The 115,343-nt window shown below is 71.2% G+C and carries 94 protein-coding genes, 3 pseudogenes and 1 riboswitch (2 of these 98 cut by a window edge); of the genes and pseudogenes, 59 read left to right on the forward strand and 38 right to left on the reverse strand.

What is annotated here, in order from left to right:
• From ACF08N_RS20520 to ACF08N_RS20535, 4 genes are all read left to right on the forward strand, one after another.
• Positions 1-1,420, forward strand: the 3' portion of a protein-coding gene (locus tag ACF08N_RS20520) for an IucA/IucC family protein (RefSeq protein ID WP_392326058.1). The gene continues 539 nt to the left of window position 1, outside the view; the window shows 1,420 of its 1,959 coding nt (coding positions 540-1,959); the start codon falls outside the window, past its left edge; the stop codon is at positions 1,418-1,420.
• A gap of 67 nt (positions 1,421-1,487) precedes the next feature.
• Positions 1,488-2,249 (forward strand): GNAT family N-acetyltransferase, encoded by a 762-nt coding sequence (locus tag ACF08N_RS20525; protein ID WP_392326059.1) that lies wholly within the window; start codon positions 1,488-1,490, stop codon positions 2,247-2,249.
• A gap of 266 nt (positions 2,250-2,515) precedes the next feature.
• Entirely contained in the window at positions 2,516-4,276 is a 1,761-nt protein-coding gene (locus tag ACF08N_RS20530; protein ID WP_392326265.1) for an IucA/IucC family protein, read from the forward strand.
• A 53-nt stretch (positions 4,277-4,329) separates the two neighbouring features.
• A complete protein-coding gene (locus ACF08N_RS20535) occupies positions 4,330-6,300 on the forward strand; it encodes an ATP-dependent DNA helicase (RefSeq protein ID WP_392326060.1) in 1,971 nt (656 codons plus the stop codon).
• 148 nt (positions 6,301-6,448) lie between these two features.
• On the opposite strand, the gene lexA is transcribed toward ACF08N_RS20535, so the two are convergent.
• Entirely contained in the window at positions 6,449-7,234 is a 786-nt protein-coding gene (gene lexA / locus ACF08N_RS20540; protein WP_392326061.1) for a transcriptional repressor LexA, read from the reverse strand.
• Between the two features lie 565 nt (positions 7,235-7,799).
• Between lexA and nrdR the strand changes: the two genes are divergently transcribed.
• Together nrdR and ACF08N_RS20550 are read left to right on the forward strand one after the other, a co-directional pair.
• Positions 7,800-8,309, forward strand: a complete 510-nt coding sequence (nrdR, locus tag ACF08N_RS20545; protein WP_392326062.1) for a transcriptional regulator NrdR — start codon at positions 7,800-7,802, stop codon at positions 8,307-8,309.
• A 169-nt stretch (positions 8,310-8,478) separates the two neighbouring features.
• The gene (locus ACF08N_RS20550) at positions 8,479-11,361 is read left to right on the forward strand and encodes a vitamin B12-dependent ribonucleotide reductase (RefSeq protein WP_392326063.1); all 2,883 of its coding nucleotides are present in this window, start codon (positions 8,479-8,481) and stop codon (positions 11,359-11,361) included.
• A 147-nt stretch (positions 11,362-11,508) separates the two neighbouring features.
• Here the strand turns inward: ACF08N_RS20550 and ACF08N_RS20555 are convergent, their stop codons facing one another.
• Together ACF08N_RS20555 and ACF08N_RS20560 are read right to left on the reverse strand one after the other, a co-directional pair.
• The gene (locus ACF08N_RS20555; RefSeq protein WP_392326064.1) at positions 11,509-12,027 is read right to left on the reverse strand and encodes a TerD family protein; all 519 of its coding nucleotides are present in this window, start codon (positions 12,025-12,027) and stop codon (positions 11,509-11,511) included.
• 54 nt (positions 12,028-12,081) lie between these two features.
• Positions 12,082-13,040 (reverse strand): annotated as a pseudogene (locus ACF08N_RS20560) (DUF1152 domain-containing protein).
• Between the two features lie 162 nt (positions 13,041-13,202).
• Here ACF08N_RS20560 and ACF08N_RS20565 point away from each other — a divergent pair.
• Positions 13,203-13,808: a YdbC family protein gene (locus ACF08N_RS20565; protein ID WP_392326065.1), complete on the forward strand. Its 606-nt coding sequence runs from the start codon at positions 13,203-13,205 to the stop codon at positions 13,806-13,808.
• Positions 13,809-13,857: 49 nt separating this feature from the next.
• Here ACF08N_RS20565 and ACF08N_RS20570 read toward each other — a convergent pair whose 3' ends face one another.
• A complete protein-coding gene (locus tag ACF08N_RS20570; RefSeq protein ID WP_392326066.1) occupies positions 13,858-14,553 on the reverse strand; it encodes a TetR/AcrR family transcriptional regulator C-terminal ligand-binding domain-containing protein in 696 nt (231 codons plus the stop codon).
• Between the two features lie 108 nt (positions 14,554-14,661).
• On the opposite strand from ACF08N_RS20570, the gene abc-f reads away from it, so the two are divergent.
• From abc-f to ACF08N_RS20585, 3 genes are all read left to right on the forward strand, one after another.
• On the forward strand, positions 14,662-16,278 hold the full coding sequence (gene abc-f / locus ACF08N_RS20575) for a ribosomal protection-like ABC-F family protein (RefSeq protein ID WP_392326067.1): 1,617 nt from the start codon (positions 14,662-14,664) through the stop codon (positions 16,276-16,278).
• Positions 16,279-16,495: 217 nt separating this feature from the next.
• On the forward strand, positions 16,496-17,155 hold the full coding sequence (locus ACF08N_RS20580; RefSeq protein WP_392326068.1) for a histidine phosphatase family protein: 660 nt from the start codon (positions 16,496-16,498) through the stop codon (positions 17,153-17,155).
• Positions 17,156-17,167: 12 nt separating this feature from the next.
• Complete coding sequence (locus ACF08N_RS20585) at positions 17,168-18,076, forward strand: ADP-ribosylglycohydrolase family protein (protein WP_392326069.1); 909 nt, start codon at positions 17,168-17,170, stop codon at positions 18,074-18,076.
• Between the two features lie 155 nt (positions 18,077-18,231).
• On the opposite strand, the gene ACF08N_RS20590 is transcribed toward ACF08N_RS20585, so the two are convergent.
• Positions 18,232-19,785, reverse strand: coding sequence for an MFS transporter (locus ACF08N_RS20590; RefSeq protein ID WP_392326070.1), 1,554 nt, complete (start codon positions 19,783-19,785; stop codon positions 18,232-18,234).
• Positions 19,786-19,906: 121 nt separating this feature from the next.
• On the opposite strand from ACF08N_RS20590, the gene ACF08N_RS20595 reads away from it, so the two are divergent.
• The 3 genes from ACF08N_RS20595 to ACF08N_RS20605 all read left to right on the forward strand — a co-directional run bounded on the left by ACF08N_RS20595 (position 19,907) and on the right by ACF08N_RS20605 (position 22,009).
• Entirely contained in the window at positions 19,907-20,533 is a 627-nt protein-coding gene (locus tag ACF08N_RS20595) for a TetR/AcrR family transcriptional regulator (protein ID WP_392326071.1), read from the forward strand.
• Positions 20,534-20,607: 74 nt separating this feature from the next.
• Complete coding sequence (locus ACF08N_RS20600; RefSeq protein ID WP_392326072.1) at positions 20,608-21,309, forward strand: ribonuclease HII; 702 nt, start codon at positions 20,608-20,610, stop codon at positions 21,307-21,309.
• A gap of 82 nt (positions 21,310-21,391) precedes the next feature.
• Positions 21,392-22,009: a hypothetical protein gene (locus ACF08N_RS20605; protein WP_392326073.1), complete on the forward strand. Its 618-nt coding sequence runs from the start codon at positions 21,392-21,394 to the stop codon at positions 22,007-22,009.
• Positions 22,010-22,084: 75 nt separating this feature from the next.
• Here the strand turns inward: ACF08N_RS20605 and ACF08N_RS20610 are convergent, their stop codons facing one another.
• The 3 genes from ACF08N_RS20610 to ACF08N_RS20620 form a co-directional block, all read right to left on the reverse strand.
• Positions 22,085-22,714, reverse strand: a complete 630-nt coding sequence (locus ACF08N_RS20610; protein ID WP_392326074.1) for a hypothetical protein — start codon at positions 22,712-22,714, stop codon at positions 22,085-22,087.
• A gap of 222 nt (positions 22,715-22,936) precedes the next feature.
• Entirely contained in the window at positions 22,937-23,098 is a 162-nt protein-coding gene (locus ACF08N_RS20615; protein ID WP_392326075.1) for a hypothetical protein, read from the reverse strand.
• Positions 23,099-23,440: 342 nt separating this feature from the next.
• Positions 23,441-23,656 (reverse strand): hypothetical protein, encoded by a 216-nt coding sequence (locus ACF08N_RS20620; protein ID WP_392326076.1) that lies wholly within the window; start codon positions 23,654-23,656, stop codon positions 23,441-23,443.
• A 433-nt stretch (positions 23,657-24,089) separates the two neighbouring features.
• On the opposite strand from ACF08N_RS20620, the gene ACF08N_RS20625 reads away from it, so the two are divergent.
• From ACF08N_RS20625 to ACF08N_RS20670, 10 genes are all read left to right on the forward strand, one after another.
• Entirely contained in the window at positions 24,090-26,873 is a 2,784-nt protein-coding gene (locus ACF08N_RS20625; RefSeq protein ID WP_392326077.1) for a SpoIIE family protein phosphatase, read from the forward strand.
• Between the two features lie 478 nt (positions 26,874-27,351).
• On the forward strand, positions 27,352-28,035 hold the full coding sequence (locus ACF08N_RS20630; RefSeq protein ID WP_392326078.1) for a DUF899 family protein: 684 nt from the start codon (positions 27,352-27,354) through the stop codon (positions 28,033-28,035).
• A gap of 456 nt (positions 28,036-28,491) precedes the next feature.
• On the forward strand, positions 28,492-30,651 hold the full coding sequence (locus tag ACF08N_RS20635) for a RecQ family ATP-dependent DNA helicase (RefSeq protein ID WP_392326079.1): 2,160 nt from the start codon (positions 28,492-28,494) through the stop codon (positions 30,649-30,651).
• 310 nt (positions 30,652-30,961) lie between these two features.
• On the forward strand, positions 30,962-32,407 hold the full coding sequence (locus tag ACF08N_RS20640) for a DUF4192 domain-containing protein (protein WP_392326080.1): 1,446 nt from the start codon (positions 30,962-30,964) through the stop codon (positions 32,405-32,407).
• A gap of 70 nt (positions 32,408-32,477) precedes the next feature.
• Positions 32,478-34,583, forward strand: coding sequence for a glycogen debranching N-terminal domain-containing protein (locus ACF08N_RS20645; protein ID WP_392326081.1), 2,106 nt, complete (start codon positions 32,478-32,480; stop codon positions 34,581-34,583).
• Positions 34,584-34,727: 144 nt separating this feature from the next.
• Positions 34,728-35,492 carry an NUDIX domain-containing protein gene (locus tag ACF08N_RS20650; protein WP_392326082.1) on the forward strand — a complete coding sequence of 255 codons (765 nt, stop codon included), beginning with the start codon at positions 34,728-34,730 and terminating at the stop codon, positions 35,490-35,492.
• 145 nt (positions 35,493-35,637) lie between these two features.
• A complete protein-coding gene (locus ACF08N_RS20655) occupies positions 35,638-37,728 on the forward strand; it encodes an ATP-binding cassette domain-containing protein (protein WP_392326083.1) in 2,091 nt (696 codons plus the stop codon).
• A 159-nt stretch (positions 37,729-37,887) separates the two neighbouring features.
• Positions 37,888-38,775, forward strand: a complete 888-nt coding sequence (locus tag ACF08N_RS20660) for a FadR/GntR family transcriptional regulator (RefSeq protein ID WP_392326084.1) — start codon at positions 37,888-37,890, stop codon at positions 38,773-38,775.
• A gap of 340 nt (positions 38,776-39,115) precedes the next feature.
• Complete coding sequence (locus ACF08N_RS20665; protein WP_392326085.1) at positions 39,116-40,672, forward strand: RNA polymerase sigma factor; 1,557 nt, start codon at positions 39,116-39,118, stop codon at positions 40,670-40,672.
• 181 nt (positions 40,673-40,853) lie between these two features.
• Positions 40,854-41,696: a S1 family serine peptidase gene (locus tag ACF08N_RS20670; RefSeq protein WP_392326086.1), complete on the forward strand. Its 843-nt coding sequence runs from the start codon at positions 40,854-40,856 to the stop codon at positions 41,694-41,696.
• Positions 41,697-41,804: 108 nt separating this feature from the next.
• Here the strand turns inward: ACF08N_RS20670 and ACF08N_RS20675 are convergent, their stop codons facing one another.
• Entirely contained in the window at positions 41,805-42,035 is a 231-nt protein-coding gene (locus ACF08N_RS20675; RefSeq protein WP_392326087.1) for a hypothetical protein, read from the reverse strand.
• 435 nt (positions 42,036-42,470) lie between these two features.
• Between ACF08N_RS20675 and ACF08N_RS20680 the strand changes: the two genes are divergently transcribed.
• From ACF08N_RS20680 to ACF08N_RS20695, 4 genes and pseudogenes are all read left to right on the forward strand, one after another.
• Complete coding sequence (locus ACF08N_RS20680) at positions 42,471-44,597, forward strand: type IIA DNA topoisomerase subunit B (protein WP_392326088.1); 2,127 nt, start codon at positions 42,471-42,473, stop codon at positions 44,595-44,597.
• 117 nt (positions 44,598-44,714) lie between these two features.
• Positions 44,715-45,072, forward strand: a pseudogene (locus ACF08N_RS20685) (response regulator transcription factor); the annotation flags it as partial.
• Positions 45,073-45,170: 98 nt separating this feature from the next.
• Entirely contained in the window at positions 45,171-45,650 is a 480-nt protein-coding gene (locus tag ACF08N_RS20690; RefSeq protein WP_392326089.1) for a DUF485 domain-containing protein, read from the forward strand.
• Positions 45,647-47,251, forward strand: a complete 1,605-nt coding sequence (locus ACF08N_RS20695) for a cation acetate symporter (protein WP_392326090.1) — start codon at positions 45,647-45,649, stop codon at positions 47,249-47,251. The genes ACF08N_RS20690 and ACF08N_RS20695 overlap by 4 nt, the downstream gene beginning before the upstream one ends.
• Before the next feature lie 145 nt (positions 47,252-47,396).
• Here the strand turns inward: ACF08N_RS20695 and ACF08N_RS20700 are convergent, their stop codons facing one another.
• Entirely contained in the window at positions 47,397-48,077 is a 681-nt protein-coding gene (locus ACF08N_RS20700; RefSeq protein WP_392326091.1) for a response regulator, read from the reverse strand.
• Positions 48,074-49,756: an ATP-binding protein gene (locus ACF08N_RS20705; protein WP_392326092.1), complete on the reverse strand. Its 1,683-nt coding sequence runs from the start codon at positions 49,754-49,756 to the stop codon at positions 48,074-48,076. The genes ACF08N_RS20700 and ACF08N_RS20705 overlap by 4 nt, the downstream gene beginning before the upstream one ends.
• Positions 49,757-50,038: 282 nt before the next feature.
• Between ACF08N_RS20705 and ACF08N_RS20710 the strand changes: the two genes are divergently transcribed.
• Complete coding sequence (locus ACF08N_RS20710; RefSeq protein WP_392326093.1) at positions 50,039-51,181, forward strand: CobW family GTP-binding protein; 1,143 nt, start codon at positions 50,039-50,041, stop codon at positions 51,179-51,181.
• Here ACF08N_RS20710 and ACF08N_RS20715 read toward each other — a convergent pair.
• Positions 51,178-53,628: a DNA topoisomerase (ATP-hydrolyzing) subunit A gene (locus tag ACF08N_RS20715; RefSeq protein WP_392326094.1), complete on the reverse strand. Its 2,451-nt coding sequence runs from the start codon at positions 53,626-53,628 to the stop codon at positions 51,178-51,180. The genes ACF08N_RS20710 and ACF08N_RS20715 overlap by 4 nt on opposite strands.
• A gap of 242 nt (positions 53,629-53,870) precedes the next feature.
• Here ACF08N_RS20715 and ACF08N_RS20720 point away from each other — a divergent pair, with 242 nt between their 5' ends.
• The 4 genes from ACF08N_RS20720 (at position 53,871) to ACF08N_RS20735 (ending at position 58,828) form a co-directional block, all read left to right on the forward strand.
• The gene (locus ACF08N_RS20720; RefSeq protein ID WP_392326266.1) at positions 53,871-55,250 is read left to right on the forward strand and encodes a M16 family metallopeptidase; all 1,380 of its coding nucleotides are present in this window, start codon (positions 53,871-53,873) and stop codon (positions 55,248-55,250) included.
• Positions 55,247-56,635, forward strand: a complete 1,389-nt coding sequence (locus tag ACF08N_RS20725; RefSeq protein WP_392326095.1) for a M16 family metallopeptidase — start codon at positions 55,247-55,249, stop codon at positions 56,633-56,635. Before ACF08N_RS20720 ends, ACF08N_RS20725 begins: the two co-directional genes overlap by 4 nt.
• 243 nt (positions 56,636-56,878) lie before the next feature.
• Positions 56,879-57,037, forward strand: a riboswitch (cyclic di-AMP (ydaO/yuaA leader).
• A gap of 13 nt (positions 57,038-57,050) precedes the next feature.
• Positions 57,051-57,830: a M23 family metallopeptidase gene (locus tag ACF08N_RS20730; RefSeq protein WP_392326096.1), complete on the forward strand. Its 780-nt coding sequence runs from the start codon at positions 57,051-57,053 to the stop codon at positions 57,828-57,830.
• Between the two features lie 320 nt (positions 57,831-58,150).
• Positions 58,151-58,828 (forward strand): GntR family transcriptional regulator, encoded by a 678-nt coding sequence (locus ACF08N_RS20735; protein WP_392326097.1) that lies wholly within the window; start codon positions 58,151-58,153, stop codon positions 58,826-58,828.
• Between the two features lie 201 nt (positions 58,829-59,029).
• On the opposite strand, the gene ACF08N_RS20740 is transcribed toward ACF08N_RS20735, so the two are convergent.
• A complete protein-coding gene (locus ACF08N_RS20740; RefSeq protein ID WP_392326267.1) occupies positions 59,030-59,311 on the reverse strand; it encodes an HPr family phosphocarrier protein in 282 nt (93 codons plus the stop codon).
• Positions 59,312-59,476: 165 nt separating this feature from the next.
• Between ACF08N_RS20740 and ACF08N_RS20745 the strand changes: the two genes are divergently transcribed.
• The 4 genes from ACF08N_RS20745 to ACF08N_RS20760 are packed head-to-tail and all read left to right on the forward strand — an operon-like array spanning position 59,477 to position 65,376.
• Entirely contained in the window at positions 59,477-62,851 is a 3,375-nt protein-coding gene (locus ACF08N_RS20745) for a GNAT family N-acetyltransferase (protein WP_392326098.1), read from the forward strand.
• Between the two features lie 37 nt (positions 62,852-62,888).
• On the forward strand, positions 62,889-63,473 hold the full coding sequence (locus ACF08N_RS20750; RefSeq protein WP_392326099.1) for a DUF5998 family protein: 585 nt from the start codon (positions 62,889-62,891) through the stop codon (positions 63,471-63,473).
• Positions 63,473-64,675 carry an alkaline phosphatase family protein gene (locus ACF08N_RS20755; RefSeq protein WP_392326100.1) on the forward strand — a complete coding sequence of 401 codons (1,203 nt, stop codon included), beginning with the start codon at positions 63,473-63,475 and terminating at the stop codon, positions 64,673-64,675. The genes ACF08N_RS20750 and ACF08N_RS20755 overlap by 1 nt, the downstream gene beginning before the upstream one ends.
• Positions 64,676-64,725: 50 nt before the next feature.
• Positions 64,726-65,376, forward strand: a complete 651-nt coding sequence (locus ACF08N_RS20760) for a thymidine kinase (RefSeq protein ID WP_392326101.1) — start codon at positions 64,726-64,728, stop codon at positions 65,374-65,376.
• A gap of 24 nt (positions 65,377-65,400) precedes the next feature.
• Here ACF08N_RS20760 and ACF08N_RS20765 read toward each other — a convergent pair whose 3' ends face one another.
• Entirely contained in the window at positions 65,401-66,189 is a 789-nt protein-coding gene (locus ACF08N_RS20765) for a VOC family protein (RefSeq protein WP_392326102.1), read from the reverse strand.
• Between the two features lie 221 nt (positions 66,190-66,410).
• On the opposite strand from ACF08N_RS20765, the gene ACF08N_RS20770 reads away from it, so the two are divergent.
• Entirely contained in the window at positions 66,411-67,241 is an 831-nt protein-coding gene (locus ACF08N_RS20770) for a sulfurtransferase (protein ID WP_392326103.1), read from the forward strand.
• Between the two features lie 163 nt (positions 67,242-67,404).
• On the opposite strand, the gene sepH is transcribed toward ACF08N_RS20770, so the two are convergent.
• On the reverse strand, positions 67,405-68,451 hold the full coding sequence (gene sepH / locus ACF08N_RS20775) for a septation protein SepH (protein ID WP_392326104.1): 1,047 nt from the start codon (positions 68,449-68,451) through the stop codon (positions 67,405-67,407).
• Positions 68,452-68,935: 484 nt separating this feature from the next.
• Between sepH and ACF08N_RS20780 the strand changes: the two genes are divergently transcribed.
• Positions 68,936-69,784 (forward strand): hypothetical protein, encoded by an 849-nt coding sequence (locus ACF08N_RS20780; RefSeq protein WP_392326105.1) that lies wholly within the window; start codon positions 68,936-68,938, stop codon positions 69,782-69,784.
• 19 nt (positions 69,785-69,803) lie between these two features.
• On the opposite strand, the gene ACF08N_RS20785 is transcribed toward ACF08N_RS20780, so the two are convergent.
• Entirely contained in the window at positions 69,804-71,102 is a 1,299-nt protein-coding gene (locus ACF08N_RS20785) for a D-arabinono-1,4-lactone oxidase (RefSeq protein ID WP_392326106.1), read from the reverse strand.
• The gene (locus ACF08N_RS20790; RefSeq protein ID WP_392326107.1) at positions 71,083-72,333 is read right to left on the reverse strand and encodes an MFS transporter; all 1,251 of its coding nucleotides are present in this window, start codon (positions 72,331-72,333) and stop codon (positions 71,083-71,085) included. The genes ACF08N_RS20785 and ACF08N_RS20790 overlap by 20 nt, the downstream gene beginning before the upstream one ends.
• Before the next feature lie 136 nt (positions 72,334-72,469).
• Between ACF08N_RS20790 and ACF08N_RS20795 the strand changes: the two genes are divergently transcribed.
• Both ACF08N_RS20795 and ACF08N_RS20800 read left to right on the forward strand, forming a co-directional pair.
• Positions 72,470-73,597, forward strand: coding sequence for a ferrochelatase (locus ACF08N_RS20795; protein ID WP_392326108.1), 1,128 nt, complete (start codon positions 72,470-72,472; stop codon positions 73,595-73,597).
• Positions 73,598-73,607: 10 nt separating this feature from the next.
• The gene (locus ACF08N_RS20800) at positions 73,608-74,408 is read left to right on the forward strand and encodes an inositol monophosphatase family protein (protein WP_392326109.1); all 801 of its coding nucleotides are present in this window, start codon (positions 73,608-73,610) and stop codon (positions 74,406-74,408) included.
• A 249-nt stretch (positions 74,409-74,657) separates the two neighbouring features.
• Here the strand turns inward: ACF08N_RS20800 and ACF08N_RS20805 are convergent, their stop codons facing one another.
• Positions 74,658-74,825, reverse strand: coding sequence for a hypothetical protein (locus ACF08N_RS20805; protein WP_392326110.1), 168 nt, complete (start codon positions 74,823-74,825; stop codon positions 74,658-74,660).
• Between the two features lie 315 nt (positions 74,826-75,140).
• Between ACF08N_RS20805 and ACF08N_RS20810 the strand changes: the two genes are divergently transcribed.
• The 4 genes from ACF08N_RS20810 (at position 75,141) to ACF08N_RS20825 (ending at position 78,699) form a co-directional block, all read left to right on the forward strand.
• Positions 75,141-75,794: a response regulator transcription factor gene (locus tag ACF08N_RS20810; protein ID WP_177151625.1), complete on the forward strand. Its 654-nt coding sequence runs from the start codon at positions 75,141-75,143 to the stop codon at positions 75,792-75,794.
• A 5-nt stretch (positions 75,795-75,799) separates the two neighbouring features.
• Positions 75,800-77,038, forward strand: a complete 1,239-nt coding sequence (locus ACF08N_RS20815; RefSeq protein ID WP_392326111.1) for a sensor histidine kinase — start codon at positions 75,800-75,802, stop codon at positions 77,036-77,038.
• 382 nt (positions 77,039-77,420) lie between these two features.
• Positions 77,421-77,717 (forward strand): DUF4193 domain-containing protein, encoded by a 297-nt coding sequence (locus ACF08N_RS20820; RefSeq protein ID WP_018848140.1) that lies wholly within the window; start codon positions 77,421-77,423, stop codon positions 77,715-77,717.
• A 13-nt stretch (positions 77,718-77,730) separates the two neighbouring features.
• Complete coding sequence (locus ACF08N_RS20825) at positions 77,731-78,699, forward strand: hypothetical protein (RefSeq protein WP_392326112.1); 969 nt, start codon at positions 77,731-77,733, stop codon at positions 78,697-78,699.
• 58 nt (positions 78,700-78,757) lie between these two features.
• Here the strand turns inward: ACF08N_RS20825 and ACF08N_RS20830 are convergent, their stop codons facing one another.
• Positions 78,758-79,216: a DUF3093 domain-containing protein gene (locus tag ACF08N_RS20830; RefSeq protein ID WP_392326113.1), complete on the reverse strand. Its 459-nt coding sequence runs from the start codon at positions 79,214-79,216 to the stop codon at positions 78,758-78,760.
• Positions 79,217-79,325: 109 nt separating this feature from the next.
• Here ACF08N_RS20830 and ACF08N_RS20835 point away from each other — a divergent pair, with 109 nt between their 5' ends.
• From ACF08N_RS20835 to ACF08N_RS20870, 8 genes are all read left to right on the forward strand, one after another.
• Positions 79,326-79,895: a PaaI family thioesterase gene (locus ACF08N_RS20835; RefSeq protein ID WP_392326268.1), complete on the forward strand. Its 570-nt coding sequence runs from the start codon at positions 79,326-79,328 to the stop codon at positions 79,893-79,895.
• Positions 79,895-80,407 (forward strand): dUTP diphosphatase, encoded by a 513-nt coding sequence (dut, locus tag ACF08N_RS20840; RefSeq protein ID WP_392326114.1) that lies wholly within the window; start codon positions 79,895-79,897, stop codon positions 80,405-80,407. The genes ACF08N_RS20835 and dut overlap by 1 nt, the downstream gene beginning before the upstream one ends.
• 1 nt (position 80,408) lies before the next feature.
• The gene (locus ACF08N_RS20845; protein ID WP_392326115.1) at positions 80,409-81,182 is read left to right on the forward strand and encodes a DUF3710 domain-containing protein; all 774 of its coding nucleotides are present in this window, start codon (positions 80,409-80,411) and stop codon (positions 81,180-81,182) included.
• Between the two features lie 141 nt (positions 81,183-81,323).
• Positions 81,324-82,055 carry an ABC transporter ATP-binding protein gene (locus ACF08N_RS20850; RefSeq protein WP_392326116.1) on the forward strand — a complete coding sequence of 244 codons (732 nt, stop codon included), beginning with the start codon at positions 81,324-81,326 and terminating at the stop codon, positions 82,053-82,055.
• A 242-nt stretch (positions 82,056-82,297) separates the two neighbouring features.
• Complete coding sequence (locus ACF08N_RS20855) at positions 82,298-84,844, forward strand: ATP-binding protein (protein WP_392326117.1); 2,547 nt, start codon at positions 82,298-82,300, stop codon at positions 84,842-84,844.
• Positions 84,845-84,936: 92 nt separating this feature from the next.
• On the forward strand, positions 84,937-85,623 hold the full coding sequence (locus tag ACF08N_RS20860) for a response regulator (RefSeq protein WP_392326118.1): 687 nt from the start codon (positions 84,937-84,939) through the stop codon (positions 85,621-85,623).
• Between the two features lie 33 nt (positions 85,624-85,656).
• Positions 85,657-86,082: an OB-fold nucleic acid binding domain-containing protein gene (locus ACF08N_RS20865; RefSeq protein ID WP_392326119.1), complete on the forward strand. Its 426-nt coding sequence runs from the start codon at positions 85,657-85,659 to the stop codon at positions 86,080-86,082.
• 3 nt (positions 86,083-86,085) lie between these two features.
• Complete coding sequence (locus ACF08N_RS20870; RefSeq protein ID WP_392326120.1) at positions 86,086-86,844, forward strand: DUF3159 domain-containing protein; 759 nt, start codon at positions 86,086-86,088, stop codon at positions 86,842-86,844.
• Positions 86,845-86,919: 75 nt separating this feature from the next.
• Here the strand turns inward: ACF08N_RS20870 and ACF08N_RS20875 are convergent, their stop codons facing one another.
• The gene (locus tag ACF08N_RS20875) at positions 86,920-87,588 is read right to left on the reverse strand and encodes a potassium channel family protein (RefSeq protein WP_392326121.1); all 669 of its coding nucleotides are present in this window, start codon (positions 87,586-87,588) and stop codon (positions 86,920-86,922) included.
• Positions 87,588-88,256: a potassium channel family protein gene (locus tag ACF08N_RS20880; RefSeq protein ID WP_392326122.1), complete on the reverse strand. Its 669-nt coding sequence runs from the start codon at positions 88,254-88,256 to the stop codon at positions 87,588-87,590. The genes ACF08N_RS20875 and ACF08N_RS20880 overlap by 1 nt, the downstream gene beginning before the upstream one ends.
• Before the next feature lie 223 nt (positions 88,257-88,479).
• Here ACF08N_RS20880 and ACF08N_RS20885 point away from each other — a divergent pair, with 223 nt between their 5' ends.
• Both ACF08N_RS20885 and ACF08N_RS20890 read left to right on the forward strand, forming a co-directional pair.
• Entirely contained in the window at positions 88,480-90,528 is a 2,049-nt protein-coding gene (locus ACF08N_RS20885; RefSeq protein WP_392326123.1) for an APC family permease, read from the forward strand.
• Between the two features lie 70 nt (positions 90,529-90,598).
• Entirely contained in the window at positions 90,599-91,927 is a 1,329-nt protein-coding gene (locus ACF08N_RS20890; RefSeq protein WP_392326124.1) for a class I SAM-dependent RNA methyltransferase, read from the forward strand.
• 277 nt (positions 91,928-92,204) lie between these two features.
• Here the strand turns inward: ACF08N_RS20890 and ACF08N_RS20895 are convergent, their stop codons facing one another.
• Entirely contained in the window at positions 92,205-92,879 is a 675-nt protein-coding gene (locus ACF08N_RS20895; protein ID WP_392326125.1) for a response regulator, read from the reverse strand.
• Positions 92,876-94,012 carry a sensor histidine kinase gene (locus ACF08N_RS20900; RefSeq protein ID WP_392326126.1) on the reverse strand — a complete coding sequence of 379 codons (1,137 nt, stop codon included), beginning with the start codon at positions 94,010-94,012 and terminating at the stop codon, positions 92,876-92,878. Before ACF08N_RS20900 ends, ACF08N_RS20895 begins: the two co-directional genes overlap by 4 nt.
• A gap of 205 nt (positions 94,013-94,217) precedes the next feature.
• Between ACF08N_RS20900 and ACF08N_RS20905 the strand changes: the two genes are divergently transcribed.
• Entirely contained in the window at positions 94,218-94,580 is a 363-nt protein-coding gene (locus ACF08N_RS20905) for a DUF6223 family protein (protein ID WP_392326127.1), read from the forward strand.
• A gap of 107 nt (positions 94,581-94,687) precedes the next feature.
• Here ACF08N_RS20905 and ACF08N_RS20910 read toward each other — a convergent pair whose 3' ends face one another.
• The 5 genes and pseudogenes from ACF08N_RS20910 to ACF08N_RS20930 all read right to left on the reverse strand — a co-directional run bounded on the left by ACF08N_RS20910 (position 94,688) and on the right by ACF08N_RS20930 (position 100,025).
• Positions 94,688-95,092, reverse strand: a complete 405-nt coding sequence (locus ACF08N_RS20910) for a hypothetical protein (RefSeq protein ID WP_392326128.1) — start codon at positions 95,090-95,092, stop codon at positions 94,688-94,690.
• Between the two features lie 60 nt (positions 95,093-95,152).
• Positions 95,153-96,054, reverse strand: a pseudogene (locus ACF08N_RS20915) (sigma-70 family RNA polymerase sigma factor).
• 31 nt (positions 96,055-96,085) lie between these two features.
• Positions 96,086-97,282, reverse strand: coding sequence for an NAD(P)/FAD-dependent oxidoreductase (locus ACF08N_RS20920; RefSeq protein WP_392326129.1), 1,197 nt, complete (start codon positions 97,280-97,282; stop codon positions 96,086-96,088).
• A 123-nt stretch (positions 97,283-97,405) separates the two neighbouring features.
• Complete coding sequence (locus tag ACF08N_RS20925) at positions 97,406-99,295, reverse strand: ATP-binding cassette domain-containing protein (protein ID WP_392326130.1); 1,890 nt, start codon at positions 99,293-99,295, stop codon at positions 97,406-97,408.
• Between the two features lie 298 nt (positions 99,296-99,593).
• Positions 99,594-100,025, reverse strand: coding sequence for a VOC family protein (locus ACF08N_RS20930; protein WP_392326131.1), 432 nt, complete (start codon positions 100,023-100,025; stop codon positions 99,594-99,596).
• Between the two features lie 143 nt (positions 100,026-100,168).
• Here ACF08N_RS20930 and ACF08N_RS20935 point away from each other — a divergent pair, with 143 nt between their 5' ends.
• The gene (locus ACF08N_RS20935; protein WP_392326269.1) at positions 100,169-100,810 is read left to right on the forward strand and encodes a GntR family transcriptional regulator; all 642 of its coding nucleotides are present in this window, start codon (positions 100,169-100,171) and stop codon (positions 100,808-100,810) included.
• A 107-nt stretch (positions 100,811-100,917) separates the two neighbouring features.
• On the opposite strand, the gene ACF08N_RS20940 is transcribed toward ACF08N_RS20935, so the two are convergent.
• From ACF08N_RS20940 to ACF08N_RS20970, 7 genes are all read right to left on the reverse strand, one after another.
• A complete protein-coding gene (locus ACF08N_RS20940) occupies positions 100,918-102,963 on the reverse strand; it encodes a hypothetical protein (RefSeq protein ID WP_392326132.1) in 2,046 nt (681 codons plus the stop codon).
• Positions 102,964-102,989: 26 nt separating this feature from the next.
• Positions 102,990-104,369, reverse strand: coding sequence for a glycoside hydrolase family 5 protein (locus ACF08N_RS20945; protein WP_392326133.1), 1,380 nt, complete (start codon positions 104,367-104,369; stop codon positions 102,990-102,992).
• A 2-nt stretch (positions 104,370-104,371) separates the two neighbouring features.
• Entirely contained in the window at positions 104,372-105,244 is an 873-nt protein-coding gene (locus tag ACF08N_RS20950; protein ID WP_392326134.1) for a carbohydrate ABC transporter permease, read from the reverse strand.
• The gene (locus tag ACF08N_RS20955) at positions 105,234-106,076 is read right to left on the reverse strand and encodes a carbohydrate ABC transporter permease (protein ID WP_392326135.1); all 843 of its coding nucleotides are present in this window, start codon (positions 106,074-106,076) and stop codon (positions 105,234-105,236) included. The genes ACF08N_RS20950 and ACF08N_RS20955 overlap by 11 nt, the downstream gene beginning before the upstream one ends.
• 134 nt (positions 106,077-106,210) lie before the next feature.
• The gene (locus tag ACF08N_RS20960; protein ID WP_392326136.1) at positions 106,211-107,509 is read right to left on the reverse strand and encodes an ABC transporter substrate-binding protein; all 1,299 of its coding nucleotides are present in this window, start codon (positions 107,507-107,509) and stop codon (positions 106,211-106,213) included.
• Positions 107,510-107,533: 24 nt separating this feature from the next.
• A complete protein-coding gene (locus ACF08N_RS20965; protein WP_392326137.1) occupies positions 107,534-109,129 on the reverse strand; it encodes an FAD-dependent oxidoreductase in 1,596 nt (531 codons plus the stop codon).
• A gap of 11 nt (positions 109,130-109,140) precedes the next feature.
• Positions 109,141-110,193 carry a LacI family DNA-binding transcriptional regulator gene (locus tag ACF08N_RS20970; protein WP_392326138.1) on the reverse strand — a complete coding sequence of 351 codons (1,053 nt, stop codon included), beginning with the start codon at positions 110,191-110,193 and terminating at the stop codon, positions 109,141-109,143.
• Positions 110,194-110,428: 235 nt separating this feature from the next.
• Between ACF08N_RS20970 and ACF08N_RS20975 the strand changes: the two genes are divergently transcribed.
• Entirely contained in the window at positions 110,429-111,013 is a 585-nt protein-coding gene (locus tag ACF08N_RS20975) for a hypothetical protein (RefSeq protein WP_392326139.1), read from the forward strand.
• A 355-nt stretch (positions 111,014-111,368) separates the two neighbouring features.
• On the opposite strand, the gene hemC is transcribed toward ACF08N_RS20975, so the two are convergent.
• Positions 111,369-112,304 (reverse strand): hydroxymethylbilane synthase, encoded by a 936-nt coding sequence (gene hemC / locus ACF08N_RS20980; protein ID WP_392326140.1) that lies wholly within the window; start codon positions 112,302-112,304, stop codon positions 111,369-111,371.
• Between the two features lie 153 nt (positions 112,305-112,457).
• On the opposite strand from hemC, the gene ACF08N_RS20985 reads away from it, so the two are divergent.
• Both ACF08N_RS20985 and ACF08N_RS20990 read left to right on the forward strand, forming a co-directional pair.
• Positions 112,458-113,525 carry a nitrous oxide reductase family maturation protein NosD gene (locus tag ACF08N_RS20985; RefSeq protein WP_392326141.1) on the forward strand — a complete coding sequence of 356 codons (1,068 nt, stop codon included), beginning with the start codon at positions 112,458-112,460 and terminating at the stop codon, positions 113,523-113,525.
• A 67-nt stretch (positions 113,526-113,592) separates the two neighbouring features.
• Entirely contained in the window at positions 113,593-114,684 is a 1,092-nt protein-coding gene (locus ACF08N_RS20990) for a methyltransferase (RefSeq protein WP_392326142.1), read from the forward strand.
• Positions 114,685-114,767: 83 nt separating this feature from the next.
• Here ACF08N_RS20990 and ACF08N_RS20995 read toward each other — a convergent pair whose 3' ends face one another.
• Entirely contained in the window at positions 114,768-115,100 is a 333-nt protein-coding gene (locus ACF08N_RS20995; RefSeq protein WP_392326143.1) for a TcmI family type II polyketide cyclase, read from the reverse strand.
• Positions 115,101-115,139: 39 nt separating this feature from the next.
• Positions 115,140-115,343: the end of an SRPBCC family protein gene (locus ACF08N_RS21000; RefSeq protein ID WP_392326144.1), read on the reverse strand. Its footprint extends 276 nt past the window's final position; the window shows 204 of its 480 coding nt (coding positions 277-480); the start codon falls outside the window, past its right edge — the gene reads right to left on this strand; its stop codon occupies positions 115,140-115,142.

A 115,343-nucleotide genomic window follows, 5' to 3' on the forward strand; every position in this document is an offset into this window, starting at 1 on the left:
CCTCGTGGGCCGCGTAGCGGATTCCGTCCGGCGCACCGCCCAGTTCATCGCTCACCGGCGCCGGCACCCCACCGCACCCGAGCACGCGGACCTCTTCCTCGACGCCGAGCAGTCCCTGCTGCTCGGCCACCCGCTCCACCCCACGCCGAAGAGCCGCGAGGGACTCTCCGACGCCGAAGCCCGGCTCTACTCACCGGAGTTGCACGGCTCCTTCCCACTGCACTGGTGGGCAGTCGATCGCTCCGTCCTCGCAAGCGACTCGGCCTGGACCGAGCAGGGCCGCACACTCGCCGCCGAACAGCTCACCTCCCGCCTCGCCGGTGACCTCCGGCTCCCTGCCGACCGCGTGGCGCTGCCCCTGCACCCCTGGCAGGCACGCGACCTCCGGCACCGGCCCGCCGTGGCCGCCCTCCTGGACGCCGGCCTGCTCCGCGATCTCGGTCCGAACGGAGACCCCTGGCACCCCACGTCCTCGGTCCGCACCGTGCACCGCCCCGGCGCACCCGCGATGCTCAAGCTCTCCCTCGGCCTGCGCATCACCAACTCCTGCCGGGAGAACCTCCGCAAGGAACTCCACCGAGGCGTGGAGGTCCACCGGCTGCTCCGCACCGGACTCGCGGCCCAGTGGCGGGCGGCCCACCCCGGATTCGACATCGTGCGCGACCCGGCATGGCTCGCCGTCGACACGCCCGACGGAGAACCGGTCCCCGGACTCGACGTCATGCTGCGCCACAACCCCTTCCACCACAGCGACGACGCCGTCTGCATCGCAGCCCTGACCTCCCCTCGGCCCTGGCCCGGGCGCACCGGCACGCACTCGCGCCTGTCCGTCACGGTCGAGCGTCTCGCCGCCCGGACGGGCCGGCCGGTCCCCGCTGTCGCGGCGGAGTGGTTCCTGCGCTACCTGGACCACGTCGTACGCCCCGTGCTCTGGCTCGACGCCACCGCGGGCATCGCCCTCGAAGCGCACCAGCAGAACACGCTGGTCCTCCTCGACCCCGACGGCTGGCCGACAGGAGGCCGCTACCGGGACAACCAGGGCTACTACTTCCGCCACTCCCGCCGGGCCGAACTCGAGCGCCGCCTCCCGGGAATCGGTGCCGACAGCGACACGTTCGTCGCCGACTCCGTGACGGACGAGCGCTTCGCGTACTACCTCGGCATCAACAACGTGCTCGGCCTGATCGGCGCCTTCGGAGCACAGCGCCTCGCCGACGAACGCGTCCTCCTCGCCGCCTTCCGGCGGTTCCTGGCTGCCCATTCCTCCCTCGGCTCGCCGCTGCCCGCCCTGCTGCTCGAAGCCTCGACCCTGCGGTCCAAGGCCAACCTGCTCACCCGCCTCCGCGGCCTCGACGAACTCGTCGGTCCCGTCGACACCCAGTCCGTCTACGTCACCATCGCCAACCCGCTCGTTTCCTGAACGACGTGCGGATCAGCGCACGCCGAAGACCGTGACGACGTCCGAACGACGAGAGGAGCCCGTCGCCGTGCCTCGCCCCGAAGCCGCGACCGACCCGGGTACGGAAGAGGCGTCCCCGCCCGGCTCGAGCCCGGAGGACACCCTCGACCTGCGGCTGCCCGACGATTTCCTCGCGCTCTTCCACAAGGACGCCGACGGCGGCGCCACTCCCGCGCACAGGGTTCCCGCCGCGGCTCAGGAGCCATGGGACACGTCCGGGGACCTGTTGGACGCACCCGGTGACTGGGGGCCGGTGCGCACCCCCGCCGGTGAGTTCCAGCTGGTCCCCGTACGCCTGGAGCGGGATCTCTCCTTGATCACCCGCTGGATGAACGATCCGGCCGTTGCCGCCTTCTGGGACCTGGCCGGACCCGAGTCCGTCACCGCCGGGCACCTGCGCGCCCAGTGCGAGGGAGACGGCCGCAGCATCCCCTGTCTCGGCGTACTCGACGGCAGACCCATGAGCTACTTCGAGATCTACCGTGCCGACCTCGACCCCCTGGCCCGCCACTACCCGGCCCGCCCGCACGACACGGGAATCCATCTCCTTCTCGGCGGCGTCACCGATCGCGGACGAGGGCTGGGCTCCGTGCTCCTCAGAGCCGTTTCCGACCTCGTACTCGCCCGGCGTCCCCGCTGCGCACGCGTCGTCGCCGAGCCCGATCTGCGCAACACCCCTTCCGTAGCCGCATTCCTCAGCGCCGGCTTCCGCTTCTTCGCCGAAATCGACCTGCCCGACAAGCGTGCCGCGCTCATGGTCCGCGATCGCCGCCTGCGGAACGTGCTGTGAACAGCTCGCTGCCTTACATACACCGCTCGAACCTCATCGGTTCCACTCGAGGAGTCCCCGTGCCGAAGCCCCCTGCCAGCCACGGCTCCACCGCGTCGACCGACCCCACCGCCCCGACCGATACCTGCGACGCCGACGCAGGACACGACGGTGCCGACGCCCGCGCCGTCACCGCCGGACCGGCGCCGCTGTCGAGCCCTCTGTGCCTGCCGCCCGGCCTCGACCGCGACAACTGGGAACGGGCCGCCGGCCGACTCCTGGCCAAGATGCTCGGTGAGTTCGCCTACGAGGAGATCATCGAGCCGAGAATGGCCGAACCGCCCGCCGACCCGGTCGGCCTCCACGGCAGCGCTCACCCCGCCGACCTCGCACGCCCCGCACCGAGCCGCCGCTATGTCCTCACGGTCGGGGACGCGGGAGACCTGACCTTCCTGGCGCGGCGCGGCGCCTACGGAAGCTGGCGCGTGGATGCAGGTTCCGTCGCATGGGACGGGGAGCCCTTCTCCGACCCGCTCGCCTTCCTCGCCCGGGCGAAGGACACCCTCGCCCTCGACGGAGCGACCCTCGGCCATCTGCTGCGCGAACTCTCCCTGACCCTCACCGCGGACACCGCGCTCGACCACACCGCGGCGACCGCCGCCGCGCTGGCCGACCTCGGCTACGCCGAACTCGAGGGGCACCAGACCGGACACCCGTGGCTGGTCCTCAACAAGGGCCGCATCGGCTTCTCCGCAGTCGACTCGGCCCTGTGGTCACCCGAGGCACGCCGTCCCGCCGCTCTGCCGTGGATCGCGGTCAGCTCCGCACTCGCCCGGTACCGGGGTGTCTCCCGACTCGCCTCCCCGGACGATCTCTACCGCCACGAGCTGGACGACTCCGTGCGCGCGGCCTTCGACGACGCCCTGCGCGCGAGAGGACTGGACCCGGCGGCGTACCTCTTCCTCCCCGTACACCCGTGGCAGTGGGACGAGGTGCTGCTGCCCCTGTACGCACCGGCCATCGCACGGAAGGACATCGTGCCGCTGGCCGCGGACGGAGATCTCCGGCTGCCGCAGCAGTCCATCCGCACGTTCGTGAACGTGGACCGCCCGGACCGGCACATGGTCAAACTGCCGCTGTCCGTCCTCAACACCCTGGTGTGGCGCGGCCTGCCCACGGAACGCACCCTCGCCGCCCCGGCCGTCACCGCCTGGGTGCACGGCCTGCGGGACGCCGACCCGTTCCTCCGGGACGAATGCCGGGTGATCCTCCTGGGCGAGGTCGCCTCGGTCACCGTCGAGCATCCTCTGTACGACCGCCTCGACGACGTGCCCTACCAGTACAAGGAACTTCTCGGCGCGATCTGGCGCGAACCGCTCCAGCCCCGCCTGGACCCGGGCGAGCGGGCCCGGACCCTCGCCTCACTGCTCCACACCGACCCGCAGGGCCGCGCTTTCGCCGCCGAGCTGGTCGAGCGGTCGGGGCTCGCCCCGGAGGTCTGGCTCCAGCGGCTGTTCGCCGCTCTCCTGCCGCCGCTGCTGCATTTCCTCTACCGCTACGGCACGGTCTTCTCCCCGCACGGTGAGAACGCGATCGTCGTCTACGACGAACACGACGTCCCGGTGCGGCTGGCGATCAAGGACTTCGTCGACGACGTCAACATCAGCGCCCGGCCGCTGCCCGAGCACACCTCGATGCCCGACGACGTCCGGCGGATCCTGCTGACCGAGGAACCGGGGTTTCTCACCCAGTTCATTCATGCAGGTCTGTTCGTGGGGGTCTTCCGCTATCTCGCGCCGATCTTCGAGGATCAGCTGGGAGTCGCCGAGCGCGAGTTCTTCTCACTCGTACGGGCGGAGATCCTCCGGTATCAGGGCCGCTTCCCCGACCTCAAGGAGCGTTACGAGCTGTTCGATCTGCTCACGGAACGTATCGATCGGCTGTGCCTGAACCGCAACAGGCTCCACCTCGACGGCTACCGTGACCGGCCCGAGCGCCCTCACGCGGCGGTGCACGGCACCGTCCCCAACCCGCTCGCCGTGGCTTGATGGGCCCGATGGGTGAACCCGGTGTCAGTGGTGCCCCGTAGGCTGGTCGCGCTATGACGAAGCCATCCCTCCCCGAGCTCCTCCACGCCGCCGTCACCGCCGTCGGCGGGGTGGAACGGCCAGGCCAGGTCACGATGGCCGAGGCCGTCTCCGAGGCCATCGACGAGAACGCGCACCTTCTGGTGCAGGCCGGCACCGGCACCGGAAAGTCGCTGGGATACCTCGTCCCGGCCCTTGCCCACGGGGAGCGAGTGGTCGTCGCCACGGCCACCCTGGCGCTGCAGCGGCAGCTGGTGGAGCGTGATCTTCCGCGGACGGTCGACGCGCTGCATCCCCTGCTGCGCCGGCGGCCCGAGTTCGCGATGCTCAAGGGCCGGTCCAACTACCTCTGCCTGCACCGTCTGCACGAGGGCGCCCCGCAGGACGAGGAGGAGGGCCTCTTCGACCAGTTCGAGGCCGCCGCGCCGACGAGCAAGCTGGGCCAGGACCTGCTTCGTATGCGGGACTGGGCGGACGAGACCGAGACGGGCGACCGCGACGACCTCACGCCCGGTGTCTCCGACCGCGCGTGGAGCCAGGTCTCCGTCTCCTCCCGCGAATGCCTCGGGGCGTCCAAGTGCGCATACGGCGCGGAGTGCTTCGCCGAGATGGCCCGGGAGCGGGCGAAGCTCGCCGACGTCGTGGTCACCAACCACGCGCTGCTCGCGATCGACGCCATCGAGGGGGCGCCGGTCCTGCCGCAGCACGAGGTGCTGATCGTCGACGAGGCACACGAACTGGTCTCGCGGGTGACTGGAGTCGCCACCGGCGAGCTCACTCCGGGCCAGGTCAACCGGGCTGTACGCCGCGCGGCGAAGCTGGTCAACGAAAAGGCGGCGGACGCGCTCCAGACCGCTTCGGAGTCGTTCGAGCGCGTGATGGAGCTTGCGCTGCCGGGCCGCCTGGAGGAGATCCCGGAGGACCTGGGCTACGCGCTCATGTCCCTGCGCGATGCCTCGCGCACCGTGATCAGCGCGCTCGGCTCCACGCGGGACAAGTCGGTCCAGGACGAGGACGCGGTGCGCAAGCAGGCGCTTGCCTCCGTCGAGAACATCCACGCCGTCGCCGAGCGCATCACGCTCGGCTCCGAGTACGACGTCGTCTGGTACGAGCGGCACGACCGCTTCGGCGCGTCCCTGCGGGTGGCTCCGCTGTCGGTCTCGGGGCTGCTCCGCGAGAAGTTGTTCGCGGAGCGTTCGGTCGTGCTCACGTCCGCGACGCTCAAGCTCGGCGGCGACTTCAACGGTGTGGGGGCATCCCTGGGGCTCGCCCCGGAGGGCACCGGAGGAGACGAGGTCCCGCAGTGGAAGGGGCTCGATGTCGGCTCGCCCTTCGACTACCCCAAGCAGGGGATTCTCTACGTCGCCCGGCACCTGGCGACACCCGGCCGTGAGGGTTCGCGCGGCGACATGATGGACGAGCTGGCCGAGCTGATGGAGGCGGCGGGCGGGCGCACCCTCGGGCTGTTCTCCTCGATGCGGGCTGCCAAGGCCGCCGCGGAGGAGCTGAGGGGACGGCTCGACAAGCCGATCCTGCTGCAGGGCGAGGAGACGCTCGGCGAGCTGATCAAGAACTTCGCCGCCGATCCGGAGACGTGCCTGTTCGGCACGCTCTCCCTGTGGCAGGGAGTCGATGTCCCGGGGCCCGGCTGCCAGCTGGTGGTCATGGACCGTATTCCGTTCCCCCGGCCCGACGACCCCTTGATGAGCGCGCGGCAGAAGGCTGTGGAGGAGGCCGGAGGCAATGGCTTCATGGCTGTCGCCGCGACGCATGCGGCTCTTCTGATGGCGCAGGGGGCCGGTCGTCTGGTGCGTGCCACGGGGGATCGTGGGGTCGTGGCCGTACTGGATCCGAGGCTGGCCAACGCCCGGTACGGCAGCTATCTGCGGGCCTCGCTGCCCGATTTCTGGTACACGACGGACCGCAATCAGGTGCGCCGGTCGCTGGCCGCGATCGATGCTGCGGCCAAGGCGGACGGCAAGTAGCCCGGACGTCCGCGCTACGTCCCGCTGGATACGTCCTCCGGGAGGAGACGCCGGAGAAGAGCACCGGAGAAGAGCACCGGAGGAGACACGGCAGGACCCCGGGACCGGCGCAGTGGGTCCCGGGGCCCGGTCAGAGCCGGCGAGTCCGTCAGACCCGCCGCAGCACCGCCACCACCTTGCCGAGGATGGTCGCCTCGTCACCGGGGATGGGCTGGTAGGCAGCGTTGTGGGGGAGCAGCCAGACATGGCCGTTCTCCCGCTTGAAACGCTTGACGGTGGCTTCGCCGTCCAGCATGGCGGCGACGATGTCCCCGTTCTCGGCGACGGGCTGGCGGCGCACCGTCACCCAGTCGCCGTCGCAGATGGCGGCCTCGATCATCGAGTCACCGACGACCTTGAGCACGAACAGCTCGCCGTCACCGACCAGCTGGCGGGGGAGGGGGAAGACGTCCTCGACGGACTCCTCGGCGAGGATGGGGCCACCGGCGGCGATCCGGCCCACCAGCGGCACATAGGACGCGGCGGGCTTGCCCGAGGTGTCCGTCGGCTGGGTGCTGGGCTGGTCGGAGCCGCGGACCTCGTACGCGCGGGGGCGGTGCGGGTCCCGACGCAGGAATCCCTTGCGCTCCAGCGCCATCAGCTGGTGGGCGACGGAGGAGGTGCTGGAAAGACCGACGGCCTGGCCGATCTCACGCATCGACGGTGGGTAACCCCGGCGCTGCACGGAGTCGCGGATCACTTCGATGACACGCCGCTGCCGGTCCGTCAGGCCGGAGCTGTCCGCCCGGATCCCTGGAGGTCGGCCGGGCAGCGAGCGGGTGGGCTTGGGCCCCTCCGGGGTCGTGGCTGCGTCATTCATGGCATGCACCGGCTCGAATCGGTTCTGGGAGCGGTCCTGGGCAGTGATGGCGGCACTGTCAGCGGTGGTGGTCACGTCGGCCCCTCTCGAATGGTCTCCCTAGCTGGACAACGGTAGTAGGTTTCGAAAGGTTGCGCCAAACACACGTTCGAGTGAAAAATCGCGGATTGCCTGACGTGGCCGCTCAGCTGGGTGTATGTGCGAACGCCGGGAATGCCGGCCGATGAGAGGTCCTACGGCAGCCTCCGCCGTCGGAGGCGAGAGGGGCGGGCTCCGCCAAGTCTGGCATCGACCGCCGACCGACACCCGTAGCCGCGCCCATGACGACCGCGCGCGTGCGCATCGTGGACCGCGCGCGTGTGGCCCGTGGATTGCCCGCGTGTGGCTCGTGTGCGCTCCGTGGACGGCCGTCGTACGGCCCGTGCGCGGCAACCTCCTCGGCGGCGTCGCGCGACACGCGCTACGGCCCTGAAAAGCGGCCCGACCCCAGATCTAGTGGTTGGATTGTGACCGCCACCCAGAAGTTGTGGTCCCTGGTCCGTCGAAGCTCAGGGCATCGCCTATGCTTGGGGCTGCTTCGGGGGGCTCAGCGAGCCAGTTGAGGCTATTCGGTCGTGCTGTGAAGGAGGGGTTGGGAGCCATGCACTGTCCCTTCTGCAGGCACCCTGACAGCCGCGTCGTCGACAGTCGGACCACCGACGACGGAACGTCGATCCGACGACGCCGGCAGTGCCCCGACTGCTCCCGCCGCTTCACGACGGTGGAGACCGCGTCGCTGATGGTGATCAAGCGCAGCGGTGTCACGGAACCCTTCAGCCGTACCAAGGTCATCTCCGGCGTGCGCAAGGCATGCCAGGGGCGGCCGGTCACGGAGGACGCCCTCGCTCAGCTCGGCCAGCGGGTCGAGGAAGCGGTGCGCGCCACCGGTAGCGCCGAGCTGACCACCCATGACGTGGGTCTGGCCATACTCGGCCCCCTGCAGGAACTCGACCTCGTCGCGTACCTGCGGTTCGCGTCCGTCTATCGGGCGTTCGACTCACTCGAGGACTTCGAGGCCGCCATCGCGGAACTGCGCGACGAGCGGCCACCCGCAAAGAAGCGGAGCGGCGGGGCTGTCGAGGTCCCCGTCCCCGCCACCGCCGCCGACTGAGCGGCACCCGCCGGCGGGCGGAGCCGTGTGTCACGGGCTCTCCATCCGCCTCAGGCGGCACATGACCTGTCACGGGGCGCTGCGCGGCGCTCCGAGGCACCAGACACAAGCAGTGCCACGGGAAGATCTGGGCACTTCAGGGCGTTTTTGCCCGTATATGGGAGGCGGCATGACCGAGACGACGAGCGGCCCGGCACGAGGGTCCCGCACCAAGGGAGCCAAGGCGAGCAAGGGCCTGCGTATCGAGCGGATCCACACCACCCCCGGCGTGCACCCGTACGACGAGGTGGTCTGGGAGCGCCGTGACGTCGTCATGACCAACTGGCGTGACGGCTCGGTGAACTTCGAGCAGCGTGGCGTCGAGTTCCCCGACTTCTGGTCGGTGAACGCGGTCAACATCGTCACCAGCAAGTACTTCCGCGGGGCGGTCGGTACCCCGCAGCGGGAGACCGGTCTCAAGCAGCTGATCGACCGGATCGTGAAGACGTACCGCAAGGCCGGCGAGGACTACAGCTACTTCGCCTCGCCCGCCGACGCCGAGATCTTCGAGCACGAGCTCGCGTACGCCCTCCTGCACCAGATCTTCAGCTTCAACTCGCCGGTCTGGTTCAACGTCGGCACGCCCCAGCCGCAGCAGGTCTCCGCCTGCTTCATCCTGTCCGTCGACGACTCCATGGAGTCGATCCTCGACTGGTACAAGGAAGAGGGCATGATCTTCAAGGGCGGCTCCGGCGCCGGCCTGAACCTCTCCCGCATCCGCTCCTCCAAGGAGCTGCTGTCCTCGGGCGGCAACGCCTCCGGCCCGGTCTCCTTCATGCGCGGCGCCGACGCCTCTGCAGGAACGATCAAGTCCGGCGGTGCCACCCGTCGCGCGGCCAAGATGGTCATCCTCGACGTCGACCACCCCGACATCGAGAACTTCATCGAGACCAAGGTCAAGGAAGAGGAGAAGATCCGCGCGCTGCGCGACGCGGGCTTCGACATGGACCTGGGCGGCGACGACATCACGTCCGTCCAGTACCAGAACGCCAACAACTCTGTGCGCGTGAACGACGAGTTCATGAAGGCCGTCGAGTCGGGCGGGAAGTTCGGCCTGCGTGCCCGGATGACCGGTGAGGTCATCGAGGAGGTCGACGCCAAGGCGCTCTTCCGCAAGATGGCCGAGGCCGCGTGGGCCTGCGCCGACCCGGGCATCCAGTACGACGACACGATCAACCACTGGCACACCTGCCCCGAGTCCGGCCGCATCAACGGCTCCAACCCGTGCAGCGAGTACATGCACCTGGACAACACCTCGTGCAACCTCGCCTCGCTGAACCTCATGAAGTTCCTCAAGGACAACGGCGAGGGCCGCCAGTCCTTCGACGTCGAGCGCTTCGCCAAGGTCGTCGAGCTGGTCATCACCGCGATGGACATCTCGATCTGCTTCGCGGACTTCCCGACGCAGAAAATCGGCGAGAACACCCGCGCCTTCCGCCAGCTCGGCATCGGCTACGCCAATCTGGGCGCCCTGCTCATGGCGACCGGCCACGCGTACGACTCCGACGGCGGTCGCGCCCTCGCCGGCGCCATCACCTCCCTGATGACCGGCACGTCCTACAAGCGCTCCGCCGAACTCGCCGCGGTCGTCGGCCCGTACGACGGCTACGCCCGCAACGCCGAGCCGCACAAGCGCGTCATGAAGCAGCACGCCGACGCCAACGCCAAGGCCGTCCGCATGGACGACCTGGACACCCCGATCTGGGCCGCGGCCACCGAGGCCTGGCAGGACGTGATCCGTCTCGGCGAGAAGAACGGGTTCCGCAACTCCCAGGCGTCCGTCATCGCCCCGACCGGCACCATCGGTCTCGCGATGTCCTGCGACACCACGGGCCTCGAGCCGGACCTGGCGCTGGTCAAGTTCAAGAAGCTCGTCGGCGGCGGCTCGATGCAGATCGTCAACGGCACCGTGCCGCAGGCGCTGCGCCGCCTCGGCTACCAGCCCGAGCAGATCGAGGCGATCGTCGCCCACATCGCCGACCACGGCAACGTGATCGACGCGCCCGGTCTGAAGCCCGAGCACTACGAGGTCTTCGACTGCGCGATGGGCGAGCGCTCCATCTCCGCGATGGGCCACGTCCGCATGATGGCGGCCATCCAGCCGTGGATCTCGGGCGCGCTCTCCAAGACGGTCAACCTGCCGGAGACGGCGACCGTCGAGGACGTCGAAGAGGTCTACTTCGAGGCGTGGAAGATGGGCGTCAAGGCGCTCGCGATCTACCGCGACAACTGCAAGGTCGGCCAGCCCCTCTCCGCCAAGAAGAAGGAGAAGGAGAAGACCGAGATCACCGAGAAGGCCGAGGAGACGATCCGGTCCGCGGTCGAGAAGGTCGTCGAGTACCGTCCCGTCCGCAAGCGCCTGCCCAAGGGCCGCCCGGGCATCACGACCTCGTTCACCGTCGGCGGCGCCGAGGGCTACATGACCGCCAACTCCTACCCGGACGACGGTCTCGGCGAGGTCTTCCTGAAGATGTCGAAGCAGGGCTCCACCCTCGCGGGCATGATGGACGCCTTCTCGATCGCCGTCTCGGTGGGCCTGCAGTACGGCGTTCCGCTGGAGACGTACGTCTCGAAGTTCACCAACATGCGCTTCGAGCCGGCCGGCATGACGGACGACCCGGACGTGCGCATGGCGCAGTCGATCGTCGACTACATCTTCCGCCGCCTGGCGCTGGACTTCCTGCCCTTCGAGACGCGCTCGGCGCTCGGCATCCACTCGGCGGAGGAGCGTCAGCGTCACCTGGAGACCGGCTCCTACGAGCCGGCCGACGACGAGGTCGATGTCGAGGGTCTGGCGCAGTCCGCTCCGCGTCAGCAGGAGCTGAAGGCCGTTGCCGCCCCGAAGGCGGAGGTTCCGGCTCCGAAGCAGGCACACACCTCGGCCGAACTGGTCGAGATGCAGCTCGGCATCAGCGCCGACGCACCGCTCTGCTTCTCGTGCGGAACGAAGATGCAGCGCGCCGGTTCCTGCTACATCTGCGAGGGCTGCGGCTCGACCAGCGGCTGCAGCTGATTCCGCGCCCCACGCGGGCGTGAACCTCCTCGCCAGGGCGGTGGAGCCGGTTTCCCGGCGCCACCGCCCTCGGCGTCTGTGACGCCTGGGTGGTGTCCGATCCGCCGCCCCATGCCTGCCCGGTATCGGGCAGGCAGGGCGCGGCGGTCAGCCGCTCATCAGGCCGATGAAGGACTGCGGGTCCGTGTCGAATCCGCGCACCGATTCGTGGAACTGCCAGTTTCCCGCCGTATCGCGCCTGAACTCGCAGACGACGGCCGCCGTGGACTGTGAGACCGCGGCGAAGTCGCACGTCGCCAGCTCGTCGTACCCTTCCAGGACCTTCACGAGGGTGTTCGCGACATCACCGAACACCCTCCGGCCCGTCCGCTGCTGAATGACGACGCCCACGACAACACGCTCGTACCCCGCCGCGAGCCGGTCGAACTCCAGCGTCATGACCTCGTCGGCGCCGAACCCCTGGCCCGTCCTGCTCTCCCTCGTCAGGGTGATCGTCCCGTCCGGTGACCTGCTGTCGAAGTGGACGACGTACGCCGGTTCGTTCTTGGCGTCCGTCCGGTAGGTCGCGGCCACCAGATCGAGATCATGGGGCGGGTCGCCCAGCGGACTCGGATCCCACTTGAGTGCCACCTCGGCCTTCCGGACCCCCTTGCTGAGGTTGCTCACCGGATCTCCCTCCCCGTAACTTCCGTCGTTCTTACGGACGTTGACCGTAGTCCCTCAGTGGGGGATGCGGCGAGGCGGCCGCTGCCGCACGACCTCATCCCGGAACTCGGCGATGGCGCTGCTGACCTGACGGATCAGATGCGTGTTCTCGATCCGGTCCAGGTACAGGCAGCGGCGTGCCAGCCCCTCCAGTTCGAAGGCGAAGCAGAGGGACATCAGAGGATTGATGAACAGCTCGCTGCCTCGGGTGCGCGAGGTGAACCGGACATCTCCGAAGGAGCCCCGGACGGCGGCGGCTATGGACCCGTTCACGATGCTCGGATGGTCGGGCGTGTGCTCCTGGGCATGGCTCACGGCGTCGAGGAACAGCGCGCCCTCCCGGGTTGCCCGTGGTACGGAGAACGCGCCGAGGTAGGCGCCGTCGGTCTCCAGCGCCGCTATGTTCTCCAGGACAAGGCCGTGGCTCACACCGTGGTACGCGTCGACCCCGAAGCCCACGGAGACGACGAGGCGCTCGGGGACATCGATACGGGCCAGGGCCGCCACGCTGGTCAGGTCCTCCTCCGGCGTCCCCAGGCCGGACTCGTCGCCACGCATCAGGATGTCGGTGCCGCCGTCGACGAGGACCACCGCGTCGATCTCGTGCCGTTCGATCAACGCCCGGTACGCGGCGCGCAGCGGCTGTACGCCGACGCGGGCGAACGCGTGCACCATGCTCGGGTACCCGTGCAGCGCCAGCCACTGGGCCAGGGTCCGCTCGGGGAAGTACGTCTGGTGGGGCGCGGAATCCGGGGTGATCACGGCGACGTCGGGGGCGAGCCGGGCGTCCGAGGGGAGCCTTCCACGGCGCTGAACGTGAGGTTGGCCAGATGGACCGTCTTGCCCTGGTGGATGAGGGACAGCGCGATCGGCAGCCCGGCGTACACGTCGAAACCACCGCCGGCTCCCGCGACCAGAACGCGTTCGGCTGATTCGAGGCGGGCAAAGAGCGGGTTGGTGTGCAGCGCCGTCATGCTGATCATTGTGCCGGGGCGGTGCGGGGGCGCGGGACGGAATATGCGGTTACGGGTGCATGGCAGGGGCGCCGTCGGTGCACGGCCAGCGCACTGTCGCACGGGTGGATGCACTCCTGTCGACAGGGAACGGCCTCGTGGTCCGGGCCGTACGATGGCGCGGTGCTGGTCAAGTGGATTCGTTGCACCGTGGTGGACCGTCGAGGGTTCGAGCGGGGGCAGCGGAAGTGGGCGGGGCTGCTGGGTGAGCCGGGATTCCGGGGGCAGGGCGGCGGTTGGAGCCGGATACGGCCCAACGTTGCCCATGTGTTCGCCTTCTGGGAGAGCCGCCCCTTCTACGACTCCTTCATGGCGCGGTCCCACGACCGGCTGGCGGCGGGTCAGTCGGGCACGTACAAGGACATTCAGGCCACGCTCTTCGATTACCGCTTCGACGTGAAGACAGGGTTCGAGCCGCGCTTCACGGACGCGGATGTGGTGCGGGTGGCGCACTGCCGTGTCCGCGAGGACCGGGTCGAGCACTTCTCGCTCATGCAGGAGAAGGTGTGGAATCCCGCTATGGCGGGGTCGCCGGGGATGGTGCGCGGCATGCTCGGCGAGGCGCCGGAAAACGAATTCCTCGTGATGTCCATGTGGTTGTCCGCGGCGGAGCACGGCAAGTACCGGAGGGAGCGCATCGAGCGGCTGCTCCTGCGCGCACAGACCGAGGCCGACGTCTCCGCACTGGCCGGTGACGTCGTGGAGCTGGAGCCGTCCTGGACCGTCTGATCGCGCCCCGTGCTCACGCCTCTGCTCACTTCGCTGCTTACGCCGCTGATCACGCCCGCGCTCGCGGCCCTGCGTCGGTCGCTGCCTCGGCTGATGCGTCGGGCGTTGCGGGGGCGGGTGCACCTTCCGGCCGGTGTGCCGAGAAGACGCCGGCACGCAGCGCCGCGATCGCCGCTGCGGCCGACCGGTCGGCGAGAGCCCGGTCGGCCGGCTCTCGGGTGATGAAGAGCCGGAAGAACAAGGGTGCGGATACGGCTCGCACGACCTCGCCCGCGTCGGTGTCGGTGGGCGCTTCACCCCGGGCGACCGCTCTCTCGACCACGGTCGCCGACCGTCTGAATCGCTCCGCGTAGAAAGCGCGCAGCGCGTCGGCCGCACGGCGTGACTGGAAGGCCGCGGCGATGAACGCGGCGGGGGCTGCCGCCGCTTCCGGGTCGTCGAAGGAGTCCGCCACCTCCCGCGCCAGCGCATGAAGATCTCCCTCCAGGCTGCCCGTGTCCGGTGGGGTCCAGCTGTCCTCGCCGGCGAGGTCGAGCGCATCGGCCACCAGTCCTTCGACGCCTCCCCACCGGCGATAGAGCGTCGTCTTGTGCACGCCCGACTGCTCGGCGACGTATTCGACCGTGAGGCCGGGGTAGCCGTGCTCGCCGAGGCCGGTGAGGACGGCGTCCCGAACGGCCGCTCGCGTGCGGGCGGTACGTCCGCCGGGGCGCTGGGTGCCCGGGGCCGGCGTCTTCTCATTCAATTGCGACTCCTGTTGCGTTAAGAGTTTCCATCGTGGCACACTCTTCGTAATGCGACAAGGGTTGCATTAATCGATGCGGCTTCCTGCCGCTTCTTCTCGGGGGTGCACGTGCCGACTCAGATCTCTCTTCATGGTGTGACCGCGACCCGCGGCGACCGGCTGTTGCTGGACGACGTCTCGCTCACCGTCCGCCCCGGTGAGCGCATCGGTGTGGTCGGGGAGAACGGAGCGGGGAAGTCCACCCTGCTGCGTCTGCTCGCCGGTGCCGAACCGCCGGACGCCGGTGAGGCGGTCGTCATCGCCGAGCGTGGTGCGGGACTGCTGGCCCAGACGCCCCAGTTACCTCCCGAGCGCAGTGTCGAGGACGCGATCGACGCCGCACTGGCAGAGGTGCGCGCCATGGAGAGGCGGCTGCGCGAGCTGGAGGCTTCGCTCGGCTCCGGAGGTGACGCGGCTCTGCGCGAGTACGGCGACGTCCTGACAGCCTTCGAGCTGCGCGGGGGTTATGCGGCGGACGCCCGTGTCGACAAGGCGATGCACGGGCTGGGCCTCGCGCACATCGGCCGTGACCGGCGGCTGGGCACTCTGTCCGGCGGGGAGCAGGCGCGTCTGGGGATTGCCTGCCTGATCGCCGCAGGGCCGGAGGTCATGTTCCTCGACGAGCCCACGAACCACCTGGACGAGTCGGCTCTGGACTGGCTGGAGGGCGCCCTGACCGCCCATACGGGGACCGTGATCGCCGTTTCGCACGACCGCACGTTCCTGGAGAGGGTGGCGACCGCTGTGGTCGAGGTGGATGCCGACAGACGCACCCTCGTCCGGTACGGCGGGGGGTACGAAGGCTTCCGCGCCGAGCAGTCGGCGGCCCGGCGCCGCTGGGAGCAGGCGTACGAGCAGTGGCGCGAGGAGACGGAGCGGCTGGAGGCGTTTGCGGCGACCACCGCGCATGGCGTCGCGGCGGGCCGGCCCATCAAGGACAACAACAAGATGGCGTTCGACCGGGCCGGTGGTCGCGTCCAGGCGTCGGTCGCGGGGCGGATCCGCAACGCGGAGGAGCGTCTGCGCCGGCTGCGCGAGGCACCCGTGGCCAAGCCTCCGGAGCCGCTGCGCTTCTCGGCCCGTCCGCAGGCGGGAGCCGTGGAGGGCGACGTGGTCACGTTGACGGACGTGCGTGTCGCGGACCGCCTCGTTGTCGACGGCTTGACGGTGGGGGCCGGGGAGAAACTCCTCGTCCACGGAGGCAACGGAGCGGGTAAGTCGACACTTCTGCGGGTGATGGCAGGTTCCTTGAAACCTGACAGCGGCTCGGTGACCCGGAGAGGAGCCATCGGATACCTCGCTCAGGAGATACCGGTGAGCCGCCCCGGCGAGTCGGTTCTCCGTGCCTTCGCACGGGGGCTGGCCCTGCCCACCGAGGACGAGCAGGCGGAGCTGCTCCTGTCGTTCGGTCTGTTCCGCCCCCGTGATCTTCATGTCCGGGTCGGCTCCCTCTCCGCGGGGCAGCGGCGGCGGCTCGCCCTGGCCCGGCTGCTCGCGCGTCCCGCGGATCTTCTGCTGCTGGACGAGCCGGCCAACCATCTGGCCCTCGGCCTGGTCGAAGAGCTGGAGGAGGCGCTGATCCAGTGGCCTGGGGCGCTGGTCGTCGTGTCCCACGACCGGCTGCTGCGGCGTCGCTTCGACGGGCGGATACGCCGGATGGACTCGGGGCGGCTCATCGGCCGATGACGGGCGGGCCTAGGGGGTGTCTTGTCGATCAGGCCGGATGAGGGAGTGGGGGTCCCCCCACGCCCGCAGGGCGTAGGGGGAGGGTCTGGTGCCGTGGATCGCAAGGCGGAGGAGGGAGGCGACGCGGAGCGTCGGCGACCGACGACAACGCGGCGAGGCGCGGTGCCAGGCGTCGGGAGCCCGGCAAGATCGGCGAGACACCCCCTAGGGTCGACGTATGGCACGACCGCGACGCATCGTCCTTGTCAGGCACGGAGAATCGGTGGGCAACGCCGACGACACGGTCTATGAGCGCGAGCCCGATCATGCGCTCCATCTGACGGCCGGGGGGCTGGCGCAGGCAGAGGAGACCGGGGTCCGGCTCCGTGAGCTGTTCGGTCGTGAGCGTGTCAGCGTGTACGTCTCGCCCTACCGCCGGACCCATGAGACCTTCCGGGCTTTCGGGCTCGATCCGGAGCTGGTCCGGGTCCGAGAGGAGCCGAGGCTCAGGGAGCAGGACTGGGGCAACTGGCAGGACAGGGACGACGTCCGGCTGCAGAAGGCGTACCGCGACGCGTACGGCCACTTCTTCTACCGCTTCGCCCAGGGCGAGTCCGGGGCGGATGTGTACGACCGTGTCGGGGCGTTCCTGGAGAGCCTGCACCGCAGCTTTGAAGCACCCGATCATCCGCCCAACGTCCTGCTGGTCACCCACGGACTGACCATGCGGCTGTTCTGCATGCGCTGGTTCCACTGGTCGGTCGCGGAATTCGAGTCGCTGTCCAACCCGGGCAACGGGGAGATGCGAATACTGCAGCTGCGCGAGGACGGGCGCTATGCCCTGGACCGGCCGTTCGAGCGCTGGCGAACCCCCGAGCCGTACGGCGGCACCGGATAGAGTGGCAGGAAGATGACCGCTGATTCCTCTCGCGACCGGCGCTTCGCACGCGCCCTGGACAGCCTGCGCGGACTGTCCGTGGGAGACGCCCTGGGCTCCCAGTTCTTCGTACCTTCGAACTACCCCCTGCTGATGCAGCGCGAGCTGCCGCCGCCCGACTGGCAGTGGACCGACGACACCGAGATGGCCTGCTCCGTGCTGGCGGTGCTGGTGGAGCACCATCGTGTGGACCAGGACGCGCTGGCCCGCTCGTTCGCGGAGCACCACGACTTCGACCGCGGTTATGGCCCCGCCGTCAACCGCATGCTCAGGCTGATCAGGGAGGGAGGCGACTGGCGGGAGCTCGCCGCCGCTCTCTTCAAGGGGCAGGGCTCATGGGGCAACGGTTCGGCGATGAGGATCGCGCCGCTCGGAGCCTGGTACGCGGACGACCCCGAGCAGGCGACCCACCAGGCCGAGATCTCCTCCTACACGACCCACCAGCACCGCGAGGCGGTCGTCGGTGCCATGGCCGTGGCCGCGGCGGCTGCCCTGGTTGCGAACCCGGCAGGGTCGCCGGGGCCGGAGGAACTGCTGGACGGGGTGATCGCCCTGGTTCCCCGGAGCGCGGTCGGCGCCGGGCTGCGGCGGGCCCGGGACATGCTCGACTACGACGACGCCGGCACGGTGGCGGCCGTCCTCGGCAGCGGTCGGCGTACCAGCGCCCACGACACCGTCCCCTTCGCGCTGTGGTCCGCCGCCAGGTCCCTCGGGGACTTCGAGCGGACCTTCTGGACGACCGCCCAGGTCGGCGGAGACGTCGACACCACCTGCGCGATCGCCTGCGGAGTGGTCGCGGCGGGCAAGGCGGGCCAGCCACCCGCGCACTGGCTGGAGCGGACCGAGGCCCTGCCGGACTGGCTTCCCGAAGGGCCCGGCTGACCGGATCCGGTCGCGGCGTGCGACGGCCGGGGCGCTGATGGCGACGCCCTCGGCCGAGCGGTGGCTACGGGCTCCCCGGCCGGCCCGTAGCCGATGACCAGCGCTTGCTCCGGTGGCGTTGCTGAGGAGGGCCCAGCTCGGTCCGCCGGACACCTCTAGCCCGCGTGTGCTCCCGGGCCGGCCGCGCCGCTCAGCGCCTCGAGGTCGCTCTTGCGGACCCGGATGACGAGGACTGCGGCCAGTACCGCGAGCCCGACCAGGCCCACACCGGCCCAGAAGGCGGTGGAGATCCCTTCGGCGAGCACCTGGTGCCCCCACGGCGGCGGAAGCTCGTGCGTCGTGGCGAACGCCTCCTTCTGGGCGGGAGTCGACTCGGCGAGGAACGAGGGCAGCTGCCGCTCGGCCTCTGCCCGGCCCGCGGACCCGAAGACGGTCATGAGAATCGACAGCCCGAGGGAACCGCCGACCATCTGCGTCGCGTTGAGCAGACTGGAGGCTGCGCCCGACTCGTGCTGCGCCACACCCGATACGGCCGTCAGCGTCGCGGTCACGAAGACGAGTCCCATGCCGAAGCCGAACAGCAGCATCGGACCCAGGACTCCGCCGAGGTAGGAGCTGTCCGGGCCGATCGCCGTCAACCACGCCATGCCGCCGCCGGTGAGCACGGCGCCCGCGACCAGGAAGGGCTTGGGGCCGAGGACGGGCAGCAGCTTCGAGGAGATGCCTGCGGCAGTCACGATCATCACCGTGACCGGCAGGAAGGCCAGTCCGGAGGTGATGGGGCTGTAGCCCAGCACGTTCTGGACGAAGAGCACGATGAAGAAGAACATGCCGAACATGGCGGCCGAGAGGCTCATCATGATCAGGTAGGTGCCCGAGCGGTTGCGGTCGGCGAACATCCGCAGGGGCGTGATCGGCTCCCGGGCGCCGCGCTCGATCAGGACGAACGCGGTGAGCAGGACGGCGGCCACGCCGAACGCCCCCAGGGTCAGTCCATCGCGCCAGCCGTCCTCGGACGCCCGGATGAACCCGTAGACCAGGGAGGCCATGCCCACCGTCGAGGTGAGCGCGCCGGAGACGTCGAACCGTCCGGAATGGCGCTCGGACTCGTTGATGAAGACGGGAGCGAGGACCGCGATCAGGATGCCGATGGGCAGGTTCACGTAGAACACCCAGCGCCAGTCGAGCCACTCGGTGAGCATGCCGCCGGCCAGCAGGCCGATGGCGGCGCCGCTGGCCGACACGGCCGCGAAGATGCCGAAGGCCCGGTTGCGCTCCGGGCCTTCCCGGAAGGTCGTGGTGATGAGGGCGAGCGCGGTCGGGGAGGCGATGGCGCCACCCACACCCTGCAGGGCCCGCGCGGCCAGCATCTGCCACGGCTCCTGGGCGATTCCGCACAGCAGCGAGGCGACGGTGAACAGCAGTACGCCGGAGACGAAGACGCGGCGCCGTCCGAGGATGTCCCCGGCCCTGCCGCCCAGCAGGAGCAGGCCGCCGAAGGTGAGCGTGTAGGCGTTAACCACCCATGAGAGCTGGGTCGTGGTGAACTCGAGCGCTCCTTGGATGTGTGGGAGCGCGATGTTCACAATCGTGGTGTCGAGGACCACCATGAGCTGGAGAGCTGCGATCACCGCGAGTGCGATGCCTGGGCGGCCCTGTCGCCGGGCGGCCCCCGGTTTGTCGGGAGCTGTTAACTGAGAGGTTGTCACTTCGATTTCCCCACCCGTGAGTTAGTGAACGATGCCGTTCACTTTGCCGTCAACCGTAGAGAATCCCCGTCAGTGAACGCAAGCGTTCACTAGACCTCCAGTCCCCAACGGAGAGAACACCATGGCCACTTCGCGCTGGTCCCCCGGTGTGCAGGCCCCGCCGGTTCCGCTGCGCCGGCGAGGGCTCGTACTGGAACGAGCGATCCTGGAAGCCGCGCTGGAGCAGCTCAGCACGGTCGGCTGGGGCGGGCTCACGATGGAAGGCGTCGCCGCAGGCGCCCAGACCGGCAAGGCGGCGGTCTACCGCCGCTGGCCGTCGAAGGAGGATCTCGTCGCGGACGCGCTGGAAGCGGGACTGCCGACGCTGGACGAGGCCGCCGATCACGGCGGCATCCGCGAGGACCTCTACCAGCTCTGTCGCAGAGTGCGGGACGCCATGTTCTCCCGCTCGGGTCTCGCGCTGCGATCAGTGCTTCACGAATGCGACACCGCCTCCGCCGAGCGCTTTCACGGCGTGATCGTGAACCGGGTCGTCGAACCCTCCAACCGGCTCTTCCGAGAGGTGGTTCGCCGCGGGGTCGCCCGTGGCGACGTGCGGGCCGACGCCACGTGTGACCTGGTGTTCGACGTCATCCCCGGCTTGCTGATGTATCGCTCGAAAGTGTGCGGGAGCGAATGGCCGGACAAGGACATCGCCGAGATGATCGACCAGGTCATGGTGCCGCTGCTGCGGCCGGGCAGCGGCTGACGGACGCTGTGGAGGGCCCGAAGGGAATCCGGGTGTCGCAGCCCCCCCTCGAGCGGCGTACTCTTGCTGGCGCCATGCCGTACGAACCACCTACTCACGCAGTCGAGCGCTCGATCCGGGCGACCACAGGCGCCAAGATCGTCGCAGGCATCGACGAGGTCGGCCGTGGGGCATGGGCCGGGCCGGTGACCGTCTGCGCGGCAATCACCGGACTGCGCAGACCGCCTGCCGGGCTCACCGACTCCAAGCTGATCGCCCCGAAGCGCCGCACGGAGCTGGCGGGGGAGTTGGAGTCCTGGGTCACGGCACACGCTCTCGGTCATGCCTCGCCCGAGGAGATCGACGACCTCGGGATGACCGCTGCGCTGCGGCTCGCCGCCGTACGGGCTCTGGACGGTCTGCCGGTGCGTCCTGAGGCAGTCATTCTCGACGGCAAGCACGACTACCTGGGAGTGCCCTGGCGGGTACGTACGGTGATCAAGGGTGATCAGTCCTGCGTTGCCGTGGCCGCCGCGTCGGTGATAGCCAAGGTGCGCAGGGACGCCATGATGGCCGCGTTGCAGCAGGAGTTCGCCGTATTCGGCTTCGCAGACAACGCCGGGTACCCCTCGCCTGTGCACAAGGCGGCTCTGGAGGAACTGGGGCCCACCCCCTACCACCGGCTCTCCTGGGCCTACCTGGACGCGCTGCCCAAGTGGCGGCACCTCAAGAAGGTCCGCCTCTCCCCGGAGGCGGCCGCACTGGAAGACGGGGGCCAGCTCGGCTTCGACTTCTGACCCCGTCCTGCCAACAGCCGGGTCGCACTTTTGTGCCCACCCGCCGATGCCATCGACACCGGCATTTGATAGACATCCACCCATGCCTCTCATCCCCGAGGAGCCTCAGATTCACGAGAGCGCCCAGGGTCCCCGCGCGACACCGGCCGCAGGCCGCACCGCGCCGACCCCTCGTCCCGTACCCGGTCCGCGTTCCGCGGCCTCGCCGCGTCCCGGCCATCCGGGACCTGGTCCGGCCAGGCCCGCGCCCCCCGCACAGCGCCCGTCGGCGGCTGCGGGGAAGCCCCAGCCGCCCCGGAAGGAGAATCGTTCCGGACCGCAGATCCAGCTCATCCCCGCTCCGATGGACGGCGCCCTGGACGCCGCGGGCGAGGCGGTCGACCTGCTGCTCGACTCCGGCCGCGCGCCGGGCGACATCCTGGTCCTCACCACGGGCGAACTGCACCCGTGGGCGGCTCACGAGCTGTCCTTCGGCGAGTCCGCCTACTGGGCCCAGCACGACGCCCGTGACGACGTGTTCTATGCGGGCGCGGCGTCGGTGGAACGGGCGTCCGCCCGCCCCGTCGTGGTGGTCGCGGTCAACGGAGGTGACGACTCCGCCGCCCTCGCGCTGCCGGCCGCCCTGGCCAAGGCCTCCGCACTCCTGATCGTGTGCGGTGACCCGAAGCGGATCAACAGCGCTCTCGGCGCAGGTGTTTGAAGCCGCACCAGTCGCGGACCGATGGTCCGGTCGTGACCCGGCTGCCCCGACCACGGGCAGCCGGTGGATGACCCCTCAGCGAGCCGCGGTGCGCCGCAGCGCGTCCACCGCCCCGCCGGCCGTGCGCAGTGGGACGGGGTCGGCCTCCAGGCCGGCGTCGGCCAGACGGCCCGGTGCCGACGTCGAGTTGGGCTGCCGGCCGCCACGGCCTTCGCCCAGCACCTGCCAACCGCCATGCGTCAGCGTGATGTAGGCGCCGCAGCGCAGCCCGTGCAGCGTGCAGGCGTCGCGCAGCCCCCACATCCAGGCCCCGTCCTCCTCCGTCCAGCGCTCGTCGCCTTCACGGCAGTAGAGCAGGACGGCGGTGCGCACCGGGGTACGCCGGCGCAGGTCGTGCGGGATGACGCGACGCAGATGGGCCAGAAGGGCATTGCGGAACTCCCAGCCGTCCACCGGAACCGAACGACGGGAGAACGACGCGCTCGCGGCCAGCCGCTCCTCGTGGTCGAGTACGGCGACGACAGCGGTCGCAAGCGCCGGACGGTGCCGGGCGTGCAACCCACTGACCACCTCGCGCGGATTGCGCAGCAGCGGGATTCCTGCTGCCGCCCACTCGGCGGGCTCCAGCAGGCGGGCAAGGCGGCTGGCCGAGTTGGCCGAAGCGGTGAGCGAAGTGGCTGCGGACGAAGCGAATCCGAAGGTCACGATCCTCCCTTCGCATACGCGCCCACAGTGCGGGCAGGGTCGGGTGAGGGCGCACCGCAACAGGGCCCTCAGAGCCGAACAGGCCTGCGCGGGGAGCAGTTCAATTCTTCCTGGCGCGTGAGGATGCGGCAACGAGCAATTTGGCGTGACCGACGGGAATCGGCGGGTATGAGGCTCATATCCTTCCCTACTTCCTGACTTCCACGCGTCCGCACCGGCAGGTCAGGACGGGACGGCAAGGACCAGCGGAAACACGCCCTTTGCTCCTGCCCGGCGCAGCAACCGCGTGGTCACAGCGAGAGTCCAGCCGCTGTCCGAGTGGTCGCCGATCAGCGGCATGGGGCCGTCGACGCCCGCCACGGCCTCCGCGAGCTGCGGTGGCACCACGAAGCCGTTCGGCGGCCGGGCAGGTGCCGACTGTGCCGACGCGCGAGGCGCGAGGCGCGTGGCGCGAGGCGCGAGAGGAAGTTCGCTTCCACGTCCGACAGCGGCGGGACGTGCCCCTACCCCATGCACGTGTGAGGGGTCAGTCTCGGGAACGTCTCGGCAGATCGAGACGGCCAATTCCAGAGGGCCTGCGCCCGCGGGCGCCGAGCTGCTGTACGCGGTGCCCATGTGCTCGCCATGGACCGTCACGAGCCGCCCGCCGTCCGAGGACGGCGGGAGCACGACAGGGGGCTGCTGTCCATGGCACCTCCCTGCGCCGGAGCCGGTCGGCACGAAGCGTCACGGCCCGTCGGTCGTCTGCCACTCCATGGTGAGCACCTGGGCACGGCCGGTGATCCGGGCGTAGAGCTCCCGGGGCCGGTCACCCGTGTCGACGTCCAGGTGTGATCGTTCCGTTCTCCGAACGACCTGACGTACGCCGTTGACGTGCCACGGATAGGTCTCCACGCGGTGCAGACGCCCAGGGGAGATCGAGTGGGACACCCATGTCCACATGTTCTTCGAGATTGCTCATCACTCACCTCGAACGCGACTGACGGGTCACGGGGCACATGCGCAGCGTGCTCCCTGCCCCAGATCGACGGCGCTGCCGCGCCGGCGGCGTGAACGAAGGGCGGGAAGGCAGCCGTGGACGCCGACGGCGACAGGTGCCGCGCGGTCGCCCGTGGTGATCTGCGGTTGCGCGTCCCTGCTGGGCACGCTCGTCACCGTGCTACCGGTACGGAGGAACACCGCACGCAGGGTGGTGGGGGCGCCGGGTGCAGACCGCGTCCGTCTGACATCGGGGGACGCAGGCCGGGCCATGGTCCGATCTTTCTCCGATGTTGTGACATGGCTCACAAAAGGTCTAGGGTGAATGGGCCTGGAGATCCCGCCGGGCGGCGAGCCGAGTGGCGGCGCGCGACCGGGCCGCCTCCGGGTGAGGGAAGTGATCCCGTTGTCCGTCGCCTGGGACGACATCGGCGGGCTCGTCGATGCCCACGAGCGGTTTCTTGCCGGCGCGCGTGTCGGCACGGATGTCCGGGACTCGGTGCTCGACTCCTGGAAGCGGTGTCGGTACGCGGGGCTCGCCCCGGACCGGCTGCGGGTCCCCTATGCGCCGGACCTGGCCCTGGACAAACGGTTCCTGCTGGCGGCCGACCCCGTCCTCAAGAACCTGACCGAGTCTCTGGCCGACGTGGGCATGACGGTCGCGCTGTGCGACGGACAGGGCCGCATGGTCCAGCGGCTCGGCGGCGACCCGCAGCTGCGCGACCGCCTCGACGCGGTGCGGTTCGCCCCTGGGTTCGACGCCTCCGAACTGGTCGTCGGCACCAACGGCGTCGGCACCGCCCTGGCCGAGCGCAAACCCGTCTACGTCATCGGCCGTGAACACTTCGCGGACTGTCTGCAGCCGTTCGCCTGCGCGGGAGCGCCAGTCCGTGACCCCCTCAGCGGGCGCATCGAGGCCATCCTCGATCTCACCTGCCTGCGCGACAACGGCGACCCCGCGATGCTGCGGCTGGTCCGCGAAGCCGCCCAAGACATCGAGGCGCGGCTGCTGGAGCAGGCCACCGAACGCGAACGGGCGCTCCTCGCGGCCTACCGGCGGGCCGGCCCCGACACGGGCGACTGGCCGAGGCAGCCCGAGTTCGCACCGCCGGGTGGCCGGGGGACGGGCCACGACGGCGGCGAGCTCGACCGGATCGACCTCGCCGTGCTGCGGGAGAAGGCCGAGGAACTCATCGCCTCCTCGCAGCGCACCCTCGACGAGGTGACCCTCCCCGGCAGCCGGACCGCCATACTGCTCCGTCGCCAGGTCAAGGTCGCGGCGGGCGAGACAGGCGTGGTCGTCGAAGCGCGCGTCCTCGGCGGTCCACAGCTGCGTCCCGTCGTGCCCGTGCAGCCGGCCCTGCCGGCGCCGGTGACCGTGCCCACTGCCACCGTCACCCCCGCACCGCCGCCCTCACCCACCGCACGCCCGGTACCGGCCACGGACGACGGCGCGTCCGGTCGGCTGCTGCTCCTCGGCGAGCCGGGCGTCGGCCGGCTGGCCGTGCTGGCCCGTAGGCGCCTTGAGCTGCTGCACGAGGCCGGCGTCCGGATCGGCACGACGCTGAACGTCACCCGCACGGCGGAGCAGCTGGCGGAGGTGGCCGTCCCCCGGTTCGCCGACTTCACCGCCGTGGACCTGGCCGACGCCGTGCTGCGCGGCGACGAGCCGGGGCCGCTCGGCGCGGACACCTCGCTGCGCAGGATCGCGCTGGGCGCCATTCACGAGGAGTCGCATCTGTACGGCGTCGGCGAACCGGTCCGCTACGTTCCGTCCACGCCGCAGGCCCGCAGCCTGGAGAGCCGGCAGTCCGTGCTGGAACCCGTGCTGCCCCGGGCCGACGGCTGGATCGCCCAGGACCCGGAGCGCCTCGGACGGGTGCTCGCGGCCGGCGTCCACTCCCTGATCACAGTGCCGCTGCGGGCCCGTGGCGTGACCCTCGGCGTGGTGAGCTTCTACCGCTCCGAGAAGCCCGCTCCCTTCGAGGACGACGACTTGTCGCTGGCCCAGGAGCTGGCGGCCCGTGCGGCCGTCTGCATCGACAACGCGCGGCTCTACACCCGCGAGCACAACACCGCCCTCACCCTGCAGCGCAGCCTGCTGCCACGGGGCCGGTCCGAACAGAGCGCCGTCGAGGTCGCCTACCGTTATCTCCCCGCGCAGGCCGGCGTGGGCGGGGACTGGTTCGACGTGATCCCGCTCTCCGGCGCCCGCGTGGCGCTGGTCGTCGGCGACGTGGTCGGTCACGGCCTGCACGCCGCCGCCACGATGGGCCGACTGCGGACCGCGGTCCACAACTTCTGCTCCCTCGACCTGCCGCCCGACGACCTCCTCACCCACCTCGACGACCTGGTCGGGAGGCTCGACCGGGAAGAGGGCTGGGAGGCGGAGAACACACCCCCGGACTCCGGGATCGTCGGAGCCACCTGTCTGTACGCCGTCTACGACCCGGTGGCGTGCAGCTGCAGCCTCACCCGCGCCGGGCACCTGCTCCCCGCAGTCGTCCGGCCCGACGGCACGGCGAGCTTCGTCGATCTGCCGTCCGGGCCGCCGCTCGGACTCGGTGGGATGCCCTTCGAGACCGTCGAGCTGGATCTGGCCGAAGGCAGCCAGCTGGTGCTGTACACCGACGGTCTGATCGAGGACCGGCACCGGGACATCGACTCCGGCCTGGACCGGCTCCGCACTGTCCTGACCTGTGCCGACCGGACGCCGGAGGACACCTGCGAGGCGGTCCTGGACGCACTGCTGCCGGCCAGGCCGAGTGACGACGTGGCCCTGCTCGTCGCCCGTACCCACGTGCTCGGACCCGAGCGGGTCGCGCAGTGGGACCTGCCGAGCGACCCGGCGGTCGTCTCCCGGGCCCGTGCGATGGTCACCGGCCAGCTTGCCGCCTGGAGCCTTGACGAGCTGGCCTTCACCACAGAACTCATCGCCAGCGAGCTGGTCACCAACGCCATACGCCACGCGACCGGGCCGGTCCAGCTGCGGCTGATCCGCGACCGCGCGCTGATCTGCGAGGTCTGCGACGGCAGCAGCACCTCGCCCCGGCTGCGCCGCGCCAGGAACGAGGACGAGGGCGGACGCGGACTCTTCCTCGTCGCCCAGCTCACCGAGCGCTGGGGGACCCGCTACACCCCTAGCGGCAAGGTCATCTGGACCGAACAGCCCCTTCTCTGACCGGCATGGCCGGCGGCGCGCCAAGCCCTTCGTCCGGACCGCACTGTCATCGGCCCCGCACGGGATGTCCCGCCAGACCATGAGGATCGGTGACAACAGGTGTGTGACCGCCACGGCCATCGGGCTCGTCCTTTGCGTTCGGCGGCCAGGGCGTCGCCGTGGCGGGCGTCGGCGTTGCGCCGGCGCAGTAGGCGTGCGGGGCCCGCGGCTGCACGGTGTGGTCGGGGTGGCGGAGCGCGCCGCTCGAATCGACGACGCTGCCCAGCTGTTCACCCGCCTCTGCGGCGGCGGTTGACACCCCGCAGCGTGTCGTCGCCGACCGAGTAGCACCCGGCGACGGAGTGCACCCCGCGGGTCGTCAAGCGCACCCCGTGAGTCACGGATCAGTGCACCAGCCCCACTTCAGCGTGACTGTCGGCGAACCCTGGAACCGCCATAGAGTGGAAAGCCGGGGGGATCACCACCCGAGGAGGACGCGATGGTGCGGCACACCAGACTGGCCGGTGAATCCGCGGATTACCGCGACGCCCGCGAAGGACTCCGCTTGGCCGAGATCGAGCTGATGCGCCACCGTGAACGGGTCGCGGCGCAGCGCCGGGCCCTTCCGCAGGGGCCGCCCGTCGACGACTACGTATTCCTCGAAGGCCCCGCCGACCTCGAAGCAGGCGACGCCCCGGTCACCGCGGTCTCCCTGTCCGGGCTTTTCACTGCCGCTGATCGCCCACTGATCGTCTACCACTTCATGTACGGCAAGCTGCAGACCGCCCCCTGCCCGATGTGCACCCTGTGGATCGACGGCTTCAACGGCGTCGCCCGCCACATCGCCCAGAACGCCGACCTCGTGATCGCCGCGGCCGCCGACCCGCCCGCGCTGCGGCAGCACGCCCGCGATCGCGGCTGGCACGGGCTACGGCTGCTGAGTTGCGGCGACAGCACGTTCAAGTACGACCTGGGCAGCGAGGACGAGGACGGCGAGCAGGACTCCACGATCTCCGTCTTCACCCGCGACGGTGACGGCACGATCCGCCATTTCTACTCCGCCCACCCGCGCATGGCCGAGGACATCGACGAGCGGGGCATCGACCTCCTGGCCCCCGTCTGGCACCTCCTCGATCTCACCCCGCAGGGTCGCGGCGACTGGTTCGCGAGCCTCGATTACTGATCCTCTGCCGGGAGGCTCGGCACCACAGCGACACTCGGTGGCCGGCGTGCGTCCCGCAGAAGGTGTCGGCGACGTCAGCCAAGGAGGCGGTGCCGGCGTGGGCCGGTGCGGTGCGCAGCCGGTTGGCTCTGCAACGACGTTCTCGTGTACGGAGCCGGCCGGTCGAGACCGACGCCGGGACCTGCGCGTCGTGAGCGCATGCGCCGTCTCCACACGAGACGGAGTGGGCGTGTGGAGGGAAATCAGCCCTTCGGGGCTGCATGGACTGGAAAGGCATTCGAATTCCGGCCGGGATCGAGCCCCTGACCTGCATAAACGTGCTGATTACGGATGGTCGTGGCCGAGCGCTGCACCCTGGCCGTGCTCGATCGCTGCATGGCCGGTGGACTGTCTTTGAGTCGGGTGTCACGCTGGGTGAGTTGGCCGATTGTCCTTGCCATCGGGTTGCATGGGGACATGGACAACCTGGAGCTCCGAACTGAAGCCGACGCCATCCTCGCTGAGCTCGTCGGTGCCCCAGGGGGTTCGGCGCGGCTGCGGGAGGATCAGTGGCAGGCCGTGTCGGCACTGGTGGAGGAGCGCCGGCGTGCATTGGTGGTGCAGCGCACGGGCTGGGGCAAGTCGGCTGTGTATTTCGTTGCCACCGCTCTGCTGCGCCGTCGTGGCTCCGGCCCCACAGTGATCATCTCGCCGCTGCTGGCGCTCATGCGCAACCAGGTCGAGTCGGCGGCGCGGGCCGGCATCCAGGCGCGCACGATCAATTCGGCCAACCCGGAGGAGTGGGACACGATCTACGAGGAGGTCGAGCGCGGCGAGACCGACGTTCTCCTCGTAAGTCCGGAGCGCCTCAATTCAGTGGATTTCCGCGAGCAGGTGCTGCCCAAACTCGCGGCCACGACCGGTCTCCTGGTGGTCGACGAGGCGCACTGCATCTCCGACTGGGGACACGACTTCCGCCCGGACTACCGCAGGCTGCGGGCGATGCTCGCCGAGCTCGCCCCTGGGGTACCTGTGCTGGCCACCACCGCGACCGCCAACGCCCGGGTCACCGCGGACGTGGCCGAGCAGCTCGGCACCGGTGCCGGCGAGGCCCTGGTGCTGCGCGGCCCGCTGGAAAGGGAAAGCCTGCGCCTGGGTGTCGTCCGGCTTCCGGATGCCGCTCACCGCCTGGCCTGGCTCGCCGAGCACCTGGACGAGCTACCGGGCTCCGGGATCATCTACGCCCTCACCGTCGCCGCCGCCGAGGAGGCCACCGCCTTCCTGCGGCAGCGCGGCTTCAAGGTGGCCTCCTACACGGGGCGCACGGAGAACGCCGACCGGCTGCAGGCCGAGGTCGACCTGCAGGAGAACCGGGTCAAGGCGCTGGTCGCGACTTCGGCGCTGGGCATGGGCTTCGACAAGCCGGACCTGGGCTTCGTGGTCCATCTCGGTTCGCCTTCCTCGCCGATCGCCTACTACCAGCAGGTGGGCCGTGCGGGCCGAGGTGTGGAGCATGCCGATGTGCTGCTGCTGCCGGGCAAGGAGGACGAGGCCATCTGGCGCTACTTCGCCGATACCGCCTTCCCGCCGGAGGCGCAGGTTCGACAGACCCTCTCGGCCCTCGCCGATGCGGGACGGCCGCTGTCCGTGCCGGCCCTGGAGGCTGCCGTGGATCTCCGGCGCACCCGTCTGGAGACCATGCTCAAGGTGCTCGACGTGGACGGGGCGGTCCAGCGGGTGAAGGGCGGCTGGATCTCCACCGGCCAGCAGTGGATCTACGACTCCGAGCGGTACGCCTGGGTCGCCCGGCAGCGGGCCGCCGAGCAGCAGGCCATGCGCGACTATGTGAGCACGTCCCGGTGCCGCATGGAGTTCCTGCGCCGACAGCTGGACGACGAGGGGGCGATCCCGTGCGGCCGGTGCGACAACTGCGCCGGCGCCTGGGCCGACTCCTCTGTCTCGGCGGAGACGTTGACGGGGGCGGCGAAGGAACTGGACCGCCCGGGGGTGGAGGTCGAACCGCGCCGGATGTGGCCGACGGGGATGCCCGCACTGGGCATCAACCTCAAGGGACGTATCCCGGCCGGCGAGCAGTGCTCCACCGGGCGTGCCCTGGGGCGGCTCTCGGACATCGGCTGGGGCAACCGGCTGCGCCCGCTGCTGGCCGAGAACGCGCCCGACGGACCGATTCCTGACGACGTCCTGCAGGCCGCGGTGGCTGTCCTCGCCGACTGGGCGCGCTCTCCGGGCGGCTGGGCGCCGAATGTCCCGGACGCCACTGCCCGGCCGATAGGGGTCGTCGCCGTGCCGTCCCTGACCCGCCCTCAACTGGTCGGGTCCCTCGCCCAGGGAATCGCGACCGTTGGCCGGCTCCCTTTCCTGGGCACTCTGACGTACACCGGGCCGAGCGGCGCGCACGCGGCACGCCGCAGCAACTCCGCCCAGCGCCTCAGGGCGCTGTCCGGCGCCTTCACCGTCTCCGAGGAGCTGGCTGGTGCCCTGGCCGGCTCTCCTGGCCCCGTCCTGCTCGTGGACGACTACACCGACTCCGGCTGGACCCTCGCGGTCGCTGGCCGACTACTCCGTCAGGCAGGTGGTGAAGGGGTTCTTCCGTTGGTCCTTGCTGCGGCAGGCTGAGCTTCCCCCCACACCTGCTTCGCGTCGTGCGCACCCCAGCCCGTGCGCTGGACGACCAGGGCCCGGCGCTTGTCGGCGACGAGCGCCTCGATCGCCCGCCACTGGTCCTCGCGCAGGCGGCGGCACCCGAGGGGTAACTGACGAGTCGGGCGAGTACGGCATCGGCGGCGGCCCTGGCCGCACGGTCTGCGTTGGTCATGCCCCCATGACACCCGATGGCACCGACAAAGCGAGAACGGATCCGACGGGCTGTGGATAACGTTATCCACAGGGGTCGCGGCAGATCGCTGCTCCGCGAGACGGTCCTGCCATGAACAAGCACCACGACTTTGCCGCCGGATCCACCGACGACCAGCAGATCACCCTGCGCAGCCCGGCCGAATTGGCCGATGCCCTCCCGTACATGATGGGCTTTCATCCGAGCGACTCGATCGTGCTGGTCGCCCTGCACGGAGGCCGGGGCCGGTTCGGTGGCCGGCTCCGGCTCGGCATTCCCCGCTCGCCCCGCGAATGGGAGCCGGTGGCGCAGCAGCTTGCCGAATGCCTGATCCACGGAAGCGAGCGCCGGGGGCCGCGCCCCGACGGGATCGTCGTCTTCCTCTGCCAGGAGCCGGCCGACGGCGAGAGCGGACTGCGGGTGATGGAGCGGCTCCGCCCACTCGCCCAGCGGCTGCGCACCGCCTGCGGTGCACTCGATGTGCCGGTGTACGAGGCGCTGTGCATCTCCGACGGCCGCTTCTGGTCCTATTGCTGTCCCGACACGCGGTGTTGCCCGCCCGAGGGGACGCCCCTCGTTCTTCCCGGCACATCGGTGATGGCGGCGGCCGCCGCCTACGCGGGCATTCAAGTGCGGGGCAGCCTGCGGGAGATGGAGGCCAGGCTGGTGCCCTGGACCATGGGGGAGGTGGTGGAGCAGCAGCGGGCGCTCGACGAGGCCGGCAGGGCACTCGTGCCCCGGATTCTGGACGAACAGGGACAGCGGGGGCTGGCGGCCGACACTCTGGAGCTGGCCCGGAGCGTGCTGGACCGGCTGGCACAGACTCCTCACATTCCGCAGTCGGCCGCATCGGGCGAGGGGGACGCGGTGGACGACCGGCTCGTCTCCCACCAGGAGGCAGCCGCGCTGATCCACGGCCTCCAGGACCGCAGGACCCGCGACCGTGCCGCTCAGTGGATGGAGGGCCCCGACGCCGCTCCCGCGCTTCGGCTGTGGCGCGCCCTGTCCCGGCGATGCGTCGGGAGCTACGGCAGCCATGCCGCCGCGCCTCTGACGCTCGCGGGCTGGGTGTCGTGGTCCCTCGGCGACGAGCCCGCGGCGCGGGTCGCCCTCGGCCTGGCCCTGCGCGCAGACCCTGAATACGTCTTCGCCCGACTGCTCCACCAGGCCTGCAACGAGGGTCTCGACCCCGAGACACTGCGGCACTGTCTTCGTCAGGAGCAGGACTGGCCGACACCCAGTGGTGCTCCGGCGGCCGTTGCCGCAACCACCGGATCCGCGGCCGGTGATGACCCGGACACCTCTGGCGACCAGGCATCGGCAGACCGTCCGACGGGCGCGACAGGCGTGACGGGCGCTGGGCGGGAGCGGCCCCGTCACCGTCACCGCCGGCGCCGCGCCCGTCTTCGCTCTGCGGCCCGTGCCGCCCGTGCCGCCCGCGGGCCGGGTGATGCGTCTCACAACGGCACCGTCGGCGGCGGCACCCAGGTGCGCGGGAGCAGGCGCAGCGGTCGGCGCGGCAGCAGGAGCAGGCGATGACGCCCGTGACCTGGGGCCCCGCGTGGCCGTTCACCGTGGCGGCGGCCGGTCCGACCGGTGTCGTCCCCGCATGCAGCAGCTGTCAGACGTGTCAGGAAGGCGCGGCAGACCACCCATGGCCCCCAGCGCACCTAGCCGCCCCTCCCCACCCCCAGGGCAACTCCCCGGGGGCGGGCTCCAGTCCTCGTCTCCGGCCCGCAGGCCAGATCTGCCGCCTGTGCACGACGCCATCATGTGCGTCGCCCTGCCCTGCCTCGCGGTGTCGCCCCAGCACGGCCAGCTCTGCGGGAACGGAATCGAGGGCGTCTACCGATCGGGCCGACGGCTGCTGTCACGCTGTCGGCTGCGCGTCCACGGACGCGAACCACTCCTGCTTCAGGGCAGGTTGGTGTCGGCTGACCTCGCCGAGTTCATCGCCGTCGTCCGTACTCCCTCCGAGAGCGGCCCCGACCCGGACGTCGTCGTCGAGAGATCCAGAGACGCCCAGGGCACGGAACGGATCACACTGCGCAGCACGACGGCGCGCACGCTCCGGCTGCCGATCGAGATCGTCCTGGGCACGGACCTCGCGGAGCTGGGAGCGATCGCCGCGGGGCGCCCCGGTCCCGAACTGCCCGCCACCGTCCATGACGCGGGCCTGCGCTGGGCAGCCGGCCGCGACGGTACCGGCCCCGGCGCCACCGTCACCGCGGACCCGGCCCCGCACGACGCACTCGCCTCCGCCGGAGTGCTGCGCTGGGAGCTGGAGGTGCCTCCCGGCGGCTCCCGCACCATCGAGTTGCGCGTACGAGCGCGTGCCGCCCACCGGGGCACCGAGCTCGCCCCCGGCATCTCCCGCCCGGCCACCCGAGCCCTCGTCCCTGCGCCGGAGCTCGAGTGCGACGATCCCCGGACGGCAGCGCTCGTCGCCACAGCGGTCGCCGATCTGCGGGCGCTGCTCGACCGGGATCCAGCACACCCCGCGGACGCGAGTCCGGCGGCCGGGGTCCCGTGGCGCTGCCGGCCGGCGCCCGCGGAGGCGCTGTGGGCCGCACGGATGGTGCTTCCCCTCACCACCCGGCTCGCCGCCACGACCCTGCGGATCGTCGCCCGCACCCAACGGACGGGTACGAGCCCCGACTTCGGACACATCCCCGGTCCTCTCCGAGACGCGGGACCCCACCTGCCCGCGAGCTGCACGGGGACCGAGGCGACCCTCGCGTTTCCGTCCGTCGTCGCGGAAGCCTGGCGCTGGGGGCTGCCCGAGCGGGACCTGGCGGAGCTGCTTCCCGCCATGGAGCGCTGCCTCCAGTGGCTGCGTCGGGCCGCCGGGGAGCAGGTGCTGCTCGCCGAGCCGGGCACCCCCGGTTTCCATCGCACCGAGACCCAGGCCCATGCACATCGGGCCGCCCTGCTGGGTGCCGACGTCCTGGAGGCCACAGGGTGTCAAGGAGCGGCGTACTGGCGGGACTGGGCCGAGCAGCTGCGGCAGCGCTTCCGTGAGGACTTCTGGCTCGACGATCCCGGCGGAGGACGCCCCGTCGCCGGCAGGCTGCCCGGCGGGCGGCCCGTGCCGCACCTCGGGGCAGGCGCGGCACACCTGCTCGACACCGGACTGCTCGGCGGGGGAAGACATGTGGCCGGTCTGCTCGACAAGGCGCAGACCGAGCAGCTGGCCCGCCTGTTCGCCGGCCCGGCCCTGCACTCGGGATGGGGGCTGCGATCACTCGGGGCGAAGGAGCGGGGGCACAATCCGTTCGGCCATCGCTCGGGAGCGGTGCGGATCCACGAGACGGTGGTCGCTGTCGCCGGGCTGGCGGCCGCCGGGTTCGAGCGCGAGGCGTCGTCCTTGATCCGCGGCGTGCTCGATGCGTCCGACCACTTTGGACACCGGCTGCCGGAGATGCTCGCGGGGGTGCAGCGCGGCGCGGACAGCGTCCCGGTGCCGCATCCGGCGGCGTGTCGGCCGGCCGCCCTGGCCGCGGCCGCCTCCGTTCAGCTGGCCCTCGTCCCGGCCGGGATCCGGCCCGATGTGCCCAGGCGCACCGTGGCGCTGCACCCGATGCGCAGCGCGCCGCTCGGAGCCCTGCGGATCGCGGGGCTGAGCGTGGCGGGCGAACCGTTCGCCGTCCGGGTCAGCAGGCTGGGCCTCGGCATGGTCGAGGAGGCTGCGCAAGGCCTGCAGTTGGGGGTGTGACCGGCCTCTGTCCGCCACGGCGCACGGGTCGAGGAAACACCCGAGGAAACAGCCGAGGGAACAGCCGGAGAACCAGCCGAAGAATCGGGTGCCGCACGTCAGGAAGGGTGTGTTTATCGTCAGGCAGACGACTATGATCGCGGCATGTCGCCCTACGACCCGTCGGCCTTTCCGCCCTTTGCTGTCACCGTCGACCTGGTCGTGCTCACCGTGCGTCGCCATGCCCTCTGTGCGCTGGTCGTACGCCGTGGTGAGCCGCCGTTCCAGGGGCGATGGGCGCTGCCCGGAGGGTTCGTACGGGCGGACGAGGACCTGGCGGCCGCGGCGGCGCGCGAGCTCTCCGAGGAGACAGGATTGTGCGCCCATGACCCGGCGTCGCCCGCGCCGGCGAACGGAGCGCACCTGGAGCAGCTCGCGACCTACGGGGACCCCAAGCGTGACCCGCGGATGCGTGTGGTCAGCGTCGCGCACCTCGTCCTCGCCCCCGACCTGCCCGCTCCCCGCGCGGGCGGCGACGCGAACAGCGCCCGCTGGGCCCCCGTGGAGGACCTGCTCGGCCAGGAGCACGGATTCGCGCGCGAGGACGAGGAGCACGCCCCGCTCGCCTTCGACCACGCGCTGATCCTGGCGGACGGTGTCGAGCGCGCCCGTTCCAAGATCGAGTACTCGTCGCTGGCCACGGCATTCTGCCCGCCGGAGTTCACGGTCGGGGAGCTGCGCCGGGTGTACGAGGCGGTGTGGGGCGTGGCCCTGGACCCGCGCAACTTCCACCGCAAGGTGACCGGTACGCCGGGCTTCCTCGTGCCGGCGGGCGGCACGACGACCCGGCAGGGAGGGCGTCCCGCCCAGCTCTTCCGGGCCGGCGGAGCCACCCTGCTCAACCCCCCGATGCTGCGTCCGGAAGTCTGATCCAGGGACTGTTTCGCGGGCGCGGCAGCCTGACACCCTGGGTGCGGCGGCTGCGCAAGATGTCTGAAATGTCGCGTTATCTTGCTGCGGTACCCCGTGCTGCCGCTGAGCGGTCTCACCTTCCGTGAGAGAGGCGAGAGAAGCGATGCTCCAGGCCGTCGGACTCACCAGTGCCCGGCGCCGGGAGCGTGTGCCCGTCGTCGACGACCTCTCCTTCGAGGCACGGCCCGGGTGCGTCACGGCTCTCCTGGGGCCGTCCGGTGCCGGAAAGACGACAGCGTTGCGGCTGATGCTGGGGCTGGAGAGCGGCCGTGGTGTCACCTACTTCCGGGGCAACCCCCTGCACCGCATCGCGGATCCCGCGCGCGAGGTCGGAGTGCTGCTCGGGGATGTGCCCGGCCATCCCGCGCGGACCGCGCGCAGCCAGCTGCGGATGCTGAGTGCCGTCGTGGGGGTGCCTGCCTCGCGTGCCGACGAGCTGATCGACATGGTCGGCCTCGGCGGCCTGCGCGACGAGCAGCTGGGCCTGCTCTCGCGCGGGATGGACCGCAGACTCGGGCTCGCCGCCGCCCTGTTGGGCGCTCCCCAGACCTTGATCCTCGACGATCCCTGCCGCGAACTCTCGTCGCGCGACAGCGGCTGGATCTTCGATCGGCTGCGCGCGCACGCGGCAGATGGCGGCACCGTGCTGTGCACGACCGGCGATCCCAAGGAGGCCGCCCGCATTGCCGACCGTGTCGTCACCATCGGCGCCGGACGGCTGTTCGCGGACCAGGACGTCGGCGACTTCTCCCGCACCCGCCTGCGCCCGCGCGTCGCCGTCCGCACACCGCACGCGGCACGGCTTTCGGATGCGGTCAGCCGGGAGGCGCGTGCCGCGCGGCGTTCGGTGGAGGTCGTTGTGGAGGGCAGCAGTGAGCTGTCCGTCTACGGCAGCAGCTGTGCCGAAATCGGCGAGACCGCCTATCGGCATGGGGTGCTCGTGCACCGGCTCACCGAGGAGGTGGGGGACTGCGGCCCGCCGGCGCCGACGCCGGCCCTCCCGACCGTCCCCACCGCAGAGCCGCCGGCAACGCGTCCGGCCTCTGCCACGGCCACCCCCTCGGCGCCGGCCACGCCCCCCGAGCCTCCCTTCGGCCCGGCCGACGTGACCGCTCCACCCCTCGCGCCTCCCTCCGCCCGGGCCGAAGCCCCCGCATGCGCGACCGCTCCGGCCGACGCGTGCCCAGCCGACGCCAACGCGCACGCGACCACCCCAACCGACGCCGATGCCGAAGCGCCCTCCAACGCCCAGACGAACGCGGCCGCGACCGCCAACGCACACGCCCCCGTGCCGGCGACCGCCCACGCCACCGCGACCGCCAACGCACACGCCCCCGCGTCAGCGACCGCCCGCGCCACCGCACCGCCCGCCACCCCCTGCCCCGCCCCCGGCCGTTCTCGGCCGCCACGGGCCGCGCGCAGTCCCCGGTGGCCCGTGCGGTACGAGGTGCGCCGACTGCTCGGCGTGCGTACCGCACCGCTGGTCGCGGTCGTCGCCGTCGCCGCCTCCCTCGTTCTGTGTGTGCTGCTCGCCCGTGCCCGTGCGGGGCTGGCGCTGCCGCCCAGTGTCTTCGCCGCCTGGCCCGACGTCCTGCCGCTGCCTCCCGCGGCTTTCGGTGCCGGGCTGATCGGTGCGCTGTCGTTCGGTGAGGAGTTCCGCTACCCCGCCCTCGCCGCGATCCGGGGCGCAGTGTCCCGGCGGGCGGGCCTGTTGCTGGCCAAGCTCGTGGTGACCGCGGCCGCTGCCCTGGTGCTCGCGACCGTGGTCGTGGCGGCCGACGTCCAGGCGCTGCGGCTCGTCTACGGCGCCGACTTGGGGGTCGACCCGGCCAAATTGCCGTCCCTCGGCGTCCGTTGGGCGGGCCTGTGCGTGGGCTGCGCCTGGGCGGGGCTGCTCGCCGCGGGCGTCTTCCGGATCACGGCCGCCGGGGTCGCCGCCGTTCTCGCGGTGCCGGTGCTGATCGCGCCGCTCGTGGAACAGGCGCTGCTGGGTCCGGCGGCCCGTTCGATCGCCGGACTTCCCGGCCGGATCCACGACATGGCCTGGCTTCGCCTGCCGCGCGAGGCGGAGCGGTGGTCCGCAGCGGCCCTCCATGTGGTCGCGCAACCTGTCGGAGCGGCACTGGTGTTGTCGTTGTCGGCCCTGATCTGCGCGTATCTGTTCACGGCGGTGCGACGCAATGCCTCTTGGTGATCGGAGTCGACTGGTCGGGGCCCCACTGCCCACAACTCCCGCGATGCTGCCCGATTCCTTACGATAAGGCGTCAATTGCGGGGTGAGCGCCGATCACCCTTTCGTGTGCTTTTCACCAAAGACCTCAAGGGGCTTCGAACCAGAGCCGACAAAGGATGCGTGAGTACCCTTGCGCACACCATGATGACCGCCGCCCGCCCCTCCGAGACCGGCCTCGCAGGCCCGGGCGAACTCGACCGATATCCCTACGCGGAGTCGCCGGGCGTCGACCGCGTCGGTCCCCCCTCCTGGGAAGGCGCGGACGCGGAGCTGGGCCGGGTCGCCCGCCGTGCGGCAGGCAGCCGTGGCCGTGGTCTGCACGGTCAACTCGTCCAGCAGCTCGGCCAGATGATCGTCTCCGGCGACCTCGGTGCCGACCGTCCGCTAGTCCCCGAGGAGATCGGCCAGCGTTTCGAGGTCTCCCGCACCGTCGTCCGCGAGTCACTGCGCGTCCTCGAGGCCAAGGGCCTGGTCAGCGCCCGCCCGAATGTCGGCACCCGCGTGCGCCCGGTGAGCGACTGGAATCTGCTCGACCCCGACATCATCGAGTGGCGCGCCTTCGGCCCCCAGCGCGACGACCAGCGCCGGGAGCTGAGCGAGCTGCGCTGGACCATCGAGCCGCTCGCCGCCCGCCTCGCCGCCGGACACGGCCGCGACGACGTCCAGCAGCGGCTGGGCGACATGGTCGAGATCATGGGGCACGCCCTGGCGCAGGGTGACGGGCTCACGTTCTCGCGGGCGGACGCCGAGTTCCACTCCCTGCTCATCCAGCTCGCCGGCAACCGCATGCTGGAGCACCTCTCGGGGATCGTCTCCGCCGCCCTCCAGGTGTCCGGTGGACCGGTCACAGGCTGTGACCGGCCGAACGAGACCTCGGTGGGTCAGCACGCCCGTATCGCCGAAGCGCTCGCCTCGGGCGACGCACCGGCCGCCGAATCGGCCATGCGGCAGCTGCTCACGGTTCACCCGGAAGTGGAACGAGTGGTCCCTGCCCCGCGCGAGCACTGATCGCCGACGGCGGTCGTGAGTGCGGCGGCGTACGCACAGCGTGTCGCCGGATTCCGCGGGGATCCGGCGACACGCTGTGCGGCGTACGCCCCCATTCGGCCGTTTCGTGGCATATGGGGTGTGACTCGGGCCACGCGGATTGGGCGTAACACTCCTCGAAGCCGTGCGATGACCTAAGAGGTGACAGCCGAGGAGGGAATACAGCCGCCGTGGACGGCGCTGTGTCAGCTCCGAGGTTTCCGCCCGCGCCACCGGTACATCCGCAGCCCGGTGGTCGTCGGCTCCGGCCCGATCATGGGTGGGGCCGGAAGCCGTTTTCCATCGTTCCGAGAGGTTGTTCGTGTCGGCCAGCACATCCCGTACGCTCCCGCCGGAGATCGCCGAGTCCGAGTCTGTGATGGCGCTCATCGAGCGGGGAAAGGCTGATGGGCAGATCGCCGGCGATGACGTGCGTCGGGCCTTCGAGGCTGACCAGATTCCGCCAACCCAGTGGAAGAATGTTCTGCGCAGCCTCAACCAGATCCTCGAGGAAGAGGGTGTGACGCTGATGGTCAGTGCAGCGGAGTCGCCGAAGCGCGCCCGCAAGAGCGTCGCAGCGAAGAGCCCGGCAAAGCGCACCGCCACCAAGACCGTCGCCGCCAAGACGGCTCCGGCGAAGACCGTCGCCGCCACCGCGGCGCCGTCGGCCGAGACCGTCGACGTCACGGCGGAAGAGTCGGCGGCCGCCGCTCCTGCCAAGAAGGCCGCCGCCAAGAAGGCCGCGACCAAGAAGACCGCGGCGAAGAAGACCGTCGCCAAGAAGACCGCGGCGAAGAAGACCGCGGGCAAGAAGGACGCCGACGAGATCGTCGAGGGCGAAGAGCTGCTCGAGGAGGTCCAGCCCGGCGCCAAGGGCGACGAAGAGGAGACCGAAGGCGAGAGCAAGGGCTTCGTCCTCTCCGACGACGACGAGGACGACGCGCCCGCTCAGCAGGTCGCCGTCGCCGGTGCCACCGCCGACCCGGTCAAGGACTACCTCAAGCAGATCGGCAAGGTCCCGCTGCTCAACGCCGAGCAGGAGGTCGAACTCGCCAAGCGCATCGAGGCTGGTCTGTTCGCCGAGGACAAGCTGGCGAACTCGGACAAGCTCGCACCCAAGCTCAAGCGCGAGCTGGAGATCATCGCCGAGGACGGCCGCCGCGCCAAGAACCACCTGCTGGAGGCGAACCTCCGCCTGGTCGTCTCGCTCGCCAAGCGCTACACCGGCCGCGGAATGCTCTTCCTGGACCTGATCCAGGAGGGCAACCTGGGTCTGATCCGTGCCGTCGAGAAGTTCGACTACACCAAGGGCTACAAGTTCTCCACGTACGCCACCTGGTGGATCCGTCAGGCGATCACCCGTGCCATGGCCGACCAGGCCCGCACCATCCGTATCCCGGTGCACATGGTCGAGGTCATCAACAAGCTCGCGCGCGTCCAGCGCCAGATGCTCCAGGACCTGGGCCGCGAGCCCACCCCGGAGGAGCTGGCCAAGGAGCTCGACATGACCCCCGAGAAGGTCATCGAGGTCCAGAAGTACGGCCGCGAGCCCATCTCGCTGCACACGCCGCTCGGCGAGGACGGCGACAGCGAGTTCGGTGACCTCATCGAGGACTCCGAGGCGGTCGTGCCCGCCGACGCGGTCAGCTTCACGCTCCTCCAGGAGCAGCTGCACTCGGTCCTGGACACGCTGTCGGAGCGCGAGGCCGGCGTCGTCTCGATGCGCTTCGGCCTCACCGACGGTCAGCCCAAGACCCTCGACGAGATCGGCAAGGTCTACGGCGTGACGCGTGAGCGCATCCGTCAGATCGAGTCCAAGACGATGTCGAAGCTGCGTCACCCGTCGCGTTCCCAGGTGCTGCGCGACTACCTCGACTAGGTCGCCCCGGCGCCGACCCCGTTGTGGTCGGCGGCCCGGCGCGCCTGCGCCCACGGCGTTAAGGGCCCGGTCCCCAGTGGGGGCCGGGCCCTTTGTCGTGCGCGATGTCCGGCGCGGGTGCGGCCGACGGCACTCTGCACGACTCTGAGTGGACATGCTTCACGCAGAGTCAGGAGGCCGTATGCGTCGTCCCACCGCCCGAGGACCCGCCGGGGTGCCGGCCCTGATCGCCGCCGCCCTTCTGGCACCACTGGCAATGCCCCCTCCCGCGGCTGCCGACAGCGTGGTGGTCGGTGGCTACGAGGTGCGGGCCGAGGAGAGTCCCTGGGTCGTCGCACTGGCCAGCCGTGACCGGTTCGGCCCAAAGCGGGCCGGACAGTTCTGCGGGGGCGTGGTCGTCGCGCCCAAGAAGGTGATGACCGCCGCGCACTGCCTCGGCCGGACCGTACTGGGCAAGGAGGTGAGCGCCGTACGGGATCTGAAGGTCATCTCCGGTCGGTCGAAGCTGGAGGGGGGCGGCGGGCAGGAGACCGCCGTGCGCTCCAGTTGGGTGTCCCCGGCGTACGACCCGCGGACCAACGGTGCCGACATGGCCCTGCTGACCCTGGCGAAGCCCCTGCCGAAGGGCAGCGTGCTCCCGGTCGCACAGGCGGGGGAGAAGGTGTACGAACCCGGTACCGGCGCCACCGTCTACGGATGGGGGGACACGACAGGCGCCGGCACGTATGCGCCCACGCTGCGTGCGGCCCGCGTCTCGGTGCTGCCGGACAAGACGTGCGAGCAGGCGTATCCGGGCGGGCTGAGGGGCCGCTACATGAGGACCACGATGCTGTGCGCCGGAGACCCGCAGGGCAAGCGTGACGCCTGTCAGGGGGACAGTGGGGGCCCGCTGGTCGCGGGCGGGCGGCTCATCGGCCTCGTCTCGTGGGGCAGCGGCTGTGGCCAGCCCGAGGCACCGGGGGTCTACACCCGGGTGTCGGTCATGGCTCCGCTGTTCATGGGGGCCGACCTGCCCGCCCTGTGACCGCCGCCGCAGTCACCGTACGAGAGCGGGCGGCCGCCCCCTGTGTCCGGGGGTGGCCGCCCGACGCCGATCCTCGACCGGCTCATGGCTCGTCGTGGATGCGAGGTCTCAGTGCTCCTCGTCGCCGGCACCGGCCGGCACGGCCGTCAGTCGGTCCGTCTCATCCTGTATCTCCGCGGCGATCTTCTTGAGTTCCGGCTCGAACTTGCGTCCGTGGTGGGCGCAGAAGAGCAGTTCACCGCCGCTGATCAGGACGACACGCAGATACGCCTGGGCGCCGCAACGGTCGCAGCGGTCAGCGGCCGTCAGCGGGCTCGCGGGGGTCAGAACAGTAGTCACGTCGCCTCTTCTCTAGCTCGACGAGCTGTCGTACCAGGGGCAACATCCAACCAGCCCGAAAACGTTCCCGCTCGGGGCTTTTCCTCGAAATTTTTTTCCCGAGGTGGCTGTCTGCTGCCGGTTGGCGGCGAATGAGCCGTATTGCTTCGCTCTACGGATTTCGCGTTGCTTGTCTCGTTTGGCCCTCCCGGCTGGGTTGCCGGTTGTTCATGAGGACGTGCCCGGAGCCTAAATGGTTCATGCCTGGAAGGGAACGTGATGTGCACGTCACCCCATCGAGGGATCGAACACGCATGCGATGCTGGACTAGCATGAGAAATCAAGTGGGTGGCGTTACATCGGCTCTACCAGGCCTCGGTACGCTCTGAGCGGCGACCGACGCCCGGGCCTTTACCCCACTTGGCCACATCTGAAATTCAGCGAGGAGCGAACCGCGTGACCGCCGAAACGTCCGTGCCGTCCACAGCGCTGCTGACCGCAGACCGTGACGGTTCCAACTACACCGCGCGGCACCTGCTCGTCCTGGAGGGCCTCGAGGCTGTCCGCAAGCGACCCGGCATGTACATCGGGTCGACGGACAGCCGGGGCCTGATGCACTGCCTGTGGGAGATCATCGACAACTCCGTGGACGAGGCCCTCGGGGGCCACTGCGACCACATCGAGGTCATCCTCCACGAGGACGGGTCCGTCGAGGTCCGGGACAACGGCCGCGGCATCCCGGTCGACGTCGAGCCCAAGACCGGTCTGTCGGGCGTCGAGGTCGTGATGACCAAGCTGCACGCCGGCGGCAAGTTCGGCGGCGGGTCGTACGCGGCCTCCGGCGGTCTGCACGGTGTCGGCGCCTCCGTGGTGAACGCGCTCTCGGCCCGCCTCGACGTCGAAGTGGACCGCGGCGGCGCGACCCACATGATCAGCTTCCGGCGCGGTGTGCCCGGCATCTTCACCGAGTCCGGCCCCGACGCCCCCTTCGACCCGGCCAACGGGCTCCTGAAGGGCAAGCGCGTGCCCAAGGCCCGCACCGGCACCCGCGTGAGGTACTGGGCGGACCGCCAGATCTTCCTCAAGGACGCCAGGCTCTCCCTGGAGACGCTCCACCAGCGCGCCCGCCAGACGGCCTTCCTCGTGCCCGGGCTCACCATCGTCGTCCACGACGAGCGCGGCCCGGCCGGCGGCGACGGCGAGGGCAAGAGCGTGGAGACGTTCCGCTTCGACGGCGGGATCAGCGAGTTCTGCGAGTACCTGGCGCAGGACAAGGCGGTCTGCGACGTGCTGCGGCTGAGCGGCCAGGGCACCTTCAAGGAGACCGTCCCCGTCCTGGACGACCGCGGCCACATGACCCCGACCGAGGTCACCCGCGAGCTCGGCGTCGACATCGCCCTGCGCTGGGGCACGGGGTACGACACCACGATCAGGTCGTTCGTCAACATCATCGCCACCCCCAAGGGCGGCACCCACGTGACCGGCTTCGAGCGCTCGGTGACCAAGACGGTGAACGAGGTCCTGCGCGCGTCCAAGCTGCTGCGCGTCGCCGAGGACGACATCGTCAAGGACGACGCCCTGGAGGGGATGACCGCGGTCGTGACCGTCCGGCTCGCCGAGCCCCAGTTCGAGGGCCAGACCAAGGAGGTCCTCGGCACCTCGGCCGCCAACCGGATCGTCGCCAACGTGGTCGCCAAGGAGCTCAAGGCCTTCCTGACCTCCACCAAGCGGGACGCCAAGGCCCAGGCCCGTGCCGTCCTGGAGAAGACCGTCGCCGCCGCCCGTACGCGCATCGCGGCCCGCCAGCACAAGGAGGCTCAGCGCCGCAAGACGGCGCTTGAGTCCTCGTCGCTGCCGGCCAAGCTGGCCGACTGCCGCAGTGACGACGTGGAGCGCAGCGAGCTCTTCATCGTCGAGGGAGACTCCGCGCTCGGCACGGCCAAGCTGGCACGCAACAGCGAGTTCCAGGCGCTCCTGCCGATCCGCGGCAAGATCCTCAACGTCCAGAAGTCGTCCGTCTCCGACATGCTGAAGAACGCCGAGTGCGGCGCGATCATCCAGGTCATAGGGGCGGGTTCCGGCCGGACCTTCGACATCGACGCCGCGCGCTACGGCAAGGTCATCATGATGACGGACGCCGACGTCGACGGGTCCCACATCCGCACCCTCCTGCTCACGCTGTTCCAGCGCTACATGCGGCCGATGGTCGAGGCGGGCCGCGTGTTCGCCGCCGTGCCGCCGCTGCACCGGATTGAGCTGATCCAGCCGAAGAAGGGCCAGGAGAAGTACGTCTACACGTACTCGGACAACGAGCTGAGGCAGACGCTGCTGGAGTTCCAGCGCAAGGGTGTCCGCTTCAAGGACTCCATCCAGCGCTACAAGGGTCTCGGTGAGATGGACGCGGACCAGCTCGCGGAGACCACGATGGACCCGCGCCACCGCACGCTGCGCCGGATCAACATCGGCGACCTCGAGGCCTCCGAGCAGGTCTTCGACCTGCTGATGGGCAATGAAGTCGCACCCCGCAAGGAGTTCATCACCAGCTCGGCGGCCACCCTCGACCGCTCGCGCATCGACGCCTGACGGCCCACCCGGGGGCGGAGAGGCGCTCCACCCCCGGTTCCTCCTCCGGGCCGATCCGGCGCGGGCTCCCGCCTTCGTAGCATCGACGGGCACGGACGAGGACATGGGTGCCCGGCAACAAAGGACGCGGACGGCGACGAGATCGTCCGTGCCGTCCAGGACGCCATGGCGGGCGGAGCCCGCCTCTCCCCGGTCGTACAGCAGCGGCTGCTGGAGGAGGTCACCGCCGGGTCCCCGCCGGCAGGGCCGCGCCTGCCCGACGGGCTGACGGCCCGTGAGGGCGAGGTGGTCACGCTGATCGCGGAAGGTCTCGCCAACGCGGACATCGCGCGCCGGGCTGGGCATTTCCACCGCGACGGTGAAGACGCACATCGACAACCGGTTCGCGAAAGCCGGTCTCCAAGGCCGCGCGCAGGCGGCGAGCTACGCCTACCGCGAAGGGCTGGCACAACCACCGGCGACGGGTGTCACCTGATGGGGTGAAGACCCCGGGGAGAAGAGTCCGAAATCTTCCCGCTCTGTCCATCCTTGTGCACGCGGGCCGAAACGGTTCGCTGACAAGGAGAGTTGAACGTGGACGAGAAGGAAGGGCACGCTGCGCCGGCGGTTCGGCTCGAGGACCCGTGGTACGACGCGCTGGCCTCCGGCTGGGGGGACGTGGACGGCACCGGGGAGCCGGTCCCGGTGCCACCGCCCGCGTCCGCGCGGCAGCGCGAGAACGGCCCGAGCGCCGCCGAGATCTACCTGGAAGTGCAGCGCAGCACCGCGTTCCAGGAAGTGCGCCGCCGCTACCGGCGGTTCGTGGTGCCCGCGTCCCTGGCCTTCTTCCTCTGGTACCTCGCCTACGTGGTGGCCGCGACCGCCGCACCGGAGCTGATGGCCCGCCCGGTCGCCGGCGCGGTCAACGTGGCGATGGTGGCGGGGCTGGCGCAGTTCCTCACCACGTTCCTGCTGACCTGGGCGTATGCCCGCCATGCCCGTCGGCGGCGTGATCGTGCGGCGCTCGAACTGCGCTGGGACACCCAGGAGATGACCCGGGAGGCCGGGCGTTGAGCGGCGACCACCAGGCCCTGGCACTGCTGCTGTTCAGCGCGTTCGTCGCCGTCACCCTCGGCATCACGACGTGGGTGAGCCGCCACAGACGCGGCTCGGCCGAGGAGTTCTACGCGGGCGGACGGCTCTTCTCCCCGCTGGAGAACGGCTTCGCCATCGCGGGCGACTACATGTCGGCCGCCTCCTTCCTCGGCATCTCCGGACTCATCGCCCTGTTCGGCTACGACGGCATGCTCTACTCCGTCGGATTCCTGGTCGCCTGGCTCGTCGTCCTCTTCCTGGTCGCGGAACTGGTACGCAACTGCGGCCGGTTCACGCTCGCCGACGTCGTCGCCTCCCGGATGAAGGAGCGACGCGTCCGCATCGCGTCGGGAACTTCCTCGGTCACCGTGTCCGTTCTGTATCTGGTGGCGCAGATGGTGGGAGCCGGGTCCCTCGTCTCGCTGCTGCTCGGCGGGACGAGCGAAGCCGCGCGCTCGTGGACCGTCGTCGGCGTAGGTGCCCTGATGGTGATCTATGTGTCGATGGGAGGGATGCGAGCGACCACCTGGATCCAGATCGTGAAGGCCGTGCTGCTGATGGCGGGCGCGATCACTCTGACCGTGCTCGTGCTGATGCGGTTCGGCGGTGACATCGACCAGTTGCTCCGGTCCGCTGCCGACCGCAGCGGGTACGGCCGGGAGTTCCTCTCGCCCGGGCTTCGTTACGGGGGCGACTGGACCGCTCGTCTCGACTTCGTCAGCCTCGGCCTGGCGCTGGTGCTGGGCACGGCAGGACTGCCGCACATCCTGTCGCGCTTCTACACTGTGCCGACTGCGCGTGCCGCCCGCCGCTCGGTCGTCTGGGCCATCGGCCTCATCGGCAGCTTCTACCTGATGACGATCGTGCTCGGCTTCGGCGCCGCGGCCGTGGTGGGCACGGACGAGGTCCGTGCGTCGAGCGCCGCCGGGAACACCGCCGTGCCGCTGCTCGCCCTCGACCTCGGCGGGGGAGCGGGCTCGACCGGAGGCACCGTGCTCTTCGCGGTGGTCGCCGCCGTGGCCTTCGCGACGATCCTCGCTGTGGTCGCGGGGATCACACTGGCCTCCTCGGTCTCGGTCGCGCACGACCTGTACGCGTCCCTGAAGCGCCGGGGCGGCGGTCGGGAGGGTCGCAGGTACAGCGAGGTCGCGGTCGCCCGGGTCGCGGCGGTCGGGATCGGCGCCGTCGCCATCGCGCTCGGCCTGCTGGCCCGCGACCTGAACGTGGCCTTCCTGGTCGGGCTGGCCTTCGCAGTCGCGGCGTCGGCGAATCTGCCCGTCCTGCTCTACTCGCTGTTCTGGCGGAACTTCACGACCCGCGGGGCGGTGTGGTCGGTGTACGGAGGTCTCGTCCCCTCGGTGCTGCTCGTGGTGCTGTCACCGGTGGTGTCCGGGAGCCCGCAGGCGCTGTTCCCGGGTGTGGACTTCCATGTCTTCCCGCTGGAGAACCCGGGGCTGGTCTCGATCCCGCTCGGTTTCCTCGCGGGCTGGATCGGCACCGTCACGTCGTCGGAGCCGCCGGACGCGGCCCGGCATGCGGAGACCGAGGTACGGGCGCTGACCGGGGCGGGTGCGGTGTAGCGGACCCTGCTCGGTCTCGTCGGATCGGTCGTCCCTGCCACATCAGCGGGTTGCGGCGGGTCTGGCCGACTCGGTCGAGCGAGCGCTGCTCGTGGTGCTCGACGCGCCGGCTCCGCGGGCGGGAGGCGGGCCGTGGCCGGGAGGTTCAGCCGCTGGTCGTCCAGGAGTAGCGGTGTTCGGGGCGGCCCGTTTCGCCGTACTTGAGGCTCAGGCGCACCCGGTTCGTCCGTTCCAGCAGCTTCAGGTAACGCTGGGCGGTCTGGCGGCTCATTCCGGCCCGGTCCGCGATCTCCTGGGCCGAGAGCGGACCGTCGGCTGCCAGCAGCACCTGGCGCACCACTTCGGCCGTCGTCGGGGAGTGCCCCTTGGGCAGCTCGGGGGCGACCGCCCCGGCCGACAGCACTCCGAAGATCCGGTCCACCTCGGCCTGCTCCGCCTCGCCGCCTCCGTCGAGGGCGCGCCGCAGTGTCGCGTACGCCTCCAGCTTGGCGCGCAGGCCGGCGAAGTTGAACGGCTTCACCAGGTACTGGAGAGCGCCGTGACGCATGGCGGCCTGGACCGTTGCCACGTCGCGGGCCGCCGTCACCATGATCACATCGGTCTGATGGCCGAGAAGGCGCAGCTCACGGACCAGAGCGAGGCCGGTCTCGTCCGGCAGATAGTGGTCGAGCAGGATCAGATCCACCGGCGTCTCGGCGATACGGGCCAGTGCCTCGGCCGCCGAGTGGGCGACCGCGGCGACCTGGAATCCCGGCACCTTGGCGACGTAGGCCGCGTTGATCTCCGCGACCCGGACGTCGTCGTCCACGACCAGTACGTCGATCATCGTGTCTCCCGCATCGTCTCCGTGGTCGTCGCGGGCATCTCCGCCGGTCCACTCGCGATGATCGGCTGCTCGGTCAGAGCCTCCGGCAGCACGACGGTGAACTCGGCACCGCCGACCGCGGCCTCGCGTACGGCCGCGCTGCCGCCCTGCCGTTCGGCGAACCTGCGCACCAGGGCCAGCCCCAGTCCGCGCTTGCCGTGCGCGGGCAGTTCCTTGGTCGACCAGCCCTCGGTGAAGATCAGCTCACGCCGTTCGGCCGGTACCCCGGGCCCGCTGTCCGCGATGCGCAGCACGACCGTGCGGCCCTCCGCGTACAGCTCCACCTCGACCGTCGCGTCGGGCGTGCCCGCCGCCGCGTCCAGCGCGTTGTCGACGAGGTTGCCGACGACTGTCACCAGTCCGCGCGGATCCACCAGCCGGTCCGGCAGCAGCGTCGCGGGCGCGATGCGCAGCGACACACCGCGCTCGGCCGCCACGGTCGCCTTGCCCACGAGCAGCGCCGCCAGCAGCGGATCGTGGATCTTCTCGGTGACCTGCTCCGCGGTGGCCCGGTGCACGCCGACGACCTCGGTGACGAACTCCACCGCCTCCTCGTGCATCTCCAGTTCCAGCAGGCCGAGAAGGGTGTGCATCCGGTTCGCGTGCTCGTGGTCCTGGGCGCGCAGGGCGTCGATCAGCCCGCGGGTCGAGTCGAGTTCCCGGCCCAGCTGCTCCAGTTCGGTGCGGTCGCGCAGAGTGACGACGGCGCCGCCGTCGTCCGTCGGCATCCGGTTCGCGATCAGCACCCGGGCGCCGCGCACGGTGAGCAGGTCCTCGCCGCTGACCCGGCCCGCCAGGACGTCGGTCGTACGGCCCTCGCCCAGCACCTCGTCCAGCGGCCGGCCGGTGACATCGGGGCCGACGCCCAGCAGGCGCTGCGCCTCGTCGTTGAGCAGCCGGATCCTGCCGGACCGGTCGAGCGCCACGACGCCTTCCCGGATGCCGTGGAGCATGGCCTCGCGTTCGGCGAGCAGAGCGGAGATGTCGGAGAAGGCGAGGTCGTGCGTCTGCCGCTGGAGCCTGCGGGAGATCAGATAAGCCGCCAGCGCGCCGACGGCCAGTGCACCGCCCGCGTACGCGATGAGGCCGGGGATCGCGGCGAGCAGCCGGGCCCGGACGCTGTCGTACTCGATGCCGACCGATACGGCCCCGACGACCCGGCCCTCGTCGTCCCTCAGCGGCACCTTGCCCCGCGCGGAGCGCCCGAGGGTGCCGCTGTCGATCTCCATCACCTCATGTCCGGCGAGGGCCTCGCTCGGGTCGGTCGAGACGATGCGCCCGATCTCCGAGGGCGAGGTGTGCGACCAGCGCACGCCGTTGTCGTCCATGACGACGATGTACTCGGCGCCGGTGGACTCCCTGATCCGTTCGGCCTCCTTCTGCACCGGGCCGTCGGCGGTCGGGCGGGTGCCGGTCAGCTCCTCGGCGAGTTCGGGGGAGGCGGTGGTCTGCGCGATGGCCAGGGCGCGTCGCATCGCCTGGTCGTCGAGCTGGGAGCTGAGCGGAGCGAGGAACAGGCCGGTGGCCAGCGCGGTGACGCCGGTGGCGATGGCCAGCTGCATGAGCAGGACCTGGGAGAAGACCCGCTGCGGCCAGCCGAACCGCCGTCGCCGGGCGGTGGCGGTCGGTACGGGACTCATGCCTACGAACGGTAAACGGCCCCGCGGCTTTTCCGAAATCTCCGCAGGAGGACGCCCTGGCATGCACCGGGCGGCGCGCGTGGCCGTCGACGGCCATGCCGGCCCGCTTCCGGAGTGCCGTGCGGCACTGACCGCTGGGAGGCGGAGACAGCGGCACACACGGCGGATCGCGTCCAGGGGCCGTGTCGCATGCGTGCCCGGAACGCGCTGCTCGCCCTCGTTCACTGCGCGTGCGCCCCTATCCTGGGCCGCCGGAGCAGTCCAACCGTCCGAGGTGCAGCAGTGAGTCCGAGCAGGTCCCAGATCCCCGTCGTCGTCCTCGCCGGCTTCCTCGGCTCCGGAAAGACCACGCTGCTCAACCATCTGCTGCGCCGCAACGGCGGAAACCGCATCGGTGTCGTCGTCAACGACTTCGGATCGATCGAGATCGACGCCATGACCGTCGCCGGACAGGTCGGTTCGACGATCTCCCTCGGTAACGGCTGCCTGTGCTGCGCCGTCGACGCGAGCGAGCTCGACGACTATCTGGACAAGCTCACCCGGCCCTCGGCGCGGATCGACGTCATCGTCGTCGAGGCGTCCGGGCTGGCCGAGCCGCAGGAGCTCGTACGGATGATTCTCGCCAGCGACAATCCCCGGATCGTGTACGGCGGGCTCGCCGAGGTCGTCGACGCCGCCGAATTCGAGGAGACCAGGGCCCGGCATCCCGAGATCGACCGGCATCTCGCGATCGCCGATCTTGTCGTCCTCAACAAGACCGACCGCGTGGACCCAGCCGGACTGGAGCGGCTGCGGGACAGGCTCGCCGGACTCGTCGGCGGCACGCCTGTCGTCAGCGCGCGGTACGGACGGATCGACCCCGCGCTGCTCCTGGACCCGGCCGAACGGCCCGAGCAGGAGGAGAAGGTCCGCCAGCTCTCCTTCGAGGACCTGTACGCGGAGGCGTACGACCGTGAGCACACCCACCAGCACGGACACGAGGGCCACCTGCACGCCGCGTACGACAGTGTCTCCGTCGCCCTGGACATGCCGGTGCACCCGCGGCGGCTCATGGCCTTCCTCGACTCGCGGCCGGAGGGGCTGTACCGGATCAAGGGCTTCGTCGACTTCGGCGCGGCGGATCCGCGCAACCGGTACTCCGTCCACGCGGTCGGGCGCTTCCTGCGCTTCTTTCCGCAGCCCTGGCCGCCCGGCGAGCCGCCCATGACGCAGCTCGTGCTCATCGGCTCCGGCATCGACGCCGCGGGGCTCCGCAAGGAGATCGAGGCCTGCGCGCTGAGCGGATCCGATGACCTCCCCGACGAGCGCAGCATGTGGGGCGTCCTGCGCTACGTGCCCAAGCAGCCGGACGGCTCGGACGGGGCGGGCGAGCCGGCGGAACCGGGGGAGCCGGACGAGACCGGCGCCCCCGGACACCCGCGCTAGCTCGCCGGACCCGCCAGCACCGCCACAGGCGACGGCAGCGGCGTGCCCGAGCCGTCGCGGCGCGGGTCGAGCTCCGGCAACTGTGCCGGTGCGCCGTTCTTCTGCGCCGCGCGTGCCGGGGCCGCGCCGGCCCAGGCCAGGACGAGCATGTCCTCGCCCTTCAGGAAGCGCTGGCAGCGCACACCGCCGGTGGCGCGCCCCTTGCGCGGGTACTGGTCGAACGGCGTGAGCTTCCCCGTCGTCGGACCGTCGACCAGCGTGCCCTGCGCGCCGGCCACCGTGAACACCACCGCGTCCTCGGCCGGGTCGACCGCGGTGAAGGAGATCACCTCGGCACCCTCAGCCAGCTTGATACCGGCCATACCGCCGGCCGCCCGGCCCTGCGGCCGCACCTGTGCGGCGGGGAAGCGCAGCAGCTGCGCGTCGGACGTGATGAAGACCAGGTCCTCCTCGCCCGTACGCAGCTCCGAGCCGCCCACGATCCGGTCCCCGTCCCTGAGCGCGAAGACCTCCAACTCGTCCTTGTTGGCGGGATAGTCGGGCACCACCCGCTTGACCACGCCCTGCGCGGTGCCGAGCGCGAGACCCGGCGAGGCCTCGTCCAGTGTGGTGAGACAGATGATCCGCTCGTCCGCCTCCAGCGACAGGAACTCCGTGACCGGCGCACCGCCCGCCAGGTTGGGATCGGACGCCGTGTCCGGCAGCTGCGGAAGGTCGATCACCGACAGGCGCAGCAGCCGTCCGGCCGACGTGACCGCGCCCACCTCGCCGCGCTGCGTCGTGAGCACTCCCGAGACGATCACGTCGTGCTTGGTGCGCCTGGTGCCGTGGTCCACCAGCGGCTCACCGGTGGCGGTGCGCGCCAGCAGGCCCGTCGAGGACAGCAGCACGCGGCACGGGTCGTCCGCGACCTGGAGCGACGCGGCGGGCGCGGGCGCGCCCGCGGACTCCAGCAGGACCGTGCGCCGCGGGGTGCCGAACTTCTTGGCCACCGCGGCCAGTTCGGCGGAGACCAGCTTGCGCAGCTCGGCGTCCGACTCCAGGATCCGGGTGAGCTCCTCGATCTCGCTGTTGAGCCGGTCGCGCTCGCTCTCCAGCTCGATCCGGTCGAACTTGGTCAGGCGCCGCAGCGGAGTGTCGAGGATGTACTGCGTCTGGATCTCGCTCAGCGAGAAGTGCTCGATCAGGCGCTCCTTGGCCTGGGCGGAGTTCTCGCTTGAGCGGATCAGGCGGATGACCTCGTCGATGTCCAGCAGGGCGACGAGAAGTCCCTCGACCAGGTGGAGCCGGTCGCGGCGCTTGGTGCGGCGGAACTCGCTGCGCCGGCGCACCACCTCGAACCGGTGGTCCAGGTAGACCTCCAGCAGCTCCTTCAGCCCCAGGGTGAGCGGCTGGCCGTCCACCAGGGCCACGTTGTTGATGCCGAAGGACTCCTCCATGGGCGTCAGCTTGTACAGCTGCTCCAGGACGGCCTCGGGGATGAACCCGTTCTTGACCTCGATGACCAGGCGCAGGCCGTGCTGGCGGTCGGTGAGGTCCTTGACGTCGGCGATGCCCTGGAGCTTCTTCGACGAGACGAGGTCCTTGATCTTGGAGATGACCTTCTCGGGGCCGACCGAGAAGGGCAGTTCGGTCACGACCAGGCCCTTGCGGCGGGCGGTGACCGTCTCGACGGACACCGTGGCGCGGATCTTGAACGTGCCGCGGCCGGTCTCGTACGCGTCCTTGATCCCGCCGAGGCCGACGATGCGGCCGCCGGTCGGCAGGTCGGGGCCGGGCACGTGGCGCATCAGCGCCTCGAGGTCGGCGTGCGGGTACCTGATCAAGTGGCGGGCGGCCGCGATGACCTCGCCCAGATTGTGCGGGGGCATGTTGGTGGCCATGCCGACCGCAATGCCGGAGGCGCCGTTGACCAGCAGGTTCGGGTAGGCGGCGGGGAGGGCGACCGGCTCCTTCTCCTGGCCGTCGTAGTTCGACTGGAAGTCGACGGTGTCCTCGTCGATCGACTCCGTCATCAGACTGGTGGCGTCCGCCATGCGGCACTCGGTGTACCGCATGGCCGCGGGCGGGTCGTCATTGCCCAGCGAGCCGAAGTTCCCGTGGCCGTCGACGAGCGGCAGGCGCATCGAGAACGGCTGCGCCATGCGCACCAGGGCGTCGTAGATCGACGCGTCGCCGTGCGGGTGCAGCTTGCCCATGACCTCGCCGACGACGCGGGCGCACTTCACATAGCCGCGGTCGGGGCGCAGGCCCATCTCGTTCATCTGGTAGACGATGCGGCGGTGAACCGGCTTCATGCCGTCGCGGGCGTCGGGCAGGGCGCGGGAGTAGATCACCGAGTACGCGTACTCGAGGAAGGAGCCCTGCATTTCGTCCACGACGTCGATGTCGAGGATCCTCTCCTCGAAATCGTCCGGCGGTGGGGTCTTCGTGCTGCGGCGGGCCATCGCGGCTGCTGCTCCTTCACGTACCAGGCTGGATCTGACGCCGACCATTGTGGACCGTCCCGCTGACAACGCGGACCGCGACCCGGGACAACGCCCGCCGCGGCCCCCGGAGCGGCGTGCCCCACGAGCGGGGGAACAACGCCGACCACCGGCCGGGAACTTCGCCAGGTGTCAGCACGCTTGCATACAGTGGCAGGTCTGGCAGCACATCCAGCATCGCGATCGAAGGGACGTACATGCCCATGGGTCACACGGCCACAGCTCAGGCCGACTCCGGCGGCCTGACAGCGACCGAGCACCGCCTGGCCAACGGCCTGCGCGTCGTGCTCTCGGAGGACCACCTGACCCCGGTCGCGGCGGTCTGCCTCTGGTACGACGTCGGCTCCCGCCACGAGGTCAAGGGCCGTACAGGACTCGCCCACCTCTTCGAGCACCTCATGTTCCAGGGCTCGGCCCAGGTGAAGGGGAACGGCCACTTCGAGCTCGTCCAGGGCGCCGGAGGCTCGCTGAACGGCACGACCAGCTTCGAGCGGACCAACTATTTCGAGACCATGCCCGCCCACCAGCTGGAGCTGGCGCTCTGGCTGGAGGCCGACCGCATGGGCTCGCTGCTCGCCGCGCTCGACGACGAGTCGATGGAGAACCAGCGCGACGTCGTCAAGAACGAGCGCCGCCAGCGCTACGACAACGTGCCGTACGGCACGGCGTTCGAGAAGCTGACCGCCCTCGCCTACCCCGAGGGCCACCCGTACCACCACACGCCCATCGGCTCGATGGCGGACCTCGACGCGGCGACCCTCGAGGACGCCCGCGCCTTCTTCCGCACGTACTACGCGCCGAACAACGCGGTGCTGTCGGTCGTCGGCGACATCGACCCGCAGCAGACGCTCGCGTGGATCGAGAAGTACTTCGGCTCCATCCCGTCGCACGACGGCAAGCAGCCCCCGCGCGACGGCTCCCTGCCGGACGTCATCGGCGAGCAGCTTCGCGAGGAGATCGTCGAAGAGGTGCCCGCGCGCGCCCTGATGGCCGCCTACCGCCTCCCGCACGACGGCACCCGCGAGTGCGACGCCGCCGACCTTGCGCTCACCGTCCTCGGCGGAGGCGAGTCGTCGCGGCTGCACAACCGCCTGGTGCGCCGCGACCAGACGGCGGTTGCCGCCGGGTTCGGGCTGCTGCGCCTGGCCGGTGCTCCGTCGCTCGGCTGGCTGGACGTCAAGACGTCCGGAGGTGTCGAGGTCCCGCAGATCGAGGCCGCGGTCGACGAGGAGCTCGCGCGGTTCGCCGCCGAGGGACCGACGCCCGAGGAGATGGAGCGCGCCCAGGCCCAACTGGAGCGCGAGTGGCTCGACCGGCTCGGCACCGTGGCCGGCCGCGCGGACGAACTGTGCCGTTACGCCGTGCTGTTCGGCGACCCGCAGCTGGCGCTGACCGCCGTGCAGCGCGTCCTCGACGTCACCGCAGAGGAGGTGAAGGCGGTCGCCGAGGCGAGGCTGCACCCGCGGAACAGGGCCGTGCTGGTCTACGAGCCCGTCTCCGCCGACGACACCGAGGAGGGCGGCGAGAGCGGCGAGTCCGCGGCCGCCGGAGAGAACGACGAGCACAAGGGGGCGGACCAGTGAGCGACGCTGCCGTGACCATGGACTTCCACCCGCAGCCCACCGCCGGCACCGCCCGGCCCTGGGCCTTCCCCGCCCCCGAGCGCGGCACCCTGGACAACGGGCTGACGGTGCTGCGCTGCGACCGCCCCGGCCAGAAGGTCGTCGCCGTGGAGATCCTCCTCGGCGCCCCCCTGGAGGCGGAGCCCGAGGGACTCGACGGCGTCGCCACGATCATGGCCCGCGCCCTGTCGGAGGGCACCGACAAGCACAGCGCCGAGGAATTCGCCGCCGAGCTGGAGCGCTGCGGCGCCACGCTCGACTCGCTCGCCGACCACCCCGGTGTCCGTGTCTCCCTGGAGGTCCCCGCCTCCCGGCTGCCCAAGGCGCTCGGCCTGCTCGCCGACGCGCTGCGCGCCCCCGCCTTCGCGGCGGGCGAGGTCGACCGGCTGGTGCGCAACCGCCTGGACGAGATCCCGCACGAGATGGCCAACCCGGCCCGCCGTGCGGCCAAGCAGCTCTCCAAGGAGCTGTTCCCCTCCCCCCTGCGCGTGTCCCGGCCGCGTCAGGGCACCGAGGAGACGGTGGCGAGGATCGACTCCGCGGCCGTACGGGCCTTCTACGAGGAGCACGTCCGGCCCGCCACGTCGACCGTCGTGGTCGTGGGCGACCTGTCCGGGATCGACGTGGACGCCGTCCTCGCCGACACCCTCGGGGCCTGGACGGGCGACAAGGCGGCCACCCGGCCCGTGCCGGCGATCACCGCCGACGACACCGGCCGGGTGTTCATCGTCGACCGCCCGGGCGCCGTGCAGACGCAGCTGCTCATCGGCCGCACCGGCCCCGACCGCCACGACAGTGTCTGGCCCGCCCAGGTGCTCGGCACGTACTGCCTCGGCGGCACGCTGACCTCCCGGCTCGACCGCGTCCTGCGGGAGGAGAAGGGCTACACGTACGGCGTACGTGCCTTCGGCCAGGTGCTGTTGTCCGCCCCGGACGGCTCGGGGGCCTCGATGCTGGCCATCAGCGGCTCCGTGGACACGCCCAACACCGGCCCCGCGCTGGAGGACCTGTGGAAGGTGCTGCGAACGCTGGCGGCGGAGGGACTCACCGACGCCGAGCGTGACGTGGCCGTGCAGAACCTGGTCGGCGTGGCACCGCTGAAGTACGAGACGGCAGCGTCGGTGGCGGCCACGCTCGCGGACCAGGTCGAGCAGCACCTCCCGGACGACTACCAGGCGCAGTTGTACGCCCGCCTGGCCGCGACGGGCACCGTGGAGGCGACCGCGGCGGTGGTCAGCGCGTTCCCCGTGGACCGTCTGGTCACGGTGCTGGTCGGCGACGCGGCGCAGATCGAGGCTCCGGTCAGGGCACTGGGCATCGGTGAAGTGACTGTCGTCACGGGCTGATCGAATGCCGCGTATCGGGTGAACCCGGCGCGGAACGAGTGCGATGCGCGCAAGATGCGCTCAAACGGAACCCCGGCTTCAAGCTGTTTGCCGGGGTTCCGTGCTATGTCCGGTTTGTTGGAGAGGTTGCCCGTCTGCCCTGTGGCATGCGCTACAAAACAGGCTGTCCGTTTGGTGATCGGCAGATGAAATGCCTAGCGTCGGTCCGGCTGTCCGCCTGGATCACGTCGCACCCGCGGCATCGGACAGTCATCGCCGAGTCCCCTTCAGGCGCGAGCCCGGGGAGCCGGGGACCCAGTCCCCTGGGGTGAATCGGACGCCTTCGCCCGCGCGGAGGGGCCCGTAGGAGACCTTCCTGCTCCGAACCCGTCAGCTAACCCGGTAGGCGAGAAGGAAGGAAAGGACCAGCCTCTTCATGGCGTTCACCCGTGCCACCGGGAAGCACCGTGCCCCGAGCCGCCTGACGCGCAGGAGCCGGAACATCGCCGGCGTCGCGACTCTGGCCACCACCGGCGTCGTCGGAAGCCTCGCCTCCCCGGCGTTCGCCGCCGAGGCCGCGCCTTCGGTCGAGGACACCGGCCTGACGCAGATCGTCTCCATGGGGTCCATCGCCGACGAGATAGCCGACCAGGCCGCAGCCCAGAGGCAGGAGGCAGCCGAGGCCGCCGCCAAGGCCCGGGCGAAGGCGAAGGCCGAGGCCGAGGCGAAGCGCAAGGCCGAGGCACGCGCCAAGGAGGCCCGCGAGGCCAAGGAGCGCGCCGCCCGCGAGGCCGAGCGCCGCCGTCTGAATACCTTCCGGCTGCCCATCGCCGGCTCCTACGTGACCACCGGTTACCAGGCCGGCGGGTCCCTGTGGTCCTCCGGCAGCCACTCCGGCGTCGACTTCCGCGCCGCGTCCGGCACGTCGGTCGTGGCCGTGGGCGCCGGTACCGTCGTCGAGGCCGGCTGGGGCGGCGCGTACGGCAACAACATCGTGCTCCGCATGAACGACGGCACGTACACCCAGTACGGCCACCTGTCGTCGATCAGCGTGTCGGTCGGCCAGCGGGTCATGCCCGGCCAGCAGATCGGCCTCTCCGGCTCGACCGGCAACTCGACCGGCCCCCACCTCCACTTCGAGGCCCGGACCTCGCCGGAGTACGGCTCCGACATGAACCCGGTCGCGTATCTGCGCGCCCGCGGCGTCAGCGTCTGACGCGAGCCGTCTGACCCGAGCCGACCCGAGCCGCTCGCGAAGACCCCCGGTGTGCCACCGGGGGTCTTCGCCTTTCCCGGGACCCCTCCCGGCGCCCCTGACCGCCTCGCCGCTCTCTCGGATCCACGGGCATTGCGCATCCGGTGGCCCGGCCGCACCCAGGTCTCCGGCAGGTCCTCGCCGATCGCATGACGCATTTTTCGGCCAAAAGATATCCATGGATTCCGGTCGGCCATCGGAAAATGCCGTGGACTGGAATAGAGTCACCGGACACGAGTCAATCGGCTGCGTTTCGCGCGGATCAAGGCGGAGGTTCGGACATGCGCATTCCCGCGCACTCTGTATGCACGGCGATCCGCGACGACATCGTCTCCGGCGTATTCGAGCGCGGCAGCCGGCTCACCGAGGAGAACCTCGCACGCCGCTACGGGGTCTCCCGCGTCCCCGTGCGCGAGGCCCTGCGGACCCTGGAGTCGGAGGGCTTCGTCGTCACCCGGCGCCACGCCGGCGCGCATGTCGCCGAGCCGACCGAGCAGGAGGCGGCCGACCTGCTCGAGATCCGGATGCTGCTGGAGCCGCTCGGCGCCGCACGTGCCGCCCAGCGGCGCACCGATGCCCATCTGAAGGTGCTGCGCGGCCTGGTGAGGCTCGGTCAGGAGCGGGCGCGCCGCGGTCAGGGCGAGGATCTGCGGTCCCTGGGCGCCTGGTTCCACGAGACGCTCGCGCAGGCCTCCGGCAGCCCGGGGCTGACCGCCCTGCTGACCCAGCTGCGGCACAAGATCGCCTGGATGTACGCCGTCGAACAGCCGGCCGTGCCCGCCGAGTCCTGGGCCGAGCACGGCGCGATCGTGGACGCGGTGGCGCGCGGCGACGTGGAACGCGCGCGGGCGCTGACGGCCCTCCATGTGGAAAGGGCGGCGGCCGTGCACCGGCTGCGGCGTCCGGAGCGGGTGAGGACTTCGCAACATTCCGTAAACATCGCGAGCGTCCGCAATTAACAATCGAGCCGTATATAAGAAGAGTTTATTCGAAGGCCCTGTTTCCGGAGGCCCTTTCTCGGCCCTGCCCGAATTCATTTCTCCCGGGTGGCGTGGGCACGGAAAAGCCGCGGGTTCCTTGAATGCGGAACGCCGCGGCTCTGCCGTGGTTCTCGGGTGAGCCGGCCGGACGGGCCGGGTTGCCGACACCCGTCCGGACGGTCAGACCGTCTCGGGCAGCTCGTCCAGGCCCTCGGCCACGAGCTTGGCCAGGCGGTCGAGCGCGACGTCGGCGCCATCCGCGTCGGAAGCGAGAACGATCTCCTCGCCGCCCTGCGCGCCGAGGCCGAGCACGGCCAGCATCGAGGCGGCGTTGACGGGGTTGCCGTCGGCCTTCGCGATCGTCACCGGAACGCCGGCGGCCGTCGCGGCACGAACGAAGATGGAAGCGGGGCGGGCGTGAAGGCCCTCGGCCCAGCCGACATTGACGCGACGCTCAGCCATGGTGTTGCCCTTCAAGTCTCAACGGGTTGTCTAGACCAGTCTCTCATGCGTTCCGGAGTGCCTCCGTCGGCGTCCGGATGGTGGTCACCGCCGCCGTGGAGCCCTCTCAGCGTGCCCGTCCACAACCACCCACGCGACCCGTGACCGCGCCGTACGCTGGGGCCCATGCAGACCTCGTCGGAGCACGCCTACCCCGATCACTGGGAAGCAGACGTGGTGCTGCGGGACGGCGGCACCGCACGCATCAGGCCCATCACCACCGAGGACGCCGACCGGCTCGTCAGCTTCTACGAGCAGGTCTCCGACGAGTCGAAGTACTACCGCTTCTTCGCGCCCTACCCCCGCCTGTCCGACAAGGACGTGCACCGGTTCACCCACCACGACTACGTGGACCGCGTGGGACTCGCGATGACGGTCGGCGGCGAGTTCGTCGCGACCGTCCGCTACGACCGGATCAACGCGCACGGCCGCCCCGCCAGTGCGCCCGCCGACGAGGCCGAGGTCGCCTTCCTCGTCCAGGACGCCCATCAGGGGCGCGGAATCGCCTCCGCCCTGCTGGAGCACATCGCCGCGGTCGCCCGGGAGCGCGGCATCCGGCGGTTCGCGGCCGAGGTCCTCCCTGCCAACAACAAGATGATCAAGGTGTTCCGGGACGCCGGATACACCCAGAGGCGCAGCTTCGAGGACGGCTCGGTCCACCTCACCCTCGACCTCGAACCGACCGAGGAGTCCCTCGCCGTGCAGCGCGGCCGCGAGCAGCGGGCCGAGGCCCGCTCCGTGCAGCGGCTCCTCGCGCCGGGCTCGATCGCCGTGATCGGCGTGGGCCGCCGGCCCGGCGGCGTCGGCCGCACCGCCCTGCGCAACCTCCTGGAAGCGGGCTTCACCGGCCGGGTGTACGCGGTGAACCGCGCCTTCCCCGAGGGGCGTACGGAGACGGAAGGCGTGCCGGCCGTCCGCTCGGTCGCCGAGATCGGGGAGCCCGTCGACCTCGCGATCGTCGCCGTTCCCGCCGAGCGGGTGACGGACGTGGTCACCGACTGCGGCGAGCACGGCGTCCAGGGCCTGGTGGTCCTGAGCGCCGGATACGCCGAGAGCGGCGCGGCGGGCCGTGAGCGCCAGCGCGAACTGGTGCGGCAGGCCCGCTCGTACGGCATGCGGATCATCGGGCCGAACGCCTTCGGCATCATCAACACGGCGGACACAGTCCGGCTCAACGCCTCCCTCGCCCCCGAGTCCCCCGCGCCCGGGCGCATCGGCCTGTTCACCCAGTCCGGGGCGATCGGCATCGCGCTGCTCGCGGGTCTGCACCGGCGCGGCGCGGGACTGTCGTCGTTCATCTCGTCCGGGAACCGCGCGGACGTGTCGGGGAACGACTTCCTCCAGTACTGGTACGAGGACCCGGGCACGGACGTCGTCCTGCTCTATCTGGAGTCCATCGGCAACCCGCGCAAGTTCACCCGGCTGGCCCGGCGCACGGCGGCGGTCAAGCCCGTCGTCGTCGTCAAGGGCGCGCGGCACAGCGGCAGCGCGCCGCCCGGGCACGCGGTGCCGGTGACGCGGATGCCGGACGCGACGGTGGGTGCGCTGATGCGCCAGGCGGGCGTGATCCGGGTCGACACAGTCACCGAACTGATCGACGCGGGCCTGCTCCTCGCGGGCCAGCCGTTGCCGGCGGGGCCGAGGGTGGCGATCCTCGGCAACTCGGAGTCCCTCGGCCTCCTCGCGTACGACGCCTGCCTCACGGAGGGGCTGCGCCCGCTGCCGCCGCTCGACCTCACCACCGCGGCCACCCCGGCGGACTTCCGGTCGGCGCTGGTCCGGGCGCTGGCGGACGACGCGTGCGACGCGGTCGTCGTCACCGCGATCCCGTGGGTCGGCGAGGACGGGGTCACCGAGTCGGGTGACGGCGAGGTGCTGGCCGGGGCCCTGCGCGACGCGGCGGCCACGAGCCCGGCGAAGCCGGTGGCGGTGGTCCACGTCGAGATGGGCGCGCTGGCGGACGCGCTCTCGGTGGCATCGAGCACGGCCCCCCGCGCCCGCGCGGACGCGGCGTCCCCCGAGGCGGCCGGCGATTCCGCCCCGGCGCGGGACGCGCGGCGGGAGGTCTCGGCTCCGGCCGACGCGGACCCGGACGCGTTGTCCGCGGGGTCGGATGCCGCGTCTGGCGGCCGGGACGCGTCACCCGAGGCGGACGCGGATGCGTCGTCCACCCGCGCGGAGGCCCGCTCGACTGCGGACGCACGAGGCGGACCCGCCGGCGCGGACGCGTCGTCCACGTCGACCGACGCCCCTTCGGCGCAGGACCGGGCCGCGGCGTCCAGTGCCGACGGCACCGGGAGTGCGGACCAGCAGGGCGCTCCCACAGACGCGGCCGCGTCCTCCGGGACATCGGGCTCCCTGCCGGGCGACCGCACGTCCCGCTCCCGCTCACCCAGGTCGTGGTTCGGCCTGCGGGGCCGTCCGTCGGGCAGGCCGCCCACCTCCGCCGGATCGGGCCCCGCCGACGCGGGACGCCGGCCGGGCGCTGACGGCGGCACTTACCACAGGACACAGGAGCCCCGCCCGGCCGGTGCCGCGGCCGCCGCTCCCGCCGGCGGCCCGGGCACGCCCGGGCACGCACCCACCCCGGCCGATACCCCCGCCGACACCCCCACCTCCCACGACGCGACGCGGCGCATCCCCGCCTACCCCGCCGCCGAGCGGGCCGTCCGGGCACTGGCCGAGGCCGTCAGGTACGCGCAGTGGCGGCGGCAGGCCGCCGAGCCCGGCCGGGTGCCCGAGTACGACGACATCGACGAGCCCGGTGCCGCCGCCCAGATCGAGCGGCTGCTCGGCGGGGACAGCGACACCCGCGGCTTCACCCTCGGCCAGGCCGACACCCACGAGCTGCTCGCCCGCTACGGCATCCGCGTCCGGTCCGCCCTGCCCGCCTCGGACGCAGACTCCGCCGTCGAGGCCGCCCGCCGCCTCGGCTACCCCGTCGCCCTCAAGACCACCGCCCCGCACCTGCGCCACCGCGCCGACCTCGGCGGCGTACGCCTCGACCTCGCGGACGAAACGCAACTGCGCCAGGCGTACGAGGAGTTGACCGGCGCCCTCGGCAAGCCCGCCGAGCTGCAGCCCGTCGTCCAGGCGATGGTCCCGCGCGGGGTCGACACCGTGGTGCGCGCCGCCATCGACCCCGCCGCCGGGGCCGTGCTCTCCTTCGGACTGGCGGGCCCGCCCTCGGAGCTCCTCGGCGACACCGCCCACCGCCTCGTCCCCGCCACCGACCGCGACGCCGCCGACCTGGTCCGCAGCATCCGCACCGCCCCGCTCCTGTTCGGCTGGCGCGGCTCCGCGCCCGTCGACACCGCGGCCCTGGAGGAACTGCTGCTGCGGGTCTCACGGCTGGTCGACGACCACCCCGAGGTGGTCTCGATCGGTCTCGAACCGGTCGTCGTCGCCACGCAGGGCCTCTCCGTGCTCGACGCCTCCGTACGCCTCGCGCCCCCGCCCCCGCGCACGGACCTGGGCCCCCGCCGGCTCCCCAGCTACTGAGCGCTCGGGGCCCCCGGGGCCCCGTAGGATGGACGGCATGGCGAAGACCGGTACGACGACCCAGGGGCTGCGCGCGGCGATCGAGCGCAGCGGCTACTACCCGGCCCTCGTGGCCGAAGCGGTGGAGGCCGCCGTCGGTGGCGAGCCGATCTCGTCGTACGTCGTCCACCAGGAGACCACGTTCGACGCCAACGAGGTGCGCCGCCATGTCACGGTCCTCGTCCTGACGGCGAACCGGTTCATCGTCAGCCACACCGACGAGCAGGCCGAGGACTCCAGCTCGCCGACGCCGTACGCCACCACGTCCACCGAGTCGGTCAAGCTGGACCGCATCTCGTCCGTCGTGGTCAGCCGCGTCGTCGCCAACCCGGAGTCGTACACCCCCGGCACCCTGCCCCGCGAGGTCGTCCTCACCATCGGCTGGGGCGCCGTCTCCCGCATCGACCTGGAGCCCGCCGCCTGCGGCGACCCGAACTGCGACGCCGACCACGGCTACACCGGCAACTCCACCGCCGACGACCTCAGCCTGCGGGTGAGCGAGGCGGGCGACGGACCCGACACCGTGCGCCAGACGCTGGCCTTCGCCCAGGCGCTCTCCGAGGCCACGGCGGCCACCCGCTGATGGTCCAGCCCGCGCAGAGTGCGCTCTGGCCCGACGAGCCCGCTCCGCTCGCACTCGACACCGCGTCCGTGCCCGAGTACGGCACCGGGTCGCTCGCGGACCTCCTGCCCACCCTGGCCGCCGGCCAGGGCGTCCCCGGCCTCGGCCGGCGCATCCCGGAACTGGCCCCCGCCGACCGCAACTGCGTGTTCCTGATCGACGGTCTCGGCTGGCAGCAGATCCTGGCCCACCCGGACGAGGCCCCGTACCTGACCTCCCTGCTCGGCACCTCGCGCGGCGGCACCGGCCGTCCGATCACCGCCGGGTTCCCGGCGACCACCGCCACCTCGCTGGGCTCCGTCGGCACCGGCCTGCCGCCCGGCGTGCACGGCCTGCCCGGCTACACCGTGCGCAATCCGGAGACCGGTGAGCTGATGAACCAGCTGCGCTGGAAGCCCTGGACCCCGCCGCGCGTCTGGCAGCCGTACCCGACCGTCTTCCAGCTCGCCGACGAGGCGGGCGTGCACACGGCCCAGGTGTCCTCGCCGACGTTCGAACAGACGCCCCTCACCAAGATCGCCCTCAGCGGCGGAACGTTTCACGGGCGTCTGTCCGGCGAGGAGCGCATGGACCTGGCGGCCGAGCAGCTCGCCGCCGGCGACCGCTCCCTCGTCTACACGTACTACAGCGAGGTCGACGGCAAGGGCCACCGCTTCGGCGTGGACTCCGACGCCTGGCGCGGCCAGCTGATGTACGTGGACCGGCTGGTGCAGCGCCTCGCCGAGCAACTGCCGCCCCGCGCCGCCCTGTACGTCACCGCCGACCACGGCATGATCGACATCCCGTTCGACGAGCAGTCCCGCATCGACTTCGACGAGGACTGGGAGCTGCGTGCCGGTGTCGCCCTGCTGGGCGGCGAGGGCCGGGCCCGCCACGTCTACGCCGTGCCGGGCGCCGAGTCGGATGTGCTCGCGGTCTGGCGTGAGGTACTGGGCGAGCAGTTCTGGGTGGCCGGCCGCGACGAGGCCATCGCCGCGGGCTGGTTCGGCGACCGTGTCGACGAGCGGGTGTACGGGCGGATCGGCGACGTCCTCGCCGCGGCCCACGACGACGTGGTGATCATCGCGTCGGTCAACGAGCCGAACGAGTCGGCCATGGTCGGCATGCACGGGTCCATGACCCCCGTCGAGCAGCTCGTCCCGCTCCTCGAAGTACGCTCGTAGCCCTCCGTACCCCCACCGCTTCCCACGACCCGAAAGGTCCTCGACCTCCCATGCCCGAGCTGGTGTTCTTCTCCGGAACGATGGACTGCGGAAAGAGCACCCTCGCTCTTCAGATCGAGCACAACCGGTCGGCGCGCGGCCTGCAGGGCATGATCTTCACGCGGGACGACCGCGCGGGCGAGGGCAAGCTGTCCTCCCGGCTCGGCCTGGTGACCGACGCCGTGGAGGCCGCCGAGGGCTTCGACTTCTACGCCTACCTCGTCGACCGCCTCTCCAAGGGCGGCCGGTGCGACTACGTGATCGCCGACGAGGCGCAGTTCCTCGCGCCCGAGCAGGTCGACCAGCTCGCGCGGATCGTCGACGACCTGGAACTGGACGTCTTCGCCTTCGGCATCACCACCGACTTCCGCTCCAAGCTCTTCCCCGGCTCCCAGCGGCTCGTCGAACTGGCCGACCGCGTCGAGGTGTTGCAGGTCGAGGCTCTGTGCTGGTGCGGTGCGCGCGCCACGCACAACGCCCGCACCGTCGGCGGCGTGATGGTCGTCGAGGGCGCCCAGGTCGTCGTCGGTGACGTCAACCAGTCGCCGGACGAGATCGGTTACGAGGTGCTGTGCCGACGCCACCACCGGCGCCGGATGACGGCGGCCACGGCCCGGGCGGCCGCCCTGTCCCCGGACGTCCTGCCTGTCGGGACCGGCTGACGAGGCGTCGGTCCGTCCGCCGCCTCAGTCCCGATCCGTCCGGACGATCGTGAACACCGCGCCCTCCGGGTCGGCGACCACGGCCTCGCGCCCGGCGGCCCCCGGACCCGGCGGCCGGATCACCTGCCCGCCCAGCTCGACGACCCGCTGGGCCGCCGCATCGGTGTCCTCGACCTCGAAGTACGTCATCCAGTGCGGGCCGCGGTCCCGGGGAAGTGCCTGGCCCACGCCGTGGACCGATGCCACGGGCCGGCCGGCGACCAGCAGCGTCAGCCGGTCCTCCCGCGCCGGGCCGCCGTCAGTGGCCGGGACGAGCGCCTGCGCCTCATGGCCGAAGACCACCTGGTAGAACTTGCTCACCGACGAGTCCCGGGCGACCAGCTCGTTCCACACCGGGGTGCCGTGTGCGCCGTGGACAGCGGTGCCGGTGTGGGCCGCCGCCTGCCATACGCCGAAGACCGCGCCCAGCGGGTCCGAGGCGATGGCCATCCGTCCCTCGTCCCCGGCGACCAGCGGGCCCACGCCCACGGTGCCGCAGGCGCTCCTGATCGCCTCGGCCGTCGCGTCCGCGTCGTCCGTCGCCAGATACGGCGTCCAGGCCACCGGCAGATGACGGTCCGCGGGCAGACGGCCGATGCCCGCCACCTCCTTGCCGTCGAGCAGTGCGCGGACGTACGGGCCCAACTGCTGCGGTCCGGGCGCGAACTCCCATCCGAACAGCGACGCGTAGAACTCCTGCGTCGCGTCAAGGCCGTGCACCATCAGGCTCACCCAGCAGGGTGTGCCGGGCGCGCGTCGCGTCGCCTCGGTCATCGTCACTCTCTCCTCGGACCATCGTGGTGGCCGTGCGGGGACGGGCGGGCCGTTGTGCGGAAGGCCGTGCGCCCGAGTGAATGCTTTCACCACCGGGCGCCCACTGTGCCCCGGCCGCGCCGGATGTGGCGGGTTCTCGCCGGAGCATGCCCGTTCTGCTACGGGTCATCCGCCGTGGCGGGCATTGACGGTGCGGTGATCCGGTGCGCGAGGATGGCCGTATGACACCGATCATCTCCGCAGCCGATCTCGCGACCGAGCTCGCCGGCCCGACGCCGCCGGTGCTGCTCGACATCCGCTACCAGCTCGGCGGACCGCACGGCCGGCCCGCGTACGAGGCCGGGCACATCCCCGGCGCCGTCTTCGTCGACCTCGAGGCGGAACTGGCCGGGCCGCCCGGAGCCGGTGGGCGGCACCCGCTGCCCGACGTCGACGCCTTCGGAGCGGCGATGCGCCGCGCGGGCGTCCGCGCGGACACGCCGGTCGTGACGTACGACGGCGACAAGGGCTGGGGCGCGGCCCGTGCCTGGTGGCTGCTGCGCTGGGCGGGCCACGCCGACGTCCGCGTCCTCGACGGCGGACTCGCCGCCTGGACGGGGCCGCTGGAGACGAAGGAACCCGAGCCGGCGGAGGGTGACTTCGTCCCCGAGCCGGGCGCGCTGCCCCTGCTGGACGCGGACGGCGCTGCGGCCCTCGCCCGCGAGGGACTGCTGCTGGACGCCAGGGCGGGGGAGCGGTACCGGGGAGAGGTGGAGCCCATCGACGCGGTGGCGGGCCACATCCCCGGCGCGGTCTCGGCGCCGACCACGGAGAACGTGGACGAGACGGGCCGCTTCCTGCCGCGCGAGCAGCTCTTCGCGCGCTTCGTGGCCCTGGGGGCGGGCGAGGACGCGAAGACCGTCGGCGTCTACTGCGGCTCGGGCGTCTCGGCCGCGCAGCAGGCGGTCGCGCTGGAACTGGCGGGCTTCGTACCGGCGTTGTACGCGGGCTCCTGGTCGGAGTGGTCCCGCGACCCCTCCCGCCCGGTCGCCACGGGCCCGACCCCGTCCTGACCACGGCCGACCCGGGCCGGGGCGCGCCCGGCCCCGGCCCCGGCGAGGTCATGCCCGGGGCGGCTCGCCCGTTGCGCAGCCGCACCACGTGCCGTCCCCGTGTGGCGCGCGCGGCGAAAGGCCGGCGCCGTGAATGGGTGCCGGCCCGCCGTTCGGGGAGTCGTTATTCCTGCTTCTTGCGGCGCGTGCCGAAGACGATCTCGTCCCAGCTCGGCACCGCCGCCCGGCGGCCCGGGCGGACGCCGTCCGCCTCGGCCTGGCGGTCCGTGGTGCCCGTCAGCCGGTCGCGGTGGCCCGCCACCGAGCGCGGCATCAGTACGTCCGCGTACGCCGAGCCCGCGCCGGCCGACGCCGCGGGCGCCACCGGCTCCTCCTCGGCCTCGGGTTCCTGCACCGGGTCGAGCGCGGCAGGCTCCGGCGGTGCCGGGCGCTCCGGGACGACCATGTCGCCGCGGAAGTTCGGCACGGCCTCCAAGAGGCTGGTCAGCGAGTCGCGTTCGCCGCTGTCCTCCGGATCGGCGGCAGCGCCCACGGCGGGCCGGTCGATCTGGCGGTCCAGGGCACGGTCCAGCGGCCGGTCCCTCGGCAGCCGTGCGATACGCGGGACGAACGGGAAGCTCGGCTCCTGCGCGATCGTGTCGTCGGTCTCGCCGATCAGCGCGCGCGCCTCGTCGTCGACCGCCTGCACGAGCCGCCGCGGCGGGTCGTAGGTCCAGCTCGCCGAGTGGGGTTCGCCCGCCACCCGGTAGACCAGCAGGACCTCCCACGTGCCGTCGTCACGGCGCCACGAGTCCCACTGCACGGTGTCCTTCTCGGCACCGCGCAGCACCAGCCGTTCCTGCACCGCTTCCCCGAGCTGCGGGCCGGTGTTCTCTCCGGGGCGGCGTACGGGCGTCTTCCGTGCCCGTTCCGCCATGAACGCGCGCTCGGCGAGCACCGGGCCCTCGAAGCGGCGCACCCGGTCGACCGGGATGCCGGCGAGCTGCGCGACCTCTTCCGCGGAGGCACCCGCGCGTATACGCGCCTGGATGTCGCGGGGGCGGAGATGGCTCTCCACCTCGATCTCGATCTGGCCGAGGCGGGCGCGGTCGTTGCGTACGGCGGCACGCAGCCGCTCATCGATCGGAAGCGTGTATTCCGTGCTGTCCGCAGCCTTGAGCACCAGTCGTGTGCCGTCGTTGGAGACGGCCACGACACGCAGTTCGGGCATGGGGACCTCCCGGGTGGTGCCTGCCGACGTCACCTGCGTCGCTGCTTCCGCTAGTCGAGTGTGGCCTGCCCGGGTGCAGCCTGCCACAACCTTGCCGAGTTGCCCGGCGTGTCGGGCACAGGCCCTTGATCGCCGTTATGGCACGGTTATCTATTTGCCACTCAGAGTGATCGATGCTCACTCTGAGCAATAGATTCCCGTCCGGTGCCGCGGCGCCGCCGGATCGAGCGCCGCTTTCGGCCCCCTACCTGGGGTCCGAACACCGGGAGGGTGCTTGGGCCCAGGGCTCGCCACAGTACTCCATTCGGGCCATCGGGGTGGACTGCCGCGCCGCCGAACTTCTCGCCGGGGGTGGGAGTTGGGTCGCCGAACGGGGGGTGACCAGGTGTTGTGCTTCACAGAAACGGCAGAAGCGGAACTATCCACTTCGCTCATCTGTCACTCCTTGGTGCACGACGGACAGATGGGCGGACAGGGGCGGAAGATGCGGCAGAAGCGGGGCAGCGGGACGAACGGTCAGGAACGGTCCGAAGCGTCGGACGACGTGAAGGGCTCGCGGATCGACCTGAGCGTGCCTCAGGTTGCGGGCAGCACGCTCGCCGCGGTCGCCGCCGCGGTGCTCGCGTCCCAACTGGGCGTCTACGGGACCGTCATCGGCGCAGGCGTCGTCAGCGTGGTGGCCACCTGCGGCGGTCCGCTGTTCCAGCACGTCTTCAGCAGAACCGGCGCGCAGCTGCGCGAGGCCACCGTCCAGGCCGGACCGAAGGGCCGCCGGGCACCCGCCGTCACGGGGCCGCTCGGTGACCTGCCGGAGGAGCGATCCGCCCGCCGCGACGGCGCGTTCGGGGAGGCACGCACGTACGGCACCCGCGTACGCGGCTGGAAGCGGTCGGCCGCCGCGGCCGCGGTCGTCTTCGCCGTGGCCATGGCCGGGATCACCGGGTACGAGCTGGCGGCGGGCGAGGACCTGAACGGCGGCAAGGGCACCACGGTCGGCACCGCGTTCGGCGGCGGTGGCGGCAGTGGCCGCGGTACCGGGAGCAGCGCCGACGACTCCCCGGATTCCGCCGGGTCGAACAACACGCCGTCCCGGTCGCCCGACCGGGGAGCGACCGGTGAACCGGACACAGAGCACCCTGACGAGGCGGACCCGTCCGGGTCCACCGGCCCCGCGCCCACCCCCTCCGAGTCCCCGGCTCCGACCTCCGGCGCCGCGACGCCGGCGCCCACGGCATCGCCGGAGTCCACGTCCGGCGGCGACGCGGCGAGCCAGGACCCGGCCGCCGGCCCCACACCTCCCGAGAGCACCGGAACGGCTCCGGCCGGACAGTGACCGGCGGGGGCGCTGCCGGTCAGTCGCCCAGGACCCGCCGCAGATAGGGGTTCTGGAACATCCGGCCCGGGTCCAGCCGGTCCCTGAGCGCCGTGAACTCCCCGAACCCCGGGTACACGTCGGCGAAGTAGGCGGCGTCCCGCGTGTGGATCTTGCCCCAGTGCGGCCGTCCGGCGTGCGCGGTCATGATCCGCTCGACCGCGGTGAAGTACGAGCGGTACGGCGTACCCCGGTACATGTGCACGGCGACGTACGCGCTCTCCCGGCCCGACGCCGTCGAGAGCGTGATGTCGTCCGCCGGAGCGGTGCGCACCTCCACGGGGAAGCTGATGCGCAGCGGCGAGCGGTCCACCATGGCCCGCAGCTCGCGCAGTACGCCGACCACCGCCTCACGCGGCAGCGCGTACTCCATCTCAACGAAGCGCACCCGGCGCGGAGATGTGAAGACCTTGTAGGGAATGTCCGTGTACGTGCGGGCGGACAGCGCCTTGCTGGAGAGGCGGGCGATCGCGGGGACCGCTGCCGGGAACGCGCGCCCGACCGAACAGGCGACCTGGAACGCCCCGTTGGACAGCAGCTCGTCGTCGATCCAGCCGCGCACGGCGCCGGCCGGCGCGGCGGGTCCGGCGCTGCGGTTGTTGCGCTTGGTGTTGCAGTTGCCGGTGTGCGGGAACCAGTAGAACTCGAAGTGCTCGTTCTCCGCGTGCAGGGCGTCGAAGTCCGCGAGCACCCGGTCGAGGGGCATCGGCTCCTCGCGGGCGGTCAGCAGGAAGACCGGTTCCACGGCGAAGGTGATCGCGGTGACCACACCCAGGGCGCCGAGCCCGATGCGGGCCGCCGCGAACACCTCCGGGTTCTCCTTCTCGGAGCACGTGAGCAGCGAGCCGTCCGCCGTCACCAGCTCCAGGCCCTTGATCTGCGCGGCGATCGATGCCGAGTCCCGGCCGGTGCCGTGCGTGCCGGTCGAGGTGGCGCCGGCGACCGTCTGCTCCATGATGTCGCCCATGTTGGTGAGCGACAGGCCCTCCCGCGCCAGGGCCGCGTTCAGCCGCTTGAGCGGAGTGCCCGACTCCACCGTCACGGTCATCTCCGACCGGTCGATCCGCCGGATCCCGGTCAGCAGGTCGGGACGGATCAGCAGCCCGTCGGTGGCGGCGATCGCAGTGAACGAGTGGCCGCTGCCCACGGTCTTGACCCGCAGGCCGTCCTCGGCCGCCCGGCGCACCGCGTCGGCCAGCTCGTCGACGGAGGCCGGGCGGGCCTCGCGCTGCGGCGTCGAGGCGGCGGTGCCCGCCCAGTTACGCCACGTGCTCTTCACGCTCTTCGGACTGTTGCGAGTCCCGCTCACGCTGTCCCTCCCGCGTCGGCACCGGCCTGCGCAGCCGGCGGTACCCAAGGAACGCCACCACGGCCGCGAGCACTCCCGCAATGCCGGGCACCGCGTACCCCGCGGCCGCTCCGTGCGCGTCGACCACCCAGCCGGCGGCCGACGAACCGAGAGCCACACCGACCGCGAGCCCCGTACTGGTCCAGGACATGCCCTCGGTCAGCTTGCTGCGCGGTACGTGCGCTTCGACGAGGGCCATGGTCGTCACCATCGTCGGTGCGATGGCGAGGCCCGCGACAAAGAGCGCCACGGCCAGGAACGGCAGGCTCCCGGCCAGTTGGAGGGGGATCATACTCACGGCCATCGCACACACGCCGAGCACCCACCTGCGCGACGGCTCGCCCTTGAGGTGCAGCAGCCCGAACACGGCGCCGGCGAGGCAGGAGCCCAGCGCGTAGACGGCCAGCACCAGGCTCGCGGCCGCCTTGTGGCCCTCCTCCTCGGCGAACGCCACGGTCACCACGTCCACCGCGCCGAAGATCGCGCCCGTGGCGACGAACGCGGCCACCAGCACCTGCAGCCCGGGGGAGCGCAGGGCGCTGCCGCCCGTGTGCTGCTCGACGGGATGCGGTTTCGGCTCGGTGGCGCGCTGGGCGGTCAGCCACCAGACGCCGACGAGCAGGAAGAGCGCGGCGAGCAGCGGCCCCGCCTCCGGGAACCACACCGTCGACAGACCGATGGAGACGATCGGCCCGAAGATGAAGCAGACCTCGTCGACGATCGACTCGAAGGAGTACGCGGTGTGCAGTTCACGCGCCGAGCCCTGGTAGATCTCCGCCCACCGCGCCCTCGTCATGGCACCGACGCTCGGCACACAGCCGGCCGCGGCCGAGAAGACGAACAGCGTCCAGTCCGGCAGCCCCAGCTTCGCGCACACCAGCAGACCCGCGACGGCCGCGACCGCGACCAGGGTGGCCGGGCGCAGCACCCGCCGCTGGCCGTGCCGGTCGACGAGGCGCGAGATCTGCGGCCCGAGCACGGCGGCGGACATCGCGAGCGCCGCCGAGAGCGCACCGGCCAGCCCGTAACGGCCGGTGATCTGCGAGATCATCGTCACGATGCCGATGCCCATCATGGAGAGCGGCATCCGGCCGAGGAAGCCGGCAGTGGAGAATCCCAGGGTGCCGGGGGCGGCGAAGATCGCGCGGTAGGGACTGGGCAAGGAGCACTCCGGTAAGGCGTATGGGCAGCCTTCACAGATTACGGCCGAACGGGTGTCCCCGCACCGCGGTTTTCCGCCGCCCGGTGCCCGGGGGTCTCCCCGCCGGAGGCGGACGGAGGGTGGCAGGATCGATCCCATGTCCGATCTGCGTGATCCAGCTCCTTACGACGCCCTTCTGCTGCTCTCCTTCGGTGGCCCCGAGGGCCCGGACGACGTGGTTCCGTTCCTTGAGAACGTCACCCGCGGCCGGGGCATCCCCAAAGAGCGGCTCAAGGAGGTGGGTCGGCACTACTTCCTGTTCGGCGGCGTGAGCCCCATCAACGACCAGAACCGCGCCCTGCTCGACGCCCTGCGCAAGGACTTCGCCGAGCACGGCCTCGACCTGCCGGTGTACTGGGGCAACCGCAACTGGGCGCCGTACCTCACCGACACCCTGCGCGAGATGACGGCCGCCGGCCACCGCCGGATCGCGGTGCTCACCACCAGCGCGTACGCCTCCTACTCGGGCTGCCGCCAGTACCGCGAGAACCTGGCCGACGCGCTGGACACGCTCCGCGCGGAGGGCCTGGACGTGCCGCGCGTGGACAAGCTGCGCCACTACTTCAACCACCCCGGCTTCGTCCGCCCCATGATCGAGGGCGTCCTCGCCTCGCTGGCCGACCTCCCCGAGGACGTCAGGGCCGGCGCCCACCTCGCCTTCACCACGCACTCCATCCCCACCTCCGCCGCCGACACCTCGGGCCCCGAGCCGGACCACGGCGACGGCGGCGCCTACGTGGCCCAGCACCTGGACGTGGCGGCCCTGATCGCCGATGCCGTACGGGACGAGACGGGCATCGAGCACCCCTGGCAGCTCGTCTACCAGTCGCGCTCCGGAGCCCCGCACATCCCCTGGCTGGAACCGGACATCTGCGACCACCTCGAAGAGCTGCACGCGTCCGGGGCGCCCGCGGCCGTCATGGTCCCCATCGGCTTCGTCTCCGACCACATGGAGGTCCTCTACGACCTCGACACCGAGGCCACCGCCAAGGCCGCCGAGCTGGGGCTGCCCGTACGCCGGTCCGCCACCGTGGGCGCCGACCCGCGGTTCGCCGCCGCCGTACGCGACCTCGTGCTGGAGCGCGCCGCGACCGAGCGCGGCATCGACGCGGAGCGCTGCGCCCTCGGGGCGCTCGGCGCGAGCCACGACCTCTGCCCCGTCGGCTGCTGCCCGGCGCGGACGCCGAAGCCCGCGGCCGCCGGCGCCGACAGCCCCTATGCGTAAGGAGACCCCTGTGACCGACCCCCTGACGTCCGAACTGCTCGCCCTCGCCCTCGAAGCCGCCCGCCGGGCGGGAGCGCTGCTGCGGGACGGCAGGCCGGACGACCTGGCGGTCGCCCGGACCAAGTCCAGCCCCATCGACGTGGTCACCGAGATGGACATCGCGGCGGAGAAGCTGATCACCGGCTACCTGTCGGAGCACCGCCCCGACGACGGCTTCCTCGGCGAGGAGGGCGCGTCCAGCACCGGCACCAGCGGCGTGCGCTGGGTGATCGACCCGCTCGACGGCACCGTCAACTACCTGTACGGGCTGCCCACATGGGCCGTCTCGATCGCCGCCGAACTCGACGGCCAGACGGTCGTGGGCGTCGTGGACGTCCCGATGCGCGGGGAGACGTTCCGGGCGGTCCTCGGCGACGGCGCCTACCTGGGCGAGCGGCGGCTGCGCTGCCGGCCGGCGCCGCCGCTGGACCAGGCGCTGGTGTCCACGGGCTTCAACTACGTCCAGACCGTCCGCTCGCACCAGGCGGACGTGGCCCACCGGCTGATCCCGCAGCTGCGTGACATCCGCCGCGGCGGCTCGGCGGCCATCGACCTGTGCGACGTGGCCGCGGGCCGCCTCGACGGCTACTACGAGCGCGGGCTGCGCCCCTGGGACCTGGCCGCGGGCGACCTGATCGCCCGCGAGGCGGGCGCGCGGACGGGCGGCCGCCCCGGCGAGCTCCCGTCCGGCGACCTGACCGTCGCGGCCGGCCCGGGAGTCTTCGAGCCGCTCCAGACCCTCCTGGAGGATTTGGGCGCCTGGCACGACTGAGTCTCCTGGGGGCTCGGTTCACCTCCGGGGCGCTTTGAGACGGCGTCGACGGTCGATCGTGCTCGGTCCCTCGTACCTCGGGACCTCCGCGCGTTCTCCCTTTCGACGCCGCCGCGCCCCTTCGGCTCACTCGCCACGTGGTGGGCCGTGACAAAAAGCCAGAACCCCGGCACCGCGTCCCGCGGTGCCGGGGTTCTCGGGCGAGTCCAGCGGTCGGGCCGGACAGGCCCTGTGCTGCTCGGAGTGGTGCTACGCCGCGCTGACCTCGACACCGTGCTCTGCGGCGAGCCGGCGCAGGTCGTCCAGCTCGGCCTGCTCGACGTCGGCGAGGAAGTCGTCGCCTGTCTCGCGAGCCATCGTCAGGTCGGTCTCCGCAGCCTTTATGCGCTGCAGAAGTCCCGCGGTGAAAGCGTCCATGATGCGCCCCCTCGGCTAGGTCGGTGGCACGGGGGTGTGCCTGGGGTCCCCCTCGCCGGAGCGAGGGGCGGGTGATCAACCCTGGAACAGGTCGTGCTGCGCCACTACAAGGCGTGATCGTGGGTGTGCAGACGTCTTCCCCAGGGGCTCCCTCAGGGAAACCTCAACTGTCCCGCGAATCGGGTGTATTCCCGATGCTCTTGCAACGGGAATCCGCCTTACAGCCGGTTTACGCGCGTTACGGGCAGGATGGATGCGCACAACCAGTGCAAAGGCCTGCCCGTCGCCGACGGGCTCGGAGGAAGGAACAGCGACGTGCGCGTACTCGTCGTCGAGGACGAGCAGCTGCTCGCCGATGCGGTGGCCACCGGACTGCGCCGGGAGGCCATGGCCGTCGACGTCGTGTACGACGGCGCGGCGGCCCTGGAGCGTATCGAGGTCAACGACTACGACGTGGTGGTCCTCGACCGTGACCTCCCGCTCGTGCACGGCGACGACGTCTGCCGCAAGATCGTCGAGCTGGGCATGCCGACCCGTGTCCTGATGCTCACCGCGTCCGGGGACGTCAGCGACCGCGTCGAGGGCCTCGAGCTGGGCGCTGACGACTACCTTCCCAAGCCGTTCGCGTTCACCGAGCTGACGGCCCGGGTCCGCGCACTCGGCCGGCGGACGACCGTGCCGCTGCCTCCCGTGCTGGAGCGTGCCGGGATCAAGCTCGACCCCAACCGCCGTGAGGTGTTCCGGGACGGGAAGGAGATCCAGCTCGCGCCCAAGGAGTTCGCCGTGCTGGAGGTCCTGATGCGCAGCGAGGGCGCGGTCGTCTCGGCGGAGCAGTTGCTGGAGAAGGCGTGGGACGAGAACACCGACCCGTTCACCAACGTCGTGCGGGTGACCGTGATGACCCTGCGCCGCAAGCTCGGCGAGCCTCCGGTGATCGTCACGGTGCCCGGCTCCGGCTACCGGATCTGATCGGCATGGCCCCCGTCCCCGCGCCCCCCGAGGCGCCACCGAAGCCCACCTGGGATCCCAGGGAGCCGGTGCGGCCGTGGCTGCGCCCGACCATCCGGATACGGCTCACCCTGCTGTACGGCGGGATGTTCCTGATCGCCGGCATCCTGCTGCTGTCGATCATCTACCTGTTCACCGCGCAGGCGCTGCACGACGGGAGCGGTCTCCCGTTCAAGCTGCTGCCGGAGAGCAAGATCCAGCTGACCGACAACTCCTGCGAGGCGCTGACCACGGGCCTGTCGGCCGACGAGGCCAACGCCGCCCTGAAGGAGTGCTTCGCCCACCAGCGCGAGCTGGCCCTGGACGACCTGCTGCGCCGCTCGCTGTTCGCGCTGCTCGGGCTGAGCATCATCGCGTTCGCCTTCGGCTACGCCATGGCGGGGCGGGTCCTGTCGCCGCTCGGGCGCATCACCCGCACCGCCCGTCAGGTGGCCGGCTCGGACCTGACGCGCCGGATCGAGCTGGACGGCCCCGACGACGAGCTGAAGGAGCTCGCCGACACCTTCGACGAGATGCTGGACCGCCTGGAGCGGGCCTTCACGGCCCAGCAGCGGTTCGTCGCCAACGCCTCGCACGAGCTGCGCACCCCGCTGGCGATCAACCGCACGCTCCTGGAGGTCCACCTCTCGGACCCGGGCGCGCCCGTGGAGCTCCAGCAGCTCGGCAAGACGCTGCTGGCCACCAACGAGCGCAGCGAGCAGCTCGTGGAGGGCCTGCTGCTGCTCGCGCGCAGCGACAACCAGATCGTCGAGCGCAAGCCGGTCGACCTCGCCGAGGTCGCCTCCCGCGCCATCGACCAGGTGCGGGCCGAGGCCGACGCGCAGGGCGTGGACATCCGCGGGGAGCGCGCCCCGGCCGTCGTACAGGGCAACGGCGTCCTGCTGGAGCGGATCGCCCTGAACCTCGTCCAGAACGGCGTCCGCTACAACGTGGGGGACGACGGCTGGGTGGAGGTCTCCACGGAGATCCAGCAGGGCCAGGCCGTCCTGGTCGTGTCGAACACGGGCCCGGTGGTTCCCGCGTACGAGATCGACAACCTCTTCGAGCCGTTCAGAAGGCTGCGGCAGGAGCGGACGGGCAGCGACAAGGGCGTCGGCCTGGGTCTTTCGATCGCCCGGTCCGTCGCGCGGGCCCACGGGGGCCGTATCATCGCGGAGCCCCGCGAGGGCGGAGGGCTCGTGATGCGCGTCACCCTGCCGGTCTGACATGCTGAAACACGTTCGCTTTAAGCGGAATTTTCTGGACCCGGTCCAGGGAGTCCCGTGTGCGATCGCTCACAGCGGCGAATTTCAGGCCATCTACTCTCCGTGATCGCATATTCCGCCGAAAAGCCGGGAAAAGCCGGAGTTTCCGGGGGGTGGCATCACGGGAAGTACACGGGGTGGCGCCTGTGCAGCGCGCCCATGGGACCGTGTACGGTCCCCATCGCCGTCCAACCCGATCACTCTTGAGGGGTCCGGTTGGGTGTCGATTGAGTAACAGACCTTGATGTGAGGCAAAATCTCCGCCTCAGGTCGGGCACAAGTCCGGCCTCTCACGCGTTACGTGCGCTGGAGACACCGCAGACACCCAGAGGGGGAGAGCGACATGGCAACGGATTACGACACCCCACGCAAGACCGACGACGACGTCGATTCGGACAGCCTTGAAGAACTGAAGGCCCGGAGGAACGACAAGTCCACCTCCACCGTCGACGTCGACGAGTTCGACGCCGCGGAGGGCATGGAGCTCCCCGGAGCCGACCTGTCCAACGAGGAGCTGGCCGTCCGGGTCCTGCCGAAGCAGGCGGACGAGTTCACCTGCATGAGCTGCTTCCTCGTGCACCACCGCAGCCAGCTGGCGCGCGAGAAGAACGGCCAGCCGATCTGCCGCGACTGCGACTGAGGTCAGGTCGCCAGTGGCAGGCGAGACACCGTCCAGGAAGCGGCGTTTCCGGCGTCATAAGCCGTCGGAGGCGCACCAGGGCGGTTCGGGCTCGGCACAGGACGCCACGGCGTCCACCGAGCGCGATTCCGCCCTGCTGCCGCACGGCGCGGGTGACGACGTGGAGCGAGGCCGGCCGGCCTCGCTCGAAGCCGTGGACCGGGCAGGGCCCCCGACCAGGGCCCGACGCCTGGCCGCGGTGCGCCACTCGGTCGCCAGGGGAGGTGCGAGCGCCCGGGGCTCGCTGGTGAGGACCCGGCAGGGCGCCAAGGCGGCCCTGGCCAACCTCACCGACCGCCTGATCGACAACGCGCCCCGCATCCCCGTCCGCGACCTCGCGACGCTGCGCAGCCAGTTCCCCGGGCTCGGGCCCGAGCAGCTCGCCGACAAGCTCGTCGCGGGCGCGGCCAACGCGACGTCCACCGTCGGCGCCGGTGTGGGCGCCGCCGCGATGATGCCCGTACCGCCCGCGATGCCGACCGAGCTGGCAGCGGAGGTTCTCGGCGTCGGAGCGATCGAGCTCAAGCTCGTCGCCGAGCTCCACGAGGTCTACGGCCTGCGGCCGCCCGGCGGCCTCAAGGGCCGCAGCACCGCCTATCTGAATTCCTGGTCGTCCGAGCGCGGTATCGACGTGACCAAGCCGTCGACGTACAACGCGTCGATGGGCAGCCAGCTCAGGCGCCAGCTGCGCCAGCAGATCATGAAGCGCATGGTGCGCAATCTGCCCAGCCTCACGCCGTTCCTGGTCGGAGCCGCGGTCGGCGCGGTGATGAACCGCCGCGACACCAGGAAGCTCGCCGACCACATCCGCGCGGACCTGCGCAGGAGGCAGGTGCCCTGGGACGCCCTGCCGCCGCTCCCGCCGCTCGAGCAGCCGAAGGACGCGCTGCCCGGGGAGGTGCTGGGGGAGACCCGGGGACTCCCGCCCTCGGCGGAGCGCTGAGCACCCCGCTCAGGACACCCGGCTCAGGACCCGCCGCTCAAGACACCACGTTCAGGGTTCAGGCCGCGCGGACGGCCGTCAGGGCCGCCGCCAGCTCCTGCGGGTGCCGCGTCGACAGGTAGACGTACGGCGTCGGGTCCGCCGGATCCGTGACCTCGATCCGCACCGCCGTCGGCACATAGCTGCGCAGCAGCATGAAGGCCCGCGGATCCGCCTTGTGCGACCGCCAGGCACGCGCCTCCTGCGGGTCGAGCACCTCGGGCGTGCCGAGCGCCGACACCGGGATCCGGGCGTCGCCCGCGACCAGTGAGCCGGCCACCACGCGGATGCGCGCCGAGCCGTACGAGCTGACCAGAGCCCCCGCCAGTGCCGCCGCCCCGATCAGGCCGCCGAGCGCCGGCAGCGTCCCCAGCGGCAGCGCGACCAGACCGCCGCTGACGCCGACGAGAGCGGTGATGGCCCACCACGAACGGGGCGCGGTGAGGCGTTCTGAGTACTGCGGGGCGGAAGGCTGCATGAATCCAAGCTTGGCACGGTGCGACCGGCGGGTATCCGCGCGGGTAAGGTCTGCGCCTGTGAGTAACGCGAACACCCAGGCGGCGACGCCCGGACCCCTGGCCGGCTCCATGGCGCTGACCCCGCCCGCCGCCGCCAAGGCCCCGGTCCGGCATCCCGACGCCCCGGCCCCGGGCGAGCTCCTCGGCGCACACTACGAGCACTGCTTGGGCTGCGGCGGCGCACAGCCCCACGGCCTGCACCTGGCCGCGCGCGCCCAGGAAGGCGTACGCGTCACGGCCGAGTTCACGGTCAAGCCCGCACACCAGGGCGCCCCCGGGCTCGCGCACGGCGGGGTCCTGGCCACCGCGCTGGACGAGACGCTGGGCTCGCTGAACTGGCTGCTGCGCGTGATCGCCGTGACCGGCAAGCTGGAGACCGACTTCGTGCGCCCGGTGCCCGTGGGCACGGTGCTGCACCTCGACGCCGAGGTCACCGCCGTCGCCGGGCGCAAGATCTACTCACGTGCCGTCGGCCGGATCGGCGGCCCGGACGGACCGGTGGCCGTTCGCGCGGGTGCGCTGTTCGTCGAGGTCAAGATCGACCACTTCATCGACAACGGCCGCGCCGAGGAGATCCAGGCGGCCATGGCCGATCCCGACCAGATCAGGCGCGCCCGCGCCTTCGAGGTGAACCCCTGATGCGTGAACCCGTCGACGTACTGATCCGCCGCGTGGACCCCGACGTCCCGCTCCCCGCCTACGAGCACCCCGGCGACGCCGGCGCCGATCTCGTGACCTGCGAGGCCGTCGAGCTGGCGCCCGGCGAGCGGGCCGTCCTGCCCACCGGAGTGTCGATCGCCCTGCCCGACGGGTACGCGGCCTTCGTGCATCCGCGCTCGGGTCTCGCCGCCCGCTGCGGAGTGGCTCTCGTGAATGCCCCAGGGACGGTGGATGCCGGGTACCGTGGGGAGATCAAGGTGATCGTGGTCAACCTCGACCCGCGTGAGAGCGTGCGGTTCGAACGGTTCGACCGGATTGCCCAACTGGTCGTCCAGCAGGTCGAGAAGGTGCGCTTCCACGAGGTGGCGGAGCTTCCCGGCTCGGCGCGGGCCGAGGGGGGCTTCGGGTCCACCGGCGGACACGCCGCCGTGGACGGCACTACGGGTGGGAATCGATACGCTTCGGTCGTATCCGACCGGGAAGGACAGTGACGTGTTCGGACGTCGCAAGAAGAGTGGTTCCGCCGGGGACACGGCGGCGGGCGAGGCCGAGCGAGTCGCCGACCAGTCGGACGAGCTCGACACCGACGCCGAGGAGGGCTCGCCCCGCAGGGTGAACCTCCCGCCGGCGCCCCGGCCCGACGGCCCCTGGGACGTCTCCGAGGTCTCCAGGCCCGGTGACGGCCGGGTCGACCTGGGCGGACTTTTCGTGCCCGGGGTCGAAGGCATGGAGCTGCGCGTCGAGGTCGCCGGTGACGCGATCGTCGCCGCCACGGTCGTGCTGCGCGACAGCGCCGTACAGCTGCAGGCCTTCGCAGCGCCCAAGAAGGAAGGCATCTGGGGCGAGGTCCGCGAGGAGATCGCCTCCGGCATCACGCAGCAGGGCGGAGTCATCGACGAGGTCGAGGGTCCGCTCGGCTGGGAGCTGCGGGCCCAGGTGCCCGTGCAGCTGCCCGACGGCACGGGCGGCGTGCAGCTCGTCCGCTTCGTCGGTGTCGACGGCCCCCGCTGGTTCCTGCGCGGTGTGATCTCCGGGCAGGGCGCGGTGCAGCCGCAGGCCGCCGGCCTGCTGGAGCAGATCTTCCGGGACACCGTCGTCGTGCGCGGCGACGGCCCGATGGCGCCCCGCGACCCGATCGTCCTCAAGCTGCCGGAGGACGCCCAGATGGTGCCCGAGGGCGTCCAGCAGGAGGAGCAGGAGGGATCCCGCTTCTCCGGAGGCATGGGCCAGCTCCAGCGCGGACCCGAGATCACCGAGGTCCGCTGACACGAGCGCAAGGGCGCGTGGGCCGTGGTTCCCTTCCGGGGAGCCGCGCCCACGCGCCTTTCCGCGCACGGCCGTTGCCCGGCCGCATGGCCCCTGCACATACTGTGGCCCGGACCATTCGGGGACGTACGGGGGGAACTCATGACCGAGAGCAGCAGCGCGCACGGCGGCACGGCCGTCATCGGCGACCGGCCCGGCGCCCCGATGGTCCGGGTGGAGAACCTGCGCCGTTCGTACGGCACCGGGTCCGCGGCCGTGCACGCCCTGCGCGGCGTCTCCTTCGAGATCCCCCGCGGCGAACTCGTCGCCCTCAAGGGCCGCTCCGGATCCGGCAAGACCACGCTCCTCAACCTCGTCGGCGGCCTGGACTCCCCGGACGAGGGCCGGATCACCGTCGACGGCGTCGAACTGTCCGGACTCGGCGAGAGGGGCCTGCTGGAGCTGCGCCGGGACCGGATCGGCTTCATCTTCCAGTCCTTCGGCCTGATCCCGATCCTGAGCGCCGCCGAGAACGTGGGCGTGCCGCTGCGGCTGCGCAAGGCCGACCCGCGCGAGCGCGAGGAACGGGTGCAGCTGATGCTCGCCCTCGTCGGCCTCGCCGACCACGCGGCCCAGCGCCCCGGCGAGCTGTCCGGCGGCCAGCAGCAGCGCGTCGCCATCGCCAGGGCCCTGGCCAACCGCCCCGCCCTGCTCATCGCCGACGAACCGACGGGCCAGCTGGACGCCGAGACCGGTCTGTCGGTGATGGAGCTGCTGCGCGCCGTCGTCCGCAGCGAAGGCGTCACGGCCCTGGTGGCCACGCACGACGCCCAGCTGCTCGACCTCGCGGACCGGGTGATGGAACTGCGCGACGGCGAGATCATCGAGCACTGACGGCCCTCGGGGGACGCCAGCGCCGACCCCTGCCCGGTCGGCCTGCGCCGGGGTCCGCCCGTCCCGCCCGCCTGGCCTGCGCCGGGGGCCCGCCCGCGCCCCGGGCGCATCAGAATCGCGTCAATACGCACCGGGGAGTCCCCCTGCGTCCCTTTCACCCCCTCGGTTCGACGTAGGGTCGACGCTGCGCGCGCAGCGGTCGACGCCGCTGCCCGACGCGGCACAGAGAAGACAATGAGGCCATGGGACGCGGCAAGCTTCGGATCTACCTGGGTGCGGCACCCGGCGTCGGCAAGACGTACGCGATGCTCTGCGAGGCGCACCGCCGTGTGGAACGCGGCACGGACTGCGTCGTCGCGTTCGTGGAGCACCACGACCGGCCGCGCACCGAGGTACTGCTGCACGGACTGGAGCAGGTGCAGCGCCGGGAGATCGTCCACCGCGGCGCCGCCCTCACGGAGATGGACGTCGACGCCGTGCTGGAGCGCCGTCCCGCGGTCGCACTCGTCGACGAGCTCGCCCACACCAACGTGCCCGGCTCCCGCAACGCCAAGCGCTGGCAGGACGTCGAGGAACTGCTCGCCGCCGGCATCGACGTCATATCGACCGTCAACATCCAGCACCTCGAATCACTCGGGGACGTCGTCGACTCGATCACCGGCGTACGGCAGCAGGAGACCGTCCCCGACGAGGTGGTCCGCAGAGCCGACCAGATCGAACTCGTCGACATGGCACCTCAGGCGCTGCGCCGCAGGATGGCGCACGGCAACATCTACCAGCCCGACCGGGTGGACGCCGCCCTGTCCAACTACTTCCGCCCCGGCAACCTCACCGCACTGCGCGAGCTGGCCCTGCTCTGGCTGGCCGACCGGGTCGACGAATACCTCCAGCAGTATCGGGGCGAGCACAACATCCGCTCCACCTGGCAGGCGCGCGAGCGCATCGTCGTCGGCCTCACCGGCGGACCCGAGGGCCGCACCCTGATCCGGCGCGCGTCCCGGATGGCGGCCAAGGGCTCGGGCAGCGAGATCCTCGCGGTCTACATCGCCCGCAGCGACGGGCTGACCTCCGCCTCCCCCAAGGAACTCGCGGTCCAGCGCACCCTCGTCGAGGACCTCGGCGGCACCTTCCACCATGTGATCGGCGACGACGTTCCCTCCGCGCTGCTGGAGTTCGCGCGCGGGGTCAACGCCACCCAGATCGTCCTCGGCTCCAGCCGCCGCAAGTCCTGGCAGTACCTCTTCGGACCCGGCGTCGGCGCCACGGTGGCCCGCGACTCGGGACCCGACCTCGACGTCCACATCGTCACGCACGACGAGGCCGGCAAGGGGCGCGGACTGCCCGGGGCCCGCGGCGCCCGGCTCGGCCGGTCCCGGATCGTGGCGGGCTGGGCCATGGGCGTCGTCGCGCCCGTGCTCCTCTCGCTGCTGCTGACCAGCCTGGAGAACGGCCCCGGGCTCGCCAACGACGTCCTGCTGTTCCTCTCCCTCACGGTCGCGGCGGCCCTGATCGGCGGGCTGCTGCCCGCGCTCGCCTCCGCCGCCGTCGGATCACTGCTGCTCACCTACTACTTCACGCCGCCGACCCACACCCTCGACATCGCCGAGCCGCACAACCTGGTCGCCATCGTGATCTTCTTCGCGGTGGCCGTGGCGGTCGCCTCCGTCGTGGACCTGGCGGCCCACCGCACCCATCAGGCGGCCCGGCTGCGCGCCGAGTCGGAGATCCTCTCCTTCCTCGCCGGCAGCGTGCTGCGCGGGGAGACCGCGCTCGACGCGCTGCTGGAACGGGTCCGCGAGACCTTCGCGATGGAGTCCGTGGCGCTCCTGGAGCGCGCCGGCGACGTCGAGCCGTGGACCTGTGCGGCGAGCGTCGGACGGGACCCGGCGGTCCGGCCCGACGACGCGGACGTGGACATGCCGGTCGGCGACCACATGGCGCTGGCCCTCTCCGGCCGCGTACTGCCCGCCGAGGACCGCCGCGTGCTCGCCGCCTTCGCCACCCAGGCCGCCGTCGTCCTGGACCGGCAGCGCCTGGTGGGGGAGGCGGAGGCGGCCCGGGCGCTCGCCGAGGGCAACCGGATCCGCACCGCACTGCTCGCCGCCGTGAGCCACGACCTGCGCACCCCGCTCGCGGGGATCAAGGCCGCGGTCTCCTCACTGAGGTCCAGCGACGTCGCCTGGTCCGCGGAGGACGAGGCCGAGCTGCTCGCCGGCATCGAGGACGGCGCGGACCGGCTCGACCACCTGGTCGGCAACCTGCTCGACATGTCCCGCCTGCAGACCGGCACCGTCACCCCGCTGATCCGCGAGACCAGCCTCGACGAGGTGATCCCGCTCGCGCTGGCCGGCGTACCTCCCGGCAGCGTGGTCCTGGACGTCCCGGAGACGCTGCCCATGGTGGCCGTCGACCGCGGACTGCTGGAGCGGGCGGTCGCCAACATCGTCGAGAACGCCGCCAAGTACAGCCCCGCCGGCACCCCTGTCACCGTCGCGGCCAGCGCCCTCGGGGAACGGGTCGAGCTGCGGGTCGTCGACCGCGGCAGCGGGGTGCCCGACGAGGAGAAGGAACGGATCTTCGAGCCGTTCCAGCGCTATGGCGACGCCCCTCGCGGTGCCGGTGTCGGCCTCGGCCTCGCCGTCGCCCGGGGCTTCGTCGACTCCATGGGTGGCACGCTCAGCGCCGAGGACACCCCAGGAGGCGGCATGACCATGGTCCTCACCCTGCGCGCCGTGGCGGGACACGGCCGCAAGGGCGCCGCCGAACTGCCCGCGCAGGCGACGTCGTGACGCCGCGCGCAACGGCCGGCAGGGGCGCGCCCCACCCCGGCTCCCCAGCCCGCACAGCAGTCCCAGCCCACCCTGCAGAAAGGCGGACCGGCATGACCCGGGTGCTCGTGGTCGACGACGAGCCGCAGATCGTCCGTGCCCTCGTGATCAACCTGAAGGCACGCAAGTACGAGGTGGACTCGGCCCCCGACGGCGCGACCGCGCTCGAACTCGCCGCCGCCCGCCACCCCGACGTGGTCGTCCTCGACCTCGGCCTGCCCGACATGGACGGCGTCGAGGTCATCAAGGGACTGCGCGGCTGGACCAGGGTGCCGATCCTGGTGCTCTCCGCCCGCCACTCCTCGGACGAGAAGGTCGAGGCGCTCGACGCCGGCGCCGACGACTACGTCACCAAGCCCTTCGGCATGGACGAGCTGCTGGCCCGGCTGCGCGCCGCCGTCCGCAGGGCCGAGCCCGTCGGGAGCGGCGACGACGACGTGGTCACCGTCGAGACGGAGACCTTCACCGTCGACCTCGCGGCGAAGAAGGTGAACCGCGACGGACGCGACGTACGTCTCACCCCCACCGAGTGGCATCTGCTGGAGGTCCTCGTGCGCAACACCGGCCGTCTGGTCAGCCAGAAGCAGCTGCTCCAGGAGGTCTGGGGCCCCTCCTACGGGACGGAGACCAACTATCTGCGGGTCTACATGGCCCAGCTGCGCCGCAAGCTGGAGGCCGATCCCTCGCACCCGAAGCACTTCGTCACCGAGCCCGGCATGGGGTACCGCTTCGAACGTTGATCCGGCCCCGGTGGGGGCCGGTAGGCTTTCTGTATGAGTGCTGCACCCCGCTCCGAGAACGCGGCGAAGGACGACAGGGCGTCGAAACCGGTCGGCCGCTTCCGTCGCATGCTGGACCGGCTCTCCAGCTCCCAGCAGGACCTCGAGTCGGAGGAGCTCCAGGAGGACGCCCAGGCGTCGGGGTGCATCCCCATCGGCGACTGCGGTGACCGCCAGATCGTCAGAGTCACTGGTACCTTGCGCACCGTCACCCTTCGTCCGCGGGCCGGTGTGCCCGCGCTGGAGGCGGAGCTCTTCGACGGCACGGCCCCGCTGGACGTCGTCTGGCTCGGCCGCCGCTCCATCGTGGGCATCGAGCCGGGCCGCCGACTGATCGCGTCGGGCCGGATCTCGATGAGCCACGGTCGCCGGGTGCTGTTCAATCCCAAATACGAACTCCGACCGCTCGGACAGGAGTAGCCGGTGACGTCTGTCGACAAGCCGACCCCCACGACGAACGACCAGCAGCAGGACAGCGCGCAGGGACCCGCCGACCAGAAGGCGGTCACCGAGGCAGCGCTGTTCGAGGCGTTCGGCGGCGTGCGCGGCATGGTGGAGACGGTCCTGCCGGGCCTGCTCTTCGTCACGATCTACACGATCAACAAGGACCTGCACATCTCGGCGATCGCCGCGCTCGCGGTCTCGCTGGTGCTGGTGGCCGTCCGACTGGTGCGCAAGGACACCGTCAAGCACGCCTTCAGCGGCGTCTTCGGCGTGGCCTTCGGTGTCGTCTTCGCGATGATGACCGGCAACGCGAAGGACTTCTACCTGCCGGGCATGCTCTACACGCTCGGTCTCGCGCTCGCGTACATCATCACGACGCTGGCGGGCGTGCCGCTGATCGGCCTGATCCTCGGCCCGGTGTTCAAGGAGAACCTCTCCTGGCGCACCCGCAACCCCGGCCGCAAGAAGGCGTACGCGAAGGCCAGCTGGGCCTGGGGCCTGATCCTGCTCGCCAAGTGCGCGATCCTCTTCCCGCTGTACTGGTGGGCGGACACGACGCAGCTGGGCTGGGTCCTGGTCGCGCTGAAGATCCCGCCGTTCCTGCTCGCCGTGTACCTGACGTGGCTGTTCCTGGCGAAGGCTCCGCCGCCGATCGACGTCTTCGCGGAGATGGAGGCCGAGGAGCGGGCGGAGAAGGCCCGCAAGGCGGCAGCCCAGAGCCCCGGGGGCGAGGCCTAGGGGCTGTCCGCGCCTGCGCACGAGACCGGCCCGGAACCGCTGAGGTTCCGGGCCGGTCTCGTGCGCAGAGCGGGGTCAGGACTCGCGGCGGACCGAGAGAAGGTCCTCCAGCTGCTCCTCACGTGCCTGGGCGGCCACGAACAGCAGCTCGTCGCCCGCCTCCAGCGTCTCCTCCGTACTGGGCGTCAGGACCCGGGAGCCGCGGATGATCGTGACCAGGGACGTGTCCTCGGGCCACGCCACCTCGCCCACCTGCGTACCCGCCAGCGCCGACTCCGGCGGCAGCGTCAGCTCGACCAGGTTCGCGTCGCCGTGGCTGAAGCGCAGCAGACGCACCAGGTCGCCCACGCTCACCGCCTCCTCCACCAGCGCCGACATCAGGCGCGGGGTGGAGACGGCCACGTCCACGCCCCAGGACTCGTTGAAGAGCCACTCGTTCTTGGGGTTGTTCACCCGGGCGACCACCCGCGGCACCCCGTACTCCGTCTTCGCGAGCAGCGACACGACCAGGTTCACCTTGTCGTCGCCCGTCGCCGCGATCACCACGTTGCAGCGCTGCAGCGCCGCCTCGTCCAGCGACGTGATCTCGCACGCGTCGGCCAGCAGCCACTCCGCCTGCGGCACCCGCTCCACCGAGATGGCGGTCGGGGCCTTGTCGACCAGCAGCACCTCGTGACCGTTCTCCAGCAGCTCGCCCGCGATGGAACGCCCCACCGCGCCGGCGCCCGCAATAGCCACCCGCATCAGTGACCGCCCTCCTCGGGGCCCTCCGCGAAGGCCGCCTCGACCTTCGCGATCTCGTCCGTACGCATCATCACGTGCACGAGGTCGCCCTCCTGCAGCACGGTCTGCGACGTCGGCAGCACCGCCTCGCCCAGCCGGGTGAGGAACGCGACACGTACGCCCGTCTCCTCCTGCAACCTGCTGACCTTGTGGCCGATCCACGCCGACGACGTGTGGACCTCCGCCAGCTGCACCCCGCCGCTCGGATCGCGCCACAGCGGCTCCGCGCCCGACGGCAGCAGCCGCCGCAGCATCTGGTCGGCGGTCCAGCGGACCGTCGCGACCGTCGGAATGCCGAGGCGCTGGTAGACCTCCGCACGGCGCGGGTCGTAGATCCGGGCGGCGACGTTCTCGATGCCGAACATCTCCCGTGCCACCCGGGCGGCGATGATGTTCGAGTTGTCGCCGCTGCTCACCGCGGCGAACGCGCCCGCGTCCTCGATCCCCGCCTCACGCAGGGTGTCCTGGTCGAAGCCCACTCCGGTGACGCGGCGGCCGCCGAATCCCGATCCCAGGCGACGGAAGGCCGTGGGGTCCTGGTCGACGACGGCGACCGTGTGCCCCTGCTGCTCCAGGGTCTGCGCGAGGGCGGCTCCCACTCGCCCGCACCCCATGATGACGATGTGCACGACCGTCCTTCCGGCTGTCACTGAACCTGTCTCGCTGTCAAGGCCCTACAGGGTCTCAGACCGCGGCCCTAGCTAAACACGTGCGGTCGCCCCTTGGACCCGTCCGTCGGTGCCCCGGGCGTCCGACCTGAGTGTCTCGACGTGACCTCGACGGAGACAGGATTCCGTTAAGGCACGGGTGGGAAGTGGGCATGACTCATTTCGAACGCTTACGATCCTCCCCGTGTCCAAACTGACCGACGTGCCCAAACGGATCCTGATCGGCCGGGCGCTGCGCAGCGACAAGCTGGGAGAAACACTCCTCCCGAAGCGCATTGCACTCCCCGTCTTCGCCTCCGACCCGCTCTCCTCTGTGGCGTACGCCCCGGGCGAAGTCCTGCTGGTCCTGTCCATCGCGGGTGTGTCGGCGTACCACTTCAGCCCCTGGATCGCCGTGGCGGTCGTGGTGCTGATGTTCACGGTCGTCGCTTCCTACCGCCAGAACGTGCACGCCTACCCGAGCGGCGGCGGCGACTACGAGGTCGCCAACACCAACCTCGGCCCCAAGGCCGGCCTCACCGTCGCCAGCGCGCTGCTCGTCGACTACGTCCTGACCGTCGCCGTCTCCATCTCCTCCGGAGTGGAGAACCTCGGCTCGGCCATCCCGTTCGTCGTCGAGCACAAGGTGCTCAGCGCCATCGTCATCATCGTGCTGCTGACCCTGATGAACCTGCGCGGCGTGAAGGAGTCGGGCAAGCTCTTCGCGATCCCGACGTACGTCTTCGTCGTCGGCGTCTTCGTCATGATCGCGTGGGGTGCGTTCAAGGGGATCGTCCTCGACGACACCATGCGCGCGCCGACCGCAGACTACGAGATCAAGCCCGAGCACCAGGGCCTCGCCGGCTTCGCGCTCGTCTTCCTGCTGCTGCGCGCCTTCTCCTCCGGCTGTGCGGCACTGACCGGCGTCGAGGCGATCAGCAACGGCGTCCCCGCCTTCCGCAAGCCCAAGAGCAGGAACGCGGCGACCACGCTGGCGCTGATGGGCGCGTTCGCCGTCACCATGTTCTGCGGCATCATCGGCCTCGCCATGGCCACCGACGTCAAGATGGCCGAGAACCCCGCCAAGGACCTGCTCGACAACGGCACCCCGGTCGGCTCGGACTACGTCCAGAACCCGGTGATCTCGCAGGTGGCCGCCGCCGTCTTCGGCCACGGGACGTTCTTCTTCGTCCTGCTCGCCGCGGCCACCGCACTGGTGCTGTTCCTCGCCGCAAACACCGCGTACAACGGCTTCCCGCTGCTCGGCTCGATCCTCGCCCAGGACCGCTACCTGCCGCGCCAGCTGCACACCCGCGGCGACCGGCTCGCCTTCTCCAACGGCATCGTGCTGCTGGCGGGCGCGGCCATCCTGCTCGTCTGGGTCTACGGCGCCGACTCCACCAAGCTGATCCAGCTCTACATCGTCGGCGTCTTCGTCTCCTTCACGCTCAGCCAGACCGGCATGGTCCGGCACTGGAACCGGCACCTGAAGACCGAGCGGGACAAGGCCAAGCGGCGCCACATGATCCGCTCCCGCGCGATCAACACCTTCGGCGCCTTCTTCACCGGCCTGGTGCTGGTCGTCGTCCTCGCCACCAAGTTCACGCACGGCGCCTGGGTCGCCCTGCTCGGCATGGTGATCTTCTACGGAACGATGACCGCGATCCGCAAGCACTACGACCGGGTCGCCGACGAGATCGCCGCGCCCGACGAGCCCAGCGACGACAGCGTCCGCCCCTCCCGGGTGCACTCGATCGTCCTAGTCTCCAAGGTCCACCGGCCGACGCTGCGCGCCGTCGCGTACGCCAAGCTGATGCGGTCCGACAAGCTGGAGGCGCTGAGCATCAACGTCGACCCGGCCGAGACCAAGGCGCTCAAGGCCGAGTGGGAGCGGCGCGGGATCAACGTCCCGCTGAAGATCCTCGACTCCCCGTACCGCGAGGTCACCCGCCCGGTCATCGAATACGTCAAGAGCCTCCGGCGTGAGAGCCCGCGGGACGCGGTCAGCGTGATCATCCCCGAGTACGTCGTCGGCCACTGGTACGAGCACCTGCTGCACAACCAGAGCGCCCTGCGCCTCAAGGGCCGGCTGCTGTTCACGCCGGGCGTGATGGTGACCTCGGTGCCGTACCAGCTCCAGTCCTCCGAGCTCGCGAAGAAGCGGGCCAGGAAGCGCCAGGAGTGGAACGCGCCCGGCTCGGTGCGCCGCGGCCCGGTCGACCAGCGCCCCAAGCAGCCGGCGGCCAAGAGCTGACTCCCGCGGCACGTAGACTGGTGGGCTGCCGCCCCGGCAGCCCCCGTCTCACCTCTGGAGTCACCTCGTCATGCAGAACGCACCTGATTCTTCGCTGATCGGGGAGGAGTACGAGGTCGAGGTCGGTCCCGTGGCGCACGGCGGCCACTGCATCGCCCGCACCGACGAGGGCCGCGTGCTGTTCGTCCGGCACGCGCTCCCCGGCGAGACGGTCGTCGCCCGCGTCACCGAGGGCGAGGAGAGCTCCCGCTTCCTGCGCGCCGACGCGGTCCGCGTCCTCACCGCCTCCAAGGACCGCGTCGAGGCACCCTGCCCGTACGCCGGCCCCGGCAAGTGCGGCGGCTGCGACTGGCAGCACGCCAAGCCGGGCGCGCAGCGGCGCCTCAAGGGCGAGGTGATCGCGGAGCAGCTGCAGCGGCTCGCGGGGCTGACCCCGGAGGAGGCCGGCTGGGACGGCACCGTGATGCCCGCCCCGGGCGACAAGGTCCCGGCCGGCGAGGTGCCCGCGTGGCGCACGCGCGTGCAGTACGCGATCGACGCCGACGGCCGCGCGGGGCTGCGCAAGCACCGCTCGCACGAGGTCCAGCCCATCGACCACTGCATGATCGCGGCGCCGGGCGTCAGCGAACTGGGCGTCGAGAAGCGGGAGTGGCCGCAGATGGCCACGGTGGAGGCGATCGCGGCGACCGGCTCGAACGACCGCCAGGTCGTCCTCACCCCGCGCCCCGGCGGCCGGCTGCCCCTGGTCGAACTGGACAAGCCCGTCTCGGTGCTCCGCGTCGAGGAGCGCGACGGCTCGGTCCACCGCGTCCACGGCCGCGCCTTCGTCCGCGAGCGCGCGGACGAGCGCACGTACCGCGTCGGCATGGGCGGCTTCTGGCAGGTCCACCCGCAGGCCGCGGACGTCCTGGTGAAGGCCGTGATGCAGGGCCTGCTTCCCCGCAAGGGCGACATGGCACTCGACCTGTACTGCGGCGTGGGCCTGTTCGCGGGCGCACTCGCCGACCGCGTGGGCGAGAAGGGCGCGGTGCTCGGCATCGAGTCGGGCAAGCGCGCGGTGGAGGACGCCCGGCACAACCTCCAGGACTTCGACCGCGTCCGCATCGAGCAGGGCAAGGTCGAGTCCGTGCTCCCGCGCACCGGTATCGAGGAGGTCGACCTGATCGTCCTCGACCCGCCCCGCGCGGGCGCGGGCAAGCAGACGGTCAAGCACCTCGCGTCCCTGGGCGCCCGCCGCATCGCCTACGTGGCCTGCGACCCGGCGGCACTGGCCCGCGACCTGGCGTACTTCCGCGAGGGCGGCTACAGGCCGAGAACGCTGCGGGCGTTCGACCTGTTTCCGATGACGCATCACGTGGAGTGCGTGGCGATTCTTGAGCCCGCCACAAAGAGCCTCTGACCTGCGGCAGCAGGCCCTCGTGCAGGGGGTCGCCGAACTCCACCTCGTGACGCTCTCGTCGAGGACAAGGACCATGAACGCGGCGCAGGCGGTCCCCGTCACCCTGGCCGTGCCGGCCACGAGGTCCGAAGCCTCCGGAACCTGAGCAGCTTGGCCGCACCGCTCTCACCGCGCGGGACCTGGCCGATCATGCCGCCGAGGTCCCGCGCCGCAGCGTGTATTGCTCCCCTGTCTGCACCCCGCGCAGCGCCGCAACGTCGCGTGGGGCGCCTTCGGCTCACGTGGTGCGTGGGGCCACCAGGCCGGATTCGTAGGCGAGGATCACGAGTTGTGCCCGGTCACGGGCATGCAGCTTTGTCATGGCCCGGTTGACGTGGGTCTTCGCGGTCAGTGGGCTGATCACCATGCGATCGGCGATCTCGTCGTTGGACAGGCCGCGTGCGACCAGGACCACAGCCTCGCGTTCACGGCCGGTCAGCTCTTCCAGCCCCCGGCCGGTGCCCGTGCCCGTGTCGGTCGGGAGCGGCTGCGTGACGTACCGGTTGATCAGTTTGCGGGTGATCGAGGGGGCGAGCAGGGCGTCGCCACGGGCGGCGACGCGTACGGCGTGCAGGAAGTCCTCGGGCACGATGTCCTTGACCAGGAATCCGGCGGCACCGGCGCGCAAGGCGTCGAGGACGTACTCGTCCATGCCGTAGTTGGTCAGAATGACGACGTGGACCGTGGCCAGGGCCGGGTCGGCGGCGATGCGCCGGGTCGCCTCGATGCCGTCGACGACCGGCATCTGGATGTCCATCAGCGCGACGTCGGGCACGTGTTCCCGGGCCAGGGCGAGCCCTTCCGCTCCGTCTGCGGCCTCGGCCACCACGTCGATGTCGTCCTCGAGGTCGAGGAGCGCGCGGAATCCGCTGCGGATCAGCGGCTGGTCGTCGACCAGCAGGACACGGATCATGACGTCCGCTCCACCGGGACCACGGGGAGTTCGGCCTGGACGGTGAAGCCGCCCTCGCCGCGTGGTTCGGCGCGCAGCCGACCGCCGAGGGCGGTGACGCGTTCGCGCATGCCGAGCAGTCCGAGGCCGGGTTTCGGGGCGGTGGCCGGTGTCGCCCTGCCGTTGTCGTCGATGCGTATCGCGAGGGCGTCCGGACGGCAGGTGATCCGGACCGACGCCGTGGCAGCGTCCGCGTGCCGGGCGACGTTCGTGAGCGACTCCTGGACGATCCGGTAGACGGTCCGGTCGACCGCGGCCGGCACGGCGTGCTGTTCTCCCTCGATCGTCAGGGTCGTGTCCAGGCCGAACACACGGGCCCGCTCCACCAGTTCCGGGAGGTGGTCGAGCCCCCGCGGCGGGGTCGTGTCGTCGTCGCGCAGTGCTTCCAGTGTGGCGCGCAGTTCCCGGCTCGCCTCGCGCCCGGCCTCCTGGATCGCCAGAAGGGAAGGCGGTACGTCCTCGCCCCGTCTGCGGGCCACGTGCACGGCGACCTCCGCCTGCACCTTGATGACCGAGATCTGGTGGGTGAGCGAGTCGTGCAACTCGCGGGCGATGCGGAGCCGTTCCTCGTCGGCGCGGTGCCGGGCGGTCTCCTCGCGGGTGCGCTCGGCCTCGTCCGCCCGGCGCTCGGCCTGCCGCAGTGCCTCTCCCGCGGCGCCGGCGGCGATCAGCCAGGCGATTTCGAGGGCGCCTCGTGCCTGCGCGAACGCCTCGCCCGTGTCGTGCAGGCCCGAGGCCAGGGCCGCGAGCGGGAGCAGGGCCAGCACGACCACGCTCGCCGCCACCGTGACGGTACGGTGCCCCGCCCTTACGGCCGCGTACACCGCGAACAGGTACGCGACGACGGCCACGTCGAAACCGGCCGCTTGATAGCCCACCGCGCACAGCCCCGTAACGGCCAGTACCGCGACCGGATACCGGCGGCGCGCAAGGAGGGCGATGCCGCTCGCCACCAGCAGCCCGTACCCCAACAGGCCGCAGCTTGAGGCGGAATGACGGCCTGCCAGCCCCGTGATCAGGAGCGCCGCCGCCACGCCGACCGCGATGATCCAGTCCCCGAACCGGGCCCACACACCCGCCGCGTCTGCCTTCATGCGCGCACCCTAACCGGCCGCCGCCGCGGGCGAATCCCCCGCTCGGAGCAGCGACCGACTACCGCGACCGCGGTACTTCCGCGCCGTCTGCGGCATCGGCAGCAGGGGGAAGTGTCTGCGCCCGCCGGACGACCGATGACCAGTCCGGCGGACATGCTCGGACAGCACCAGGTCACAAGGGGAGCAAGAAGAGAAGGAGCACCGTATGTCCATCACCTTCGCAGTCGCCTCGGTCCAGCCGATCGCCGCAGATGTCTACGACTTCAGCCTCGGGAGGCTCGGAGCCACCACAGGGGCTGTGCTGGCCCTGGCCGGCGTCGTCATCGCCTGGCGGGCACTGGCCCGCCCCACCGGTCGCCTCGGCACCGCCAACGGACCACTCGGCGCCGGACTGGCCATGGTGGCGGGGCTGATCGGCGTCGTGCTCGGAGGCATGGTCGCGGCCACCGCCGACGGCGGCCTCGGCACCGGCAACGGACTCGGCGGCGCCTACGTGGCCCTGCTGGTGGGACTGATCGCCACGGCCCTCGGCGCCCTGGCGGGGGCCCGCTCCCGCCGGACCGGCTGACGGCTGCAGGGCACCCCGACCGTGCGCGGTCGGGGTGCCCTGCAGCGGGCCTCGGCCTCGCCGTCGTCCGAGGCATCGTCGAGGCCCGCACAGCCTGGGGGCCGCGGCTACGGCCGGATACGGGTGCGGGCCCGTACGCGGGCGGACAGTATCCGGCCCAGTGCCACGGTGCTGAGGCCGAACATCAGGACGCCCAGAGGGACATGGAGCGACGGCATGTGCGCGATGCCGAGCGCGACCTGCACCGAGGCGAGGGTGAGGAAGCCGATGGCGTAGAGGACGGGGCGGGGTGAGCCGCCGCCCGGCCGCCAGGCGAGGATCGCGGCGAGTACGTACAGCATCGACGCGCCGTACATCACGCGTGATCCGACGTCGTGCAGCACATAGCCGTGAGACGAGGACAGCAGCATCCCGGCGGTGGCGGCCTGGAAGAACAGGGTCACGGTCTGCAGGGCGATGGCGACCTCGAGAAACCTCGGGCTGCGCTGCTCGGCCGTCGTCCGTCTGGCCATGGCGTGGTCCTCTCCAGTGGTGTGGCAGTGGATGGGTGGTGTCCGGGTGGTGCGGTGGAGTCATCGCAGGGTGAGCGGTGTCCCGGATGCGACGCGGGTGAGCTTTTCCGGGTTGCGGACGAAAGAGAGGCCGGTGATGCGGGCGTCCTCGACGCGGAAGGCCATGACGCCGTCGATCTCGCCGTCGATCTCGCCGTCCAGGCGCAGGACGAGCGCCGGGTGACCGTTGACCACGGTGGGGTCACAGGTGATCCTGGCTCGGAGTTTGCCGGAGCCGCCGAGGTGGAACCGGACCAGCTTGTCGGCTCCGACGACCGGCCGCAGCGCGGCCCGCTTCACGCCACCGCCGTCGCTCACCAGGGCGACCTGCGGGGCGAGTACGTCTCTGAGTGCTTGAGGATCACGCGTTTCGAGCGCCCGCCGGAACGACTCCACGGCTGCCCGGGTGACGCTCGGGGACACCGCCCGGCGAGGGCGGCGGGCATCGACGTGCCGACGGGCGGGTTGCGCGATCTGGCGGACGGCCGCCTGACTCTTGCCGACGGCGGCCGCGATCTCGTCGTAGCCGACGCCGAACACCTCGCGCACCCCGAAGACGGCCCGCTCGGTCGGCGACAGCGTCTCGAGGACGAGCATCATCGACATGCTCTCGGCGAGTTCGATGTCCTCGGCCGCGTCCGGTGCGGTGAGCAGGGACTCGGGCAGCCACTGGCGATGTACGCCTCCTTGCGCCGCTGCATGGCGCGCAGCCGGTCGAGGGCCTGCCGGGTCGTGATGCGGACCAAGTAGGCGCGCCGGTCGATGACTTGCTCCTGGTCGACCTTGACCCGGCGCAGCCAGGTCTCCTGGAGGACGTCCTCGGCGTCGGCCGTCGATCCGGGCATCTCGTAGGCGACGGTGAAGAGCAGGTTGCGGTGGGCGACGAACGTCTCGGTCGCCGCGTCGGTGGCGTGGTCGGTCATGTCCGGCCTCTCTCCTCAGCGGTGGACCCGGCTACACTGCCCGTTCGGCGGCGGCCGACGGCTCGTCGCGTTCGGCCCGCAGCAGTTCCCGGCGCTTGTCGCCCTTGGGCCAGTGGTGCGAACCGGGCTTGCGCGCCTCGTTCGCCAGGTGCCTGACGCTGAACGCGCAGGAGAGCTCCTTGAGTTTCGCGCCCGCTCGGCCGCTGATGTAGAGCCTCATCGCGGTGTCGTCCTTGTGCGCGAACTGGAAGATGCCGGCCCGGCGCCCCAGGCTGATGCACATGGCGGGGAACGACAGGTCGACGGGCGCGGGCTGCTCGCCCGCGATGCGGCCCAGCACCGTGTCGGCGGCGTGTGCGCCCAGGCAGCCCGCGGCGTAGGCGCTCATCCGGAACGGCAGGTCCGACGGCGCCGCCGAGTCTCCGGCGGCGACGATGCGCTCGTCGTCGACGCTGGTCAGGGTCTCGTCCGTGAGCAGGCGCCCCACCGCGTCGGTGCGCAGCCCGCTGCGCGCGGCCAGCTCGGGCACGCCGAACCCGGCGGTCCAGATGGTGACTTCGCTCGGCAACTCGCGGCCGTCGGCGAGGCGCACGGCGTCGCTCGTCACGGCCGTCACCAACGCGCCGGTGCCGTCGAGCACCGTCACCCCGAGCGTGGCGAGCCGCTCGGCGGCCGTGCGCCGAGCCCGGGAGTGCAGGTACGGGCCGAGTACGCCTCCGCAGACCAGGGTCACCCGGCGGCCGGCCTCCGCCAGCTCGGCGGCGGTCTCGATGCCGGTCGGACCGGCTCCGACGACGGTCACCGGGGCCGTCGCGGGCATGGCGTCGAGGACCGACCGCAGCCGCTGCGCCGCCTCCAGGGTGGCGATCGGGTAGGCGAACTCGGCCGCTCCGGGCACGCGGGAGCCGGCGCTGCCGCTGCCCACCGTGTAGATCAGGTAGTCGTAGCCGACCGTGCCGCCGGCCGCGAGCGTCACGCTGCGCCCGGCCGCGTCGATCCGGGTCACGTTGTCCACGACCAGCCGGACGCCGTCGGCCAGGATCTCCCGGTAGTCGACGACCGCGTCGTGGGATCCGCCCACCAGCTGGTGGAGGCGCAGGCGCGGGACGAAGACCGGGCGCGGGTTGATCAGGGTCACGGTCACGTCGGCACGCTGCGTCAGCCGGTTCGCGGCCATCACGCCCGCGTATCCGCCGCCGATCACGACCACGTCGGTGTTCTCGGTCATGGTCTCTCCTCCGTCGTCAGGGGTTCGGCCTCAAGACACCGTGGTCTGCCGCTTTGTGACACTGTGTGAGGCAGGTCACTCGACGGGTGTCGGAGTCGGCGGAAGGCGGAGGTGGGACGGCGGCTAGCGGTCCTGCGACAGTGCCAGGAGTTCGGCGAACGTGCCCGACGCATGGACCAGGTCGTCGTACCGGCCCTGTTCCGTGATGCGTCCCTGTTCCATGACCACGATGTGGTCGGCGATCTTCGTGTTCTCCAGGCGGTGGGTGATGACGATCGTGATGCGGTCGGCGGCGATGGCCTTGATCCGCTCGAAGATCTGGTGTTCGCCGCGCGGGTCCATCTGGGACGTGGGCTCGTCCAGGATGAGCAGGGACGGGCGCCGGTACAGGGCCCGGGAGCAGGCGATGCGCTGCCACTGCCCGCCGGACAGCTCCGCGCCCCCGAAGACCTCCCGGGCGAGAAGCGTGTCGAGGCCGGAAGGGAGGTCCTCGACGGGCTCCCGCATGCCGACGGCGTCGATCGCGTCCCACACGGGCGCGTCGTCGTGGGTGCGCGGCTGGCCCAGGGTGACGTTCTCCCGCACGCGCAGCGGCCATTGCGCGAAGATCTGCGGGACCAGCCCGGTCCGCTCCCACGCGGTGGCCGGATCGGTCTCGGCGAGGTCCACGCCGTTCCAGGTGACCCGGCCTTTGTCCGGGAGGTAGATCCCGGTGATCAGGCGGGTGAGCGTCGACTTGCCGGAGCCGTTGGCGCCGACGACCGCGAGGATCTCGCCGCGGCGCAGGGTGAGCGAGATGCCGTCGACGGCGGGTTGCTCCTTGCCCGGGTACTGGTAGACGACTTCCTCCAGCCGGATCTCTGTCACCGGTGCGGCGACCGACCGCGTGCCGCGCCGGGGCGCGCGTGCCGCGGCGTCGTCGAGAAACGCCTGCATGTCGCTCAGGTAGAGGCTGGTGTGGAAGAGGGCGGCGCCGTTGATGATGACCTGGGAGAGCGCGGCAAGAGTGGTCTGTACGGCGACGACGGCGGTCGCGGCGAGCGCGAGGGCGATCCGGCCCGTCATGGCCAGCCAGCCGAGCGCCGCCCATGTCGCGACGAGGAAGACGCCGGCGACCAGGGACGAGGCCAGGGCGATGCGCAGCGTGCGCGGTGCCGCGGCCAGCGTGCGCCGGTCGCAGCGGTCCGACAGGGACCGGTACCAGAAGACGAGGTAGTCGGTCATGGAGTTGGCACGGACCTCGTCGCCGTACTTGGGAGTCGTGGACCACCAGCGCATCATGCCTCTGACGTTGCGGTCGGCGATGTTGGCGTAGTGGATCTCGTAGTCCACCCGGGCCGTGAGCACCGCGCCGGCGCCGGCCGGGAGCACGGCGAGGAGGAGCAGGGGCAGCAGCAGCGGGTTGAGTACGGACAGCGCCCCTGCGGCCGTGACCATCCTGACGAGGGCCGACAGGAACCGCTGGGCGTCCGTGACCATCACGTGCGTGCGGATCACGCCCATCTCTGCCGACTCCTGCCGGTCGGAGAAGCCGTCGACGGCATAGGCCGACGCCTCGACCCGGCACACCGCCGCCACGAGGGCGGTGTCCGTCTCGGTGGTGAGGCGGGGAGTGATCCGCCGCTCGGCGTAGGTCGCCACGACGCCGGCGACACGGGCGACGCCGGCGGCGATGCCGACGGTGACGAGCGCCGGCAGCGCCTGGTGGAGCCGCTCGGTGACCGTGCCCGTCCCGAGGACGGGGTGCATGGCGCGGGCGGTCGCCGCCAGCAGCACCGCGGCGGCGGCCCCCGTGACCACCGGGCAGGCCAACAGGAGGACGACGGCCCGGCGGTCGATGCGCCACGCCATGCCGATGATGCGGCGCAGGACCTTGGGGATCTGGGCGCTCAGCCTGCGGAGGGAGGCTTCGCCGAGCGGATTCACGGAGTACTCGCCGGTGTAGGTGATCTCGGCGGGTGGTGGGGGAGGGACGGTGCCGGTCCGGTGTTGCCGGTCCTCTGTTGATGCCAACGGGGCTCCTCCGATGCGTCCTTGGGCCGTGCTTGCGGCGACATCGAGGTCAACGACCTGGGCCGCGGCATCGAACACACGTGTTTCGGACGGGGTGGCAACCGCGTGACAGAGCGAGCGGCGGCGTGTGCATGGACCACGGACCCTTTGGCCGCGGAGATGCCCTCGAACGTGGGTGTGGCCGAAACGCCGAGGCGGAGACACAGGTGGCGGATGAGGTTGCGGACCCGGCTCGTTCGAGCCGCGGCACCGCGCGGCCGGGGCCGTGGCGGCGGCCCCGGAGCGGCGGCGCACATCGTCAGGCGGCGAATACCTGGGCGTCGTCGGCGAAGGCCTTGAACTCCAGCGCGTTGCCCGCCGGGTCGAGCAGGAACATCGTCCACTGCTCGCCGGCCTCGCCCTTGAAGCGCACGTACGGCTCGATGACGAACGACGTGCCGAAGCTCCGGAGCCGGTCGGCGAGTTCGTGGAACGCCGGAGGGTCCAGGATCAGGCCGAAGTGCGGTACGGGGACGTCGTGGCCGTCGACCGGGTTGTGGATCCGCTCGGTGCGGCGGGGGGCGAGGTGTGTGACGAACTGGTGGCCGTGGAGGTTCCAGTCCACCCAGGTGTCGGCGCTGCGGCCCTGCTCCAGGCCGAGCACCTCGCCGTAGAAGTGCCGGGCGGCGGTCAGGTCGTCGACCGGCATGGCGAGGTGGAACCGGGGGATGGGGGAGTCGAGTTGGGACATGACGACGGGTCTCCTTCACCGGGTGGGACCGAGGGCGCGGTGCCGGTGGGACGGCATTGTCCTGATGTTGACATTACTTCGATCGACTGATTGTTAACATTATGGCATCGAGGGAGGCGGACAACATGGGTGACGCAGGCAAGGTGGCCCCCGCGCGCAGGCGCGGACTGGCGGACGAGGTGGCCGACCGTATCCGGGAGGCCATCTTCAGCGGTGCCTACGCCCCCGGCGCGCAGCTGCGCGAGGTGGAACTGTCCGGCGTGATGGACGTCAGCCGCGGCCCGGTGCGCGAGGCCCTGCGGCTGCTGGAGCGCGAGGGCCTGGTCCATTGCGCCTGGCACCGCGGCACCACGGTCACGACCCTGTCACCGGAGGATGTCGCCGAACTCGACAGCCTCCGTGGCGCGCTGGAGGATCTGGCCGTCCGGCGGGTGATCGAGCACGCCTCCGACGAGGACCTCGCCTCGGTCGAGAAGCTCGCGTCCCTGATGGAGCGCGCCACCGACGAGCACGAGATGGTCCGGCTGGACATCGCCTTCCACGACGCGGTCTTCGCCGCCGCGCGTCACCGGCGTCTGGTGGACGCGTGGGAGGCCATGCGGTGCCAGGTCCACCTCTTCCTGCTGACGCGGATCGGCCGCAGTACGGAGGGGTACCTCGTCCGTATTCCGGAGGAGCACCGCGAGCTCGTCGCGGCCCTGCGGGCCCGTGACACCGCCGCCGCGCTCGACCTGTTCGCCGCCCACCGCCGGCTCGCCGTCGACGCGGTCCTGGCGCCTTCCTGACCGGGCCGCCCCAGGTGAGGGCACGCCGCCCCGGGACGGCGTGCCCTCAACCGGCGTCTGGAAACGGCACGTCGTCCCGGCACCGCACCACGAGCCGGACCTACGGGTCAGCTGAACGTGATCGTCAGGCGGAGCGCTCCGGAGTGCGGGATGCGCAGCATGTGGGCGCGGCGCGCACCGTCGCGGAAGTAGGTGGCGGATCCGCCGGTGAGGTCGACGGTGCGGACGGCGTCCCACCGGATGAGGACCTTGGTGCGGCCCCGGTGCAGGGTGAGGCCGTCAGCGGTCGCCGTGGTCGTGGCGCCGTAGGCCGCCTCGGTGCCGTCGGTGAAGGTCATCCGGTCGGACGGGTGCACGACGAGCGGGATCTGCTCGCTTGCCGCCCCCTGGGCCGTCACCACGCGAAGCACGGTCTGCCGGGTGACGGTGACGTCGGTGGTGACCGCGGAGTCCGGGGTGCGGTACCGGATGCCGAACGGCTGGTCCGCAGGGACGTCCTCCCCGTTCCAGGGCTGGACGCCGGGGGAGCCCGCGAAGTACTCGGCCACGAGATGGCCGTCGGCGTCGAGCCGGCCGTCGGCGAGCCGGGTCGCCCAGCAGCCGCCGGTGCCGTTGAGCGAGTACACGACCATGCCTGCCTCGGGGTGCCACAGGAAGGTGAGGCCCGCGCGGACGAGGCTGGTGGCCCGCTGTCCGAAGAAGCCTCCCAGGTAGAGGCCCGGGCGGCGGACGAACAGGAAGTCCTGGCGGGCGTCGCGGCGGAGTTCGACGAAGGCGTCCTGTCTCAGGTAGGGCAGGGCGGCGACGGCGGTCGTCTTCTGCGCCAGGGTGGGGAACGCCTCCCCGTAGGAGACGTGCGCGATGATGCGCGGGGACGTGTTGCCACGGTTCGGCGCCGGCACGGGCGCCTGTTCCGCGGCCCAGGCCGCGCGTACGGCGGCCCGGTCCTCGCGGGCGGTGAAGAACGGCGCGAGCGCGGGCACCTCCGGCACGAACAGCGAGCCCAGATGCGTCCGGTCGGGCTCGTGCACCACACTGTCGTACGCTCGCGAGCTGGTGCGGGCGGACACGGCGACGTTGGTGAAACAGCCCGAACCGTCGGGCTCGTGGACCAGGTTGCAGCCCAGCCACGAGGCGAACCGACGCGCCATCGAGAGCATCGCCGGCTCGCCTGTCAGGTGAAAGATCTCGGCCATGTCCGGCAGCATGACCTCGACGTTGTAGCCGACGTCCATGCCGCGCGGTTCGTAGAAGAAGCCCTGCGGGCTCTGTCCGTGGGCGGCGACGAAGGCGATGCGCTCCGCCAGTCGCTCCTGAAGTGCCGGGTCGGGATCCAGCTGGAGGCTCAGGGCCGAGCCCGCCAGTCCCGCGATGTACTGGTTGGCGTACACCAGGGGATTCGTCCACACGGTGGTGTTGGCCGGGTCGAGGAACCACGTCATCGCCCGGTGCAGGGCGGTCCGGATCCCGGCCTGCCGCGCGGGCAGGGCCCCCACTGCACGCAGGTTCTGCAGGGTGCGGCTCAGATAGACGAGGCCGAAACCGGTGGCCGCCCGCGAGTGCTCGGTGGGGCGGTACTCCGGCCACGAGCCGTCGTCGTGCTGGAGGCGCAGGTAGTGGTGGAGCGCGGCGTCGAGACGGGCCAGCAGCGCCTCATCGCCGGCGTAGGGGTTCCAGGGCCGGCGATGGGCGTGGAACCAGCTCAGCGTGAACACGTGCTCTTGGACACGGGCGTTGTACGGCACGGACGGGGTGCGCCACCAGCCGCCGGTGAACCAGCCGTACGTCTCCTGGTCGGTGTCCTCGATCTCGTTGGCCATCGGGGCGAGGATCACCAGGTAGGGCGCGTACCGCTGCTCCTCGGGAGCGAACAGGGTGCGGTCGGGGGCTCCGTCGGGCAGCGGCGCGAGGAGCGGGAGCCCGGTCGCCGCCTCTTCACCGCGCGCGGTCCGGGCGGGCAGCGCGGTCAGCAGTGCGGCTCCGCCGACGGCGGCGAGCAGCGCGCGGCGGCTGAGGCCGGGAAGGGCGGCGGAGGCCGTGTCGGCAGGACGGTCGCCGGGAAGGGCGAGCGCCGTGCGGGAGGGAAGGGCGAGCGCCGTATGGGAGGGAAGGGCGGGGGCCGGGTGGGCCGGACGGTCGGTCGGGCGGTTCAAGACGGTCTCCTTCACAACGGCCTGATTCAGCTGCGGGTGAATTCCGCCAGGACCTCGGTCAACTGGGTGCGCCGGACGCAGGAGTCCAGGCGGAAGGAGCCGGCCAGAGCCTCGATCCCGGCGTCGTCGATGCCGGAGAACAACGCGGCGAACTCCTCCAGCAGGGGCTCCCCGAGCAGCAGTTCACGGACGAGCCGGCGGACGAACCAGCGCTTGCCGAACGGCGGCGGGTCGAAGTCGGGGTACTCGGCCGCCATCAGCTCGTCCAGCGGAGCGAGGAGGTGTCCGACGCCCTCCTCGCCGGTGGACCACGGTTCGGTGCCGAGCCGCTCCTTCTTCTCCCTGATCGGCTGGAGCAGCCGGGCCCAGGGCGAGTCGGGGTCGAGGCTCGCCAGTCCGGACAGGTGCGTGTCCTTGTAGGTCCAGATCGACCAGCCGGCGCCGTGCTCGCGGTAGATCTCCAACTGGTCGCGCAGAACGGCGTAGCGGTGCTTGTCCACGGCCGGGTCACCGGAGTAGACGGGCCCGAACTCGCCCACCCAGATCGGCGTGCCGGTCCTGCGACTGTGCGCGGTCCGCTCCAGGAAACGTTCCTCCAGGAACCCCCGGTCGACGTACTGGCCCCGCACCACACCGGGATACGTCTGCGCGTCGCGGATGCCGGCGAGGGCGTAGTCGTGAACGGAGTACACCGTGTTGTCGAAGGAGCTGCCGATGACGTCGAAGTCGTTGGCGTAGCGATTGCCGTCGAGGAAGATCACATGGTCCGGGTCGACGGCCCGGACGGCGTCGACGAGCCGGCGGTAGAAGGGGCCGATCACCTCGCCGGTGGGATCGCCCGGCTCGTTGAGCAGGTTGTAGCCCGCGACCTCGGGCCGGGACCGGAAGTGGTCCGCCAGCGCCTCCCAGATGGCCACGAGGCGGTCCTGGAAGTGGCGGTGGCTCCACAGCCAGGCGTGGTGGCCGGGGTTGTCGCTGTGCTCGGACTGGTTCTGGAAGCCGGGTGCGGCGTGAAGGTCGATGACGGTGCGGATCCCGTGCCGGGCACAGGCGTCGACGGCGGCGGTGAGCCGCCGTATCCCGTCCTGCCTGATGGTGAGCGGGTCGGCGTCGTCGGAGAGGTGCCGGTAGTTGACCGCGATGCGCACGCAGTTCAGTCCGGTGCCGGCGATGAACGCGGCGTCCGCGTCGGTGAAGAACTCGTCGAGGATCCGGTCGAACAGCCGGTCGGCCCGCTGTGCGCCCATGGAGCGCCGCAGGGCGTTGCGCGCCTGGTGCTCCGTGCCGGGAAAGCCGTTGAGGAAGTTCTCCATCATCATCCAGCCGCCCAGCCCGACGCCGCGCAGGGTCACCGGCGTTCCGCTCGGGGTGACGAGCCGGTCACCGGCCACTTTCAGCAGTTCCATGGCTAGCCTTTCAGGCCGCTGTTGACGATCGACTTGATGAACCAGCGCTGGGCCACCATGAACACCGCGAGCACGGGGAGAATCGTGAGGGTGCTGGCCGCCAGCTGCACATTCCAGACGGGGGCGCCCTGGAGATCGACGATCTGGGTGAGGGCGAGGGGCAGGGTGAACATTTCCGGGGTGCGCAGGAACACCAGCGGCTCCAGGAACGAATTCCAGCTGTGCAGGAAGGACAGCAGCGCCACCGCCGACAGCGACGGACCGGCCAGCGGCAGCGCGATCCGGAAGAACAGGCCGAAGCGCCCCAGCCCGTCGAGCCGTCCGCTCTCCTCCAGTTCGGCCGGCAGGCCGAGGAAGAACTGCCGCATGATGAAGGTGCCGAAGACCGCGTTGCCGCCGAAGACCGTCGGCAGGATCAGCGGGAGGTGGCTGTCCGTCCAGCCGATCTCCGAGAAGAACCGGAACAGCGGGATGATGACGACCTCGCTGGGCATCAGCAGCGCCGTGAGCAGCAGGACGAACATGAAGCCCCGGCCCACGAAGCGGATCCGGGCGAAGGCGTAGCCGGCCATGGCCGAGACCACGACACTGCCCGCGCTGACGAGCGCCGCGATGTAGACGCTGTTGAAGTACTGGCGGGCGAAGGGCTGGTAGTCGGTGACGCGGGCGTAGTTCTCCCAGCGCCAGTCGCTCGGCAGCAGGGTCGGCGGGTAGCTGAAGATCTCCGAGATCGGCTTGAGCGAGCTGCTGACCATCCACAGCAGCGGCAGGACGAACGGCACCGACAGCGCCAGCATCAGCCCGTACAGCAGACCCTTCCTGACCGCCCCCTCCCGGGAGCGGCGGCGGGCGGCCGTCATCGCTTCACTGCTCATGGAACACCCACTTCTTGCGCAACCACCACTGCACCGCGGTGAGGATCAGTACGGCGACGAACAGGACCACCGCCAGCGCACTCGCGTAGCCGAGCTCGAAGAACTTGAAGGCCTGCTGATAGATGTAGAAGGCGAGCACCGTGGTGGAGTTGCCGGGGCCGCCGCGGGTCAGGACGAGGATCTGGCCGAAGACCTGGAGCGAGCCGATCACCGTGACGATCGCGGTGAGCAGGATGGTCGGGCTGATCATCGGGAGGGTGATCCGGCGGAAGACGGTCCAGGCCCGGGCTCCGTCGACCGTCGCGGCCTCCCGCAGCTCGGTCGGGACGGCCTGCAGGGCGGCGAGGAAGAGCACCATGTTGATGCCCACGCCCTTGAGCACCTGCACGACGATCACCGAGAACATCGCGGTGCCCGACTCGCGCAACCAGTTGGGCCCGTCGATGCCCACGGTGCGCAGCAGCAGGTTGACCCCGCCGTCCTTGCTGAGCAGGAAGAACCACAGGATGGTCCACGCGATGATCGACACGACGGTCGGCGAGAAGAACATCGCGCGGAAGATGACGGTGCCCCGCAGGCCCTGGTCGAGGAGTACGGCGAGCAGCAGGGCCAGACAGATGTTGAGGGGCACCAGGCCGGCCGAGAACAGGGCGGTGTTCCGGGCCACCTCGACCGCGAGCGGGTCCTCCAGCAGGGCCCGGTAGTTGTCTCCGCCGGTGAAGGTGATCTCGCCGGTCAGGTTGTTGTACTGCGTGAAGCTGTAGTAGACGACCGCGACCAGCGGGCCCAGGACGAAGGCGGCGAAGCCGAGCATCTGCGGGGCGATGAGCACGTAGCCGGCGTACCTGTCCCGCCGCCGCCACTGCGGCGTTGGGTTCCGGTTGTCCGCCGGGCGGGCCGGCCGCACCCTCACGGGTACGGCCGGCCGCCAGGAGGCTGCCGGGGCCGGAGCCCTGCGTGTCAGGCTCACGACCCCGACCCCAGCAGCGGCTTGATGGAATCGCAGACAGAGGCGAGGACCTTGGCCGTGTCGGCGTCCGGCTTCCAGGCCGCGTCGAGGGCGGCGCGGGTCCGCTCGTTGATCTTGGCGTACTGTGCGTGGCCGGGGCGCACCTTGCCGGACTTCAGCGAGTCGACGATGACCTTCTGCAACTGGTCCTTGCTGAGAAGCGGGTTGGACTTGTCGAGCGTCTCGGCGTTCAGCAGGGAGGTCCGCGGCGGCGGGAAGAACTGGCCGAGCTTCGCGGAGTTCTCCTTGTTGGTGGCGTGGAGGTAGAACTTCTTGGCCAGATCCAGGTTCTTGCCCTGCGCGAAGACGCCCAGGCCGGCCTGGCCGATCACCTGGTCCCCGCCGCCCGGCCCGGTCGGCAGCGGTGCCGCGTCCCACTTCCACTTCACATCGGCGAGCGGGCCGGCCTTGCTGACCTGGGCGATGAACATGGCGCTCTCACCGGAGAAGAAGTCGGCCTGCTGGCCGGGCGCCGGGGTGGAGCGGTCGTCGAAGGCCATCCGACGGAAGAGGTCGACCGCCTCGGTCATCATCGGGCTGGTGAACCCGCACGCGTCCTCGTCGGTCCAGGGCGTCGCACCGTACGCGTTCATCACCGGGTAGAGGCGGTCCCAGTTCTTGTAGTCGAAGTCGTGGACGAGCAGTCCGTACCGCGCCGACTTGCTGTCGGTGACCTTCTTGGCCGCATCCGCCAGCGCGTCCCAGGTCCACTTGCCGTCCGCGGCCAGCGTGGCCGGGTCTCCCGCTTCGGCCTTGTTCAGTGCGTCGGCGTTGTAGAAGACGGCGAAGGGCGAGCTGGAGAACGGGTAGGCGTAGACCTTGTCGCCGCGCTTCCACTGGGTGAGCAGGGCCGGCTCCAGATCGTCGGCCTCGTACCCCTTCTCGGCCCTCATCGCCGGAGCCATGTCGACGAGGGTGTCGGCCTCGATGAAGTCGGCCGCGTTCGTCTCCAGGATCCAGCCCAGGTCGGGCGGGTTGCCCGAGGCCAGCTGGGTGCTCAGCGCGGTCGTGTAGTCGACCGGATCGAGCGACTCGAACGTGATGCTCCTGACCTCTGGATGACTGGCCTTGAACGACTCCCCGATGTCGTTGAGCAGGGCCAGATGGGCCTCGCTCGCCGTCCAGACGGAGATGCGCAGGTTGCCGTCGCCGGCCGCCGTCCCACCGCCCCCGCCTGAGCAACCCGTGGCGACGGCCAGGGCGAAGGCCGCCGCTGTGCCGGCTGTCCGCATCCGCCGGCTCCTCGTGCGCTGCATGGCACTACTCCTTCGACTCGTTGATCAATAGGCGGATATGTCGGGCCAGCTCAGTTCGACGCCGTCGCGGCTGAGGCGGCTCTGGAAGTCGGCCAGCAGGCCGGGGCAGTTCCGGACGGCCCGGGGCGAGACGCCATGGCTCAGGCAGAAGTCGGCGAGAGCGCCGGCCACCTCACCGACGTTCCACTCGACGGGGTGCAGGCGGTAGGAGCCGTTGGTGATGTGCGTCGTGCCGATGTTCTTGCCCGCCGGGAGCAGGTTCTCCATGCGCTGCGGGATCAGCGCGCCCAGGGGGATCTGGAACGGGCAGCACGCCACGTCGAGATAGTTGTCTCCACCGGTGGAGGGGTGCAGGTCGATGCGGTACATGCCGACGCCGACGCTGTCCTCGTACTCCACGGCGCCCTTGTCGCCGCGCACCGCGAGGGACAGGTCCTGCTCGACCACCGTGTACTCGGCGCGGATGCGCCGGGACTCGCGGATGTACGGCGCCTGCGCGAGCCCGTCGGCCGAGCCCGTCACGTCACCGCGCAGCCGCAGCCCGGGGAAGCCGGTGCCGCCGTCGGGCCGCGGGGCCTCCGTCTGCAGCCAGTACAGGAAGGAGCGGGACAGTTCACGGGCGGCCGCGACGTGCTGCGCGGCGTCGGGCACCTCGAAGACCGGGCTCGGCAGATAGTCGATCATCGGCCAGTTGACCAGGGTGATGTCGCTCTCGTACGCGCCGTCGACGAAGTTGCGCCGGGCCGCGATCCGCCGGAAGGTCCACAGGTTGCTGTCGCCGGCGCTGAGGCGCTGGTCGGCGACGACGGCCAGCGGGTCGTCGTCGGGGTTCGGGGTGAAGCTGCGCTCGACGACATCCTTGGTCCGCGGGTTCGGCGCGCGCAGGGAGAGCATCGGGCCGCCCCAGAAATCCGGCTGGTAGGCGCGCCAGAAGTCGTACCGGGCCGGCCTGTCGATGGTGTGGTCGCCGTCGACGTGGTCGAGTGCGAAGCACACCGAGGCGGCCTGCATGTTCAGGGGCTGCGCCGTGTCAGGGGCGCTCGGCTCGCCGGTCTCGGACCGCGACTCGAAGCCGGTCACGTACTCGGTGCCGCTCAGGGGCAGGAGTTCACCGGTCTCGGTCGCGTCGAGGACGTACGGCGCGGTGACGGTGATCTCTCCGCCACCGTCGCGGTGGGCCACCGTCACGGCGGTGATCCGGTCGCCGTCGGTCTCGGCGGACAGCGGGCGGTAGGGCCGCAACAGGCGCAGCCGTCCGCTGCCCACGTAGGGGGCGAGCATCTCCTCGATGACCGCCGCGGCGACCCGGGGCTCGTGACAGAGCCGGCTGACGTGCCCCGCGCCGGGGTTGAGGTGGCGCCAGGCCCGGGAACGCTCGGTCAGCGGGTAGTGCCGACGGTAGTAGTCACGGATTCCGTCGCGCAGCGCCCGGTAGCTGCTCGTCACACCGAACTGCTCCACCCAGCTGTGCTCGTCCGGTGGGACGGCCTGACTGGTCAACTGGCCTCCCAGCCAGTCGTACTCCTCGGTCAGGACCACGCTCCGGCCCGCGCGCAGGGCGGCCAGTGCGGCCGCGACGCCACCGAGCCCTCCGCCGACGACGAGGACGTCCGTTTCCATCCATGTTCCTTTCACCGTGCATGCGGGGGTGCGAGGGTGGTGCCGGCGACGGGTTCGCACGGCAGCAGTCGCTGCGTCGTGTGCGCGGTCCCGTCGAGGATCTCGGTCAGCAGCGCGACGGCCTGGCGGCCCATCTCCTCTCTCGGGATGTGGAATCCGGTGAAGTCCACGTCACTGGGCACCGGCGTTGTGGGGTCTCCGAGGGTCACGACCGACAGGTCCGCCGGTACGGCCAGGCCGCGCTGCCGGGCCGCCGCGACCAGATCGACGGCCGTGGCGAAGTGCTCGATCAGCACCACCGTCGCCTCCGCGGCCAGCAGCGCCGTCAGCAGCTCGTCGGGGTCGCGCCCCGGGGACAACTCGTCGAGCACGACGCGGGCATCGCTGCCTCGTGCCTCCTCGGCGGCCCTGAGGAAGCCGCGGTGGCGGTCCGCGGAGGACTCCACCTCCGAGGGCAGTCCGAGGTACGCGATGCGGCGGTGCCCTCGGGTCACCGCCCGTGCGACCAGGTGGCCGACAGCGGTCGCATAGTCGGCACCCACGTACGGCACCGGGCCGCCCGCGTCGTCACGCCGGCCCACCGCGACGAACGGGTACCCGTCGGCGACCATGCGCGTCAGGTCGTCGCGGTTGAGGGACCGGCCGAGCAGCAGGCAGCCGTCCGCCAGCCGGAGCCGGTTGTCGTCCCCGAACGCGCGCCGCCGCCCCCCGGTCACCGAAGCGCTGGTCAGCAGCAGCAGGTCGCATCCGGCCAGCTCGGCGGCCTCCTCGATGCCGAGCAGGAACGGGTGGTAGAAGTCGTTGGTGTCGCTGGGGAACACCGCCTCGTAGGTGAAGACGCCGAGGATCTGGTTGTTCCTGGCGGCCAGTCGCCTGGCCACGGGGTCGGGCACGTAACCCGATTCCCGGATCACCCTCAGCACCCGTTCACGAGTCTCCTGCGGGATGCGGATGCTCGCGTCGCTTCGACCGTTGAGCACCAGGGAGACGGTCGGCTGGCTCACACCGGCCAATCTGGCGATGTCCCGCTGTGTGATCCGTCGCCCTGGACGGTCAGTTGTCACCTGGAACCTCCGATAATACGTATTATCTCGCGCCTGATTCAGTATTGCCCCCGTGTTTCGGGAGGGTCAAGACTTCGTGCATTGATAATTCGCATTACCGGAGGGAGAGTTGGCCGTGCCCGGGCTTCGTCGGGGGTGTGCCCGGCCGGGGCCCACGTCCGCGTCGGGCGGGGCGGCAGGGGAGCGCGCGAACGCCCATTGGCCTCGCACAGCTTCGTCGTCCATACTGCCCGCCGTGGAGCAGCACATAGATCCGAACATCAAGCCGGACTTCGCCGTGAGCACCGACCCGGCGTTCCTCCCCGGCCTCGTCGGTGCCCGTCCCGCCCCTGCGGCGGCCGGCGGGACTCAGGAGAAGGAGGACAAGGAGCCGGAGGACGCCGCCGCCGAGGAGACGGTCCCCGAGGACGAGACCGCGGAAGAGTCCGAGTCCGCGACTCAGGAGGACGCGACCGAGGACGACGCGCCCCAGAACGACGCCACCGAGGACGACGCCACCGAGGACGACGAGTCCGAGGACGACGCGTCCGAGGATGACGGCGGTCCCGTTTTCGAGATCAGCGACCGCCGTGGCTCGATCACCGCGAACCGCGAGGGCGTCCGCTTCCGTCTCGACGACCAGGAAGCCGACTTCCGCTGGGACGAGATCGGCGCGGTCGAGGTCAAGACCCCGCGTTTCGGCCGCCGTTTCACCGTCACGGTCCACATCGCGGCCAACCGCTGGTTCAACGCCGAGGTGGAGGCGGACGCCAGGAGCCGGCTCAAGGAGTGGACGGCGGAGCTGGACGCGGTGCTCGACGCCTACTTCGAGGAGTCCTGACCCTCACGCCCGTCGGGCTTCAGGTCCTGTCCGGTCAGGCCGGATCAGCGTGCGTGCCAGGGCACGCGAGCCCGGCAAGGTCGGCCGGACAGGGCCTAGGGGGTGTCCGGCGGATCTTGGCCGGGGCCACGACGCTCCCCCAGGGCTTCGCCTGGGGGTACCCCCAGGCGACGGCACCTCTCCCCCGTAGCCCTTCGGGCACGGGAGGTGCCCCCAGCGTTGCCGAAATGCCCTAATGGCTCCGCTATCAGGGCACTCCGGCGCCTTGCGATGCGGCCCCTAGGTCCTGTGGGCCTGGGGAGACCCCATGCACCAGACGCCGCGTCCTGTCCGGCCCTGATCCACCGGACACCCCCTAGTGCGCGATGCCGTCGATGAGCTCGCGCGCTCCCTGGCGCAGCAGTGCGACGGCGACCGAGGTGCCGAGCGTGGCCGGGTCCAGCCGCCCGGCCCACTCGTGTGCGTTGAGGACGGTCTTGCCGTCGGGGGTGAAGACCTTCGCCCGCAGGGAGAGGTCCCCGTTGCGTTCGGCCTGCGCGTAACCGGCGATGGGGCTGTTGCAGTGCCCCTGGAGGACGTGCAGGAACATGCGCTCCGCCGTCGTCTCCCGGTGGGCGTCCGGATCGCCGAGGGCGCTCACCGTGTCGATCAGGGTGTCGTCGTGCTCGCGGCACTGCAGGGCGAGGACGCCCGCGCCGATCGGCGGACACATGGTCTCGACCGACAGGATCTCGGTGATCACGTCGGTGCGGCCGATGCGCTCCAGTCCGGAGGCGGCGAGCAGCAGCGCGTCCGCGTCCCCCGCGTACAGCTTCTCCAGGCGCCGGTTCGCGTTGCCCCGGATCGGCACGCACTCCAGATGGGGGTGGGACGCGGCCAGTTGGGCCCTGCGCCGAACGGACGACGTGCCGATCCGTGTACCGGCGGGCAGCTCGTCGAGCCCGAGGCCGCCCGGGTGGATCAGGGCGTCGCGGATGTCGTCCCGCTTGAGGAAGGCGGCGAACGTCGTGCCGGCGGGCAGCGGCCGGTCGGCCGGGATGTCCTTGACGCAGTGCACCGCGAGGTCGGCCTCACCGGCCAGGAGTGCGGCGTCGACCTCCTTGGTGAACGCCCCCTTGCCCTCCACCTCGGCCAGGTCGCCCATCCACCGGTCACCGGTCGTGGTGACGGGCACGACCTCGGTATGGATGCCGGGGCGCAGCGCGGCCAGCTCGGCACGTACGCGCTCCACCTGGGCGAGGGCCATCGGGGAGGACCGGGAGACGATGCGGATCCGCTCGGGCGCAGTCATGGCGACCACGATAGAGCGTCGGCCCCGCGGCCCGGAAAGCGTTGCTCCCTCTGGGAGACCCGTTGCGCTGCACGGGGAAGCGACGCGCGCGACACGACCGCGGACTGACCCGGTATGGTGTGATTCGTCTGCTTCGGCGCATAGCTTCGGACTATGACGAAACGACAAATCACCTTGCTCGCCTCCGCGGCGCTGCTCGTCGCCTCCGGAGTGGGCGCGGCAGCCCCCACCCACGCCGGCGTCACCCACCATGTGAGCCCCGGCCAGTCGATCCAGGCCGCCGTGGACGCCGCCAAGGCGGGCGACACCGTCAGTGTCGCCGCCGGTACCTACTACGAGAGCGTGCACATCACCACGTCCGGCGTGACGCTGCGCGGAGCCGGTGGGCGGACGGTGATCAAGCCCGCGGCGGCCACCGCGCGGGCCAAGAACACCTGCGCCGCCGAGGGGAACGGCATCTGTGTGACCGGCACGGCGGAGCGGCCCGTCGACCGCGTACACGTGCACGGGCTGACCCTCTCCGGCTTCGCCAAGAGCGGCGTGTGGGCCTCGTGGACCGACCGGCTGACCGTGCAGCGTGTGACGTCCGAGAAGAACGGCACCTGGGGGATCGCCCAACAGCGCTCAACCCGCTCCGTCCTGGCGCTCAACATCGTCCGGTCCAACCGTGACGCTGGCATCTTCGTCGCGAACACGGTCTCCGAGGAGGCCGGTGCCACCGACACGCTCGGGACGCGGATCGCGGGCAACGTGATGACGGACAACCGCATCGGCGCCACCGTCCGGCGGGTGCGCAACCTGACCGTCAACGGCAACTCGATGACCGGCAACTGCGCCGGTCTGTTCCTCGTCGGCGACGAGTCCACGCCGCGCGCGGGCGCCCTGACGGTGCGTGGCAACCGCGTCGTCCGCAACAACAAGGCGTGCGCGGCCACCGCCAGGCTGCCCGAGATCCAGGGCGCGGGCATCGTCCTCACCGGCACGGAGGACACCGTCGTCGAGGCGAACCTGGTGTCGGACAACACCGGTGCCTCGCCGTTCTCCGGCGGCATCGTCCTCTTCAAGAGCGTCGTCGGCACGCCCGGCACGAACAACGTCATCCGCGACAACGTCGTGCTGCGCAATTCGACGGCCGACCTCGCCGACCGGGACAGCGCCGGCACCGGCAACCGCTTCGACGCCAACGTGTGCGGCGTCTCCGAGCCCGCCGGAATGTGCTGACCGCCGCTCCCGGGGACCAACCGGCCGGGCCGCCAGGCCCGGCCCCACTCACCAGAAGCGAGGCGGCATGACCACCACCACCGTACCGACCACCACCACCGCACCCGGCACGGAACCGACCACCGCCACGGCACCCACCGCACCCACCACACCCCAGGTGTCCATGAGGCTGCGCGAACTCGTCTTCGGCGCGGCCTGCGCCGCCGCCGTGCGCGCCGCGGCCGGGCTCGGCGTCGCCGACGCCCTCCAGGACACCCCCCGGACCGCCGAGGATCTCGCCGGGGCCGTGAAGACCGACGCGAGAGCGCTGCGGCGCCTGCTCCGCGCCCTGGCCTGCTACGGGATCTTCACCGAAGACGCGGACGGCCGGTTCGCGCACACCGACATGTCCCGGCTGCTGCGCGAGGACGATCCGCACAGCCTGCGCTACATCGCCCTGTGGTGCACCGAACCGTGGACCTGGGCCGCCTGGCCCAAGCTCGACAAGGCGGTGCGCACGGGCGGCAGCGTCTTCGGCGAGCTGTACGGCAAGGAGTTCTTCGACTACCTCCACGAGGACGCGCACGACTCGGCCCACGTGTTCAACCGGGCCATGACCACCTCCAGCATGCAGTCCGCACGCGATGTCGCCCAACTGCTCGATCTCAGCGGGGCGTCGACGGTCGCCGACATCGGCGGCGGCCAGGGCCATGTGCTGGCCGGCCTGCTGGAGAAGTACCCCGGCCTGAAGGGCACCCTGTTCGACCTGCCCCGCGTCGTCGAGAACGCCGACCCGCGGCTGCGCGAGGGCGGTGCGCTCGCCGACCGGGTGACCATCGTGCCCGGCGACTGCCGGCGGTCCCTGCCGGTGGATGCCGATGTCTACGTCATCAAGAACATCCTGGAGTGGGACGACGACAGCACCGCCCGGACCCTGCGCAACGTCGTCGGGGCCGCCCGCCCCGGGGCCAGGGTGGTCGTCATCGAGAACCTCGTCGACGACTCGCCGTCGATGAAGTTCACCACCTCCATGGACCTGCTGCTCCTCCTCAACGTGGGCGGGGCCAAGCACACCAAGGAGAGCATGATCACCCGTATGGAGGCGGCCGGCCTGGTCGTCGGGGAGGTCAGCCCGGTGAACTCCTACCTGCACGCGTTCGAGAGCGTCGTCCCCGGCTGAGCCGTCCGCCCGGGTACGGGATCACGCACCACAGCAGCCGGCCCCGCGGATCACCGCGGGGCCGGCTGCTGTGTGCGGCGCGCTCAGGCGCCGCGGTCGCTCTGCCAGGTGTAGAACTGCGTGGCCATCGCGTCCTTCGGACTCCGCCAGGTCTGCGGGTCGTAGGGACTGACGAAGGCGGCCAGGCGTTCGCTGACGTCACGGAACGCGACGTGCTCGGTCACCTTGGCGATCGCCGGCCCGGGCGGCCGGTCGGCCTCGATGAGGTGGAGGTACACGTCGCCGAACTGGAACAGGCTGCGCCGCCTGACGCCGACGAGGCGCGGCAGTTCACCGCTGTCGGAGTCCGCGAACACCTCGGCGATGTCCGGTGCCGATCCCGGTGCCATGCGGGCGACGATCAGTGCTTGATGCATCAGGTGCGTCCCTTCGGATGCCGTCGGGGGAGGTGACCGTCAGCCCGGTGTCACGGGGGCGGTCTCACGGACACGGGCGCGCTGCTCGATGCGGTCCCGGATCAGGGCCATCTGGGTGCGGGAGTTGCGGTTGATGTTGTCGGTCATCCACGCGTCGTCGACGGGGGCGTCCGGCTTCATCGCGAAGTCCTGCGTCCAGTGCATCCGGACGCCCTGCGGCGTCTCGGCGTACGTCCAGAGGAT

Source organism: Streptomyces sp. NPDC015127 (genome assembly GCF_043080095.1).
Classification (GTDB): Bacteria; Actinomycetota; Actinomycetes; order Streptomycetales; family Streptomycetaceae; genus Streptomyces.

Coding starts and splice junctions, on each gene's coding strand:
- ACF08N_RS20530 (WP_392326265.1), top strand. CDS start 2,516: ATGCTCGGTGAGTTCGCCTACGAGGAGATCATCGAGCCGAGAATGGCC.
- ACF08N_RS20535 (WP_392326060.1), top strand. CDS start 4,330: ATGACGAAGCCATCCCTCCCCGAGCTCCTCCACGCCGCCGTCACCGCC.
- nrdR (WP_392326062.1), top strand. CDS start 7,800: ATGCACTGTCCCTTCTGCAGGCACCCTGACAGCCGCGTCGTCGACAGT.
- ACF08N_RS20550 (WP_392326063.1), top strand. CDS start 8,479: ATGACCGAGACGACGAGCGGCCCGGCACGAGGGTCCCGCACCAAGGGA.
- ACF08N_RS20580 (WP_392326068.1), top strand. CDS start 16,496: ATGGCACGACCGCGACGCATCGTCCTTGTCAGGCACGGAGAATCGGTG.
- ACF08N_RS20585 (WP_392326069.1), top strand. CDS start 17,168: ATGACCGCTGATTCCTCTCGCGACCGGCGCTTCGCACGCGCCCTGGAC.
- ACF08N_RS20595 (WP_392326071.1), top strand. CDS start 19,907: ATGGCCACTTCGCGCTGGTCCCCCGGTGTGCAGGCCCCGCCGGTTCCG.
- ACF08N_RS20600 (WP_392326072.1), top strand. CDS start 20,608: ATGCCGTACGAACCACCTACTCACGCAGTCGAGCGCTCGATCCGGGCG.
- ACF08N_RS20605 (WP_392326073.1), top strand. CDS start 21,392: ATGCCTCTCATCCCCGAGGAGCCTCAGATTCACGAGAGCGCCCAGGGT.
- ACF08N_RS20620 (WP_392326076.1), bottom strand. CDS start 23,656: ATGTGGACATGGGTGTCCCACTCGATCTCCCCTGGGCGTCTGCACCGC.
- ACF08N_RS20630 (WP_392326078.1), top strand. CDS start 27,352: ATGGTGCGGCACACCAGACTGGCCGGTGAATCCGCGGATTACCGCGAC.
- ACF08N_RS20635 (WP_392326079.1), top strand. CDS start 28,492: ATGGACAACCTGGAGCTCCGAACTGAAGCCGACGCCATCCTCGCTGAG.
- ACF08N_RS20640 (WP_392326080.1), top strand. CDS start 30,962: ATGAACAAGCACCACGACTTTGCCGCCGGATCCACCGACGACCAGCAG.
- ACF08N_RS20645 (WP_392326081.1), top strand. CDS start 32,478: ATGCAGCAGCTGTCAGACGTGTCAGGAAGGCGCGGCAGACCACCCATG.
- ACF08N_RS20650 (WP_392326082.1), top strand. CDS start 34,728: ATGTCGCCCTACGACCCGTCGGCCTTTCCGCCCTTTGCTGTCACCGTC.
- ACF08N_RS20655 (WP_392326083.1), top strand. CDS start 35,638: ATGCTCCAGGCCGTCGGACTCACCAGTGCCCGGCGCCGGGAGCGTGTG.
- ACF08N_RS20670 (WP_392326086.1), top strand. CDS start 40,854: ATGCGTCGTCCCACCGCCCGAGGACCCGCCGGGGTGCCGGCCCTGATC.
- ACF08N_RS20700 (WP_392326091.1), bottom strand. CDS start 48,077: ATGATCGACGTACTGGTCGTGGACGACGACGTCCGGGTCGCGGAGATC.
- ACF08N_RS20705 (WP_392326092.1), bottom strand. CDS start 49,756: ATGAGTCCCGTACCGACCGCCACCGCCCGGCGACGGCGGTTCGGCTGG.
- ACF08N_RS20715 (WP_392326094.1), bottom strand. CDS start 53,628: ATGGCCCGCCGCAGCACGAAGACCCCACCGCCGGACGATTTCGAGGAG.
- ACF08N_RS20720 (WP_392326266.1), top strand. CDS start 53,871: ATGGGTCACACGGCCACAGCTCAGGCCGACTCCGGCGGCCTGACAGCG.
- ACF08N_RS20730 (WP_392326096.1), top strand. CDS start 57,051: ATGGCGTTCACCCGTGCCACCGGGAAGCACCGTGCCCCGAGCCGCCTG.
- ACF08N_RS20735 (WP_392326097.1), top strand. CDS start 58,151: ATGCGCATTCCCGCGCACTCTGTATGCACGGCGATCCGCGACGACATC.
- ACF08N_RS20740 (WP_392326267.1), bottom strand. CDS start 59,311: ATGGCTGAGCGTCGCGTCAATGTCGGCTGGGCCGAGGGCCTTCACGCC.
- ACF08N_RS20745 (WP_392326098.1), top strand. CDS start 59,477: ATGCAGACCTCGTCGGAGCACGCCTACCCCGATCACTGGGAAGCAGAC.
- ACF08N_RS20750 (WP_392326099.1), top strand. CDS start 62,889: ATGGCGAAGACCGGTACGACGACCCAGGGGCTGCGCGCGGCGATCGAG.
- ACF08N_RS20755 (WP_392326100.1), top strand. CDS start 63,473: ATGGTCCAGCCCGCGCAGAGTGCGCTCTGGCCCGACGAGCCCGCTCCG.
- ACF08N_RS20760 (WP_392326101.1), top strand. CDS start 64,726: ATGCCCGAGCTGGTGTTCTTCTCCGGAACGATGGACTGCGGAAAGAGC.
- ACF08N_RS20765 (WP_392326102.1), bottom strand. CDS start 66,189: ATGACCGAGGCGACGCGACGCGCGCCCGGCACACCCTGCTGGGTGAGC.
- ACF08N_RS20770 (WP_392326103.1), top strand. CDS start 66,411: ATGACACCGATCATCTCCGCAGCCGATCTCGCGACCGAGCTCGCCGGC.
- sepH (WP_392326104.1), bottom strand. CDS start 68,451: ATGCCCGAACTGCGTGTCGTGGCCGTCTCCAACGACGGCACACGACTG.
- ACF08N_RS20780 (WP_392326105.1), top strand. CDS start 68,936: ATGCGGCAGAAGCGGGGCAGCGGGACGAACGGTCAGGAACGGTCCGAA.
- ACF08N_RS20795 (WP_392326108.1), top strand. CDS start 72,470: ATGTCCGATCTGCGTGATCCAGCTCCTTACGACGCCCTTCTGCTGCTC.
- ACF08N_RS20805 (WP_392326110.1), bottom strand. CDS start 74,825: ATGGACGCTTTCACCGCGGGACTTCTGCAGCGCATAAAGGCTGCGGAG.
- ACF08N_RS20815 (WP_392326111.1), top strand. CDS start 75,800: ATGGCCCCCGTCCCCGCGCCCCCCGAGGCGCCACCGAAGCCCACCTGG.
- ACF08N_RS20820 (WP_018848140.1), top strand. CDS start 77,421: ATGGCAACGGATTACGACACCCCACGCAAGACCGACGACGACGTCGAT.
- ACF08N_RS20830 (WP_392326113.1), bottom strand. CDS start 79,216: ATGCAGCCTTCCGCCCCGCAGTACTCAGAACGCCTCACCGCGCCCCGT.
- ACF08N_RS20835 (WP_392326268.1), top strand. CDS start 79,326: ATGGCGCTGACCCCGCCCGCCGCCGCCAAGGCCCCGGTCCGGCATCCC.
- dut (WP_392326114.1), top strand. CDS start 79,895: ATGCGTGAACCCGTCGACGTACTGATCCGCCGCGTGGACCCCGACGTC.
- ACF08N_RS20850 (WP_392326116.1), top strand. CDS start 81,324: ATGACCGAGAGCAGCAGCGCGCACGGCGGCACGGCCGTCATCGGCGAC.
- ACF08N_RS20855 (WP_392326117.1), top strand. CDS start 82,298: ATGGGACGCGGCAAGCTTCGGATCTACCTGGGTGCGGCACCCGGCGTC.
- ACF08N_RS20860 (WP_392326118.1), top strand. CDS start 84,937: ATGACCCGGGTGCTCGTGGTCGACGACGAGCCGCAGATCGTCCGTGCC.
- ACF08N_RS20865 (WP_392326119.1), top strand. CDS start 85,657: ATGAGTGCTGCACCCCGCTCCGAGAACGCGGCGAAGGACGACAGGGCG.
- ACF08N_RS20875 (WP_392326121.1), bottom strand. CDS start 87,588: ATGCGGGTGGCTATTGCGGGCGCCGGCGCGGTGGGGCGTTCCATCGCG.
- ACF08N_RS20890 (WP_392326124.1), top strand. CDS start 90,599: ATGCAGAACGCACCTGATTCTTCGCTGATCGGGGAGGAGTACGAGGTC.
- ACF08N_RS20895 (WP_392326125.1), bottom strand. CDS start 92,879: ATGATCCGTGTCCTGCTGGTCGACGACCAGCCGCTGATCCGCAGCGGA.
- ACF08N_RS20900 (WP_392326126.1), bottom strand. CDS start 94,012: ATGAAGGCAGACGCGGCGGGTGTGTGGGCCCGGTTCGGGGACTGGATC.
- ACF08N_RS20905 (WP_392326127.1), top strand. CDS start 94,218: ATGTCCATCACCTTCGCAGTCGCCTCGGTCCAGCCGATCGCCGCAGAT.
- ACF08N_RS20910 (WP_392326128.1), bottom strand. CDS start 95,092: ATGGCCAGACGGACGACGGCCGAGCAGCGCAGCCCGAGGTTTCTCGAG.
- ACF08N_RS20920 (WP_392326129.1), bottom strand. CDS start 97,282: ATGACCGAGAACACCGACGTGGTCGTGATCGGCGGCGGATACGCGGGC.
- ACF08N_RS20930 (WP_392326131.1), bottom strand. CDS start 100,025: ATGTCCCAACTCGACTCCCCCATCCCCCGGTTCCACCTCGCCATGCCG.
- ACF08N_RS20945 (WP_392326133.1), bottom strand. CDS start 104,369: ATGGAACTGCTGAAAGTGGCCGGTGACCGGCTCGTCACCCCGAGCGGA.
- ACF08N_RS20950 (WP_392326134.1), bottom strand. CDS start 105,244: ATGAGCAGTGAAGCGATGACGGCCGCCCGCCGCCGCTCCCGGGAGGGG.
- ACF08N_RS20960 (WP_392326136.1), bottom strand. CDS start 107,509: ATGCAGCGCACGAGGAGCCGGCGGATGCGGACAGCCGGCACAGCGGCG.
- ACF08N_RS20965 (WP_392326137.1), bottom strand. CDS start 109,129: ATGGAAACGGACGTCCTCGTCGTCGGCGGAGGGCTCGGTGGCGTCGCG.
- hemC (WP_392326140.1), bottom strand. CDS start 112,304: ATGACTGCGCCCGAGCGGATCCGCATCGTCTCCCGGTCCTCCCCGATG.
- ACF08N_RS20985 (WP_392326141.1), top strand. CDS start 112,458: ATGACGAAACGACAAATCACCTTGCTCGCCTCCGCGGCGCTGCTCGTC.
- ACF08N_RS20990 (WP_392326142.1), top strand. CDS start 113,593: ATGACCACCACCACCGTACCGACCACCACCACCGCACCCGGCACGGAA.
- ACF08N_RS20995 (WP_392326143.1), bottom strand. CDS start 115,100: ATGCATCAAGCACTGATCGTCGCCCGCATGGCACCGGGATCGGCACCG.